The following is a 115,343-nucleotide window of genomic DNA, read 5'->3' on the forward strand; positions in this document are numbered from 1 at the left end:
CGGCGAGCGACCAGATCTGCGGTTCGCTGCGCAACGGTGAGCACCCGATTAGCCTCGGCTGCTGCATCTTTCGCGGTCACCAGCTCCGCAAGACTTGTATCGCGGGTGTCCTGAGCCTCGGCGAGGAGTTTGCGCGACCATTCCAGTGGGTGTGCCTCGGCGCCTACCTCGAGTCCCGCAGCTGTCTCGACCTTCGCGAGCAGCAGCCGCACGGATTGCTCCCTTGCCGCGAGCGCGGTCGCACTTGCCTTTCGCTTGGCGTCGAACCATGCCTCGACGGAGACAAAACGCTTGGTGTCGAACAGACGCTCGAGCAGTTTGCCTCGCTCGTCACTCTCGGCACGCAGGAATTTGGCGAACTCACCCTGCGGCAAGAGCACCACCTGGAAGAACTGATCAGCGCTCATGCCCATGAGGCGGTTGATCTCGTCACCGATGTCAGGGATGCGCGAAAGATTCTCGCCGCGGCCGTCCAACCACGTCAGTGTGGCCTTTGCATTCTCTGTGATCGAACCGGTCCCGCGCTTCTTCGGACGCGAATACTCTGGACTACGAACAAGTTTGATTCTGCGACCACTGATGGTCGCTTCGAGTTCCACGCGCGGCACCGAACCGGCGGGCGCGTGATCGGACAACAATCGCTTGCCCTCGTTGCGCGCACCCGGCACCCGCCCGTACAGGGCGAACGCAACCGCGTCGAGGATCGTGGTCTTGCCTGCCCCGGTGTCACCGTGCAGAAGGAACAGCCCGTCTGCACCCAAACGGTCGAAGTCGACCTCGACCGTGTCGGCGAAGGGCCCGAAAGAGCTGACTTCGAGTTTGTGCAGCCTCACGCGGTTTCACTCAGTTCTACCGTGGACTCCTCGGCGCGCGCGGCAGCGCTGAGCGCTTCGGCCATCAACGTGACCTCCCGCTCGGACGGGTCACTACGCACGGCCGAGACAAAGCCACGGGCGATCTCCATGTCGGTTCGACCCCGTACCGCGTCGCGATACTTGAGATCCGATTGTCCTTCCGGCCTTTGCCATTCGAGGTGAACGGCAAAGGGGAAACGTGCCTGGAGCTGCCTCATGGCATCGACGGGACGAACCGGGTCGGTGAGCAAAGCGGAGACGTAGCACTGCTCGGAATCGGCGTACTTCGACTCGGTGAGAAGTTCCTCGAGAGTTCCCGTCACCTGGCTCAGCCCTCGAATCACCGGAAGATCGAGGCGCTGCACCGACGACAGACCGGCTGCGTCGAGTTCGATCAAAAGCGCAGCCTTGCGGTGGCTGCGCTCACCGAACGAATACGGCAACGGTGAACCTGAGTACCGCACACTCTCCGAGAGCATCTGCGGAGAATGCAGGTGTCCGAGGGCGACGTAGTCGACGCCGTCGAATTCGCCCACTGCGACGGTCTCCACTCCGCCGACCGAGATGGAGCGTTCCGATTCAGAGGCCTCACCGCCCACGACGAAGGCATGGGCGAGCAATACCGATCGAGTCGCGGGGTCGGCAGCCGTTCGTTCGGCGAGATCTCGCCGAACACGCGACATGGCCGCTCCGAGGATGTCGGAATGAGTACGAGCCCGGGGCACGCCCAACTCGACGCGCGTGATCTCCGGCTCGAGGTACGGAATCCCGTAAAAGGCGACAGGACCGAACTGATCGCTCAGCATCACCGGAGTACCGATCTGGCCGACGCGAGTGATCAAGTGCAAGCCGCCGGCAGCGGCAAAGGATGCCCCGGCTCCGAGCCGCACCGCGGAATCGTGATTGCCGGACGTCGCGACGATGACCGCCCCCGCCGCCCGGATTGCCTCGAAGCCTCGATTGCACACGGTGACCGCGTCGGAACTGGGAATCGAGCGGTCGTAGATGTCACCGGGCACGACCACGACGTCGACGCCGTGTTCGCGGACGGAATCTGCGATGGAACCGAGCACACTCGCCTGATCGGCCAACAGATCGACGCCGTGAAAGGTGCGACCTATATGCCAATCGGAGGTGTGCAGAATCTTCATGAATCCGACGGTAGAGCAGCCCACCGACACCGCCGATCTCCCACGCTGACGGCTTCGTCGGTGTGCCCCAACCCACGAGCGTCCGGTGACCCTGCACACAATCCGTCCGGTTCGTTTGACGAAGAACCCGAAACCATCGCGCCATCGCGTCGATAAATGCGCCAGCCACGACCCGCACAAACACGGCCGACAACGCAAGAACCGCTAATGTCGTTATGTGTCTGCAACCCAACGTGCTCGCTCCGGGGTACCGCTGGACAAGCGATCGCTCATCGTGACCGTCCCCGGCCTGCCCTGGTGGGGAGTGATCCTGCTTGCTGCCGGTGTGACCGCCGTCGGCGTACTGATCGATGCCACCGGAGGCGGCGGAGAGCTCACCGCGGTGTTCTCGACGTTCTACTTCCTGGGCTGTCTCTTCGCTGTGGTTGCCGCTTCGAACAAGGCCCTCTTCACCGCGATGGCCCAACCGCCGTTGCTGCTCTTCGCTGCGGTGCCGATCGGGCACACGCTCATCGGCAAGGACAACAGCACCGCGCTGCGCGATATCGCGATCAACATCGCGTATCCGTTGGTCAACCGCTTTCCGATCATGTTGGCCGCAACCGTGGTCGTGCTGATCATCGGTGGCTTCCGATACTTCCTGCTCAATCAGCGCCCCACCGGACCCGCGCGCTCGACCCGCTCCCGCCGCTCGGCGGCCACCACTCGTGACTCCTCTGCAGCTGCCACGCGAGAACAACCCGCACCCGAGACCGGGCGTCGACGCAGAGTGTCGGACGCGCCCGTCCCCGGGCCCCCGCGTCGCCGCGCCCCCGAGGTGGACGAGCAGCCCGCCTACCGAAGCACCCCCAGGCGCGAGCCGATCCAGGACGAGCGTCCGCTGCCGCCTCGGAGAAGCCCTCAGCCACCCAGGGTCGATCGCACGCACCAACCGCCTACGCGTCGCCCCCAGCCCGACAGTCGGCCCGTGGCAGACGACGACTACCCGTCGTACGGTCGCCGCCGGGCGCCCGAGCCCACTCCGTCGCCCAGACGTGAGGAGCGGATGGAGCCCTTCTTCGCTTCGGGGGACGACGTATCGCCGCCGCTGCCCCCTCGCCGCCGCCCACCCGGAGTCGATCTTCCGGCGTATCCGCCGCCGCGAGTTCGGTACCGCGATCGCGAAGAGCCCTGACAGACGCGCCCGGTAGTACAAAAAAATGCGGGGCACCTTCCAGATGGAAGGTACCCCGCATTTTCGTGTTTCAGGACGTGCGCGCTGCTCGCAATTCACGGGGAAGGGCGAACACCAGAGTCTCGTTGGCAGTGGTGACGGGTTGAACGTCGTTGTATCCGTGCTCGGCAAGGAGTTCGATCACGCCGCGCACGAGCACCTCGGGTACCGATGCGCCTGACGTGATGCCGACTGTCTGGACACCCTCGAGCCACGCGAGATCGACCTCACGGGCGTAGTCGACCAGGTACGACGCGGCAGCGCCCGCCCCGAGCGCGACCTCGACCAGGCGAACCGAGTTGGACGAGTTCCGCGAACCCACCACGATCACGAGATCGCACTCGGGAGCCATCGCCTTGACCGCGACCTGACGGTTCTGCGTGGCGTAGCAGATGTCGTCGGACGGCGGGTCCTGCAGATTGGGGAAGCGCTCACGCAGGCGCGCGACGGTCTGCATCGTCTCGTCGACGCTCAGTGTGGTCTGGGAAAGCCAGATGACCTTCGACTCGTCACGAACCGTGACCGCGTCGACCGAATCCGGGCCGTCGACGATGGTGACGTGATCGGGAGCCTCACCTGCGGTGCCCTCGACCTCCTCGTGGCCTTCGTGGCCGATGAGCAGAATGTCGTAATCGTCGCGGGCGAATCGCTTTGCTTCCTGGTGCACCTTCGTGACCAGGGGGCACGTCGCGTCGATCGTGCGCAGGTTCCGCTCGGCAGCCGAGTCGTGGACGGCCGGCGACACACCGTGCGCCGAGAACACGAGCAACGATCCCTCGGGAACCTCGTCGGTTTCGTCGACGAAGATCACGCCTTGATCTTCGAGCGTCTCGACGACGTGGCGATTGTGGACGATCTCCTTACGCACGTAGATGGGTGCGCCGTGCTTCTCGAGGGCCTTCTCGACGGTCTCGACCGCGCGGTCGACGCCGGCGCAGTAGCCGCGAGGCTCGGCGAGGAGCACGCGCTTGGCGCTGCCCTTGCGGGTGGACGGCGAATCAGCCGAGTGCGCGATACCGAGATTGAGAGGAACAGCCGAAGACATGTGACCAGCCTACTGGCACCTCGAACGTGAGACACTCCGGCAAACGTGAACACCTCGGTTTCGGGCTCCGATCGAAGGTTCCGAAGTAAACGAGTACGGCCGTCACAGGCAAGTCGGCTACCGATTGTCGGAGCTTTGCGGCAAGCTGTGGGAATGATCCGACCACCGTTCGTGGCGCGCGTTGCCGCGGGACTCGCCGTCACCGCGATGGAAGAGGCAAAGAAGTTGCCCACCACCGCCGTCGCCCTGCCGATGACCGCCGTGAGCCAGATGCTGCAGACAAGCATGCGCGTGCAGCAGTCGATCACCTCGTTGGCCATCAAGGGCGATCAGGCATTTGCACTGATCAACTGGTCTTCCGAGGACGAACAGCCCGAGTGGGCGGTCTTCGACGAAGACGTCGACGCGCCTGCTGACCCGACGTCTTCCACCGGATCGACCACCGCTGACACCCCGACCAACGCCGGTCGCTTCGCGCTCTACTCGCTCGAGCCGACTGCCCCCATCGAGGAACCCGCACCCGTCGCCGAGTCGGAATCCACGGCAGCTACGACGGACGGACCTGCCGAAGAGCCCGAGATCGTCACCGAACTCGACTACCCCAACCTCACACTCGCACAGCTCCGTGCGCGCATCCGGACGCTCAGCATCGACGAGCTGACCGCAGTCCTGGACTACGAGAATGCGACGCTCGCCCGGGCACCGTTCCAGACCATGCTCACCAACCGCATCACCACAGCCAAGGCAAAGTGACTTCCGCAACGCCCCCCGCTTCATCGCAGCGATCGTCCGGCGCCAGCAGCGCTGAGCAGCCGTGGCCGGTCCGCACGGTTTCCGCCAAGGTCGCCGGCTGGATCGATCGGCTCGGCAGCATCTGGGTCGAAGGTCAGATCACCCAGATCAATGCACGCCCCGGCACCCGAACGGCCTTTCTCGTCCTGCGTGATCCGTCGGCAGACATGTCGCTGTCGATCACATGCTCACCGCAGTTGTTGCACAACTCCCCGGTGCCGTTGACCGAGGGCTCGCGTGTCGTGATGTTCGGCAAGCTCTCGTTCTACACCGGACGCGGAACGGTGTCGTTGCGTGTCACCGAGATTCGCGCCGTCGGTATCGGTGAGCTGCTTGCCCGCATCGAGAGACTGCGCGCCTTGCTCGCCGCCGAGGGCTTGTTCGATCCGCGGCTCAAACGGCCGCTTCCGTTTCTGCCCGGCACGATCGGCCTGATCACGGGCCGAGCCAGTGCGGCCGAGAAGGATGTCGTCTCAGTCGCCCATCGTCGTTGGCCAGCAGTTGCCATCGCAGTGCGTAACACCGCGGTTCAGGGCCCGACTGCTGTTCCCCAGATCATCGAAGCGCTGAAGGAACTCGACGCCAACCCGGTAGTCGACGTCATCATCCTCGCTCGCGGCGGCGGTAGCGTCGAGGATCTCCTGCCGTTCTCCGACGAAGCGCTGTGCCGCGCCATCGTGGCCTGCACGACGCCCATCGTCAGTGCCATCGGACACGAGCCGGACAGCCCGCTCAGTGACCACGTCGCCGACCTGCGCGCAGCCACACCCACGGACGCGGCCAAGCGCGTCGTACCCGACGCGGTTGCGGAAGCTGCCCTGGTTGCGGATCTGCGTGACCGCAGCGCTGCGGCACTGCGCAGCTGGGTCAAGCGTGAGTCTCATCTGATCGAACAGTTGCGCACTCGACCGGTCATGGCATCGCCGCTGCTCGCGGTGGACCGTCGCGCCGAGGAGGTCGAAAGGCTCCAAGCCGACGGGCGACGCGATGTGACTCGGTTGATCGACACCGAGTCCCGAACGATCGAGCATCTGCGCGCCCGACTCACCACGCTGGGCCCCGCCGCGACGCTGGCCCGCGGGTACGCAGTCGTGCAACGTGTTGTCGCCGATGGCGATCCGGAGGTTCTGCGCTCGGTCGAGGACGCGCCACCCGGAACCCAGATTCGAGTTCGACTTGCAGACGGCGCCGTTCGCGCCGCAGTGATGGGAAGAGAAAAATGAGCAACGCCACCGACACCGACATCAACGAACTCGGCTACGAAGCAGCCCGCGACGAACTGGTGAGCGTCGTGAAGATTCTCGAACAGGGCGGTCTGGACCTCGACGCGTCACTCTCACTGTGGGAGCGAGGCGAAGCGTTGGCCAAGCGCTGTGAAGAGCACTTGGCCGGCGCGAGGGCCCGCGTCGAAAAGGCTCTGGCCGAAGCGGACGAGTAGCGTCCGCTCCGACCGCAAATCCTATGGCGTGATCGGCTGCGCTGCGCCGACCTTCTCGGCAAGAATCCGGAACTCTTCCGGCGTCGCCGCGCCCGTGAGCAACAGGCGAACATCCCCGACGTCCGTGACCCAGATCGACTCGACACCTTCGCCGCCGAAGACGTTCCACGTATCGGCACCGACGGTCTCGACTCCGGTCGCGAATCGCTGTCCACCGGCAACATGTGACACCAACGGGAATTCCTCGGCGTTGCTCTGTGTCAGCTGGATGTAGCGACCACTGGTCGTGATGAATCCCACAGTGCTCGAATCTCCGCCGCCGTCGCCGGAGATGATCTTGCGACTGCCGGAGTTCGGAGTCCACCCGTCCGGAACACCGGGATTACGGATGGGAAATCCGAGTTCCTTCGCGTCGTAGTTCAGAGCTGCGTCCACGTCGACGCTCGGGATAGGCCCCTGTGTCGGGCCGCCAGGACTGAACGTGCACTGGCTGGCGATGCCCGCAATGATGATGCAGAACAGCACCAACGGTACGAGAGACCAGACCATGTCTTTGTTGTCTTCGAGAATGCGGGGTTTCTTCGATGCCACACCCCCAGTATCCAGGTACTCCGCAGTAGATACGATTCCCGGTCCCCCTCGAGCGAGACAAAACGTCTCTGCGGCGACCCGACAGCGCACGTAGCCGCTCCCATCTGGGACAATGACGCCTGAAGAAACCACTGCGTCGACACACCCCGTCGACCGCGACCGCGCCAGGAGGCACCGCACATGACGGCCAGCAGCACTCATCGTGAGACCCCGGACCGTAACCTCGCACTCGAATTGGTCCGAGTCACCGAAGCCGGTGCTATGGCTGCCGGCCGCTGGGTAGGCCGCGGTGACAAGGAAGGCGGCGACGGAGCAGCCGTCGACGCCATGCGTCAGCTCGTCTCCTCAGTCTCGATGCGCGGCATCGTCGTCATCGGTGAAGGCGAGAAGGACGAAGCGCCGATGCTGTTCAACGGCGAAGAGGTCGGAAACGGCGACGGCCCCGACTGTGACTTCGCCGTCGACCCGGTCGACGGCACCACCTTGATGTCCAAGGGCATGCCCAACGCAATCTCTGTTCTGGCTGTTGCCGAGCGCGGCGCGATGTTCGATCCGTCGGCCGTGTTCTACATGGAGAAGATCGCTGTCGGGCCGGATGCCGCAGATGTCATCGACATCAGCGCACCGATCGCCGAGAACATCAAGCGCGTGGCCAAGGTCAAGAAGGCGTCGGTCTCCGACATCACGATCTGCATCCTGGACCGCCCGCGTCACAACCAGCTGATCCAGGACGTTCGCGACACCGGCGCCCGTATCCGTCTGATCTCCGACGGTGACGTTGCCGGCGCGATCGCCGCAGCGCGTCCGGAGTCCGGCACCGACATGCTCGTGGGCATCGGCGGAACGCCAGAGGGCATCATCGCCGCAGCAGCCATGCGCTGCATGGGTGGATCGCTACAGGGCAAGCTGGCCCCCACCGACGACGAAGAGCGTCAGAAGGCCATCGACGCCGGTCACGATCTCGATCGGATCCTGTCCACCGAAGATCTCGTCTCGGGCGAGAACGTCTTCTTCTGCGCCACCGGCGTCACCGACGGTGACCTCCTGCGCGGCGTCCGCTACTACGGCGGCGGCGCCAGCACGCAGTCCATCGTGATGCGTAGCAAGTCCGGCACCGTTCGCATGATCGACGCGTACCACCGTCTCGAGAAGCTGCGCGAGTACAGCTCCGTCGACTTCGACGGCGAAGAGGGCGCGGTTCCCCCGACGTTCTGATGGGCTCCGCCCCGTGAGTGGTTAGGGAGTCCCTGCATTCCTTAACCGCTCACGGGGGACGTAGTCCCCTACCCGCTCTCGAAAAGTGGCAATGTGGAGTCATGACGGAGAGCAACGATCAACAGTTCCGAATCGAACACGACACCATGGGCGAAGTTCGGGTGCCCATCGACGCACTGTGGCGAGCACAGACCCAGCGTGCAGTCGAGAACTTCCCGATCAGCGGGCGCCCGCTCGAGCGCACCCAGATCCGCGCAATGGGCTTGCTGAAAGCAGCGTGTGCGCAGGTCAACAAGGACCTCGGACTCCTCGACGCGGACAAGGCCGACGCAATCATCGCCGCCGCGAACGAGATCGCCGAAGGCAAGCACGACGATCAGTTCCCCATCGACGTCTTCCAGACCGGCTCGGGAACCAGTTCGAACATGAACGCCAACGAGGTCATCGCGTCCATCGCGAAGGCCGCCGGTGTGGACGTACATCCCAATGATCACGTCAACATGTCGCAGTCCTCCAACGACACCTTCCCCACCGCCACGCATGTCGCAGCTACCGAAGCAGCGGTCACCGATCTTGTTCCGGCACTGGAACGTCTGCATGCTGCGCTTGCCACGAAGGCGACCGAGTGGAAGACCGTCGTCAAATCCGGACGCACCCATCTGATGGACGCTGTGCCGGTCACGCTCGGTCAGGAGTTCGGCGGCTACGCACGTCAGATCGAGGCCGGCATCGAGCGCGTCAACGCAACACTCCCCCGCCTCGGCGAGCTGCCGATCGGCGGAACAGCAGTCGGCACCGGTCTCAATGCTCCGGATGGATTCGGCCCCAAAGTTGTTGCCGAACTGGTCAAGTCGACCGGCGTCGACGCGCTGACTCCGGCGAAGAACAGCTTCGAAGCGCAGGCCGCGCGTGACGGACTGGTCGAGGCATCGGGCGCGCTGCGGACCATCGCCGTCTCACTGACGAAGATTGCCAACGACATTCGGTGGATGGGATCGGGTCCACTGACCGGGCTCGGCGAGATCGCACTCCCTGATCTGCAGCCGGGTAGCTCGATCATGCCCGGAAAGGTGAACCCGGTCCTGCCCGAGGCAACTACTCAGGTTGCGGCTCAGGTGATCGGAAACGACGCCGCCATCGCGTGGGGTGGCGCAGCCGGAGCTTTCGAACTCAACGTCTACATTCCGGTCATGGCCCGCAACCTGCTGGAGTCGTTCACTTTGCTGGCCAATGTCTCTCGTCTGTTCGCCGACAAGTGTGTCAGCGGACTGGTCGCGCACGAGGAGCACCTCAAGACACTCGCCGAATCTTCGCCGTCGATCGTGACGCCGCTCAACTCGGCGATCGGTTACGAGGAAGCCGCAGCCGTCGCGAAGCAGGCACTCAAAGAGAAGAAGACGATCCGTCAGGTCGTCATCGAACGCGGACTCGTCCCGGACAAGCTGAGCGAGGAAGAACTCGACAAGCGTCTCGACGTTCTGGCGATGGCGAAGGTCAAGGACTGAACAAACAAAAGTGTGGCGGTTTCCACTTCGGAAACCGCCACTCTTTTCCCTACACCGTAGTGGTTGCCCGCCACTCGTCGGTGCGATCGGGGCTCGCCTCGGCCAATGCTTTCAGCGTCGCTTCGCGATCGAAATCCTTGCCGTACACGGGAGTTCCCGGCTGCTGACGCCAGGAATCGTCGATCGTTCCCGCATCGACGGGATCGAAGCCCAACTGATTGATCAGATCGAAGACGACCTGCTTGTTCGCGTCGTCGTCGCCGGCGATGGGTAGCGCAATGCGCCCCTCTGCACCTTCGGGAAGCCCCTTCTCGAGGAGATGCTTCCACCAGATTCCGTTGAACGCCTTGAACACCGGTACTCCCAGGTGTTCCTGCACCCATCCGCTTTCGGTCTGTCCGTCCTCGATGGCGGCGATCAGACCGTCACGCTGTTGCGGGTAGTAGTTGTTGGTCTCGATGACCGGGGCACCTGCGACCGCACCGCTGAGAATCCCCGCCGGTAGATCAACCACGTTCTTCTGCGGAATGCTCACGATGACCAGCTCGGCACCCTCGGCGGCCTCGGTGCTGCGGACTGCCTTCGCACCCGTCTCGGCTTCCAGTTCTGCAAGCGTGTCCGGTGTCCGCGAGTTCGAGACGCGCACGTCGTGACCGAGCGCAGCGAGCCTACGTGTGAGCGTGCCACCGATCTGACCGGCTCCGATGATTCCGATGCGCATGATCCTGCTCCTTCGTCGTGTGGAGTGGCGATCGCGCCACCGCTGCATTCGTCAACGACGAGAACGCACCGGGTCATTCCGCACCGGCCATTTCAACTCCCGTTGATTCAATCGGTTGACGAATCGAGTGCGAGTTTGATGCGAACACTGACCGGGTCGGTCTGCAATCCGCGAAAGGCAGAGGCCGTCAGCGCCGATCTGATCTTCCCCGACGCAAATGTCTTCACCCGCGCCGGCACGTCGTCGTCCGACATGATCTGGGCCTGTCCGTCCACCCACTCGCCGCGGCGACGGATCCGAACCTTCGGCATCGCAGAGATATTGGCACCCCACCCCGTGCCGGTGCCATGCTGCGCAATGACCCACGCCTCGTCACCGTCGTAGGTGATCGCAACGGGCACTCGGCGGGTCAGACCGGTTCGGCGTCCAACCGTCTCGATCTCGGTCATCAACGACGGCATCAAACCGATCCGATTCAATCCGGTGACCAGCGGATTGGCGAAATACTTCCCGACTGCGACTTCGATTCTTCGTTTTCGTGCAACTGACGTCGGTACCGGCATGTCGTTTCCTCTCCTCCGAAGCTGGTGCTCGAAGCAACAGCTCTATACCGCACGATATAACCACTGTTCGAGGAGTTTTGCCACCAAGAATCTCCGTCGATACCCACCACCTGCACACAACACTTGACTGTGTCTGTCGGTTACATCTAGTCTCAGATTCGTTCCTATACCGATCGACATACCGGGAGGCAGTGATGAACACACCTCGAGACGCCTCGGTGCCATGACCGGCCCGCAGACGCGTTGTCCGATCGCCGCAGCGCGTCGCAAGTGGGGAGTACCAAGAGAATCAGCGGCACCAGATGATTCGAACAGCACTGCGATTGCATACGATGGCGGGATGGCCGACTCCGATTCCCGCACTCTGATGCTGGTCGGCGCCATCAATGCCTTCCGTGAACACGGGATCGCGACGACCTCGCTCACCGAGATCGTCGAACGCTCGGGAGCTCCCCGCGGGTCGGTGTACCACTACTTTCCCGAGGGCAAAGGACAGCTGGCCGGCGAAGCAGTTGCCTACTTCGGCCGGGGCGTCAGTGCCGCCATCAGTTCGATGATCGCTCAGTCTTCCCCACCGGAGATCATCGACGCGGTTGTCACGATATTTCGAAACAGCTTGGTAGAGAGCGATTTCACCTCCTCCTGTCCGGTCGCAGCCGCGGCAGTGGAGGGCGCGTCGACGCCGGCGGCATTAACTGCTGCGGGCGAATCCTTCACCTCGTGGGAATCGCTTCTCACATCGTTCTTCTGGCAGCAGGGACAGCCGTCCGAGACTGCAGCACAGTGGGCAACCGTCGTGATCGCGTCAATCGAAGGCGCGACGCTGATGGCAAAAGCTCAGCACACCACGGCGCCTCTCGATCGCATCGGCGCTCACCTCAAGGCTCTGGTCTCGGCCCCGAGCTGACCAACCCTCTTTCTTCCAACCGCTGCTGCCGTCCGCGCAGGAGCAGAGATGGCGTACAAACATGTCTCACACACTTGCACCGGCGCCCTCGGCGCCCATGATGACCAAGTCCCGTCGATTCACTGCGCTGATCTTCATCTGCCTCGCCGAACTCCTTGTCGTGCTGGACAACACAGTGGTCAACGTCGCACTGCCGACGATGAGCGTCGACTTGTTCGCCAGCGTCAGCGACCTGCAGTGGATCGTCGACGCGTACACGTTGACCTTCGCCGGGTTCCTACTCACTTTCGGCCACCTGGGTGACCGCTTCGGACGCCGCCGAGTGATGATCATCGGCTTGATCGGCGTCGGTGCGATGTCGCTCGTCGGCGCCTTGGCTTCCAACCTCGAACAGGTGATCATGGCGCGAGCCGCCATGGGTGTCTTTGCCGCAGCTGTCTTTCCGGCTACGTTGGCCATGATCACCAACATCTTCACCGACGCCAGAGAACGAGCCATCGCCATCGCGGCCTGGACCGCAATGGCCGGCTTCGCGATTGCCATCGGCCCGACTGCGGGCGGCTGGCTTCTCGAGCACTTCTCCTGGCACTCGGTGTTCTGGATGAACGTTCCGGCAGCATTGTTGGTCATCGTGGGTGTGCTGCTGGTTGTTCCGGAATCGAAGGCGCTCCACGTCGGCCGATTCGATTTCGTCGGAACAATCTTGTCGCTACTGGGCATCGTCATTCTGGTGTGGACCATCATCGACGCACCACATCGCGGATGGGTTTCGACATTCAGCATCACGGGATACCTCTCTGCGACAGTGTTGTTGGCCGCATTCGTCGCATGGGAACTGCGCACCGACGCGCCGATCCTGAACATGAATCTCTTCCGAATCCGGCGGTTTTCTTTCCCCGCCTTGGCTATTGCTGTCAGCTACTTCAGCATGTTCGGATTCTTGTTCCTGATCACGCAGTACTTCCAGGGCGTTCGGGAGTACTCGCCGCTCGAATTCGGCATCCACTCTTTGCCTTTCGCTGCCGCTGTCGCCGTGGGCGCCCCAGTCGCCACCTTGGCGGCACAGAGACTCGGCACGACTGCAGTGATGGTGTTCGGCCTCCTGGTACTCAGCGGCGGGATGTTCCTGGCCGGCCAGACGACCGTCGAGACGCCCTACCTCGGACCCGTCGTGATCTCGATGGTTCTCATGGGTCTGGGCCTCGCAATTGTCCAGGGACCGGCGACCGACTCCATCATGTCCTCGGTGCCCCTCGACGAAGCGGGCGCAGGTTCGGCAGTCAACGACACGACGCGTGAGCTCGGCGGGACCCTGGGCGTCGCCGTCATCGGTTCGATCGTCGCCTCGTACTACACGTCCAAGGTGGCTCCGATCGTCGACGCCATTCCCGACGCCGTGATGTCGGCGCAGGAGAAAGGCTTCGCTCGTGAGTCCGTGCTCAGCGTCATCGAAATCCGCTCCCGCGACATCAGTCCGCTCTTCGAGCAGCAGAAGGACAGTCTGATCTACACGATGAAGACCGCATGCCTGGAAGGCTTCGCCATCGCGTCGTACTTCACGGTCGGAGCAGCATTGATCACCGCTCTGCTGGTCGCGTTGTTGCTCCCTTGGAAGCCGGTCACGGAAGGCTCCATTCTCGGCAGTCTGACAACCAAGACCCCGAAGTAGCTACAAGGTTTCCCGATTTGTCCCAATATCAGCCCGCCGTTCCCCGATACTGGATTGACCGAGTGGTACCGACGACAACCCTGCTAGGGAGAATCTCGTGTCCATCACCAGTAGAAACAGCTCGCGACTGTCGGCAGCGGCGGTTCCGGTAGTACTGACGGTCGCCCTGCTCGCCGGATGCTCGTCCGATTCAGACACCACCTCGGCGCCCGGGCCGGTCGTCAGCGACGCCAGCCCGGGTCTCGACGCCGGGGTGCCGATCCCGGACGGGCAAATCGACGACGCGGTCGGGAAGCTCGACGACCTCGCGAACGATCTCATGGCAAGTTCCGGTGTTCCCGGCATGGCGGTGGCCGTGGTGCACGGAGGTAAGACTGTGTACGCAAAGGGATTCGGGGTTCGCGAGTTGGGTAAGAGCGCCACCGTCGATGCCGATACCGTGTTCCAACTGGCATCGGTGTCGAAATCGGTCGGGGCCACGGTGGTCGCCCACGAAGTCGGAATCGGGACCGTCGACTGGGACACTCCGGTGATCTCGAAACTGCCGGGGTTTGCGCTTGCCGATCCGTGGGTGACCGACCACCTCACGATCTCCGATCTCTACACGCATCGGTCGGGGTTACCGGACCACGCCGGCGACGGGCTGGAGGACCTGGGCTACAACCGGGCCCAGGTGCTCGAAAAACTTCGCCAACTACCGCTCAATCCCTTCCGAATCACATACGAGTACACGAACTTCGGCGTCACTGCCGGTGCGGAGGCCGTTGCAGCCGCGGCGGGCACCGATTGGGAAACGCTGTCGCAGAACACGATCTACGGTCCGCTCGGTATGACATCGACGTCTTCGCGGTTCGCCGATTACCAAGCCCGAGAAAATCGAACAGTCGGCCACATCCTCGAAGACGGAAAGTACAAGGTCGGGCCGGTTCGGGACGCCGACGCCCAATCCCCCGCCGGTGGAGTCAGCTCCTCGGTGAACGACATGGCCAAGTGGTTGGACATGGTGCTGTCGGGCGGTCGGTATCAGGGGCAGCAGGTCGTTCAGACGGAGGCGCTCGTGCCCGCAGTCAACCCGGAAATCGTCTCGCGCCATGCGCGGGAAATCGGGGAACGCTCCGGCTTCTACGGCTACGGGTTCAACGTTTCCGACAGCGCGGCAGGCCGTGTGACCGCCAGCCACTCCGGCGCCTTCCTGCTCGGTGCCGGGACCAATTTCGTCACGATTCCCTCCGCTGACGTCGGCATAGTCGTTCTGACCAACGGCACGCCCACCGGCGTCGCAGAGACCTTGACCGCCGAATTCGCCGATCTGGTGCAGTTCGGGAAGATCACCCGCGAGTGGCGCCCGCTGTACGAAGCGTCCTTTGCCTCACAAGCCGACCCTGAGGGCGAACTTGCCGGGAAGACGCCGCCGGCCTCCCCCGCTCCCGCGCCACCGACAGACCAATTGACCGGCGACTACGGCAATCCGTACTGGGGTCCCGCGCTCGTGACGCAGCAGAACGGTGCGCTGACCTTGACCATGGGTCCCGCGGCCGCGACGTACCCTCTGACCCACTGGGACGGAAACACCTTCACGTTCCCGCTCAGCGGCGAGAACGCACCGGCCGGGACGGTCTCGAAGGCCACCTTCGACGGAAACTCGCTAACCTTGGAGTACTTCGATCACGATCATCTCGGTACCTTCATCCGGGCAACACCGGCCGAATAATCAGCCAAGGACACCCCATGAGTAGTTCGACAGCCACGGTGAACGCAATGTTCGCGGCCCTCACCGATTTCGACGTGGACGCCGCAGCCGAATTGATGACAGACGACATCGTCTGGCAGAACGTCTCGCTCCCCACCCTGCGAGGCAAGAAGACCGTCGTGCGAGCGCTTCGTCTGGTCACCAAGCCTTCACTGAAATTCGAGGCGGAGATGCACCACATCGTCGGCGACGAGTCCACGGTGCTCACCGAACGCACCGACATCCTCACCGTCGGACCGCTGCGCATCGAGTTCTGGGTATGCGGAACTTTCGAACTGCGCGACGGCAAGGTCTGCGTCTGGCGGGACTACTTCAGTCTGCGAGACGTCGCGTGGGGCGTGGTGACCGCGGTCGGCCGCGCAGTCGTCGGGACCGGGACACGAAGTAGGCTTGCTCCGGCCTGAAATCACCTGCCGAAAGCGAGCGAACCTGCCATGTCCGAAAACACCACGCCTGACTCCTTCGACGCCGGATTGGCTGTGCGCACCGAAGTCATGGGGGCCGATTTCGTCGACGCCGCCTTCGAGCGCACCCGGGGAACGGACAGCGAAGAACTGCAGAACTTCGTGACGGCCAACGTCTGGGGTTCGGTATGGACGCGTCCCGGACTCGATCGCCGCAGTCGCAGTCTGATCAATCTGGGGATGCTGATCGCGCTGCGCGCCGAGAACGAACTCAAAGGCCACGTACGTGGGGCATTGCGAAACGGCTTGACGCGCACCGAGATCGTCGAAACCGTGATCCACGCGAGCGCGTATTGCGGCGCTCCGGCCGGACTGGCGGCGATGCGTGTGGTGCAGGAAGTTCTCGACAACGAACTGGGACCGCTGCAAAACTGAACAACTTCAAACCCAGGCATCTCCCCGTGCAGACCGAAGTCCGCACGGGGAGATCACTTCTCAGGAAGTGGGGCCGAACTCCTCGAGCATGTCGGTCACCAACTCGGCGATCGGCGAACGCTCACTGCGCGTGAGTGTGATGTGCGCAAAAAGCGGGTGCCCCTTGAGCTTTTCGATGACGGCCGCAACTCCGTCGTGCCTGCCCACTCGCAGGTTGTCACGCTGCGCGACGTCGTGCGTGAGGACCACTCGCGAGCCGGTTCCCAGACGAGAAAGCACTGTCAGCAGAACATTTCGTTCGAGCGACTGCGCTTCGTCGACGATCACGAACGAATCGTGCAGCGACCGACCGCGAATGTGCGTCAGCGGCAACACTTCCAGCATTCCGCGGGCGAGAACCTCTTCGAGAACCTCTGGCGAGGCCAACCCGTCGAGAGTGTCGAAAACGGCCTGAGCCCACGGGCCCATCTTCTCGCTCTCACTACCGGGAAGGTAGCCGAGTTCTTGTCCGCCAACGGCATACAACGGACGGAAGACGACAACCTTGCGCTGAGTGCGGCGCTCGAGAACGGCTTCCAAACCTGCTGTCAGAGCCAAGGCCGACTTACCGGTGCCCGCCTTACCACCGAGAGAGATGATGCCGATGCTCTCGTCCATGAGGAGATCGAGCGCAATGCGCTGCTCGGCGGAGCGGCCGTGCAACCCGAACGCCTCGCGCTCACCGCGCACCAACTGGATGCGCTTGTCGGGAGTCACCCGACCGAGGGCGCTCGACGAACCACCGAGCAGGCGAAGACCCGTGTGACACGGCAGATCTCGCGCTTCGTCGAGGTCCAGGAAACCCTCGTTGAACAGCTCGTCGATGTCCGTCGAGGCGACGTCCAGCTCAGTCATGCCCGTCCATCCGGAGGGCACGACGTCGTGAGCGTGGTACTCGTCGGCAGGTAGTCCCACCGCGCCTGCCTTCACACGAAGCGGAATGTCCTTACTGACGAGGACTACGTCCTTGCCCTCCGCCGCAAGGTTCAGCGCGCACGCCAGAATCCTCGAATCGTTACTGTCCGTGCGGAATCCGACGGGTAAGACCGCAGGGTCGGTGTGATTGAGTTCGACCTGCAGTGTCCCGTTCTCGGTGCCGATCGGCACCGGACGGTCGAGGCGGCTGTATTCGATCCGTAGATCGTCGAGCATGCGGAGCGATTCTCGGGCGAACCATCCCAGTTCGTGGTGGTGCCGTTTGCCTTCGAGTTCACTGATCACGACCAGTGGGAGTACCACGTGGTGTTCGGCGAATCGAGTGACAGCCCATGGATCGGACAGTAGTACCGAGGTATCCAAGACGTACGTGCGAAGTGCATCTCCCGAATGATTCCCGGCTGATTGATCAGCCCGGGCCGAGTGGGCAGAGACGGAGCGTGATGCAGTCACGTTGGGCTCCTAGGTCTGCGCGGCACCCGCGCAAACTCAGCTCGCTGGGCCGGACGGCTCTGGTGTCAGGTGACGCTGTGTCAGCTGAAACAAGGGCCGGGCGCCGGCCCTCTCGTACTGAGTGTTTCAGTCACGATCAGAACCTCCCGCACAAGTAACTTCTGGTTACTCGTTACTGCCGACGGTACTGCGGATCGGACACTCGCGCCACGGAACGAGCCGCACATCTGGTGAACGCCAGGTAACAAAATGCCACTCGTGTGATTCGGCGTCACTCAGGACTCGATCAGACCCCACTTGGCGGCGCGCACCGCTGCCTGAACCCGCGAATTGGTTCCGGTCTTGACGAAGATGTTCTCGAGATGGGTGGCGACGGTGCGACGGCTGACGAACAACTCCTCGGCGATCTCGACATTGCCCGCGCCCCTGGCCACCAATTGCAGTACTTGAATCTCCCGTGGGCTCAGATGGACACGATCGAGCGCCACCTGGTCCCCCACGACGCGCGAGCAGGCTGCGCTGGACGCCGCCACCACCTCCCGTACGCGATCGACGACGCCGGAATCCGCGAAGCTCATGTGCAGCAATCCGGTCACCTCACGGCCGGAGAACCCCAATGCGACCGAGGCACCCTCGGCGTACCCGGACGGCCGCAGAACATCGGTGACCATCTCGACCTGCTCGAATCGTGGCACGTCCTGCCAGAACACGGGCACGCCCGAAGCCTCGCGAATGATGCCGAAGAGATTGCGATCGGCGACGAAGTCGTCGAGCAGGAACTCGAGCACCCTGTCGTCGTATCCGGAACTCGCCAGAGCCCGATGCCTTCCGCTCGACGGGTCTCGGTACGTGACAGCCGCAGCCGAGTACGCGAGTCCACGTGCGCGGAGTTCTTCGGCGCACAGGCCGAGAATGCCGTACGCCCCGGCCGCCGGCGATCGCGGCGCGAACATGTCAGGTCCAGCGCCGCGATCAGGCAGTACAGACGTCATCACACCAATCTAACCAATCGTGTGAGCTAGGCCACGACCAGTGAATCGGCCGGCTTCTTGTCCGCCCACGGACGTGCCGCTTCGAAGTTCGCGGCAGCCCGCAGGACCAGTGCGTCCTGGCGGTGACGTGTGGCGATCTGCAGCCCCACCGGTCGACCGTCGGCGGTGAATCCGGCGGGCACGGTGATCGCCGGATTGTTGAGCATGTTGTACGGGTAGGTGAAGAGCCAATCGAGCAACTGCTCACGCAGCGACGCACCCTCGAGCCACGACGGCGCGAACTGACTGAGCGGGAACGTGGCCGAAGCCAAGGTCGGCGAGACCAACACGTCGTAGTCGTTCATGAACGCGGTCCACGTGTCCCACATGACGCCGCGGAATGCGTCGGCCCGCCCGACGTCGACACCGGTGAGCCGCTCGGCCTCGTGCATGATCTCGATCAGGTTGTCGTCGACCTCGCCGCGCTGGTTCTCCCAGTCGAGCAAGTCGTATTCGGAAGCGAAACCGGGAACCCAGATGCCGTTCCACATCGACTCCGACGGATTTCCCCACTGCGGGGTCGCCTCGGTGATCCGGGCACCCAATTCCTCGAATGCCGACAACGCGTCGAGACACACCGCCAGCACCTCCGGATCAACATGGCCGAGACCGAGATTCGTCGACCACGCGACGCGAAGCCCCTTCACGTCACCCTTCGCCGCTTCGACGTACGAGGTCTCCGCACGCTCGATCGAGAGCGGATCCGCATTGTCCGGCCCGGCCATGATGTCGAGCATGAGCGCGTTGTCGGCGACGGTCCTGGTGATCGGACCGTGGTACGCCCAGTTGTAGAACCGCCCGGCCAGAATGGTCTGCGGAATGACGCCGGTGGTCGGTTTGAGCCCGACGACCCCGCAGAGTGCCGACGGGATACGCACCGATCCGGCGCCGTCACTGCCCTCGGCAAGTGGCCCGAGGCCTGCAGCCACGGCAGCCGACGCACCGCCGCTGGACCCGCCCGCGCTGTTGCCGAGCTTCCACGGGTTGTGCGTCGGCCCGTACAGGTGGTTGTCCGTGCCTCCGTAGTAACCACTTTCGGGAGTGTTCGTCTTTCCCAGGAACAGTCCGCCGGCGCCTCGCAGCCTGTCCACGACGACGGCATTTCCCGTCGCGATGTTGTCGGCCATCGGCTTCATCCCGAACGTGGTCGGCAGCCCGTCGACTGCCGTCAGATCTTTGATCGTGAACGGAACGCCGTGCAGCGGGCCGAGCTTCTCGCCCGCTTCCTGTTGCCGTGAGAGTTCGGCCGCATCGCGCGTCACCTGCTCGCGATCGAACTGCACTATCGCGTTGATCGACGGATTGACGGCGTCGACGCGCTGGATCATCGCTTCGGCAATCTCGTTGGGCGAGAGACTGTTCGACGCGACCGACGCCGCCATCTCGGTAGCGGAGAGCCAATGCAGATTCTGTTCGGTCATGGGGTTTCCTTCGCCGGAGGGGTGATGCTCTCAGGCTAGGAAGCGCCGAACTCGGCCACCATCGGTCATGTGACCGATGCCACAATCCGCGACTGGCAAAAAACCAGCGGCCCGGCCCCTCGAAAGGGACCGGGCCGTCGGTGAAGGAATACCTAGACGTTCTTGCTGAGCAGGCCCCAGTTCTCGAGACCGTCGTACAGCGGAAGGTCGAGGGCGAGCTTGGCGACGCGCGCACGCAGCGCCGGCAGATCCGCGTTGCCGGCCAGAGCGGTACCGATGATGTCGGCGACCTCGGTGAACTCGGCATCGCCGAATCCGCGAGTGGCCAACGCTGCGGTACCGATACGCAGACCGGAGGTGGTCATCGGCGGGCGGGGATCGAACGGAACAGCGTTGCGGTTGACCGTGATGCCGATTTCGTGCAGAAGGTCCTCACCCTGCTGGCCGTCGAGCTGCGAGTTACGCAGGTCCACGAGCACGAGGTGGACGTCTGTGCCGCCGGTCAGGACGCTGATGCCCTGGTCTGCGACGTCCTTGTTGCCCAGACGCTCGGCAAGGATGCGCGCACCGGAAAGGGTGCGTGCCTGACGATCCTTGAACTCTTCACCGGCAGCGATCTTGAAGGTGACTGCCTTGGCCGCGATGGCGTGCATGAGCGGTCCACCCTGCTGACCGGGGAAGACAGCAGAGTTGAGCTTCTTGGCCCACTCTTTCTTCGCCAGGATCAGGCCCGAACGCGGACCACCGAGGGTCTTGTGGACGGTCGAGGAGACGACGTCTGCGTACGGGACGGGCGACGGGTGCAGGCCTGCCGCAACCAGTCCGGCGAAGTGAGCCATGTCCACCCACAGGTACGCCCCGACCTCGTCGGCGATCGCACGGAACGCCGCGAAGTCCTGCTGACGCGGGTACGCGGACCAGCCGGCAACGATGACCTTCGGCTTCTCGGCGAGGGCGATCGAGCGCACCTCGTCCATGTCGATGCGGTGATCTTCCTTGCTGACGCCGTAGGACGCGACGTCGTACAACTTGCCGGAGAAGTTGAGCTTCATGCCGTGCGTGAGGTGACCGCCGTGTGCAAGGTCGAGGCCGAGCAGCTTCTCACCCGGGTTCATCAGTGCCATCAGAACAGCAGCGTTGGCCTGTGCGCCCGAGTGCGGCTGAACGTTCGCGAACTCTGCACCGAAGAGTTCCTTCGCACGGTTGCGCGCCAGATCCTCGATGACGTCGACGTGCTCGCAACCGCCGTAGTAACGACGTCCCGGGTAGCCCTCGGCGTACTTGTTGGTCAGGACGCTGCCCTGAGCCTGCAGAACCGAGCGGGGAACGAAGTTCTCCGACGCGATCATCTCGAGCGTGTCGCGCTGACGAGCCAATTCACCAGCCATCGCCTCGGCGACTTCGGGGTCGAGTTCGGCGAGTGATGCAGAGTTGACGTCGGAGCCGGGCACAGCGGTCATCGAGGAATCTCCAAGCTGGATGCGGAAACGAATGCGTCCAGTCTACGAAGTTCGCTCCCGCCGTCTCCACCCGGCACTAGGCAGCACGCAGAGAGCTGGGGACCAGCGGCTCGTCGAGCAGCCTGCGGAAGCGTTCGGTGCGCTCCGCGCCCACCGGCACCTCGTCCAGCCAGCCCCCGAGCAGCCGGTATCCCTCGACATACGTGCTGGTGTATGCCCGCCACAGCGGCGAAGACAGGAACTTGAGCGATTGGCGAGCGCGTTCCGGCGTCGACAGCGACCACCGTTCGAGGAACAGCGCCACGTCGTCGAGGCTGCGCCCCTCGTCGTGCAACATCAGCGCCGCATCCTGCCGGACACTCAGCAGTTGCCCCGACGCGGCGGAGAGCCGTTGCGCCTTTTCCCCGTCGAAAGACAAGCCGAGGTCGGCGTAGATGTCCTGCGCCCACAAACCCCAGTCCGGGCCGACAATCGCTTCCAGCGCCAAATCCGCGAGGCCTTCGGCCATGATGCACTGCGGCGTGTTGACCAGGAACAGTGTCTGCTCGAGCTGGCCCGAACCGACCAGACCGGCTTCCTTACGGCAATGCTCGGTGTGATGGCCGGGGTAGGACTCGTGCGCGATCAGCCGCGGCAGGTTGGCCATGAACTGCGGCAGATCCGAATTGATCGCAACCTTGGAGCGGTAGTCACCGAGGTAGTAGTTGAAGCCGGACCACGGCTTGTCCCCCACCACTTCGTATTCGACGGTTTCCGACGCGGGAAGCCCGAACGTGCCGCGGACCAGATCGCGCAGCGCACTCGACATTGCCTCGACGCATTCGTTCAGTTTCGCCGCGGGGATCTCGTCGGACTTGCGATGCGCCTGCACCCGCTGCGCCAGCGGTCCCGGACCGGGCAGAACTTCACCCATCAACCGGTGAGCGTCGCTGTAGGCGTCCTCGTTTCCCTTCTCGATTCGGACGTCGAAGTACGCCTCGACCTCGTCCACGAAGCCGATGTCCTCACCCGCGAACTTGCGCCCGGAGCATTCCAGGGCGCGAAGGTGTACGTCGACGAAGTGGGCGCGTTCGGCATTCAGACCACTTCCGGCCAACTCGCCCCGCAATTCACGTGCCGTGCGGGCAAGTTCACGCGGATCGGGCTTCGGGGCGCTCTCGATCTGCTTACGCAGCGCCGGGTCACCGGTGAACGCGTCGACGAACCCGTCTTCGAGACGGTCGAAACCCAGTCCGAGCAGCAGGTATTGGCGAACAAGTGTGTCTGGATCCATAACCACCGAGCCTAGTCGCTCGCTCCGGAATGCCACCCGGCGAAAGTCCCGGACGTGGCACCGAGCACAATCCGACTATGCACTCGGATCGTGCGCACACGCGCCTGGCTTGCTCGCATAGCTGTTTCGTCCGCCGGGCCCCGGGTTCACTACGTGCCGGTGAGCTGGGCTGATGGCGCGCACCAACGAATCGAGTCCCTACGTCGAGTTCGACCGCAAGCAGTGGCGGACACTGCGTAAGTCGACGCCACTGGTGTTGACCGAGGACGAGTTGTACGGCCTGCGTGGTCTCGGCGAGCAGATCGATCTCGAAGAAGTTGCCGAGGTTTATCTCCCCCTCGCACGTCTGATCCACCTGCAGGTGGCGGCACGCCAACGACTGTTCGCGGCCACCGCGACCTTCCTCGGCGAGAAGCATCCCGACCGTCAGGTGCCCTTCGTCATCGGTGTCGCCGGTTCGGTCGCGGTCGGAAAATCCACGACTGCTCGTGTGCTGCAAGCTCTCCTGGCCCGCTGGGATCACCATCCGCGCGTCGACCTCGTCACCACGGACGGATTCCTCTATCCGACCAGGGAACTCCAGCGTCGGGGCATCATGCACCGCAAGGGTTTTCCCGAAAGCTACGATCGCCGCAAGCTGTTGCGCTTCGTCACCGAAGTCAAGTCCGGGGCGGAAGAGGTAGCGGCGCCGGTCTATTCGCACACGTCGTACGACATCATCCCGGGCCAGTACCACCTGATCCGCCAGCCCGACATCCTCATCATCGAGGGCCTCAACGTCCTGCAGACCGGCCCGCGTCTGATGGTCTCCGATCTGTTCGACTTCTCGATCTACGTCGACGCCCGCATCGAGGACATCGAAGCCTGGTACATCCAGCGGTTCCTCGCGCTACGCAACACGTCGTTCGCCGATCCGAACGCCCACTTTCACCACTACTCCGGCCTCTCCGACCGTGACGCGACCATCGCGGCGAAGGAGATCTGGAACTCGATCAATCACCCGAACCTGGTGGAGAACATTCTCCCCACCCGTCCCCGCGCAACCCTGGTGCTGCGCAAGGACGCCGACCACACGATCAACCGGCTGCGGCTGCGCAAGCTCTGAGACGGCTCAGGCGCCGAACCGGCGGTGGCGCGCCGCGTAATCGCGCAAGGCTCGAAGAAAGTCGACTCGACGGAACTCGGGCCAGTACGCCTCGGTGAACCAGATCTCCGAATAGGCGCTCTGCCACAACAGGAATCCGGAGAGCCGCTGCTCGCCGGAGGTGCGGATCACCAGATCCGGATCGGGCTGTCCCGACGTGTACAGATGCCCGTCGATGCCGTCGACCGTGACGGCCTGGATCAGTTCGTCTCCGCTCAGGCCCGCACCGATCTTGTCGCGCAGGAGCGATTGGACGGCGTCGGCGATCTCCTGACGCCCGCCGTATCCGATCGCGACGTTGACATGTGTCCCGGTTCGGCCGCTCGTCCCCGCCGCCGCTTCCCGCAAGCGCCTGGACTGCTCGGGAGGCAGAAGATCGAGAGCACCGACGATCTGCACACTCCAGTTCTTGCCGGGCCCGGAGATCTCTTCGACGACGTCGGTGATGATTTCGAGGAGGGTGTCGAGCTCTTCCGGCTCGCGGCGCAGGTTCTCGGTCGAGAGCAGGTAGATGGTTGCCATCTCGATTCCGGCGGCGTCGCACCACTCGAGCAATTCGGCAATTTTGAGCGCGCCCATGCGGTGCCCGTGACTGACATCGGTGAAGCCGTTCTCGCGAGCCCATCGCCGATTTCCGTCACACATCACGGCTACGTGCCGTGGGTGCGCGAGACCGTCGAGATGACTGAGGAGTCGTCGCTCGTAGATGCTGTACAGCAGTCCGCGCAGATTCACCGTGACATCACCATGGTGTCAAAGACTACGCCCGGCAGTGACAGCCACATGCGAGCGCCGTCACGCTTTTTGTACGCGTCGAAAACCCGCAGCTAGGTTATGCTACTGATGCGTAACCTACGGTACCGTAGGTTACGCGGTTTGCAACAGTACGGAACGAGAGGGGTTGCACATGACGGCATTCGGGCTCGACGAGCTTCCGGTCAAACCACGCATGCGCGGTTGGATCCATCTGTGGGCGCTCGGTGTCTCCGTCGTCGCGGGCATCGTTCTCGTCTCCGTAGCCGGCGCTCAGGTCGGCGCCAAAGCGGCTTGGGCAACCGCGATCTACAGCGTCACGATCTGCGGCCTCTTCGGCATCAGTGCGACGTATCACCGCATCCAGTGGCAGACGGTCAAGGGCCGTACGTGGATGAAGCGTGCGGACCATTCGATGATCTTTCTCTTCATCGCCGGCAGCTACACACCGTTCGCCATGCTCGGCCTCCCGACTCACACCGGCAAGATCATCCTCGCGATCGTGTGGGCAGGCGCGCTCGCCGGCGTCGCACTCAAGATGCTCTGGCCCACCGCCCCGAAATGGGTGGGAGTCCCGCTCTACCTGCTCCTCGGTTGGGCGATCGTTCCCGTGGTCGGTGAACTGACGCACCAGGTCGGTGTGGCGCCTATGGTGCTGCTGCTCGTCGGCGGAATCTTCTACAGCGTCGGCGCAATTCTGTACGCGACGAAATGGCCAAACCCGTGGCCCACGACGTTCGGGCATCACGAGTTCTTCCACGCCGCGACGGTCGTCGCAGCGATCTGCCACTACATCGCGGTATGGCTCGTCGTGTTCAACTGACTCGCCAGTTCCACCACCGTCGTCACCGGCCGATCACACACGAATCCCCGACAGATGTACGCGGCTTCACCACCGTCGACGAGGGGTCGATCTGCAAGCAGCGGTGAAGAATCCGGGGCACCCCCGACAACCACTGCACCACCCGGCGCAAGCCGGCGGGCATCGGCCAACAGCGAACCTTCCCCGACGACGGCCACCTGTATCGGACCACGCAACGACGCTTCCGCCACCGCGAGCCAGTGCCCCGCCGACCGCGGCGCACGCTCGAGCGGCAGCGTGGCCCTCGCCAGCGCGTCCGCCGCGGCCTGGGCGTAACGAGAAGAGCGCTCGGCATCGGTCAACGCCGCTGCGGTCAACAGAGCCTCCGCGACGCTCGACGCACCGGACGGCGTCGCGCCGTCCAACGGGTCTCGGGGCCGAGTCACGAGCGACTCCGCGAAATCGGCCGTGTCGAACCAGCTTCCCGGCTCGGCCGGATCAGCGAAGTGGTCGACAGTGACGTCGAGCAACTGCTGCGCCGCATCGAGCCACCGCGCCAATCCCGTTGCCTGGTATAGAGCCAGGAGGCCGGTGGCCAACATTGCGTAATCCTCGAGCACACCCGTCGGGGCGCCGACAGCCCCGCCGAGGGAAGCGCGACGCAAGTGACCGTCCACCAGGTGAAGGTCGAGAAGAGCGCCTGCGCACTCGGCCGCCGCGGTGATCCAGTCGGGTCGGTCCAGGGCAAGTCCGGCTTCCGTCAAGGCCGTGACGGTCAACCCGTTCCAGGCCGTCACCACCTTGTCGTCGCGGCCAGGCTGTGGACGCTGAGCCCGGGCGGCACGGAGAGCGTCGGAGACCGTCTGCCAACGCGACCAGTCGTCGGGGTCACAGAGCAACTGCAGTACCGACGCACCCTCTTCGAAGGTTCCGGTATCGGTGACCCGGAACAACTCCGACGCCCACTGCCCGTCCTCCGCGCCGAGAATCTCGACCAGCTGCGTCGGCGTCCATACGTACGTGAGGCCTTCGACGCCGTCGGTGTCGGCATCGAGAGCCGAAGCGAAGCAACCGTTCTCGGTCAGCAGATCGGAGAGCAGGAACCTTGCGGTCTCCTCGGTGACGCGAGTGGCGAGGTCCGATCCGGTGCGCCGCGCCCAGTGCGCGTAGAACCGCAGGAGCAGCGCATTGTCGTAGAGCATCTTCTCGAAGTGCGGAACCACCCACTCGGCATCGACCGAGTACCGCGAGAAACCGCCACCCAACTGGTCGTAGATCCCGCCACGTGCCATTGCTTCGGCGGTGCGCTCGATGCCGCCGAGGATCTCGCCCGAACCCGTTCGCTCGTACTGTCGGAGCAGCCCCTCCAGTAGTACCGACGGTGGAAACTTCGGTGCCCCACCGAATCCCCCGCGCGGGACGTCCTCGTCGCCGAGGATCGACCGACCCGCCGCGTTCAGCAGCTCGGCGTCGATGGGTGCTCCGCCGTACGGAATCCCGCCCGACGCGCGCTGAAGTTCCGTGACGATCGCCTGTGCCGCGTTGTCGACCTCGTCGCGCCGATTCGTGAAGGTGTCGGCTATCGCTTCGAGAAGCTGTGTGAACGACGGCATTCCGCCGCGAGGCGTCGGCGGGTAGTACGTGCCGCAGTAGAACGGTGAACCGTCGGGAGTCAGGAAACAGGTCATGGGCCAGCCGCCCTGGCCGGTCATCGCAACCGTCGCATTCATGTAGACGGCGTCGATGTCGGGACGTTCTTCTCGGTCCACCTTCACACAGACGAAGTTCGCGTTCATGACGGCCGCGATCTCGTCGTTCTCGAACGACTCGTGCGCCATGACGTGGCACCAGTGGCACGCCGAGTATCCGATCGAGAGGAGAATCGGCACGTTGCGCTCGCGCGCCCACTCCATCGCTTCTTCGCCCCACTGTTGCCAGTGGACCGGATTGTCGGCGTGCTGACGCAGGTAAGGGCTCGAGGACCCACCCAGGTTGTTCCGCATCCGTGGGTCCATCGCCGCTACCTCGTTCGTCTCAGGATTCTTGCTTGGGCTTCTTCTCGGTAGAGACGTTGGGTTCCGCCGGGCTCGGAGCAGTGATAGCTCCCCGGTCGGTGCCTTCGTCTGCCTGCTGATCGAGTTCGGGATGATCCGGTTCGAACGTCTCCGGCAGCTTCTTGAGCTGGCGGTTCATCGACCGAACCAGGAGGATCACACCGATGAGCAGCGCAAGAATCACCAGCAGGCCGACCGGAGACGACTTTCCGAACTCCGGGCCGGATGGGTTACTCGGGGTCTGAGCAAGAAATTGTGTGGTGCCGAGAACTACCTCGGCGGACAGAGCATTCACTTCTGAGCGTCCTCTTCGAGACCTGCGAACAGGTCGGTTTCCGGAATGGACGTGGTGACCCGCGTCTTGGCGAGCTCGAATTCCTCGGTGGGCCAGATCTTCTGCTGAATGTCGAGCGGCACAGCGAAGAACGAACCGTTGGGATCGATCTGCGTCGCGTGTGCGCGCAGAGCATCGTCACGCTGGGGAAAGTAGTCGCCGCACGTGACCTGAGTGGTCACCCGGACCATCATGTCGCCGCGTTCGGTCTTCCACTTCTTGAGCCAGTCCGCCATCGGGAACGGCTCACCGCGACGCTCGTACTCCTCCTGGAAAAGTTCGAGGCGCTTACGGATGAATCCGTGCGAGTAGTAGACCTTCTTGATTTCCCACGGCTGACCGTCCTCGGGGAAGTACTCGGGATCGGCGGCGGCTTCGTAGGCTGCCATCGTCACCTCGTGGCACCGGATGTGATCCGGGTGCGGGTATCCGCCGTTCTCGTCGTACGTCGTGACGACGTGGGGACGGAACTCGCGAATCACCTTGACCAGAGCGCGCGTCGACTCTTCGAGCGGAACGAGGGCGAAGCACCCTTCGGGCAGCGGCGGAAGAGGGTCGCCCTCGGGAAGCCCGGAATCGACGAAACCGAGCCAGCGCTGCTTCACGCCCAGGATGCGAGCGGCCTCGGCCATCTCCTCCTGGCGAACTTCGCTGATTCGATCGCGGACACCGGGAACGTCCATGGCCGGGTTGAGAATGTCGCCACGCTCACCCCCGGTGAGCGTCAGGACCATCACTTCGTGGCCTTCGGCTGCATAACGGGCGGTGGTGGCCGCACCCTTGCTCGACTCGTCGTCGGGATGGGCATGGACGGCCATGAGCCGGAATCCGCTCACGTGTTCGTTCACCTCAACTTCACCTGTAGCCGTTGCCGGCAGTTCACCTGTAGCCGTTGCCGGCAGTTCACCTGTAGCCGTCACCGGCAGTCTTCGAATCACACGCTGTGCACCGCTCGGATTACTCCGGGCCGTTGCCGTCAAACGTACCGACTGCCGACAAACCTACCGACGGCGCGACGGGATACGTCCTCTATAGTTCCACCCGAGAGTTCCTGGCGCAGCCGTGACCCCTTCGGTAATCCGGCGGGACACAGTCAGTTGCTGCACGACACGCGAACTCGAGTCTTCGAGAGCAGAGTGATGAGCAAACCGCTTCCCCAAGATCGGTACCCGAGCACAACTCGCACGGGCAGTCCCCGCAAGTGGATGGTGTGGGCTCTGACCGCTCTCGTCATCGTCGTAGGCGGCGGAATCGCGTACTACGCGTACGGAAAATTTGCGGTCAAGGAAATCGAGACCGAGACCATCTCGTTCGACATCGCCAACGACTCCACGGTGAAGATCCGTTTCACCGTCACACGCGACGACTCGTCGCGTGAAGCGATGTGCATCGTGCGCGCACGCTCGAAGGACGGCTCCGAAACCGGTCGACGTGAGGTCTACGTCCCGTCGTCGGAACATCAGACCCTCGAGTTCAACACCGAGGTCAAGACGTCCCAGCCGCCAGGCATGGCCGACGTCTACGGCTGCAGCTTCGACGTTCCGGAGTACCTGACCAAGAGCTGACCTCGGGACGCACCCACCCTGCCGGACGTTTGACACCGGACAGGGCGGGTAGTCATGCGTGATAGAATTGCCCGATACACGGTTCCGGGTGGAACCGTGTATTGCTGCATTGACGCAAGGTTTGACGGCAAGGTTGCATCCCTGGTGGTGCTTCTGCGTCGTTGTTCGCTGCTGTTGCAGCGATCGTCGAGGGAGCCCCCGGCTCCGACTACTAGGGAGTGATCGAGATGACCGAGACCCAGGTGACCTGGCTTACCCAGGAATCACATGACAGGCTCAAGAACGAACTCGACCAGCTCATCGCCAATCGCCCGGTCATCGCCGCCGAGATCAACGAGCGTCGCGAAGAGGGCGACCTGAAGGAGAACGGCGGCTACCACGCTGCCCGCGAAGAGCAGGGTCAGCAGGAAGCCCGCATTCGCCAGCTCCAGGAGCTGCTGAACAGCGCAAAGGTCGGCGAGGCCCCCACTCAGTCCGGTGTCGCACTGCCCGGATCCGTAGTCAAGGTCTACTACGACGGCGACGAGAGTGACACCGAGACGTTCCTGATCGCTACCCGCGAAGAAGGCGCACGTGACGCCAAGCTCGAGGTCTACTCGCCGAACTCACCGCTGGGCGGCGCGCTGCTCGAAGCCAAGGTCGGCGACACGCGTGAATACAACCTGCCCAACGGCAGCACCATGAAGGTCACGCTGCTGAGCGCGGAGCCTTACCACAGCTGATCGGCTGTACCAGCTCTGAAAAGAAGCGCCACCCGACTCGGTCGGGTGGCGCTTCTTGCTCTGTCGGCGCTCGCTGTTTCCTGCCCACTCACACCACGCGGCGAGCCTTCATGCCTGCGAAGATCGGGCCGACCTTCACCACGTCGCCGAACGTGGGTGCGTGAAGCATCTGACCGTTGCCGACGTAGATCGCCACGTGGCCGGGGCCGCCTGCCTGCCAGTTGCCGAACAACAGGTCACCGGGCTGCGCCTGATCCAGCGGGATCTCGACGCCGACACCCCACTGCGTCTCCGAGGTCCGGGGCAAAGTCACCCCGGTGGCCGCGTGGATCGCGTACGACGTCAGCCCCGAGCAGTCGAACCCGCCCATCGACGGCCCGTTGATGTTTCCGCCACCCCACACGTACGGCAATCCGAGAAACTTCAGACCGGCCTCGACGACGCCGCCCACCGCTGCGGCGAGGTTGTTGTAGTCGAAGGGCGCAAGCATCAGGGCGAACGAGTCCTGCAACGATTTGATCTGGGCGACGAACGGAGCGGCGACCGCCTGCTCCGCAGGAACCTCGCCCGACTTGTCTGCCGGAACGCCGCCCGCTTCGCGAACTGCGTCCGGCCCGACGTCGTAGGCAGCGAGCGCGAGGTCGACGGTATCGCCCTCGACCTCACCGGACTTCTGCCAGGACTGCGCTTGCTTCACGAGATCGCACAACCGGTATCCGGTTGTCATCACCGGATCGGCAACGCCCAGGATGTCCATCTTTCCGTCGCCGTCACCGTCCTTGCCGTATGCCGTCCACGCTGCGGTGGTGAAGCGGCCAGGCCCGCGCCCACCTTCCGGTGAGATGTCGGTATCGGGTCCGTACTTGAATCCGTTCTCGACCGAGTACAGCGAGGCGATCACCGCGGGCGTGATCTCCGAGCACAGAGCACCGGCCTTTTTGATCCACGGCGCGAACACTGCCACCGCTCCCACGGGCGCCAATGTCGCTCCCGGAAAGTTGGAGGGTACGGAAGGCACGATTCCCTCAGGTGTGTCCTGAGTTCGTGCCGGTCCGTTCCAGGCTGCAAGTGAGACTGCAGCATTCGAAGACTCGTTCTTCTCGACTTGTGCGGGCGCTCCGAGAGTTCCACTCATCACGCCCAGTGCGGTGCCGATCGACACAGCGATCGCCAGGACACCGACTGCCATCCGAACCTCCGATAAACCTCTGAAAATCCATGTACGTGGTCGTACCCGAAACTTGTCGGTGCGAACATCTACTCTTTCGAACATGCATTCGACACGGCTCAGTCTCGCGACTCCTGTAACCAATGTCTCATTTATCTCGGCGGGCGTTACGCAAATGACTACAGACGCCAAGGCTTTTCTCAGGTTCGGCGTGCAAGCTGAGTCCATGAGCGACGATCGGCCACGACCCGCCCGGGGACGCACTACGGTGTATCGACCCGTTCGCCTCGCCCTCGCAGCCACGGCTGTGGCGGGAGCACTCGCAAGCGGCGGACTTTCACTCGTTTCTTCTCCCACTGCCACGGCACTCGCGCCGGACACGTCGGCTTCTCACACCAAGAATCCCGTAGCGAAGCGGCCCGTCGTGGTCGCCGGATTCGGAACCCCGGACGCCGTCTCCAACGGTTCGTGAGTACTCCGCGCTCGGCCTCCGAGTGGCTCACGTGGGGGGTTCAGGCCCGGGTCGTCGTCACCGACCCTGAAGTCCTTCCCTCCGCGGCCAGCCTGGTTCGCGGGTACCTCACCGCTGCCGACGCCGCTACCAATCGAGATCGTGCCGACTCCGAGATTCGTACCTATGTCAGCGCCGCGAGCAACGTCGACGGCGTCGCCGTGACCCCGATGTTCGCGCACTTCCTCGAAGACGCGTTGGCTGTCGCACGACTGACCGACGGCAAACTCACGCCGACGGCCGGGTCGGCAGACCCTCACTCCTGGTGGAAGATTCGCGTCGAGAACAACCGCGTGTACAGCCCGGACGACGTCGTTCTCGATCTGTCCGCGACGGCCCGCGCCAGTTCAGCGGACCACTGTGCCGCGTCCACTGCGACTCTTCTCGGGTGTGGCGTGCTGGTCGGCCTCGGCGGGGACATCGCGGTTGCCGGCCCGGCGCCGGAAGACGGCTGGCAGATTCAGGTGCAAGACCTGCCCGGCGACCCGACCTGCCAGGTAGCACTTCCGTCCGACTGCGGGATCGCCACGGCCAGCACCGTCAAGCCACTGCACCGTGAATCGACGGCGACGCCGATGTGGCGCACGGTGTCGGTGATTGCATCCTCCTGCGCCCAGGCCGCCGCATTCAGTCGGGTTGCGGTCGGCATGGGCGGTTCGGCCATCGACTGGCTACATCAACTCGACGTACCCGCCAGGCTGGTCGACCAGGAGTACCGCGTGACGGTTCTGGGCGGCTGGCCTGACGAGTAACTCGCCTCAGTTCTGCAGTCGTACTGCGTAACCGGCGCGGTCGAAGGCCGTCAGAAGTTCCGCCTTGTTGTCCGGACCACGCGTCTCGACGGTGAGGAAGACTTCCACTTCGTCGAGTGCAAGTTCGCCACCGGTACGGGAATGGATGACATCGACCACGCTGGCGCCGTTCGCTCGAACCACTTCGAGCAACGAGACCAGTGCGCCCGGCCGATCGTCGATGGTGATGTGAACGCCGAGGAACCGTCCGGCCGCTCGCAGACCGTGCGAGATGACGTGCGTGAGAAGTAGCGGATCGATGTTGCCGCCGGAAAGCACGGCGCACACCGGCCCTGTCAGTCCCAGCTCCTCCGGAGTACAGGTCATCAAGGCCGCGACGGCCGCGACGCCGGCCGGTTCGACGATGAGCTTGGCGCGTTCGAGGCACAGCAGGAGCGCTTTGGACAGCGCTTCCTCGCTGACCGTCACCACGGCGTCGACATGGGCGGCAACTTCGGCGAACGGAACCTCGCCCGGGCAGCCAACGGCGATACCGTCTGCCATCGTGGACATCGACGCCAAGGCGGTCGGCTTCCCGGCTGCCAACGACGCCGGCCAGGCAGCCGCGGTCTCGGCTTGCACTCCGACGATGCGGACCTGCGGGCGCACAGCTTTGACGGCTGCGGCCACTCCGGCGATCAACCCGCCGCCGCCGGTGGGGACGAGGATCGTGCCGACCTCAGGCAGTTGCTCGAGGATTTCGAGCCCCACAGTCCCCTGCCCCGCCACGACGTCCTCGTGGTCGAAGGGGTGGACCAGAACTGCTCCGGTTCGGTCCGCGAATTCGCGAGCGGCCACGAGCGCTTCGTCGACAGTCGAACCGTGCAGGTGGACCTGAGCTCCATATGCCTTGGTGGCCACCAACTTCGGCAGCGGCGCACCCGTCGGCATGAAGACGGTCGACTTGATTCCCAATTCTGTTGCAGACCAGGCAACTCCCTGCGCATGGTTACCGGCACTGGCCGCCACCACGCCCGCTGCCCGTTCCTCTGCGGAAAGATTGGCAATGCGGTTGTACGCACCGCGCGGTTTGAAAGAGCCGGTGCGCTGCAGATTTTCACATTTCAAACTCACGGCGAAGCCGGTGGTTTCGGACAACACTCGCGAGGCCACGACCGGGGTGCGTCGCATGACCGGGGCGAGCAGTTGCTGTGCAGCCTTTATCTGTTCGAGATTCACGCATGCCTCCAGAAAGTGCGCCTCCACACCCTCGTGAGGTGTGAAGGCGCACTGCAGATTCGAAGTCGAATTACTGTAGAGCGAAGATCAGGACAGCGCTTGCTCGATGTCGCCGACCAGATCGGAGGCGTCTTCGATGCCGACCGACAGGCGAACCAGATCGTCGGGAACCTCGAGAGCGGAACCGGCCGTCGAGGCGTGGGTCATCGCACCGGGGAATTCGATGAGGGATTCGACTCCGCCGAGAGATTCTGCCAGCGTGAAGATCTCGGTGCGCGAGCACAGGTCGAGAGCTGCCGCCTTGCCGCCCTTGAGGCGGACGGAGATCATGCCGCCGAAGCGTCGCATCTGCTTGGCCGCGACCTTGTGCGACGGATGCGAAGCCAGTCCGGGGTAGATGACGCTGGCAACCGCGGGGTGGCCGTCGAGCAATTCGACGACCTTCTCCGCGTTGTCACTGTGACGCTCCATGCGCAGCGCCAGTGTCTTGATTCCGCGCAACGTCAGGAACGCGTCGAAGGGGCCGGGAACGCCGCCGGATCCGTTCTGCAGGAAGGCAAACGCGGTGTCCAGTTCTTCGTCGTTGCAGACGAGAGCGCCACCGACCACGTCGGAGTGTCCGCCGATGTACTTGGTCGTGGAGTGCAGCGCGATGTCGGCACCGAGCTGCAGCGGCTGCTGCAGGTACGGCGAGGCGAAGGTGTTGTCCACCACGATCTTTGCGTTGCCCTCGTGGGCGACCTCGGCAAGGAGCTCGATGTCACCGATATTGAGCAGCGGGTTCGTGGGCGTCTCGACCCAGACCAGCTTGGTGTTGGACTTCATCGCCGCGCGCACCGCATCGACGTCGGACACCGGAGCCGGGGTGTACTCGATCCCCCACTGCGTGAACACCTTGTCGATGAGACGGAAGGTTCCGCCGTACGCGTCGTCGGGGATGACCAGGTGATCGCCGGGTCGAAGTACCGAACGGAGCAGGCAGTCGGTGGCCGCCATTCCCGAACTGAACGCTCGGCCGTAGGTTCCGGATTCGAGCGCGGCGAGGTTCGCCTCGAGTGGGCGACGGGTGGGGTTACCCGTTCGCGCGTACTCGAAGCCACTGCGCATTCCACCGACGCCGTCCTGGGCGAAGGTGGAACTCGCGTAGATCGGCACGTTGACCGCACCGGTCAGCGGATCGGGTTCGTAACCCGCATGCACCGCTTTCGTGGAGAAACCCTGCCAGCTGATGTTGTCGGCCTTGCTGCGTTGCTCACTCATGGTCCCCAGCCTAATGGCGCCGGTGCCGGCGCAGGAATCCGAACTCAGGAATCCGAACTCAGGAAACCCAGGAGATCGTGGCGCGTGATGACACCGACCGGCTTGCCGTCGTCGACGACCATGAGTGCGTCAGTGTCCCCGAGCGCCTTCGTGGCAGCCGAGACCGGCTCGCCGGAACCGATGAGCGGGAACGGCTTGCTCATGTGCTTCTCGACGGAATCCGCAAGGTGCGCACGGCCTTCGAAGACCGCGCTCAGCAGATCTCGCTCGGACACACTTCCGGCGACCTCGCCTGCCATGACCGGCGGTTCCGCACCGACGACAGGCATCTGGGACACGCCGTACTCGCGCAGGATCTCGATCGCGTCGCGCAGGGTCTCCGACGGGTGGGTGTGAACGAGGTCCGGCAGCTCGCCCGACTTGCCACGCAGAACGTCGCCGACGGTGGGGACGTTGGTCTTGCCGTCGAGTGGGGTGCGCAGGAATCCGTACGACGCCATCCACTGATCGTTGAAGATCTTGGACAGGTAGCCGCGGCCACCGTCCGGGAGGAGGACGACGATCAGGGCGTCAGGACCCTCACGCTTGGCTACTTCGAGGGCAGCGACGACGGCCATACCGCAGGAACCGCCGACCAGCAGTCCCTCCTCGCGGGCGAGGCGACGCGTCATCTCGAAGGAATCGGCATCCGAGACGGCGATGATCTCGTCCGGGATGGACGGGTCGTATGCCGACGGCCAGAAGTCTTCGCCGACGCCTTCGACCAGATACGGACGACCGGTGCCGCCGGAGTAGACGGAGCCCTCGGGGTCTGCGCCGATGACCTTGACCTTGCCGCCCGAAACTTCCTTGAGGTAGCGGCCGGTGCCGGTGATGGTGCCGCCGGTGCCGACGCCCGCGACGAAGTGCGTGATCTTGCCGTCGGTGTCGGCCCAGATCTCGGGGCCGGTGGTCTCGTAGTGGCTCTCCGGTCCGCCCGGGTTGGAGTACTGGTTGGGCTTCCAGGCGCCGGGGATCTCACGGGTGAGGCGGTCGGAGACGCTGTAGTAGCTGTTCGGGTTGTCCGGCGCGACGGCCGTGGGGCACACGACCACCTCGGCGCCGTAGGCGCGCAGGACGTTGCGCTTGTCTTCGCTGACCTTGTCTGGGCAGACGAAAACGCACTTGTATCCCCGCTTTTGCGCCACGAGCGCCAAGCCGATTCCGGTGTTGCCCGAAGTCGGCTCGACGATGGTGCCGCCCGGCTTCAGTTCACCCGAAGCCTCGGCTGCGTCGATCATCTTGACGGCGATGCGGTCCTTGGAGCTACCGCCAGGGTTGAGGTATTCGACCTTGGCTGCCACCGTGCCGAAGTTTTCGCCCGTGACGGACGTGAGCTTGACGAGTGGGGTGTTGCCGATGAGGTCGACGACGTGTTCCGCGATGCGCATTCGTCCATGTTCCCAGATGAAAGAAAACGGTGCGCGCGGACGTCGGGCGAAGGTGGTGCAATCCGGCTAGATTGGCAAGTGTGAGTCGAACCGGACTGAAAGCGTCGGTGGCCACGGTGGTGGCCGGATCGAGTGCAGGCACGCTCTCCTGGTTGGGCTACAACTATCTGATGTCGCAGGCGGGGGCGGCCCGCGGGGTGATCGGTCGCAATATCGCCAAGCCACCCGAGGCGGACGGGGTGTACGCACCCGGCGCCGACAACCCGGAACTCTGGTGGCGGGCCGTGCCCTTCGATCTCCACTTGATGATCTTCGGCGATTCGTCTGCGGCCGGCGTCGGCGCGCTGACGGCCTCGGAAGTACCGGGTGTTCAGGTCGCGAAGCTGCTTGCGAGTGAAACCGGGAAGCGAATCCGTTTGAGCACCAAGGCCATCGGGGGCGCCACCTCCCGCGGGTTGAGTGGGCAGGTCGACGCCATGTTCGTCGCCGGTCCTCCCCCGGACGCTGCGGTGATCCTGATCGGCGCCAACGACGTCACCGCCAAGAACGCGATTCACGCGTCGGCTAAACGCCTCGGCGACGCGGTTCGACGCTTACGCGAGAGCGGCGCCGTCGTTGTTGTCGGCACCTGCCCGGATCTGGGGGTGGTCACGGCGATCCCGCAACCTCTGCGCTCCGTGGTGCGCGAATGGGGCCATCGCCTCGCACTCGCCCAGGCGGCCGCGACCAGAAACGCCGGGGGTCATCCCGTTCCACTGGCCGACCTGCTGGCCAAGGAATTCCTGGCCTCGCCCGACACGATGTTCTCGGCCGACCGTTTCCATCCGTCCGCGGCCGGATACGAACTCGCGGCGAAGCAGATCGTCCCGGTTCTCGCGTCGGCTCTGGGTGAATGGCAGGGTGGCCCGCTACCCGAGCTCCCCCACGTCTCGGAGGCGGCGCAAGCCCGCACCGTCGCGGCCCGACTGACGGCGGCGGCAACCCAGTGGAAAGCCTTCGCGAGACGCACCAAACCTGCAGGTCAGCGCCCCGACGTCAACTGAGTGAGACTGCGTGACCACCATCTGGGAGCGGCAACGTAAATTGTAAGTCGAAGCTGCATTCAACTTGCCCTGCTCGACGGCGTTTCAAGCCGCCCTCGAGCAGTACACAAAAGGAGTTTTCATGCCCGAGGCAGTAATCGTCTCAGCAGTACGGTCGCCCATCGGCCGCGCAATGAAGGGTTCGCTCAAGGACATCCGCCCGGATGACCTCGCAACTCAGATGGTTGCCGCCGCGTTGGCAAAGATCCCCGAGCTCGACCCCACCGAGATCGACGACCTCATGCTCGGTTGCGGCCAGCCCGCCGGTCAGTCGGGCTTCAACATCGCCCGCGTCGTCGCCGTCCAGCTCGGCTACGACTTCCTCCCCGGTGTCACGGTCAACCGTTACTGTTCCTCCTCGCTGCAGACCACCCGCATGGCGCTGCACGCCATCCGCGCAGGCGAGGGCGACGTCTTCATCTCCGCCGGCGTCGAGTCCGTCTCCAGCTTCATCACCGGCAACGCCGACGGCCTCCCCAACACCAAGAACCCGCTCTTCGACGCAGCGCAGGCCCGTAGCGCCAAGCTCGCCGAAGGTGGAGTCGCCTGGACCGATCCTCGCGAAGAGGGCCTGATCCCCGACGTGTACCTGGGTATGGGCCAGACCGCGGAGAACGTCGCTTCCGCCACCGGCATCACCCGCGAAGACCAGGACCGCTGGGCAGTTCGCAGCCAGAACCGCGCCGAGGAAGCCATCGCTCGCGGCTTCTTCGAGCGTGAGATCACGCCCGTCACGCTCGCGGACGGCACCGTCGTCTCCAAGGACGACGGCCCCCGCGCCGGCACCACCTACGAGGGCATCAGCGGCCTCAAGCCCGTCTTCCGCCCCGACGGCACCGTCACCGCCGGCAATGCCTGCCCGCTCAACGACGGCGCAGCCGCACTGGTGATCATGTCCGACACCAAGGCAAAGGCACTCGGCCTGACCCCGCTCGCTCGCATCGTCTCCACCGGCGTCTCGGGCCTGTCCCCCGAGATCATGGGCCTCGGCCCGATCCAGGCCGTCAAGAACGCCCTGAAGATCGCCGGCAAGTCGATCTCCGACATCGACCTGTTCGAGATCAACGAGGCATTCGCAGTGCAGGTCCTCGGATCCGCTCGCGAACTGGGCATCGAAGAGGACAAGCTCAACATCTCCGGTGGCGCGATCGCGCTGGGTCACCCCTTCGGTATGACCGGTGCCCGTATCACCAACACCCTGATCAACAACCTGCAGGAGCAGGACAAGACCTTCGGCGTCGAGACCATGTGTGTCGGCGGCGGACAGGGCATGGCAATGGTGATCGAGCGCCTCAGCTGATCCCCTGAGCACGTCGAAAGCGGCCGCCCGGCTTCTGCCGGGCGGCCGCTTTCGTGTGGTCGGGTTTCAGGTAGTCGTGAACTTCCGAGCAAAACTCCCCAACTCGCGAATCAACTCTCGCGCAGCGTCGTCCTCACGCTGCACGGCAGCGCGAGCTTCGTCCGCCCATCCGTGACGGAGCAGTCGTTTGGCGGCAAGGACTGCCGGTCCGACGTTGGCGGCAATCTGCTCGGCGCTCTCGCGGGCGCGTGCCTGTACCTGGTCGGCCGGCACGGCGGCTGTCGCCAGTCCGTAGGCGGCAGCTTCGACGCCGCTGAGCCACCGGGCCGACAGGATCAGCTCGGCGGCTCGCTGCGTTCCGATCACCTTGGGCAGCAACCAACTACTGGCAGCTTCGGGAGCTGTACCCAGCGAAGTGAACGGTGCCCGCAGACGTGCGTCCTCGGCAACGTAGACGACGTCGCAGTAAAGCAGCATGGTCAGGCCGATGCCGACGGCAGCGCCGTGTACCGCGGCGATCAATGGCTTCGGGAACTCCACCAGCGCGACGATCAGCGGTGCGAATGCGTGGCCGAAGTCGGCGTTGTCTGCGCCTGGTTCGGCGAGTGCGCGTAGGTCGACGCCACTGGAAAATGCCTTGCCTGCGCCCTCGACGATCACCACGGCCACGGCTTCGTCCGACGCCGCGTCGTCGAGCGCTTTGGTGAACGCTCGAAAACCGGCTGCATCAAATGCGTTCAGGCGACTCGGATTATTGAAGGTCAGCGTTCGCACTGCTCCGGCATCCGCGACCAGGATGGGTTCAGAGGTGTTTGTCGACATTCGCTCCCCTTCGTTCCAAACCAAGCAGTTGCTAGGTATCCAAGCACCGTAACCGTCCACAGACGACAAAAGAAGGGCCCCTCGCGGGGCCCTTCTTCGTGTTACGGATCGACTCGAGAACTAGTCGTTGTTGAAGTAGCTCAGCAGACGCAGGATCTCGACGTACAGCCAGACCAAGGTGACGGTGAGGCCGAATGCGACGCCCCAGGCTGCCTTCTCGGGCGCCTGTGCACGGATCAGCTGATCAGCGGCGTCGAAGTCGAGCAGGAAGCTGAAGGCTGCGATGCCGATGCAGACGAGGCTGAAGATGATGGCGAGCGTTCCGCCGTCACGCAATCCCAGCCCGCCGTCGACGAAGAAGCTCGCGACGAGGTTACCGAGGGCCAGAACGACAACGCCGATCAATGCGCCGATGATCATTCGCGTCAGACGCGGTGTCACCCGGATCGCACCGGTCTTGTAGACGACCAGCATGCCGAAGAACACGCCGAACGTTCCGAGGACTGCTTGCGCGATCAGTGCGGATCCGCCGACGCCACCGAATTGAATATCAGTGAACATGAACGACAGCGCACCGAGGAACAGACCCTCGGCGACGGCGTACGCCAACACGATTGCCGGGTTGTCCATCTTGCGGCCGAACGTAGCGACCAGAACCAGAACGAGGCCGACGAGACCGCCGCCGATGACCAGCGGGGCTGCGAGGTCGGCGTTGTTGTTGACCAGGAAGTACGACACCAGTGCCGAGATCGTCAGCATACCGAGCGTGATGCCCGTCTTGGTGACGACGTCGTCGATCGTCATGGCCCGCGAGGTGGGACCGGTCTGGTACGGCTCGGCCGGAGCGTACTGCGGCTGACCGAACTGCTGGGTTGCCTGCGAGGCGCCCGCCGTCGCAGATCCGAACGAGGCGTATCCGTTGCCCTCTTGCTTGGGCAGATTGCGGAACACCGGGTTGCTGGTGGTGCGCACCGTGATCATCCCTTCATCGTGGTGGCCTACGACGGGTGCGTCGCGGGTTCGCCGGACGGATCCGAGTTTCCGACACGGTCCGTGTACCTGACTAAAAGTAAAGCACTCGTAATTTACAACGTCGAAGCTTCGGTTGTAGTTCCCGGCGCATTTCCGGAAGATCAACACTCGTCGACACTCGTCCCTTTTCGATACTAGGACGGTTTGACCGACTTCATCACGATGAACTTCGCGTTCTTCGCCATCGCCTCGCTCGGACCCACCGCGGCTTTCAACGGTTCGCGGTACCCCAGATGCGCGTTGTGAACAGTCCACAACTCGCCACCGGGACGCAGGACACGGCCGGCAGCTTCGAACATCTTGAGTGCTCCGCCGGTGTGGACCGCCGCGCCGACGTGGAACGGCGGGTTCAACAGAACCAGATCCGCGCTCGCACTGGGCAACGAACTCACGGCGTCGTCGCGCAGGCCGCTCACTCGATCGCCGACGCCATTTGCGGACGCGGTCGCCAGGGCCGAAGCGACGGCTGCCGAGGACTGATCCGTTGCGATCACGTGCACGTCCGGGAACTTCCGCGCAATCGCCGCCGCGAGAATGCCGCTGCCACAACCCAGATCGATCACGTCACTCAGCGGATCGACCGCAATCTTTCCGAGGTTCTCGAGGAGCAACCGGGTGCCGATGTCCAGGCTCGCACCGGCAAACACTGCGCCGTGAGCAACGACGTCGAGGTCGAATTCGTCGAGGCGTTCGGTCACCGGGAACGTGATAGCAACATCGGGCTTCGGTTCCGAAGCCTTGAGTACGCGGGACTTCTGACGCCCACGCGAGGCGCTGACGTCGGAAAACGATTCGCCGAGAACCTTGTTCATCGCCGGGGTGATGTGCTTGTCACGCCCACCGGCGAAGACACGAACCGCCGGGTCGGCGTGAAGCGCGATCAGCTGGGCGATCTCGGCAAGTTCGGCGAGGCTACGCGGCAATTGCATAAGCACGACGCGGGCGCCGCTGAGCAACTCCTCGTCCAGTCCGTGCGAGGTGAAGGCGTCACTGAATCCGAGTTCGCGCGCATTGTTCGCGAGGGCCAGCTCTCCGGTGAGCGGATCCTGGTGAACGCGCACGGCGGCGATTCCGTGCACGAGCGCAACACCGGCAGTCAGCGCACCGTAGTGATCGCCGATCACGACGACGGTGCCCGCCGGTGCCGCGGCAAGAGCGTCGGCGGCCTCGTCGAGGATCAGACGATCAGCCGCATCGACGGCAAAGAGATTGGGTGCCTCGACATCGGGGAATCGGCGCAGACGATCGAACAGTTCGGGTGTGTCGGACATGCCACCAGTCTTTCAGGTGGAACTACGCAACACTCAATCCCCCGACCAGCAGGTGATCAGTTCGACATCCCTGTCAGTTCGACATCCCTGTCAGTTCGACATCCACTGCACGACGTTGTCGACGGTTTCGCGTTCGGTGCGGAATCCGTTCACCGGGTGGTCGGCGTCGGGGTATCCGAACGAGATCGCGCAGACAACCTTGCGAGTGTCGTCGATACCGAAATACTCGTGAATGAACTTGGAGCTGCCCGCGAGCGCCGCCTGCGGAATGGTGGCGACCCCCAGACTCTGGGCCGCGAGCAGGAAGCTGTTCACGTACAACCCGCAGTCGACTGCGCCGTAGGTGCCCAATGCCTCGTCGGTGGTGATGATCGCGACGTGGGGAGCGCCGAAGAGCTCGAAATTCTTCATCGTCTGTGCCGCGGATCCGGCGCGGTCACCGTGCTCGATTCCGACGCTCGAATACAGCGCCATCGCGCAGTCGAACCGACGCGACTTGTAGATGCCCTGGTACGCGCGCGGGAACTCGAAGTCCGACTCCTGGGCGTTGGCCATCACGTACTCACCGAGGCCGGCGCGGAATCGCTCGGTGCCCTCCCCTTCGGTGATCGCGACCTGCCACGGTTGCGTGTTGCACCACGACGGCGTCTTCTGCGCCAGCCGAAGGATCTCCTCGATCACCTCACGTGGCACCTGACGGTCCTCGTAGGCGCGGCAGCTGATCCGGGCGTCGAGCAACGCTTCCAGGCTCGTATCCACGACGATGCTCTCGGTCATGTGTTCTCTCCTCGATCAGGCTGCACTACAACACTTCGCACGATAGAACTACCGCCTCGACGCAATCGTCAGCGGGTCACCTTTGCGAAGGCCGCCACCAGCTCGCCGAACTCTGCCATCGCCGCATCCGGATCCGGATCTACTGCCGCCAGCGCGACCAGCACATCGGTGGCACCGGATTCGAGCAGCTGCTCGGCGCCGATCATCGTCGCCGGGAGGTCGATCGAACCGTCGGACCCGCGTACGACGGTCAGTCGCCCACGGACCTGCAATTCCGCTGGATCGCGTCCGAGATCCGCCATCGCTTTGCCGATGACGTCGATCCCTTCACGTAGGTCCTCGTCCGCGGCACCCATGATCGGAATCCACCCGTCACCCCAGGTTGCGACGCGTCGTACAACGGCCTTGGAGAGCGAACCGGACACCCAGATCGGGATTCCAGCGGCCGGACGGGGCGCGCAGTACACGTCGTCGAACTTCAGACGAGGGGTGTCGATGCTCGCCGGCGCCGAACTCCACAGGGCCCGGCACACTGCGAGAGCGTCGTCGAGCAGTGGTCCCCTTTTACCGAAGTCCATACCTGCCGCCTCGTATTCACGTTCCTGCCAACCTGTTCCGACGCCAAGGTCGAGTCGGCCCCCGGAGAGCAGATCGAGTGTCGCGGCCGTCTTGGCCAGTACCGCTCCCCCGCGCAGCGTCGCGATGACGATTCCGGTCCCCAAGCGAATTGTCTTCGTCTGTCCGGCAACAAAAGCCAGGACGGTCAGCGGCTCGAGCCAGTTGGCGTCGGGCTCGGTGGGGAACGCCGACCACGTGTACGCCGAGTTGTCCGAGCCCATCACCACGTGATCGGTGACGAGGACCCGGTCGAAGCCGGCAGCTTCCGCGTTCTGACAGACCTGCACGAGTTTCGCGTAGGAGTCCTCCGCGAGAGTGGTGCCGAAGTTGGGAACGTTCAGACTGAAAGTTGTCATGTGTCAAGCCTTTCGGGGCCGGTTGGTCCAGCCACCCTCTTCTGTGGGGAACCAGCCTCCGGCAGCGTGCGAGCCGCCGTCGACGTGGATCACGGTTCCGGTGATGTATCTCGCCAGGTCGGAAGCCAGGAACAGTGCGGGGCCGGCAATGTCGACCGGCTGGCCCGGTCCGCCCAACGGTGCCCACCCCGGCCACTTGTCCCAGTCGTCGGCAGGAACGATCGTGCGATACGGCACCTGTACCGACTCGATCAGATCCGGGGCAATGGCGTTGACGCGCACTCCGGTTCGACCGATCTCCACACCAAGGCTTCTGGTGAACTGTGTCAGCGCGGCCTTGTATGCCGAGTACATCGTGTGGCCCGGGATCGCTCGATGCGCCTCCACCGTCGTCAGGTTCACGATCGATCCACCCAAACCGCGGTCGATCATGCCGGGAAGCAGGGCATGGGTCAGACGCACGACGTGATCGAAATTGATGCTGCCGGCCTCGGACCAGAAACCTGGATCCGTACCGGTGAACTCTGTCGGCGGGTTCAGGAAATGACCCACGTTGTTCACCAGGACGTCCGGCGCGAACTCGGTCAACGCTACGGGGACTTCCCGCGTCCGCACGTCGTACTCGAGATAGTTGATCGAACCACCTGCAGCCGAGTCGAATTCGACGTCGCCAAGAGGAGCCACGTCGACAACCAGAACTGACGCGCCATGCGATGCAAATGCTCGAACAATCGCTGCGCCGATTCCCTGGGAACCGCCTGTGACCACTGCCTTCTTACCCACCAACATCGGCCCTGGGGAGTACGCCGATCCGACCACCACGAAGACACCCTTCTGCAGTTCGATGTGAAGCACTTCGGCGTACCGTCACACATCGATCGGCAAAACGGGCGCAAAGTTCTCACTCAGTGGTAGCCGCGACACCCCACCTGCTCGAACCGCCGAGTCGCCCATTCAAATAGTGCGGAATCTCGGCTGCCCGTATCGGCATTCCCTCGAGGTACCCCTGGATCACGTCACATCCGCACTCGGTCACTATCGCGCGCTGCCTCTCCGTCTCCACGCCCTCGGCGACGGTGTCCAGCCCCAGAGACTTGGCAATCGCGATGACGGCTCGCAAGACAGCGAACCTCGAATTCGAGGGATCCGCGTCCAGCGGTGCGACGAACGCCCGATCGATCTTCAACCGATCGAGCGGCAGCCGGGCCAAGCTGGCAACCGAGGAGAACCCTGTGCCGAAGTCGTCCATCGCAATGGCGATGCCGAGCGCCGAGAGCTGTACCAACACATCTCGGTCGGCGTCGTCGATGACCAACGATTCGGTCACCTCGATCTCGAGTCGGCTGGGGTGGAGGTTCACCTCGATCAGTGTCCGGCGTACCGAGTCGACGTATCGACTCGAACGCAGTTGCACCTGAGAAACGTTGACGGCAACCCGAATGTCCTCCGGCCACGTTGTCGCCGCCGTGCAGGCAGCCCTCAGAACACCTGCACCGATCGGCACGATCAAGCCGGTTTCCTCGGCGACCGAAATGAAGTCTCCCGGCGAGACGAGACCTGAAGTCGGATGGTTCCACCGCAGCAGAGCCTCGAACCCGACGACAACTCCCGTCGCGGCCGAGACCTGTGGCTGATAAACCAACTCGAACTCTTCGTCGATCAACGCACGACGAAGATCCAACAATGCCCTGGCCCTACCCGTCGCACGATCCCGCAAAGTCGCATCGAAGGCGCGAATCTGGTTCCGACCGCTCTCCTTTGCGTGGTAAAGCGCGAGGTCCGCGACAATCACCAGGTCTTCGAGGCTGTCGGCGTCGTCGGGCATCGAGCCGTACCCCAGACTGGCACGAATGCGAATCTGGTTGCCGACCAGTGAAAATGGTCGTTCGAATGAGTCGAGAATCGTTTGGAATCTCTTCTCCACCTCATCTGCACTCCCGATGTCGTCGAAGGCTACGTCGTCGAAGGCGATGGCGAACTCGTCACCCCCCAGTCGGCCACAGATCTCGTTCGATCGCAGAACGCTGTGCAGTCTGCCGGCAACATCGCGAAGCACGTCGTCTCCGATGTGGTGTCCCAACCGGTCGTTGATCGACTTGAAGTTGTCCAGATCCAGAATTGCCAGCCACACCCTGTGTCCGTCCCGAATCCGCGAAGACAGTTGAGCGTTGAAGCTGTACCGATTTCTGAGACCGGTCAACGAATCGATCTCTGCCAATCGCAAGATGTTCTGGCGCTGGTGATACGAGTGCGTGATATCGGATCCGACACCGCGCCACCCGTAGGTCGCCCCATCGCCACTGCCCGGGTGACCTGACATCGACCACCAGCGAGTATCGCCCCGAACGACGACCTGCATGGTGAGGTCCCGAAACGCCGTCCCGGCTTGAAAATTCGCGGCGAGGAGATCAAGGGACTTCCTGCCCACATCTGTTCGGGACGCGCCGATCCCGATCAGGATCTCGTGCATTGTGCGGCCCCGAATCTGTGCTGCCGGCAAACCGACCTGCTCGGCGAATCGATACGACACGGTACTGGCGATACCGCGCGAATCGGTCTCCCAGAGCCAATCCTGTGCTCCGTCTTCGAGATCGTTGAGCAACAACTCGACGAGATCTCGTTCGTCCTCGGCTATGAGTTCGGCGCGTAGCCGTCTCTCGAAAAGTTTGGCCAACAGCAAAGTTCCGCTGTAGAGCGAACCTACAAAGACGACCAGCACCCCGATCAGCACGAAACGCGATGTGCCCGGTTCCGTCCAGAACGCCCCGGCCAACCCGACTCCCACCAGGCTGATCCAGACCACAGTGATTCCGCGAAACATCATGGTGGGAAACACGCCGACCGCGATCCCACCGATCAAGGTCGAGCTCAGTACCAACTCGTCACGAGGATCGAGCATCGGAAAGAGAACGAGAGCCAAGCACGCCAGGAGCACTCCCCAGACAATGATTTCGACTGTGAGTACCACCAGTTCGGTGGTCTGGGACTCGGAGACGCCGAGACGCGAGCGCCGGAGCCAATACACACTGAATCCAGCGCTCGACAACAGCATGACGCTCGACCAGGCGAAGGTGAACCATCCGGAATCCACCGGTAGAAGCACCACGATCGCTGACAACGCAACCGCTGCGGTCAGAAACGACCACGGCAGTACGCGCGCGGTGAACCGCAGTCGTCGATCGAGTAGGCGACGGCGATCGTAATCCGAGAGGTGTTGTTCCGTGCCGCTGCGACCGAGTTTGCGCACCGACGTCTCGACACGACGCCTACGGAGTACTGCCGGGTCATCCACGTCGGCCTGCTACCGCCGCTGCGACCGCGTCGACCGACATGGCTCCGCCGGCGATGTATCCCTGAACAGTCCTCACCCTTGCAGCGGCCACGGACTTCAAGTCTTCCTCACCGTCGACTCCCGAGACGACGACCTCCATTCCCAACGCGTCGACCAGATCCACGACAGCTTCGAGGATCGACCGTCCACCAGGCACTGCACCCGAAATGGAGCGCTCTATCCGGACTCGGGTGAACGGAAGGCCGGACAGTGATGCGAGCGAGGAGAATCCGGCGCCGAACTCGTCCACGGTCAGCGCGATTCCCATGTCCGCGATGGCGTGCAACGCAAACTTGGACTCGTCGGTGATCGCCGATGATTCGTTGAGTTGGAGCTCGAGCTGATGTGCACTGACACCTGATCGTCGAAGCGAATCCCCTATCGCGACGACAAAGGAATCCGATTCGAGCTGACGCGTCGATACCGCGACGGCTACCCGCAGGTGATCAGGAAGGCGGGACGCCGCCTCGCAGGCCAACTCGAAGACGGTAGTCCCCAGTGAGTACGCCAAACCGGTGTCGTCTGCGACGCTCATGAATTCGGCGGACGTAACGGCACCGAGGCGGGCGTTGTGCCAGATCACGCGGACTTCCACGGCCACGATCTCGCGGGAAACCACGTCGATCCTGGGCAACAGCTCGAGTTCGAGGTCCTTCTCCGCGACAGTGTTTCCCAGATCTTCGAGCAGGCGGGCCCGCCGATCGGCCACGGACTTCATCGAGTCTCGATATTCACGTACGGCCCCGCGCCCGGATTCCTTTGCCGCGAACAAGGCCAGGTCCGCAGCGCCCATCATCTCGTCGGCGGAGGACGGCAGCTCGTCGGGGAGGTAGTACCCGATGCTGCATCCGATCTCCAACCGCGTACCGGCCACTGTGATCGGCTCGTGCAGAGTTTCGATGTAGCGGCCGAGCAGAGTACGAACTTGTGAGCTGTCACCCACATCGGTGAAAAGAACCGCGAACTCGTCTCCCCCCAGACGTGCGAACAACTGTGACACCCCGCCGGCTTCGGACAGGCGATCCGCGACCTCTCGCAGAACCGCGTCGCCAACGGTGTGTCCCAGTGTGTCGTTGACCGACTTGAAGTTGTCGAGGTCGAGCATGGCCAACGCGAGACCACTTTCGCTTGTGTACGGCTCGCGCAGCAGTCGCTCGAGCTCGGTCCAGAAGCTGTGCCGGTTCGGCATACCGGTGAGTGCGTCCACACGACCCATCCGCACGATCTCGTCACTCTGCAGTTTTACTTCCGTGACGTCGGAACCGACTCCTCGCCAGACGAACTCGTCGGGTGTACGGCCGGGGCGCGGGCGTCCGGAGATCTGCCACCACCGAATTTCACCGTGAACTCGGACCGGAACGAGCACGTCGACGAATGCGGTCTTCGTGTGGCGGGCCTGCTGCAACTCCATGAGCGCATCGATCCCGCCGGGGATCCGTAGGGTGCCCAACTCCATGAACAGGTCCTGCCACGCCGTTCCCTGCAACTCGGTGGAGTCCAGCCCCGCTTCGACCGCGAGCCGCGTCGGGATTCGGTTGAACTTGCCTTTCTGGTCCGTCTCCCACACGAAGTCCCCGGCGTTGCCTTCGAAGTCTTCGAGAAGCATCTGCACGACCGATCGTTCCGACGCGGCGCTCAATTCAGCTCGATAGCGAGATTCCAGGTTGCCCGAGACCACTATCGTGCCGCCGATCAGAGCCGCGCCATAGGCGATCATTCCAATGAGAATTCGTTCGAACTCGGGTCCCGGCTGAAGCCAGAATGCCACCCCGAGGATTATCAGATTGGACAGGACCCAGGTGACCCCCACCACTCGCAACATCGCGGTGGCCACGGCTCCGGCACCGGTGATCGATGTGGTGACCGCTATCAGGATCAGATCGCCGGAATCGTCCAGGATCGGGTACAGGACCAGGGCGAGCGAGGAATACAGGATCCCGACTACAGCAAATTCGACGATGAGAAACGCGTAGGACATCCGGTACGTGGGTGTGATCAGGTTGAAATGAATGGCGAGACCCACGCACATCCCCACCAACCCGATCACGCCGGACAGCAATGGCCACACACGCGGCAGCGGTCCGCCGTCCGGGGGAATCACATACAACGTCAGCCCGAGTGTGACGACGAGGTGGACGGCAGCGGCCCATGGCAGCACGCCGAAGGTAACGGCTATCTGCTCACGAGTTACGTCATCACGTTGGGCGGGCGTCAGTCTTTCTCTCTGGCGGGGTTGCAGAAGCGACAGGACTGGCATCACTTACCTCCCGCTCCCACGACGCAATTGAATCGGACGTCCGACTCAGCAATTCTTCCGTAATTGGACGTTGCCGTGTCAACCAGTGCGTCCACCCTATTTCGGGGTCGCGTCTGCCCACAGACACAGTAATCAGCAAACTGCTGGTCTGCCGCAAGTTGGCGCCGCAAGTTTGATGCCTATGGGTTGAAATCAGACATGAGGGACAATGGCCGGAGATCGCCGATCACGTCGGTGGAGATTCCTCGACGGGTAACACGATCGGACTCATTCGAGTTCAGACAAGGACTATCACGATGGCAATCGACTACACCCGACGTTCCGGCGAGTCCACTCCGTCGCAAGCACCGGTCAGCCTGAGCAAGATCACGCTCACAAAATCGGCGCCGACGGTCAACCTCGCGAAGGCGGGTGAACGACAAGGCAATATGCGCGTGAACCTCAACTGGTCACAGGGGGCACCACCGAAGAAGACCGGTTTTCTCGCCAAGCTCGCCGGCGCAGGCTCTGGTGCGGTCGACCTGGACCTCGGATGCCTCTACGAACTTGCCGACGGGTCCAAGGGAGTAGTTCAGGCCTTGGGTAACAGTTTCGGTTCACTGACTTCTCCGCCCTACATCTCCCTCGACGGCGACGACCGCAGTGGTGCGAACACCGGCGGCGAGAACATGCACGTCAATCTTGGTGACCCAAGCGCTTTCCGGCGAATCCTGATCTTCGCGATGATCTACGACGGCGCTCCCAACTGGGCGGCGGTGGACGGCGTCGTCACCTTGTATCCCACCAACGGGCCGGAGGTGGAAGTGCGACTCGACTCCGCCAGCAACCAGGAGCGACTGTGCGCGATCGCTCTCATCCAGAGTTCAGGTCAGGGCGTGACGGTGACCCGTGAAGTTCAGTACATCAACGGCAGTCAGTCAGATCTCGATCGGGCCTACAACTGGGGAATGAAATGGGCTGCCGGACGAAAGTAGGGGCTGCGGACGGGATCTCCCCCATCCGAATGACAATGTCCGAATCATCCACAATGTCGCAAGTTACTGGATAGTGTCGAGAAGTGGGGTCGGACATGAGGGGTCACGCTCGACACCGATAGTGGGTCGGTGACGCTATGTGCTTGGCGGCGCCGACGTTCGACCGGAAAGGCCCTCGATTTCCCCCGAGATCGAGGGCCTTTTCGTATCTTGCGTCACTGTTCGCACCCTTTCATTAGTTGATCGTTAAACTAGGCGTTCGTCCAACATGCACCGATGGAGAACGTGAATGTCCACGAATTCAGATCGACGCCCGCGCCTGCCCGTGAGAATCGCCTACCTCGCCGCAGGAGTTCTCTTTGTCGCCGCCATGATCCTGTTGGCAAGCGTCGTCAACCCTGATCGGGACCGCGATTTCTCGATGAACCACGTCCCCGCGGGGACGTCGACGACCGCCTTCGCCGCAACGTCCGACCTCGGCTAACGAAGGTACCGGTACGTAAGTGGCGCACGTCACGAACTGTGGGTAGTTTCAACGCCGATGGTTCGCCGTAGGTCGGTATTGAGAGGGACGGCCAACCACTGCCCTGCCTGGTTGCCCCACCCAAGCAGGCAGGGCACCCCAGATCAGGCAGGCCCCGCCGATAATTTAAGCCTCAAGTAACTGTTACTCGGGAAAGACTTGTATCAAACCGGGACGAATCGTACATTTCATCCGGCAGTCGGCCTTCGTCCGACGCCTTTACCGTCAATGTCGACGGAACTTCTCTGAACACCACCACAAGTCGGCCACTTGTCGTGACCGCATTCGTCCTCGCGAAAGGCTCGCCCATGTTCGATTTCTTCGGCGCAATCTCCGGCTTCTTCGGCCTACTGTTCGGCACCGGCTCGTCGAGCGGGAGCTCGGGAGGAAGCAGCGACGCACCCGTCGCCCCGCCTACCTGATCCACAAGCCTCACCCGGCACCGATCCGCCGGGTGAGGCTCTCGCGAATCTCTTTGAAACACAACGTAACAGCACTTCAACTCCACCGACTTTTCTGCGGATCCACGCCGACACACTCCGGCGTCCGGACAGTTTCACCACATCGCCTGCAGTAATGGGTCCTGTGTCCGCCATTCTCCGTCGAGGCACACCCGCAGACCTCCCAACCGACAAGGCATGTGTTCGCCGTGAGCCGGTGTCCGTTGGGGCAGCAGTCCGGGGATTGCTCGGTCAACCGCATCTCCACATTTTCGCACACATGTTCGACAAGTTGGTACTGCACGCTGCACATTCGATTGCACCGGCCGCTTCCGGTCGGCCCGAGCGCAACTATCCCTTCCGTCACTTCGGTCTGCTTTAATACGAAGGCTTTGTCGGGGGTTTACCAATGTCCGAAGTTGTCGAGTTTCTGCGAGCACACGCAGGCGAACACGGGGTTGAACTATGGGTTTCTTCAAGAAGGCGGCTGTGACTGCTCTAGCGGTCGCTGCAGTCGGAGCATCAACAGGGATCGCATCAGCTGATCCGTCGACCGACGTGAATTACGAAGCGAAGGTCGTCGACAAGTCGATCGTCACCACCATCGACGCCGGGCTGTTCAAGGTGTCCGGCGACGGCAAGTCCGTCGTCTTGCAGGACAGCAAGGGAGCCGACCTTGTTTCCCTGCCTCTCGCATACAACCTCGGGGATCTACAGTTCCCCTTCGATCGCACGATCAGTGAAGACGGTAAGACCCTCACGCTGACACCGATCACCGATTCTGCGAAGGCAACACCTCGACCCGAGAGTGCGCCTGCGGCAAAGGAATGGACGCCCGTCGCCTCGCCCGAGGAGAATGATCGGGCGATTGCGCACTTCCAGAGCCAACTCGGACTCGGCACTCAGGTCGGCAGCCTGCTCGGCACCATCGTCGGCGCCGGAATCGGTTGCGCTGTCGGCGCTCCGCTGGGCTTGACCATCGTCGGACTCCCCGTCGCCGCGGCACTGTGCCTGGGTGGCCTCGCAACAGGCGCCGGAATCGGCGGTGTCGCCGGAACGATCCTCGGCGGCGGCGGCGCGGCTGTCGTAGCCGGCATCGATCTCGTCAACACGCTGAATGCTCCTGCCGGGACGACCGTCTGGGCTCAGTAGCCACTTGGTGGTCAGTCGCTGCTCCACGGAAAGCCCCGCCCGCCCGAAGAGGACGAGCGGGGTTTTTCGATTCAATGTGCAGGAGGATCTACGTGGTGCCCCCAGTCGGACTCGAACCGACACTTGACGGATTTTAAGTCCGTTGCCTCTGCCAATTGGGCTATGGGGGCCTTGCCGCACCCGACGGGTCGGGTGCGGCAGGGATCAGACTATCGGGTCGGTCTGAGCTACCGACATCGCGATGCCGTCGAGTATGTCGTGTTCGCTGACAACCAGTTCGGCGATCCCGGCTTTGGCTTCGAACGCTTGAGCCAGCACCGTGGTGATGATCGCTCCGCCGCCGATGACGTCCACCCGCCCCGGATGCATCGGGCCGAAGGCAGCACGATCAACCCGAGGCATAGCAATGAGACGCTCGCACACGTCGAACAGTTGATTGAACGAAATCCTCGACAGGTGCACCTTCTCGGCGTCGTACTCCGGAAGATCCTGCGCGATCGCGGCCAGCGTCGTCATGGTTCCAGCGACACCCACCCACGTGTGCGCCTTCTCGACGGGTACGGCCTCGAACGCCTCGGCAAGTTTCGCGGTCGCGAAAGCCGTCGCCTCGGAAACCTGCTCTGCTGTAGGCGGATCCGACGGTAAGCACCGCTCTGTGACGCGCACACAGCCGATGTCGGTGGAGTACGCAGCCTGGACGCCCGACGTGTCGCCGAGGACAACTTCGGTGGATCCGCCGCCGAGATCGACGACCACGAACGGGCCCTCGGACGGATCAAGTTCTCCCACAGCACCGCTGAACGAGAGGCGCGCCTCTTCGTCGCCGGTGATAACCTCTGCTCCGGATCCAGGAATCACCGCGCCGAGCACGTCTCGCGTCATCGTGAAGAAGTCTTCCCGATTCGCAGCGTCGCGAGTAGCCGAGGTGGCGACCATGCGAACGGCGGTTGCTCCGGCATCGGCGATCATCGACGCGTACTCGACCAGCGCGACCCGGGTGCGTTCGATGGCCTCGGGCGCGAATGTCCCTGTCGCATCAACACCTTGCCCGAGTCGCACGACGCGCATCTCGCGCCGGACATCCACCAGACGACCGTCGGCGCCGACGTCCGCGATCAGCAGTCGAATGGAGTTGGTACCGCAATCGACTGCGGCGACACGGGGAGTCACCGGTCGGTGTTGTCGGCATCGTCGATGCCAGGCCAGTCCGCGGGAATTGCAGTGCCGCGCAGCTTTCCGTGACCGGCCAACGCGACGGACTCGTCACCGAGCGGGTTGACGCCGGGTCCCTTGGCAAGCGAATGTGCCATCAGCACGTGCAGGCACTTGACACGATCCGGCATCCCACCGCCGGCAAAGTCGGTTCCCAGAGATTCGATCGCGTCCCGCTCGGCAAGGTACGACTCGTATGCCCGTCGATAGGCCGCGGCAAGTTCCGGATCCTGGGTCAGGCGTTCGGTCATTTCACGCATGACGCCGGCGGATTCCTGACGGCTCGCTTCGGCAGTCAGTCGCGGGTCCGTGAGGTAGTACAACGTCGGGAACGGTGTTCCGTCCGGAAGTTTGGGGGCGGTCTTGACCACGCCCGGCTGACCGTCCGGGCTGCGGTACGCGATCTCGATCACTCCGCGTGGCTCACGGCCCAATTGAGCGGCAACGGCGTCGAGATCCGCTTGTGAAACCTGTGGGGAATTTTCGGACGTGTTGCTCACCCGGTGGGTACTCCTTGTTCTTCTGGCTCTATCGGCGCCAACGGCATCGGGGCCGGTGTCGTCGTCTCGGGAACCACTGGCGGTTCCGAAATCGTTTGCCACAGATCGCGATACCACGGACCTGTGAGCGGTGTTTCCTTTTCCTGCTTCTTCTCGGGTTCCTTGTAGTCACCGGGAAGCTGAACCTGGAACGGGGTCTCGCCCGGTTTGACGTACCGAAGGCGTTCTCGTGCAAGAGCTTCGATGTACGCAGGGTCGTCGAAGCGCGCGTTCTGCCCTTGCAGCTTTCGCAGTTCTTCCTCGAGTACCTGACGTTCCGCCGCCACCTGCGCGGCATCCGAACGCTGGCTGATGTAAGTACGGAGCGGCACTGCCAGTGTCAGCGCCAGCATGAGCACAACCATCGCGAGCACAACTGCCCGACTGGTGGACAAGCCGAAAATGGTGTTGTCCGACTTCGGAAGCCGAGACCAGAACTTGTTGGTTCCGCTCTTCCCCCGGGCCAACTTCGACCCTCGCGCCGACGCTTTCTCGGCGGAGACCCCCGGTTGCGCGGGGCCTGTCACAGCGGAATCGACTGCTTCCGGATCTACCGAAGGTTCCGACACGCGTGGGCGTCGGGCACTGTCCCGACGCGCACGCGACGGTGTGTCCCCACGACGGGAACCACGACCCCCCGGACTTCCGCCGGGGGATCGTGGCTTACCGCGCTGTGCAGACACTACTGAATCTTAGATTTCCGTCAGGCCTCGAAAGCGAAGCGCGGGAACGCAACCTCGCCGGCGTAACGTGCTGCGTCGCCGAGGTTTTCCTCGATGCGCAGCAGCTGGTTGTACTTGGCAACGCGCTCGCTGCGTGCCGGAGCACCGGTCTTGATCTGGCCGCTGCCGACGGCAACCGCGAGGTCGGCGATGGTGGTGTCCTCGGTCTCGCCGGAACGGTGGCTCATCATCGTCTTGTAGCCGTTGCGGTGAGCGAGATCGACGGCGTCGAGGGTCTCGGTCAGGGTGCCGATCTGGTTGACCTTCACCAGGAGTGCGTTGGCCGCACCCTTGACGATGCCTTCTTCGAGGCGCTCGGGGTTGGTGACGAAGAGGTCGTCGCCGACGAGCTGGATCTTGTTGCCGATCTGATCGGTGAGTGCGACCCAGCCGTCCCAGTCGTCTTCGTCGAGCGGATCCTCGATGGAAACGAGCGGGTAGGCGTCGATGAGCTCGGCGTAGAACGCCGCCATCTCGGCCGCGGTGCGGTTCTTGCCCTCGAACTTGTAGCCGGTGCCGTCGGTGTAGAACTCGGTGGCAGCGACGTCGAGAGCGAGCGCGACGTCGGTACCCAGCTTGAGGCCGGTCTTGTTCACGGCGATCGTGATGAGGTCGAGTGCTTCCTTGGTGCCTGCGACGTCGGGCGCGAATCCGCCTTCGTCGCCGAGACCGGTGGAGAGGCCCTTCTCCTTGAGAACCGACTTCAGGGAGTGGTAGACCTCGGCGCCCCAGCGCAGCGATTCCTTGAAGCTCGGTGCGCCGATGGGAGCAACCATGAACTCCTGGACGTCGACACCGGTGTCTGCGTGTGCGCCACCGTTGAGGATGTTCATCATCGGGACAGGGAGAACGTGAGCGTTGGGGCCACCGACGTAGCGGAACAGCTCGAGGCCCGAGGACTCGGCGGCGGCGCGAGCCACGGCAAGCGAGGCACCGAGCAGAGCGTTTGCGCCGAGACGCGACTTGTCCGGGGTGCCGTCCGCGTCGAGCAGCGCCTGGTCGACCGTGCGCTGCTCGGTTGCGTCGATGCCGATGATGGCAGGAGCGATCTCGCCGAGCACAGCCTCCACGGCCTTCTCGACGCCCTTTCCGCCGTAGCGTGCGCCACCGTCGCGCAGTTCGACGGCTTCGTGCTCACCCGTCGAAGCGCCGGACGGCACCGCAGCCCTGGCGAAACTTCCGTCTTCGAGCAGAACCTCGACCTCAACCGTGGGGTTACCACGGGAATCAAGGATCTCGCGAGCTCCGACCTGCTCAATACTGGCCACTGTGTGGTTCTCCTTCGAATGGGCTTCGCATTGGGGCACGCTCTGCGTGCTTGACACTTGGGCTCCGACCCCTCCGGTCGAAAGAGGACCACGATCGCGGCTGGGCCTCTGCAGTGCCAGCACCTCTGTAGTGCCAGCACACAGCCTAACCGCACGGGCCGAAGGCTTCTTTATCGACGCGCGGTCACGGGTCCGACCTGCGGATCGATCACCGTCAGTCCGGCCGTACCCCGACTGAATACGCCGACGCACGATCACGAACGAGCGCGAGATAGTCGCCCGAGAGGTTGTACGCCATCAGTGCCTGCTGCCATCCGGCAGCGGAAGTGAGGTCTCCCCCGCGTGCACACAGGTAGCGGGCGGCCGTGAGGGCAGCGTCGTCGATGTTGTCGGGGTCCACCCGGCCGTCGCCGTTGGCGTCGACTCCCCATTTGAGCCACGTCTCGGGGATGAACTGCATGGGCCCCATCGCACGGTCGTGCACTGGATCGCCGTCCATCGCCCCGCCGTCGGTGTCGGGGATCTCGGCAACTCCCGGGCCACCGTCGAGAGGGATTCCCCGAATGATCGGAGCAACCTGGCCGAACGCGTCGACCGACGAGCCGTCGTAGGTCCCGTGGCGGCTCTCGACGCTGCCGATACCGGCCAAAGTTGTCCACCCGATTCCGCAGCCGGGAAGCGTCTCGGCCATCACCGCGGCGGCGTACCCGTAGGCCTCGAGTGCCGTCGTCCCGATCCCGATGTCGTCCGACAATCCCGCTGCCCAGTCGGCGAGTTGATCAGCACTGCGGCCGGGAGCATTGATGTCGATCGGCGGCGTCGGAGAGCCGGTACCTGGGGGTATGCCCTCGGGAATAGCAACCTTCGGTTCGTTCGATCCGCAAGCCACGACGCCTGCGCCCAGCAAAGCTGTTCCGGCAGCTACTGCTGCTACGGCTCGCGAGAGACGCCGGGAACTTCTGCGGGCTACGGGAGTTCGGTACACCCCTCCATCATCCACATGCGAGTGAACTACTCCCGAATCCATTGGTAAAGAACAGCAAAAGTACAGGTGAGGGCATGGTTCGCCGTCGATGATGGAGTATCTTCTTCTGAGTTAAGGCTGGCCTAGCCTCACGAACTTGTCCGAAGCTGTTACACCCTTCCTGTCAGGAGTCGCCCGTGCCCGTGTCGGTACTCGCTGCCGCGAGCACACCATCAGTTGCCACCCAGTTATTCGGCAGTGGCCTGATCGGTCTGCGCGAAGGCCTCGAAGCGGGCATCGTGGTGATGATTCTCGCCGCCTACCTCGTGAAGGCGCAGCGCAAGGACGCACTGAAATGGGTGTGGCTCGGCGTCGCGATCGCCGTCGCGATGGTGGCGATCATCTTCTTCGCGATCCACTACGGAACGTCGACGGTCGACGGCCTGACCGCAGAGATCATCGCGGGCGTTGCCTCCCTGATCGCCGTCGTCATCGTCACGATCATGGTCCTGTGGATGCGTACGGCAGCGAAGAACATTTCCGGAGATCTCAAGGCGGGGATGGAAAAGGCGCTCATTGCCGGACCCGTCGCCATTTTGTCGCTGGCATTCTTCGCGGTCGGTCGTGAAGGCGTCGAGACAGCGTTGCTCATGGTGGGGTACGCAGAGAACACCGCCGGCAGCTCCTGGCCGCTGGTCGGACTGCTCCTCGGAATTCTCTTGGCCGCCGTCTTGACCGTCGCCATGTACTTCGGCGCCCTCCGTCTCAACCTCACGACGTTCTTCCGGTACACGGCGATCTTCCTCATCGTCGTAGCCGCCGGAATCCTCTCGTACGGTGTTCGCGCTCTGCAGACCGGAAACGTCCTGCCGGGCGGTTCGAATCTCGCGTTCAACCTGACACCCGGCTACGACCCGTCGACCTGGTACGGCACCGTCCTCGCCGGAATCTTCAACTTCCGCCCGGACCCGACCGTCCTGCAAGCCGTCGCATGGCTCGTCTACCTCGTAGTCGTCCTAGCACTCTTCCTGCGTCCCCTTCCGTCGAAGCCAACCGAGCCGACGGCCCCGCCCGCGCACGACACACACGTTCCCGAAAAATCCTGAGAGGCATTGCCGACATGCGTAAATCCACCCTCGTACTGGCCACGGCTGCGGTACTTCCCTTCTCCCTCGCCGCGTGCACCGAGAAGACGACGGCGAACGACGGCGACATCACGGTCACCGCCACCGACGACTCATGTGAGGTCAGCGCCACGACGGGGACGACCGGCACGTCGACCTTCCAGGTGACGAACAACGGCTCCAAGGTCACCGAGTTCTACGTCTTCGCCGAGGGTGATCGAGCGATGGGCGAGGTCGAGAACATCGGCCCAGGACTGACCCGTCAGCTGATCGTCTCTCTCCCTGAAGCAGCGACCTACCAGCTCGCCTGCAAGCCGGGCATGGTCGGAACCGGCATCCGTCAGGACTTCGTCGTCACAGGCGATTCGCAGGCGGCCACCGACGAGAGCGGCCAGCTCGCCGAAGCCGCCGACGGTTACCGTCGCTACATCCGCAGCCAGATCGTCGCGCTGCAGGACACCGCAGCTCAGTTCGTCGCCGCAGTCCAGTCCGGCAACGTCGACCAGGCGAAGGCACTGTTCCCGATCGCACGTACCTACTACGAGCGCATCGAACCCGAAGCCGAGAGCTTCGGCGAGCTCGATCCCAAGCTGGACCTTCGCGAAGCGGATCTCGAGCCCGGTCAGGTCTGGACCGGGTTCCACCGCCTCGAGAAGGATCTGTGGGTGACCGGGCTTCAGCCGGACACCAACGCGGTCGCAGATCAGCTGCTCGAAGACATCCAGTACCTTGCCGACCAGGTGAACGCGGACGATTACACGATCGATCCCACCAAGATCGCCGGCGACGCTCAAGGGTTGCTCGACGAGATCTCGAAGTCGAAGATCAGCGGAGAAGAAGACATCTTCTCGCATACCGACCTCTGGGATTTCCAGGCCAACGTCGATGGCTCACAAGCGGCGATCGCGGCACTGAACCCGATTCTGCAGGAACGTAATCCCGAGCTCGCCCAGCGCATCGCTGACCGATTCGCCGACCTCGACGCTGCGCTGGCGCAGTTCCGGGTCGGCGACGGATTCGTGTACTACGACACCGTGACCGAGGCGCAGCGTCAGGAACTCTCGCGTAAAATCGATGCTCTGTCCGCCGAGGTCAGCCAGGTCCAGGAAGTAGTCGCGGGACAGTAGATGACTGATTCACCGAAAGGCACACCCGCTGCGGAAAGCGCAGCACCGCAGGCAGTCTCACGGCGCCGACTGTTCGGCGCCGTGGGGGCGGGCGCCGTCCTGGCCGGTGCCGGTGCCGTCATCGGGCGGGTGACCGCCGACGAGAGTTCCGGCACCGATCACGCAGACGTGGTGGCCTTTCGCGGCGAGCATCAGGCAGGCATCACGACGCCGGCCCAGGATCGTATGCACTTCGTCGCTTTCGATGTGACGACGAAGTCGCGCGACGAACTGATCACGCTGCTGCAGACGTGGACGGCGATGGCCGAACGAATGACGGCGGGTCAGGAAGCAACCGAGGACGGAGCGACCGGCGACGGTCCGTATGCACCACCGAGCGATACGGGTGAGGCACTCGATCTCGCGCCGTCGCAACTCACCCTGACCATCGGATTCGGACCGTCACTTTTCGACGACCGGTTCGGTCTCGCAGACAAGAAACCTGCTGCCCTGCTCGATCTCCCCCACTTCCGTGCGGACAACCTCGATCCGAATCGCAGCGGGGGCGACATCGCCATCCAAGCGTGCGCCAACGACCCCCAGGTTGCCGTCCATGCGATCCGCAACCTCGCGCGAGTCGCGTTCGGGACCGCGTCGGTCAAATGGTCGCAACTCGGGTTCGGACGAACATCCTCGACCTCGACGACGCAGGCGACACCACGAAATCTGTTCGGGTTCAAGGACGGAACAGCCAACATCAAGGCGGAAGATCCAAACGCACTCGCCCAGCACGTCTGGGTTGATCCCACTGACGATCAGGCCTGGATGGCGGGCGGCTCATTCCTCGTCGCAAGACGAATCCGCATGCTGATCGAGCAGTGGGATCGCGCAGTACTCAAGGAACAGGAAGCTGTCATCGGCCGCTCCAAACGCAGCGGAGCGCCGCTCGGCGGCAAGGACGAGTTCGACGAGCTCGATCTCGATTCCAAAATGGGACACGACTTCGTCATCCCGGAGGATTCACACGTGCGCCTGGCCTCTGCCGAGGAACTCGGTGGGATTCAGATCTTGCGCCGCGGATACAACTTCACGGACGGCTCCGATGGCTTCGGCCACCTGGACGCGGGACTGTTTTTCGTTGCGTACTGCCGGAATCCGGTCGAGCAGTTTGTTCCGATGCAGCAAAACCTTTCACGACACGATGCGCTGAACGAATACATCCAGCACGTCGGTTCTGCGGTCTTCGCTTGCCCCGGCGGTCTCGCCGACGGGAGCTACTGGGGCTCCGCGCTGTTCGCGTAGCCGAACACCGGGACACCGGTCCAGGTTGCGATCTCGGAACGAAATCTGCGCACGGAGTACTTCTCGTACGAGCGTGCACCATTCACGTCCACTGCGGCGACATCTCGGATGCACTCGGCCACCGATTCCCAACTGTCGTCGTGGAAATGGAGTCCGTCGACACCAGGTGTCACGGTTTCCGAAGCTCCCCCGATGCTGTTCGTAATCACGCGCGCACCCGCAGCCATTGCCTCCACCGGCATGATTCCGAAGTCTTCGATCGCCGGAAAGACGTATGCGAGTGCCTGCTGATACAGCGCAAAAAGCAACGCATCCGAGGGGCGCCGAACAATTCGAACGGGAACCGACGCAGAGTCAGCCATCGCGCGGAGCCGATCCTCTTCCGGGCCCGACCCTGCGATGACAGCAGCCGTTCCGGCCCGCTCGGCTGCCCGGATCACCCAGTCCAAACGCTTGTACGGAATGAACCTCGAGGCACCGAGAACGAATGGCGAGGGCAAACTCGATAGTAGCTGAATTTCGTTTTCGCTCAATCGGGACCGCCAATCCTCGACGGCGGAGATCCGGTCGACGTCCACCGGAGGGTGGATGACCCGTGATTGCACGCCCCAGGCTCGCTCAACCCGTCGACTGACGAACACACTGTTCGCTGCGAACGAGGCTCCCTCCGACGCTCTTTTGCGGTCGATCTTGCGCAGAATGGGTGATCCCAGCCTCGCGAGTGGCGAGTTTCCACGCTCGTCCAGTTCGGGATTCCACACGTACCTGGCGGGGGTGTGCACGTAGACGAATTTCCGGAATCGCGCAGACTGCTCCCTGAATGTTGCGTGATGGGCAAACACGTGGGAGCTGATCAGCGCGAAGTCATAGCCGCGGTTCTCCAACCCTCGCCAGGTGAACGGCATGACAGGCAACGAGAGCGCTTTGCTACGACGCAATGGCGTTGCAGCGAGCACACTTTCGTTGACATCGGTTGTCGAGTAACGCCCGGGAGCATCGTTCCACAGACAATAGAGGTCAGCGTCCGGATAACAATTGACGAACTCGTCCAGCACCTTCTCTGCGCCGCCCGAACGCTCTATCCATTCATGGACGAGTACACCTGACATTTTCGGACTCCTATGCGCTTTTTTGGCGCTTCACAAACCTAGAGATTGCCGGATCGGCATCAAACAGACTACTGGTATGTTTACTAGCAACATACAGGCAACCGATCTTGACCGGAGTGATCACCATCGAGACTCAACTGGCCACGTGGTTCGGGTCGGCAGACAGGCCGTTGCTCGGATTCCTTCACGTGCCCTCTTCAGGAACTGTCCGAGAAGCCGTGGTCATGTGTCCCCCGCTGGGCAAGGAGCACATCGACACCTATCGCGGCATGCGACTTCTCGGCGAAAAACTCGCGGCACAGGGTATGGCCGCTTTTCGTTTCGAGTACGCGGGAGTCGGCGACTCGGCCGGTTCCGAAGACGATCCTGACGCTCTCACCCTCTGGCTGAAGAGCATCGTCAGCGCTGTGGACTATGTCCGACAAGCGGGCGCGGAATCCGTCAGCATCGTCGGACTGAGAGTTGGTGCCCTCCTGGCAGCGTCGGCATTGCAGGAGTGCGGACACGTCAACTCGATAGTCCTGTGGGACCCAATTCTGACCGGCCGCAACTACCTCAGGGAACAACGTGCGTTCTACGCGATCAGCGTCGGAGAGGACGATCCCGCCGACTCACGTGTGTCGATCATGGGTGGCGTGCTGGCTCCCGAATGCGCCGACCAACTGTCACGTCTCCGCATCACCGGACCATTTCTCGGACGTCCACGCACCCTTCTGGCCGTGAAGTCTTCGGTACTGGACAGCAGAGCTGTCGCCGGGCTCGCAGCAACTCTTGATCCCGAGATGATGATCTTGGAGAACCACGACGCGTTCACGTCGCCTCCCAGTTTCTACGTCGACATCCCCTACACACACATCAACGAAATCGCACAGTGGTTGGATCGCCACGCGCCCACGAGTTCCTCCGCGTTCACTCCCGCGATCACCACCACAGCTCGCGTCGCGGTCACCGAAGTCGGCGAGGAGGTGTTCGAGACGTTGGAACGATTCGGCGCTCAGGAGCTCTTCGCGATCCGCACGCATCCCGCAACTTCTCCCGAATCCGAGGCAGGCAACATATCGACCACCGATGCGCCTCCCGAGCGCGGACTACTGTTCTTCACTACTGCAATCGAGCATCGAGTCGGGCCTGGCCGCTCGTGGGTGACCATCGCTCGTGAGGCCGCGGCTCTCTCGGTCACGAGTCTCCGATTCGACCGACGAGGGGTCGGCGACTCGGGTCCGATCGACGCCGACAATCCGACGTCGGTCTATTCACACGCGGCAGACGAGGACGCACGCACTGCCGTTGCCGCACTCGGCGCAGATCCGAGAAACCTCGTGATGACCGGATTGTGTTCGGGGGCATGGACCTCAGCGTCCATGGCGCTCCAGATGGGTGCGAGATCGACAATACTCGTAAACATGATCTTGTGGTCGGTGAGGCGCAAGAAGTCCCTGATGGATGCTGTCTTGCCGGAGGCTCCTCGAATCGATCCAGGTGCCGAAACCACGAAACTTCCCCTCCGCGGACGGGTGAAAGGCGTACTGCAGTCCCGTCTCCCCTATCCAGCGTGGAAGCTTCTGGGAATCAGGGGAATCACGCAGGTTCCTGAGGTAATGCTGGAGGCACTCTGCAAGCGTGGGGTGGATACCACCGTCATCCTCTCCCCCGCGGACGCCGCATGGTTCAATCAGCAACGCGGACCCGAAGGCGTTGCCCGGATGACTCACCGAGGACAAACGTTCGACGCGATCATGCCACCGGTCGGCGATCACCCGTCCTACCATCGTGACCTCCGAAATATCGTGCAAACAAAGGCGATTTCTTCGATAGCGAAAGCATTCGGAATTACGACGGTCCCTCGGGCCGACACGGCGAATGCGAACCGGTTCATCGCGTGAACACATCATTCATGTTTGTTGCTGCAATCTTCGCAGTACCCATCGTCGTTGCGATCTACCAGCGACCACAACGCGGCTTGCTGCTTGTTGCACTGTTCGCTCCGCTCCACGGTCTGTTGGCGATCATTCCCGGCGGGACATCGATGGCCGGTTGGAAGGAGGGGTTGCTCCTGCTCACGTTGGGATGCACCTTCGTCAGCCCCAATCGCCTTCGGGTAGTGCGCCCCTCGATGCCTTGGTGGCCGGCTGCCGCGGCCTGGGTAGCTTTCGGTTCCGCGTCAGCACTGCTTCTGTCCGGTATCGCCGGGGTGACATCGATAAAGATCACCTACTTCTACATCTTGATACCCGTCATTCTCTGGCGCGCACCGTTCTCGCGGGACGACCGAGATCATCTCGTGTCCGTCCTGATGGGTATGGGGATACTGACAGCAGTCATCGGACTCCTTCAGCAAGCAGTAGGGCCTGCATACCTGGTGGATCTCGGCTACAGCTACACCGAACAGATTCGAATCACCGGCTCGATCTTGCGAAGCTTCAGCACTTTCACCGGTCCGTTTGCGTTCGGTCTCTTCGTGATGCTGAGTTTGATCGTCGGTATTTCGGTCGCTCTCGCGGATCCGAAACGGCTGCGCAACATTATCTTTCTGGCCGCAACTCCGATCATGGTCGTAGGCATGGGAGTCTCGATTGTGCGGGCCAGCTACATCGGGTTGGCTGTCGGGCTTCTCTGGATTGCCGTATACAAGTATCGGTCTATCTTGATGTTGTTCGGCGCGGCTGCCGCTGCCGTTCCCTTTGTACTTCTGTTGGCACCACCATCAATCGTCAAACCACTGTTCTCGTCGTACAGTCTCGAAGAACGCGGTAGCGGATGGTCGTCGACAATCAGCTCGCTGTTCGTGCATCCACTCGGGCAAGGTCTGGGCGCAACAGGATCCGCGGCAGCAAAGGCGGCGGAAGCAGCGCAACCGATGCTCAACACGATGACGATCAAGGCCGCGACAACACTTGGGCTGATCCCCTATCAGCCCGACAACTACTACATGAAAGTCGCAGTCGAGCTCGGACCGATCGGCTTGTGGATTTTTGTCCTGGTCCTCATATCTTCCGGAGCGTCCGCGCTGAGGGCATCGCGTGTGCTTCCCGGCTCGGACGGCGCTTTGGCTCTCGGTGTCAGCGCCTCGATCGTCGCGGCCGCGGTCGCTTCTGTCGTCTCGACATATTTCGAGATATTTCCCCTCGACCTCTACTTTTGGCTACTGATTGGAACCGTGGGATGCGCACTGACTCAACACCACTCGGAGAAAGAAGCGATATCCGATCACGAATCACCCTCGGAGCCATGGCACTCCGACCTGGTGGGGGCGGCGTCCAAACCTATGCACGCGAACTACTCCGAGAACTCTCCCCACTGATCAGCGAATCGACGAACCTCAGCGCAACAGTGCAAATCGACGCTGTCGATGAGATTCCAACCGGAGTGCGCGCCGTGACGCGCCCTGTTGCCTCCGGAGCACGCAGAGCCGCGTGGGCGATGGTGCCGGTCGCGGGCAGCGACTTGTTCCACAGCCTCGACGTCGACCTCCCGATCGGGCAAGGCGGCCTGAAGATCTCGACGTTTCACGACATGTCGGTATTCGACGTTCCGTGGGCCTTCAGTCGATATCGAGCAGCTGGCGAACGCCGACTCCTGTCCGCGGCGCTACGCAAGGCCGACGTCGTCATTGCAGTATCGGACTTCACCGCCGAACGAATACTCGCACTGAGCGGTCGGCATGCCGTTGTCACGCCGCTGGCACCCGCATCCTGGGCCACGATCCCCACCGAAGCTGCAGTGACCGAAGTTCGGCGGCGATTGAAACTACCGGAGCGATTCGTGCTGCAGGTCGGAACGATCGAACCTCGAAAAGATGTCGCTCTCGTCGCCGAAGCGTGCACGGAGCTGTCGATTCCTTTTCTGCTGGCGGGCTCCGGCTCGACTGGCCCCGACGCGCCCCGTTCCGCCCGAGGATTGGGTTACGTCGCGACAGAAGACCTTCCGGCACTCTATTCCGCCGCAACTGCTGTCGCTTACTCCTCCCACTACGAGGGGTTCGGTCTGCCGCCACTCGAAGCCATGGCGTGCGGCGCGGCAGTGGTTGCGAGTGCGGTCGGAGCACTGACCGAATTCGCCGACAACGCCGCCGTGCTTGTCCGCAAGCACGACAAGGCTTCCTGGTTGGCCGCTCTTCGCTCAGTCGTCCTGGACGACGATGTCAACACCGCACTCCGTATCTCTGCGCCACGTGTCGCGGCCCGATCGACGTGGACCCGAACAGCCGAATACACGGTTGACGCGTACCGCACTGCAGGGCTGAGCGTGTGAGTTGCTCATGACGAATCGCAATTCGACGGGCACCGAGCCCGTATCGCCGCGAGAGTTCGCCGAATTGCGCCAGGCCGCTATCGACAAGTTCGAGAAGGAACGTCGCGAGCGAGAGACGAAAATCCACGGGCCGGCCGCTCCGGATTTGACTGCGAACGATGCACGCCGAAGCACTGCGATCATGCTCGGAAGCCGGATCGCAGTGGCAGCGATGGGGTGGACCGGCTCGGTTCTGATCGCGCGTTCGATCAGCCCTGACGAATTCGGTCAGTTCTCCCTCATCTTCGGATTGCTCGGATTGTTGTCCGTCGTCACCGATCTCGGCGTCGGCCGAGTGGTGCTCGCGAAGTTGGTCGAGTGCAATCCGTGGGAAGTTTCGCTGGTCACCACCGCGTTCATATCCCTACGGGTCGCCCTTGGTCTTTTCGGATACATCGTCGCGGTGGGTTATGTCTGGATTCTCCGCTACCCCGCAGAAGTGGTCGAAGCAACGGCGGTCGCTGGTTTGGTCGTTGTCGTTGCCACTCCCAGCCATGCACTTTCCGTCATGTACCAGAGCCGCCTGCGCATGACGTATGTCGCGATCGCCGAGGGCGTCGGGCAACTCGCCCAGCTTGTCGCGACCATCGTCGCGGTTTTGTGGCAGCCGATCCTCCTCGTTCTCGTCATCCCTGCGGTTATCAACGAAGTGGTCGCGGCCGTCGTGAAAGTGCGCGGTGTCCGAAAGGGCGTCGCCGGGCCTAGGCCGTCGTCACGAGCGCAGTTTCGTAGGTGGCGGGAAATGCTGATCGAAGCAATCCCTTTGAGCATCGGCTTCGCTTTGGTCACGCTTCTGTCCAAAGTGGATGTGCTGCTCTTGGGCAAGCTCGATACTTTCGATTCGGTCGGCTTGTACACCATCGGGTACAAATTCGCGGACCTTCTGCAAATCGTCGCAATCACCGTAGTCACCCCGGTAACAACACTTCTCGTGTCCTATTGGCCCGACAGCGTGGCAGTGTTCCGCGAACGAAGCCGCGAAACATTCATCGTCCTGACAGTTCTCGGGAGCGCATCGATCGCCGCGTTCTGGCCTGCTGCCACCGGAGTGCTCACCTTTCTGTACGGAGAGCGGTTCGCAATTGCAGGGACCTCGACGCGACTGTTGGTGCTTGGCGCATGCTTCTCGATGCTCACCCAGTTGGGGTTGATGATCCTGGTTGCGAGCGGCCGGCATCGAATATATCCGTGGATTGCATTGGGCGGCTTACTCTTCAATATCGTGGTCAACATCGTGTTGATTCCTCGAATGTCATTCAACGGAGCGGCAGTTGCGACCGTATCGACCGAACTGCTTCTTTTCGTTGCAATTTGGGTTGTAGTGCGGCAAAGTCTGCCGGTTCACAGAATGTTTCCGATGCTCCCGCTCGGAGCGGCCGTCGCCCTCTGCGCGGTGGTCACAGTGGCAGGAACGATCTGCGTCGAAAGGTTGGGCGTGCCATGGCCAGTCGTTTCGGTTCTCGCTCCACTTGGGACAGTCGGAATCTATGCACTTGTATCGCTCGCGGGCGGGAAGTCGCCACTCGCAATGGTAAAACCCGACAGGGAAGTAAAATGACACGAACGATCATTTTCGTCAGCCACACTGGAGAGATCTCCGGCGCCGAACTGGTCATGCTCCAACTGATGCGTTTGGCACACGAGCAGGGTTTCACGGTAATGTTGGCTTGTCCGGAAGGGCCGCTGAGGGATCGCGCACGCGCGTCAGTCGACTTCGAAACGGTCACGCTACCAACCCTGTCGCTCAGAGGCGAAGGGGGTCTGGCACGCGTCCTGGCGATTCTCGAAGTTGCAAAGAATTGGCGAATTGCCGGGCGCATCATTGCGTCTCGGGCTCAGTCGGCCAGCTCGACCGTGATAGTCAACTCACTGTTCGCATTGCCGGTGATCAGGCTCGGCCGCGTACCGCAACGTGCAACGTGGCTTGTCCACGACACTCTCTCGAGCACAAAACAACGATTCGTCGTACGGATTGCAAAACCCGGGATCCGACGAGCAGTCGCCGTCTCCGGACCGACATCGCTTCCTGTTCTTTCGCTGGGAATTCCCACCTCGGTGTCACGACTTGGTGTTGTAGTTCCCCCTGAGGTAACGGAAGTTCGATCACCGGCACGCCGAGTTGTCGGAATCATCGGGTCACTGACGCCGTGGAAAGGCCACTTGGTGTTGATGGATGCCATCGCCCGCACAGTAGACGTCCAACTCGAAATCGCCGGACTTCCGTTCCCGGGCGATGAAATGTACGCACAAGTACTTCGTGAACGCGCACAGCAGCCGGATCTGGCGGGTCGCGTCACATTTCTCGGATATGTCGATTCACTGGCAACTATCAAAGGATGGGACATCGCGATTTCTGCGAGCACCTCTCCCGAAGCCGGCCCACTCGTGGCACTCGAAGCAATGAGCATCGGAGTGCCAGTCGTCGGAACCGATCTCGGCGGCACCAGCGAGCTGCTGGGGGACGGCGCCGGATCGCTCGTCGAGCCATCTGATTCAGTAGAACTCGCAGCCGAGATAACGAGACTGTTGGAGGACGGGAGTGCACGATCCGAATTGTCACGCATCGGCCGGCGGAAGGTAGTGGACCGATATGACATCCAGAAGAATCTTCCGGCTCTGCTGAAGGAGCTCATCGATGGCTAAGGCACGTCGAGTCGCCGCAGTCGCAGTGGTCTTGTTGATTCTCGGATTGGTAGTCCATTCTTCGATTACCGCAACCGGCGAACCTTGCGCAGTTCAACCTTCGTCAGACAATACTGGCATCGCACTTGGTTCCGGCTATACCGCAATGAGTGACGCCGAAATGGATCGAACGGTGGAAGCTATTCGATCATCGGGTTCGCACTGGGTCAGATTCGACATCGACTGGTCCGCCATCGAAAGTACCGAGGGCACCTTCGACTGGTCCGGAACCGATCGCCTCGTGGACATCGCGAAATCTTCCGGGCTCGAGATTCTCGGTCTCATCACCTACACGCCTGCCTGGGCAAGAGATCCGGCAGCGACGAGTCCTGACACGCATACCCGTCCGGCCGACCCGGACGCGTTCGGTAGGTTCGCGGCGCTTGCCGCAGCCCGCTACTCGAATTCCATTTCGTCATGGGAGATCTGGAACGAGCCCAATCTCCAAACATTCTTCAATCCGACGCCGGATCCTGAGTATTACTCGAAGCTGCTCGCCGCATCGAGCGTAGCAATCGAGGCAGTGCAACCGGGCGCAACAATTGTCTCCGGTGGCTTGTCCCCCGCAACTGACAACGGCGCTGACATAAGCCCCACGACGTTCCTCGCGAACATCTACGAATATGGAGCTGGACAACACTTCGACGTTGTCGGAATGCATCCGTACACCTACCCGGCACTGCCCTCGGACCCGTTGACTCGAAACTGGAACTCTTTCTATCGAATGCGGCTGATGCACGACACAATGGTTTCAAACGGCGACTCGACCAAATCTATTTGGGCGACCGAATTCGGGGCACCAACAGGAACTGGTCTCGACGCTGTGACCGAGTCGATGCAAGCCGAGATACTGCGTGACGGATTCAACGAAGCGCGTAGCCTCGGGTTCGTTCAGAAGGTCTTCGTTTACAGTCTCCAGGACCGCGGCTCCGATCCCGGTGATCGCGAACAAAACTTTGGCCTTCTGGATCTCGACTTCGAACCGAAGCCCGCAATGGCCGTGTTGCAAGATGCAAACGAAACTGGAGGATGCCTCTGAACTATTGATCATTTTCGACCACAGTCACCGAGAAAATCGGACAATACCAACCGGCGCATTTCGCAGTAGCACCCAACCGGACGGAAGTACTGCAGAACCGACTTCGAGACTGGTGCCAAGTGACCCAATTCATGCAATTCTTTGATTTGTCGGATTGGTCATCTAGTTCGGCTTCCAACTTGTCTGTCCCGCACCGGTTTCGAGTCACTGTGGAAAGAAGGTGGTCGGCGTGAGTCGACTTCGATTGTCCCTCGCCTGCGCCCTGTTGACTGTCGGGTCATTGAGCGCGTGTGCACCGAGTCCAGTTCCAACAACAACCCCAACCCCGAACTCGACGTGCAGTTCCGTTGGTTTAGGGATCGCCGCGGGCGCCCCACTCAACGGTCTCTCTCAGAATGATCTCGATGCAGAACTGACCGCAATGAAGAATGCCGGCGCGACCTGGCTCAGGTTCGACGTCGATTGGTCCGCCGTCGAATCAACCAAGGGCCAACAGAATTGGAGCACAACGGACCGCGTCGTCGATCGAGCACGTCTCCAAGGATTGAGCGTCTTGGGAATCGTTACGTACACGCCGGCTTGGGCTCGCGTCGCCGGGGTCAACGATACCCACGGGTATCCATCCGATCCGGCCGCGTTTGCCAAGTTTGCACAACAAGCAGCACAACGGTACTCGAACAGAATCAGCACTTGGGAGATTTGGAACGAACCGAACCTGACACAATTCTTCCGCCCCAAGCCGAATGTGAACACATACACTGCACTCCTGAAAGCCGCATCTGAAAGTATCCGTGCGGTACAACCGGGTGCAAAGATTCTCAACGGCGGTTTGGCACCGGCCGTCGACAACGGATCCGACATCTCACCGGTCACATATCTCAAGGGTATGTACGCGGCAGGAGCAAAGTCTTCATTCGATGTCTTTTCGATCCATCCGTACAGTTGGCCTGCGCTACCTTCGGATTCGTCCACCCAGAATTGGAACACTTTCTACAGGATCCGACTGATGCGAGAATCGATGGTGCAGAACGGGGACAGCGGAAAGAAAGTCTGGGCAACCGAATTCGGAGCTCCGACAGGTACAGGCCCGACCGCCGTCAGCCCGCAATTACAGGCCAACATCATCTCGGATGGATTCGCGCAAGCAAAGGTGCTCGGTTACATCGAGCGCATTTTCATCTACAGCATGCGTGATCGCGGAACCAACACTTCGGATATCGAACAGAACTTCGGTCTGGTCACGATCAATTACACTCCGAAACCCGCACTCGCAGCGGTGAAACAGGCAGTTGGAGGGTGCAGCACACCCAAGATCTAGTGAAAGCCCGGTCCTTCAGGATTCCGACTGTCCGTCTGCTGAATCCGAACGTATAAGGCTCACGCGAGTTCTTTGCCTCCTCTTTCGAATTTCCGCTATATCTTTGGAGGTCAGCATAATTCGTTCGGTCGAGGCTTCGGAGTCGATGCCGTCGGCTTCCCCGGACGCCTCGACACCAGTTGCATCATTGCTGGTCGACTCCGCTCCGGAAATCTCCACTGCGGACGCCTCGACTCCGGCGCCCTCGACATCAACAGCCTGCACGATCTGCGGCTCTTCGAGCTCGACCCCTGCGCTCGGCTTGGGCATAGCCTTCGGCAGGTTCTTCTTCGCAATACTGACCGTTTTCGCATCCACCAGGCTGGCGCGATCCCTCCTCGAATCCAGGGCGGAAGTATCCATTCCGTACGGCACGGCAACGGAAGGCTCGTTCAGCCGCGGCGCACCGGACTTCACCCAGGCGCTGTCGGACGGGGCCTGTGAGTTCGTGGCCGAGTTGGTCGGCTCGGCCGCCAGTTTCACTGAACTTGCGGGCCTGCGTCTGCGACGCAGCACCGCGAGGGTAAGTACGTCGAGGAGAGGCTCGGGAGCAGACGGACCCACGAGTACCAGTGTTCGCGCAACATCGACTTCGGCCAAAGCCCTGAGGCATTCGACGATCTCCCGTTGGTTGGCGTGCTGTGCGGAGACAACAACCAGGGCAAACCCGGTTCCATTGGAGTCAAATCGGCGCCACCAGTCCGACTTCAGCGAATATCGGGAGACCCCGGATCGCACGTGCGCAGGAACATCCCATGATGTGGAGAGGACGCCGTCACCCGAAAGCACCAGGACATGATCACCGAGACTTGCACGCTGGCATATCGTCAGCGCGAGGTTCGGCGGAAACTCAGCGGCTTCGGAGTGCTGCAGGAGTAGTGAGGCTCCGTATTTCCGGGCCGTTCGACGTGCCCACGCGTCGGTCACTCGCGAACTGAATCGACCCCGGCAGGCAGAGAGGATTTCGGCAGCGAGAATGAGGACCACCAAGAACGCAACCGCCGACTCGACGAGTGGCTTCGGCGCAACCGGCAGACCCGTTCCCGCGGGGGCGGAAAGCAACTGCAGTCGGTCGGAACCGGATACGGTCGATCTCAACTGGCGCAACTGCTCCAGCCTCGCGTCGAGATCCGCCTTGATAGTCGGATCGTCGGCGGGTGTCTCGTATTCGTCCAAGCTTTCTCGCCGCGCTGCGTCCAAGTCCCCGTTCAATCGAGCGATGTCGTCGGTGAGAACTCGGGTACGACGATCCAGCGTGTCTGCATTGCGTCGCGCCTGCGCGTCGCTCAAGGTGGCGACGACTATTCGTGCCAGCGCGTCCGCGTCAGCCTGACTGAAGGCAGTCGCCTTGACGAATACCAATGCCGGAGAAGTACCGGGCGTCACCGAGATGTGGCTTGAGACATCCGCTGTCGTCCACCCGTTATTCAACTGGTCGTGGATGGCGGCAACCACATCGCTATCGGTGGCCAGTGCGACATAGGGGGCAACCAACTGGCCGAGGTTCGCGTCCGTCACGACGATCTGAGAGGCAGACTGAACCTCCGCGACGATGTCGGATTGATACACCGGTGTCGCGCTTCCCCGCACAGCGTAGACAATCCCACCGACGAGCAATGCGATGACAAGAGCGGGGAAGAACACTCTTGCAAGGTTTCGTGCATGCCTCACCAGGTCGAAAGTGGGCGGAACGCCGAGTTCGCGACGTATCGCCGCATCCCTGGTACTCGAATCTGCCATCTTGAGTACCCCCGATTGGATCGCGCGTTGAAGCGTAGCTGAAAGAAACCAAAAGTTTGCCGAACGCACACAAACATACCTGACGGCTGATGTCAGCTACCAAGTAGCCATCGCGGTCGCGACCACATCTGCCAGTACTCGACGATTTCGGCTCCGCTCGCGTCGTACAGAGCATTGCCGGCAGCGCTGGCGAGACCACACACGGCGCCGTCGCCGACAGCCTCGAATGCGGCTGCCGACACTTGCCGAAGGACCCGTAACCCATGTCCGCGCCGCTGTCCCTGCGCCCTGGTTCCGGCCGCCCACACAGTGCTGATGGGCTTACCGAACGACAGCATCGCTGCGGTCTGCAGCGTGTCGAGTTCGAACAGGCCGACGACTGAACGCTCACTTGGTCGGTCGGGGGCCGCCTCCTGATACACCAGAGTCGCAGATTCGCGATCGATACCGAAAACATCCTCCGCAAGTTGTCGTGCTGAACGCAGGTCGCCATCTTCCAGGATCCGCACCGCGGCATCCGGCGCTGACGGAGAATTCGGTAGCGCGCGCAGCGAACTCGAACCGACGCACACCCACCCTGCATCCGCGAGGACGGTCGCGGCATCCAGACCGGCCCCGGCGAGCATGACAACGGTGCGCAGTCGCTCTGCGAGCACTCGTTCCACAACGGCGACCGTGTTTTTCCGCACATCACCCCCATGGACCAATGCAAGGTTGTAGCTGGGATCGGGTGCACCCGTGAGAGCGATCCACCAACCGTCGTCGGCGAGATACACACCGGTCTCAGGTACGAGTCCAGACATGTTCTGCCCATAGGCATCCCGTAAGGCGGTCAACCCCGCCACCGTCCGAAGTGGTTGCCATCCGGTCATCGTCGTCTCCTGGGTCCAGGTATTGTGGGGCCATCAAACAGATCAAATCGGCCTTGAAGATTGCGGGCATACCTCTATCACTCCTCGCCCTTGGTGCGGCAGGGGGTTGGCCCGTCTTCGTCTCACCCAAGATCGATGCACCACGAAGTGCTGACGCTATCGTTGTCCTCGGCGGAGCACACGACGGACGCGAGGAGGTCGGAATCCAACTGATGAAAGACGGTTACGCACCACGCCTGATCTTCTCGAATCCTTACGGCGACAACGACAAGAAGATGCGGTCGATCTGCGAGGGTACGTTCGACTTCCCTGTCGACTGTTTCGTCCCGTCACCGTCCACCACCGAGGGCGAGGGGTTCGAAATCGAGAGAATGGCTAATGCCAACGGATGGAAGACTGTCATCGTCGTGACGTTCGTTCCTCATACCTCGCGGGCGCGGCACATCATTTCGCAGTGTTATCAAGGAGAACTGGTCATGGTCGCAAGCCGTCCGGAACTCTCGATCGGGACGTGGGCATTCAACTACGTTTACCAAACTGCCGGCTACGTCAAGAATCTGTTCTCGCATTGTTGAGCTCGACAGCTGACAGGTTGGTGCCCGGCGCGGATATCCGCGCCGGCACCAACCGCGTAGTCAGTACGCTCCGTCGCTTTTCGCGACCGCTGAGACGGTACGAGTAATGATCGAAAGATTTTGCAGGATAGACCAATTCTCCACGTAGGAAGAGTCGAGACGAACAGATTCTTCCCAGGAGAGATCACTGCGACCACTTACCTGCCAGAGACCGGTGATGCCAGGCTTGACCAGCAGGCGCCGGGCAACCTCGTCGTCGTACATCTCGACCTCGCGACGCAATGGCGGCCGCGGGCCGACAACGCTCATCTCTCCGCGAATGACGTTGAAGAACTGCGGTAGCTCGTCGATACTCAATCGACGAAGGATCTTGCCGACGGACGTGATTCGTGGATCCTCACGCATCTTGAACAACACACCTCCGGCGCCTTCGTTGTCCCCCATCAGATCGACAACCTGCTGATCGGCGCCTTCCACCATGGTACGAAACTTGAACATGGGGAACGGTTTCCCGTTGAGGCCGATGCGTTCCGCCTTGTAGAACACCGGGCCTTTCGACGTGAACTTGACTGCAGCGGCAGCGGCGAGCATGACCGGCGCCACGAGGAGGATCATCAGCATCGAGAACACCGCGTCGAAAACAGCGGGCGCAAGCCGGTTCGCGCCCTGGTAGCGCGGCCGCGCAACGTGAATCAACGGGAGTCCCGCCGCAGGGCGAAACATCAAGCGAGCCTTCGACACATCGGCCACGACCGGTGAAACCACCATGTCGACGCCCTCGGCTTCGAGGTCCCACATCAGTTTGCGAATGCCCACCTGTCCGAGGTCTTCGGTCCCGGTTACGATGACGGTGTCTGCGCCACTTGCGCGCATCGCCTCGACTACCTCGAACTCGTTGCCCATTACCGGGACTGCTGCTCCGTCGACAACGATGTGATCGTCCAACGCGGTCGCCCGACGCGGAATGCACGCTCCCACAACGTCGTAGCCTGCCGAGGATTCCCGCACGAAGGCACGCGTAGTAGCAACGACGGACGCATGTCCACCGACCAACAGCACCGAGTTACGGCAATCCCCGATCGCACGCTTCTTTCGAATGTCGCGTCGCCAGAGGTAGCGTCCGAGAAGCAGCGCAGCGAGTCCGACGGGCAGTGCGATCATGAGGTAGCTTCGCGCAATTCCCACGCCCAGAATGATCCCGGCCAATGCGCCTACTCCGAAGACCTGGCCGGTAGCGAGCAGTACCTTCTCGTACTCGTCACTGCCCTCGCCCAGCATCGCCTGATGACGGCTACGCCCCCGTGCGAGGGCGATCATCCACAGTCCGCCCAACGCTGCAGACGCGATCACTTTAAGTGGTGTCAGCCACTCGATGGGATGCGGCCACATACTGCCGATCTGAGCGAGTGCGATCACGAACAGGACCGTGATCGAATCGCTCACTGCGATCCGCTTCCGGTATGCCCGGCGCCAGTCTGTTCCGACATGAGCGGAATCCTGCGATACCGCCGACCGGCTCTCCACCTCAGCATGAACGCTCATTTGCCATCAGTCTTTCTTGTCATACGAACGGCGTCAGCGGATCGAACGGCTTGGGGGATCGCTGATCGGTAGCCACCGCGAGCGTCCAGGTACGGCAACACCCCGCCGGTTGCCGTACCTCGCTGCTCGCAGTGCAGAAATGAACCGTCATCGGACCCCCCTACATAACCGCCGATCAAAGGCCAATTCATGCAAGAAAACGACCCAGTGTTGCTCATTTCGTACGTAAACATACCTTAGGTTTGTTTCAACTGCACTCACCAAGCCCAAGCTATTTTCCGATTGCCAGGTGATTACCGGGCAATTACGTCAAAGTGGGCTAATCCTCCACGTCTTCGAGACGTCTTCCCTCACGAATCCGAATGTCGGCGATCAGCATGTCCAGGGCGCCCAGGAGTGCAGTGTCGGCGCGTCGGCACTGCTCGATCAGAGCTTCCAGATCAGCTTCATCGGCGCTTTCGATCACACCAGCTTTGGCGGCCCTGCTCAGTACTTTTTCGGCGAGGAGCAACGGCGGCTGCGACCGAGCGATGCCGTCCATGGATGACGCGCGAGCCTTCTCGGCAGCCTTCAAAGCGTCCCACGCCCGCTCTTGCTCAGCGATGTCGACCGCCCCGGAACTGACCAGGTGCGGGCTGCGGTGCACGAGTTTCGCGATCAATGCACCGGCCACGTCGTCCAATTCGAAAACACCGTGTGCTTGAGCGATCCGCGAGTGGAACAACACCTGAAGCAACAGGTCTCCGAGTTCCTCCCGAAGATCGCTCTCGTCGTCGCTTCGAATCGCGTCGAGTACCTCGTAGGTCTCCTCGACGAGGTAAACGGAGAGGCTCTCGTGCGTCTGGGTCGACTCCCAACCGCCGCGATTCCACAACCGGTCCATGATCGACGCCGCTTCCACCAGTCGATCGCCGTGAATGGGTTCGGCGCGAATCATCTTTACCCCAGCGGCAGACAACGCCGCGATCTTCGGCTCGGCGGTGTCCATCATCACAGTCACCGCGGCGCCGGGTGTCGTGGCCGGCAGTGCGCCGCGTACCGAGTCGGGGACGTCCGGGTCGATATCGATCGCGCCGGACAGGAACGGGAGCGCCTCCAGCGGAAAGACATGCGGCCGCAAAGGATCGAGCAGTACAACGACGGGCGATTCGTTCACCGTGTGCTCACGCCTCGACCAGGACGGCACCGGCGGCGCGCCCGTCAATCGCCAGGATGAAGTCCGCGATGTACTGGAGCAATTCGACGTCCCGCAGGCGATCCGAGCCGACTCCGCCGGTGCGAGGCAGCGGGAGTTGCACGAGCCCGGTCGTTGCCCGGTACTGCGCGCTCGGATAGATCCTCTTGAGCCTGATCTGTTTGGAATCGGGCAGTGACATAGGCGAGATCTTGAGCTGAGTTCCGGTGACGGCGACTTCCTCCAGTTGATACTCGCGGCAGAGCAGTCGAAGCTTGGCCACCGAGATCAGCCGTCGAACCTCTTCGGGCAGTGGGCCGTAGCGATCGACCAGTTCTTCGACCACGGCAGCGATGCCGTCGGAATCAGTTGCCGCAGCAAGCTTGCGGTACCCCTCCAACCTGAGCCTGTCACTGGTGACGTAGTCGGGCGGGATGTGCGCGTCCACCGGTAGGTCGATCCGGACTTCCTTCGTGCCCTCGTCCATGGTGATCGGTTTGCCGTCGGCTGCAGCCCGGAAGGCTTCGACCGCCTCACCGACCAGCCTGACGTACAGATCGAACCCGACCCCCGCGACGTGGCCGGACTGCTCTGCGCCCAGAACGTTTCCGGCTCCACGGATTTCGAGGTCCTTCATCGCGACGGCCATACCCGCGCCGAGGTCCGAATTCTGCGAAATCGTTGCCAGTCGGTCGTATGCCGTTTCCGTCAAAGGCTTTTCGGCCGGGTACAGGAAATAGGCGTATCCACGTTCACGACTACGCCCGACGCGTCCGCGAAGCTGATGCAACTGCGAGAGGCCCAGCGAATCCGCGCGTTCGACGATCAGTGTGTTCGCGTTCGAGATGTCCAGACCGGTTTCGATGATCGTGGTACAGACCAACACGTCGAAGTCGCGTTCCCAGAATCCTTGCACAGTCTTTTCGAGAGTGTCCTCGTTCATCTGACCGTGCGCGACGACGACGCGAGCCTCCGGGACGAGTTCGCGGATCTTCTTGGCTGCCTTGTCGATCGAGCTGACACGGTTGTGAACGTAGAAGACCTGACCGTCGCGCAGAAGTTCACGCCGGATGGCCGCGGCAACCTGCTTGTCCGCATACGCGCCGACGTACGTGAGGATAGGATGACGTTCTTCCGGCGGTGTGAGGATCGTGGACATTTCACGGATCCCGGCCATGCTCATCTCGAGAGTACGAGGAATCGGGGTAGCCGACATCGTCAGGACGTCGACGTGGGTGCGTAGCGCCTTGATGTGTTCCTTGTGCTCGACTCCGAATCGCTGTTCCTCGTCGACGATCACAAGCCCGAGGTCCTTCCAGCGAATACCGGTCTGCAGCAACCTGTGAGTACCGACGACGATGTCGATCTCACCTTCCGCCATGCCGGCGATGATTTCCTTCGAGTCCTTGGCGTCGGTGAACCGGGACAGCCCTCGCACCTTCACCGGGAACGACGCCATTCGTTCGGTGAAGGTCTGAAGATGTTGCTGTGCAAGCAGAGTCGTCGGCACCAGCACCGCCACTTGCTTGCCGTCCTGCACTGCCTTGAACGCGGCGCGGACGGCGATCTCCGTCTTGCCGTACCCGACGTCACCGATGACCACCCGGTCCATCGGAACCGGCTTCTCCATGTCGGCCTTGACCTCACTGATAACGGTCAACTGGTCGATCGTCTCGGTGAACGCGAATGCGTCTTCGAGTTCCTTCTGCCACGGTGTGTCCGGGCCGAACGCATGCCCGGGAGCAGCCTGACGCGCTGCGTAGAGCTGAACCAGCTCGCCCGCGATCTCACGAACTGCCTTGCGGGCCTTACGCTTTGTGTTTGCCCAGTCGGATCCACCGAGCTTGCTCAGCGCCGGCAACTCCCCACCGACGTATCGGGAGAGTTGATCGAGCGATTCCATCGGGACGAACAGACGATCGCCCGGATGACCGCGCTTGCTCGGCGCGTATTCGATGACCAGGTATTCACGACGCGCCCCACCGATGGTGCGTTCGACCATTTCGACGAACCGGCCGATACCGTGCTGATCATGCACGACCATGTCCCCTGCCGACAGCGCGAGGGGATCAACCTGATTGCGGCGCTTGGCCGGCAAGCGCTTTCCGTCGCCGACCGCGGCAACGCGGTTGCCGGTCAGATCGGACTCGGTGACGATCACCATCCCAGGCGTCGAGTCGTCGCCGGCGAGTACCAGTCCGTCGTGCAGTGATCCGCGGAGCACCGCGACCTGTCCACGGGCGGGGGTAGCGCCGGCATCGAGCATCTTGGCGGGCACTTCGGCTTCACCGAGTCGCTCCACGACGCGGCTTGCGGTTCCGGCACCTGCCACCACGATCGCCGCGCGACCGCCCGTGCTCACGTGCGCCCGAAGGCTGACGAACAGCTCGGCCAACAGGTCGTCGGAACCGCGCACCTGCGGTGCCGCATGCACCGGGAGTTCGAGTTCTTCACCGTTTCCCGACGCCAGCGGGCTGACTGTCCACCAGGGTCTGCCGGCAGCTTCGGCAGATTCGCGAACATGACGAAGCGACCGGTACGCGGAGGCACCGAGATCGACTCCTCCGCCGTTGAGGATCGACGTGTCGAGGGGTGCAGCGCCGCCGATCGACGCCGCCGTCCACGATGCTTCCAAGAATTCCTGGCCGGTGCGCACCAGGTCGGTGGCGCGGGTGCGCACCTTTTCCGGATCACACAGAAGAATGTGCGCCCCTTCGGGAAGTACATCGGAAAGTAGTTGCAGTTCATCGGGTTTGAGAACCGGAAGCAGAGCTTCCATCCCCTCGACGGGGATACCTGCCGAGATCTTGTCCAGCATCTCGACCAACGACGCGTCAGCCTGGTTCTCAGCAGCGAGTGCCGCAGCTCGATCACGAACATCAGCTGTCAAAATCAGTTCACGACACGGCGGCGCGATCACGGAATCGACGTCGACGTCCGCTAGCGAACGCTGATCGGCAACTGAGAAGTACCGAAGCTCGGATACCTCGTCACCCCAGAATTCGATACGGACCGGATGATCCGCCGTGGGCGAGAACAAGTCGAGAATGCCACCACGGACCGCGAACTCACCACGCTTTCCCACCATGTCGACCCGGCTGTACGCCATCTCAACCAGACGAACCAGAACGGAATCGAAATCGATCTCGGTGCCGACGCGCAACGTGATCGGTTCTATCTCGCCCAGGCCTGGCGCCATCGGCTGAACGAGGGAGCGCACCGTGGTGACGATCACCCGAAGAGGCGATCCGTACGAGGCGTCGTCTGGCCTGGCGAGTCTGCGCAGTACCTCCACCCGTCGCCCAACGGTATCCGCGCTCGGCGACAGTCGCTCGTGCGGCAATGTTTCCCACGACGGAAACTGCGCCACTCCTCCACCGAGCATCTCGGTGAGTTCCGAAGTCAGATCGTCGGCTTCACGACCGGTGGCTGTCACCAGCAGCACCGGCGTGCGAGCGGCGAGTGCAGCGGCGATGAACGGCCGAGCCGGCTTCGGAGCCACGATGTCCAAGGCGGCCGATCCGATGGATTCGATCACCGGAGTGAACGCGGCATCTGCGAGGGCGACCTCGGCGAGTCCAGCGAGCGCAGTCTGGGCAGAGGACAAGGAAGTCAACGAACGCGCTCCTGAACAGTGATGACGGGTTGCGGACGCACAGCCCGAGCGCAATATCCCCACCGAGGCAGAGTTGTGCGCCGGTTCGATTCTATCGGTGTGCGATCTCGCAGCGCAGTCCGATCCGTTCAGTTTCCCGTAGCACTCGTCTTCTTCGACGTCCGCTTGGACGGCGAGGATTGTGTGACCGGAGTGATCGGCGGCGCCACGGCCGCACTCACATGCGAGTTGAGCGCCCGAACGCGACCGATGACTTTCGTCGCCTGACCGGTTCTCCGTAGGCGTACAGTCCTGCGACCGTTCGGCGCGAGGTGGAACCAGGAGTCTTCGGGCTCGAAGCCCTGCAGTTCGAGGGCAACGTATTGGGCGGAAGCATCCGTCGAGACGTCGACTACCCACTCTTCGTCACCGACGTTGCGCGCTGTGGCAACAAGTCCGACCGATCGCTCGCGAGGCCGCGCCGAGCCACCCAGGAGGTGGACCACTTCGTCCACCATCTCGCCGTCTTCGTCTTCGAGTGTGACGGTGACGGCGTCGTATGTCCGCGCCCCGAAACGAAAGACGTGAGTGAGGTCGGTGAAACGTCCGACAAGGCTGTCCACGGACCAGGTCAGACTTGAATGCGCTTCCACCTTGACCGGTAGCGCGACGTCGACCGGGACGACACCTGACCGACTGTGCGCTCGAAACCTGATCTCGCCGACGACAGGTTCGGCGGTCTCGTTGATCGCGTCGAGCCTCAATCCGTCCATACCGTCGTCCGTGACGAGGAGCGCGATCGGTTTGGCGCTCCTACGGAGCACGAACCACGGAGCTTTGGGGCTGCCGCTCCAATCGAGGACCCCCCATCCCGGTCCGGGCTCCAGGTCTCGCAGTGCGAGTGTCAAGGCGCCGTCGCACCGAGAGTCCGGGCGACGCCAGTATCCGAGCGTCGATGCGAACGCCTCACATACAGCTGCTCGCCCCAGGTCGAGATAGCGTTCCGGGTCGGACCACCGGACTTCACGAGCGTCTTCGCCGAAAAGCGCGTGGACGTAGTGGTCCCGAACATCCTCGAAATCCCACGACGATCCGTTGTCCCGAGGCACCGCGGCTTTCCATGCCGGGTGGTGCCCCGCGACGGCGAGTGAACCGAATTCGTTCTCGATCACCGCATTCGACGGTGGAATCGAAAATGCCAATGATTCGGTCGCAAAACGTACTCGCGCGCTGAGCACGTCGGCCAGTGGACGACGATAGGCACCCACCCCGAAGTAGTGAGCGACCCCGCTTCCGACATGCGTTGCCAATTGCTCGCCCCCGCGAGGCGCCGAGGGGGACGAAGTCACGTACTCGAGTTCGGGTGCCACCGTCGAGATCAACTCCGGCAGTCTCGAATGAATGAGCGGGATGTGTTGATCGACCAAGCCCAGCATGGTCGGCTGCTGTTCGGTCTCGCTGCCGCCGCAGAAGACTGCCAAAGCGGGATTTCCGCGCACTCTGTGCAAGAACTCGGTGACCTCGGAGGCAACGAGTTCGAAGAATTCGTCGGTGTCGGGCGGATCGAGCGTCGCCAACATCATGTCCTGCCACACGAGAATGCCCAGCCGCGCGCATTCCTCCCAGAAGTGGTCGCTCTCGTAGACCATCGTCCCCGGGATTCGAATCATGTTCAGGCCCGCCTCTGCCAGGCGTTCCAAGACACGAGTGGTGCCGGCGTCGCCTTGAAGCGAGATCGGGTCGGTCGGCACCCACACCGAACCACGGCAGTACACCCGGATGCCGTTGACATACAAACGGAATCCACCATCGGATCTGTCGACCTCCACCGTCCGGAAGCCAACTGAACCGAGATGCTCGGAGACTCCGAGCGCTTCCATCGTCACCCGATAAGTGCGCGGGGTGCCATGAGTGTGCGGCCACCACAACTGCGCGTCCGGCACTTCGACGACGCCGGACACCTCGAGAAATCCATCCGGTCCGGCGGATACAGCCAATTGCCGCGAGTGTTCGCCGACGCGCACGGTCACGTACTCCAGCGAGGCCGGCAATCCGGTGAGCCGAGCACTGACGGCAACGCGACCGGTTGTGCCGTCAACACTCGCATGCTTGACAGCAGAAACTACGGCGGCAATCCCCTTGTCCAACAAGCGGATACCCCGCCACGGACCCACCGGTACCGGTACACCACTGAACACGGGAGCCATACCGAGCATCGTGGTTCGGATCCACCGAAGACCCTGTTCACGGACCATCGACGAGCGCCAACGCCCTCGGGGACGCCTCGATCTCAAAATCGCGGAGAGAGAATGAAAATGAACAGCCACCTGGACACGTTTACCAGCGCCGACTCCGGCCGGAATGCTCACTTCCCCAGGTGCGAACATGGATTCAGTGGACGCGACACGGACACCGCCGATCCAGACATCCGCAAACGCCGTCATACCGTCGAACTGGAGCAGCCACGACCCCTCACCAGTCGTGGCCACGGTAGTCACGAACCACCAGTCCGACGATGAAACGGATGATTCTGAAACAGACGACGACGAAACGGACTTTGTGCGTCCGGCGTCCGTTTGCGCCGCACGTAACGCACCGACGACTGTTCCAGGCACGGACGCTGCGACCCACTCGGTCACGGCTTCGAGGGCATCCGGGTCAGATATGGATCCGGGTTCGGTTGCAGCGCATCGCCATATCGCGCCGGCCAGCAGGTCTGCTGACGAACGAGGCACTGTCAGACCAACCTCAGGTGTCGATGCGAGTCGACGCCGACTGTGTCGGCAACGATTTCCATCGCCCTCTTCCACGACACGGCCATCTCGTCGAGTTGCTCACGCGGGTCCACCGCGCGACCCCTGGAGGCACGCGCCATCTGAAACTGCACGCTCTTGGCACCGGATGCCACTTTGCGGAAATCTGGCGCAGCTTCGCCTGTCCCGGAGAAACCTGCAGTGTCCAAGAACTCGCTGGCGTCGGCAGCCAGCTCCGCGCTGGCCCCGCACTGACGAAGTAGCCCGAAGGACCAGAGGTGAAAGGCATCCATACCCGCCCCCTGCACCCATTCGAGGTCTTCGATCACCTTGCGTCCCAGCTCTCGCACGGGATTACCCACCGCTCGAACCGCTACATTCCGCCGAGCCACTTCGGCGATGTTTCCGGCGTTGGTCGCGTGAACCGGATTCAACCTGATCTGTTCGACATAGGGCACGAACGAAGGAAGTGAGGAACGATCGAGATCGAAGACGCCGGAGAAATCGTCGCCTCGCAGCAAGTAGTACCCGCTGTTGTGAAAGTACTCGAGCTCGCCGGCAACGCGATCGATCCGATTGGGCACGATCGTGGTCTTGGTGTGCCCCTCGTGATAGCTCGTTCCAAGAGTGTCGGGAAGCCAGTATCCGTCCACTTCAACCGTCGACAGCATCCCAACCGCGAGGTTGTCCTCGACATGGATCAGCGGTGCCCGCCAGACGTTCATCTCGGCGACTTCGATTCCGTACAGCGCGTAGATGTCCTCGGCCTTGAGCTTGAGGAACGTCCACTGAGTCCCGTCGAACCGCGATGAGAAGGCACATGCCAATGCCGGGACGGGGTCCAACCCCAGCGAATGCAACACTTCGATCCACAGATCCGTGTAGCAGTTGGTCTGCGCCCACACGCGGTCGTCCTGGTGCAACGAATGGGGCCGGTAGCGATCAGGTGAAATGTCGATGAGCCGTGACATCAGATGCCCATTCGTTCACGAACGGAGGTTGGCCATGCAGCCACGTCAAGACCATGAGTCCGCAACAAGGACAACGCGATTCGCTCCATCCCGAAGCCGACGCACGAGCTGTGTGCCACCTCCCCCTCCGCCGTTCGGATGTCGAAGTTGACACCGAAATGGTCGAGATGGTTGTTCGAGGACACGATCGCCGTGCCCTCGTCGAGATCTCCGTAGAGCCGAACTGTCAGTTCCGTCTTGAGATTCTCTTCACGCTGGTTGGCTGCAAGCATCTTTCCGGCGCGCCCGAAGAAAGGATCATTGGCGATCACCGGGGTAGCGTCGAGTTCGAGCCGGCCGAGCACCTCGAGCCCCCGCTCGATCCAGTGCTCGCGATGCGCTCGCGCTGCCGCGGCGTCACCGATCGTCACGAACTCGTGCATCCGAAACGCTTGCATGCGAGCCGGATCGATGGCCGGTTCGTGCCGGAAGCAAAAACCGTAGATGTCCAGCAGCACGCCGCCTTCGGGCAGAACTCCGGTGTACCGCGCATAGGCAGGATGGCACGCTGCGGACACGAGCATGGTCTCGGTCGGCTCGAGGTGGCGGTCCCACGATTGTCCCTCGGCGCGATCGGCCAGCAGTCGCGCGTGATCGCGATTGGAACCGGCGAAGGTGTTGATGGCGCCGGTGAGGTTGGGAAACGAAGCGATGTAGTCGGTGCGCTCGAAACTGCTCCGCGGGAACACCGGCGGGAACCGCAGCCGAGTCGCGGCGTCGCCTGGCCCCGCTGCAATCACCACTCGGTCGATACCGTCGACGATGTCCTCGAACACTCCGGAACGCCCGTAGAGTCCCGGCACCTCCGTCTCGACGAGAAGTCCTTCGACGAGCAGTTCACGTTGAAATGCAGCCCGGGCCCGATCCAGATCGGTCTCGCCTGTCACAGTCTCGGTCGTCACAGTCTCGTTCGTCATAGCGTTCCCCGGTATCCGATAGCCATGTGCGCTGAACCTGCCATGATTCGATCGTTGTTCACCATCACCGCTGCGCCGTGCGCGTCACGAAGGTGCCGACCGAGCGAGAATTCGGTGTCCTCGCGATATCCCGAGATTCCACAGATCAACATTGTCTGCCCCACGATTTCCACCACCGCTGTCGACGCTGTGACTTTCAGGTTGTTCATTGCGAGCGAAAATCCCACCGCTCCCGTCGCCTCGAAATCGGCAACGCCTTCCTCCGCGTGGACTGCGCGGTCGTACCTGCGTGCAGAGGCGCCGACGAGATCGGCGAATTGTTGTGCCGAAGCGGCAACTTCGGCGAGCCGCAGCGCTCCGGGGGAAGTGACCCCGGGCTGCTTGCGGGCGGCGGCACGCACGTACTTGCGCGCCTTCTCGACTGCAGCGTCGGCAATTCCCAACCACACCGAACTCCAGACGACGTGCGAGACCGGAAGCATCGTGTGGGTGGAGATATCGGAATACGGTACGTCGGCGACCATCTCCGGCGTCGAAGTGGCCCGAAGGATGTAACCGAGACTGCAAGTTCCCCTCAGCCCCAGCGTGTTCCACTCGGTGGTGCGTTCGAGCGTCAGGTCTGGGGTACGACACACCACGAGAACCTGATCGTTCGGCTGACTCTCCGGTGTTCGCCGAGCCGTCACGACTATCGCGTCGGAGTGTTCACCGTACGAAATGACAGGCGCGTTCTTGATCAACAGCAGGTGACCGCCCAAGTCTTCCACCGCGCAGTAACTCCGGCTGACGTCACCACCGATTCCCAGCTCAGTGGTTGCCGATGCCAACAGCAATTGCTTGTCGACCGTTTCTGCGACAAACTCGCGTAGTGCTTCGGTGTTGCCGTGCTTGACCAACGAGTATATCTGCGTCTGATGCATCGCGAAAATCATTCCGCTTGCTGCACAGCGTGTTCCGATCACACGGGCGATCTGCGACACTTCCTGCAGCGAGAGCCCTTCGCCGCCTAGTTCCCTCGGCACAGCTACGGACAGCAGCCGTTCGCTTCGCATGGCGTCGACAGCTTCACGCGGAAACCTTGCTTCTGCATCGACTTCGTCGGCCCACACCGCTGCAACTTCGTCGGCCAACCGTGCGGCCCGCTCGAGGGCCGTTCCGGTGGAGCACTGCGATTGCGGAGCGTTCATGCAGCACCCAACTCCGTCAACGCACCCTCGATCGCCTTGACGCTTGCGAAAGTACTCTTCCGCAACAACTCGTCAGGGAACTCGATGTCGAACGAATCCTCCAGCGCCAACATGACATTCACGCTCGCGTGCGACGTCAAACCCAACTCGTAAAGATCGGCCTCTCCGTCGATCGTGCTCACGTCGACTGCCAGCCGACCGTGCTCGACGAGCACTTTCCGAATTGCCTGATCAATCATCAGCGATGTCGTCCTTCTTTTCGATGCGAGCGCCCGAGCGTGTTGCGATCACCATTGCGATGGCCACGTCCGCTTCGTGCGAGATAGATACTTGAAAATCGTGCAGATCCTGGGCCCGCGCGAGTTCCGCGGCATTACCGGACAGTGTCACCCCACAGCCACCCCACTCGGCCCGAGTGATTTCGATGGAACTCCACGGAACGGGAACGTCACCAGGCCGCAGTACCTTCACCACAGCCTCTTTGGCGGCGAAGCGTGCAGCCAATCGTTGATCCCGCGCCGGCCCGGCGCACGTCTGCAATTCGTGCGGGGTGAAGGTCCGATCGAGATACCTCCGCCCGAAGAGTTCGATACTTCGAGTGACATCCACGACGTTCACTACGTCACAGCCGATCCGCGGGCCGATGTCGAGCATCGGCGTCGGCGCAGTGTCACCCATCTGTTGACTCCCCATCTGGGGTCGTACACGCCGGGCAGCCCCCTATGCTGCCCGGTGCGCCGACGCCGTCACCCTGCCCTGACAAACCTTCATTCTCAGCAATTCTTCAGCTACCGATAGAACATACCGCAATCCGAAGATTGACGGCAAGATCGGACTTTCAGATTCCCATCAACACTATAAACATACTCTTAGTTTGTTTCGAATGCAGAACAAAGAGAACAATGTCCCTACCAGGACATTTGCAGTAAATTGACCAAAGGAGCAGTGCGGAGAGCCAGTGATTTCAGTGATCACTGGCAAGGCGACGGGCCGCGAATTGCCTGAAGTACTCCACTTTCGATTCCGGGACCACGATCGGAAGTATCAGGTTCCACGATGCCTTCATAGAGTCCGAAAGCTCACGAACGGTCCCGGTCGCGGCTGCCATCAGCCGAACTCCCGACGCAACTTCCAACAGGAAACGAGCAATGTCAGCAGAATCCGCGTCCGAACGCAGATCACCTTCGTCGGCCGCACGGCTGGCAAGTTCACGGTAAATGTCGAGCCACACGTCCAGAGTCGCCGGCCCGGAGCCCCGATAGTCCCCGATCTCGACCAACAAGCGGAACGTAGCTCTAACCATGGCGTCATGCGCACCGATGTCGACGATGACCGACGAAATACCGATCAGTGACTCGAGCGCGGGAGTTCGACGGTCCAACCAGAGCTCACATTTTGCGTCGAAACGTGCCGAACCCTCGTCGATCACGGCCCGCGCGAGTTCTTCCTTGGACCCGAAATGGAAGTACAGGGCGCCTTTGGTCACCTGCGACTCGGCGATGATCTCGCTCAAGCTGGCATTGGCATAGCCCAGGCGCAAGAACACACCCGCTGCTCCGCGCAGCACCGAATCACGGGTGGCTTCTGCCCGCTCTTGCCTCACCATCGATCCGGCCTCCAATCACCACACATCGAACGAATTCTTGGTCTTACCCGTTCACAGCGTCAAAATGGATGGCACGGTTCGGCATTCAACCCACCCTGCAAACAAATGAGACATTTGCCCATCAAACGATCGTGATACAGCGAACACAGCTTAGACCGCGATCCATCTCTGCGCGGCAGGCGCGCCTGGTTAACCCTCCAATTGTGGATCGGCTTCCAGATTCGTCAGCCCATTCCAACACAAATTCACGAGGTGAGCGGCGACAACTTCCTTCGACGGAGTCCGTTCGTCGAGCCACCAAGTAGCCGTAGTGGACACCATGCCGACAAGCGCCTGTGCGTACATCGTTGCTAGTCCGGGGTCGAAACCGCGTCTGGAGAAGTCCCCCGCCAACAGGTAGCCCACCTGACTGATCGCGTCGTTGAGGAGGCTCGAATATGTCCCACTGGGCGCGACAACGGACGAATCGCGCACGAGTATCCGAAATCCGTCGGTGTGCTCTTCCACGTAGGTGAGCAAAGCCAACGCAACCCGCTCGACTCGAACTCTCGAGCGATTTTGTGAGAGCGAAGACGTGATCATCTCGAGGAGTCGCGACATCTCCCGGTCCACTACGACGGCGTACAGCCCCTCCTTGCCGCCGAAGTGCTCGTACACGACAGGCTTGGACACGTTCGCGCGCTGGGCGATCTCCTCGATCGAGGTCGCTTCGTATCCCCGTTCGGCGAACAATGCCCGCCCGATCTCGATCAGCTGTTGCCGACGTTGGGTACCGGTCATCCGGATCCGTGTCACTCGTTCGGGAACTGGATCCCCGCCACCCGAACCGGACACCGTCGCCATTGTCTTCCTCTCGCCGACACACAAATCACTGCTGTGGACGCTCAGCCTATCGGGACTTCAGGGGCCCGATCGGAGGAGCGGTTCGACCTACGGCGGGTCGGCATGCGATTATTCTCTCGCGCGTTCGGCCGCAAGGCTCGGCAATGCGTGGCAATCCGCCGTGGTGTAATGGCAGCACCTCTGATTTTGGTTCAGATAGTTCAGGTTCGAGTCCTGGCGGCGGAGCTGGTGAACAACATGCTTTCCCGAGCGGAATGTATGTCTTGATCGACAGTTTGATCGACAGAGGGAGCTCAAACCAGTGCAGACCGCCGTGATCGTTCTCGCAGCGGGTGCCGGTACACGAATGAAGTCGAAGACTCCCAAGGTCCTCCACACTCTCGCCGGACGCAGCATGCTGGCACATTCGCTTCACGCGGCAACCTCACTGAATCCCACGCACCTGGTGACCGTCGTCGGTCACGATCGTGAGCGTGTCACCGAAGCCGTGAACGCAGTCGCCGGGGAACTGGACCGTTCCGTCACCGTCGCTGTTCAGGACGAGCAGAAGGGCACCGGGCACGCTGTCAGTTGTGGGCTCGAGGGGTTGCCGGCCGACTTCTCCGGGACCGTACTCGTCACAGCCGCCGACGTGCCTCTGCTCGACGGAAAGACCATCGCAGACCTCCTCGCCCAGCACACGGCTGCTCCCGCGGCCGCGGTGACGGTGTTGACGTCGACGGCCGTCGACCCCACCGGCTACGGGCGAATCCTTCGTACGACGGACGGCGAGGTGAACGCCATAGTCGAGGAGAAGGAAGCCACCGATTCGCAGCGCTCGATCACCGAGGTCAATTCAGGGGTCTACGCCTTCGACTTCGAAACTCTGCGCGACGCGCTGGCGTCCCTCGACTCCAACAACGCACAACACGAGTTCTATCTCACCGATGTGATCATGATCGCCCGTCGCGCGGGCAAGCGTGTTCGTGCTCAGCACATCGCGGATTCGGTTCTCGTCGCGGGCGCCAACGATCGCGTGCAGCTCTCGACGCTCGCCCGCGAGATGAACCGTCGGATCCTCGAGAAGTGGATGCGTGCCGGCGTCACCGTCGTCGATCCTGCGAGCACATGGATAGATTGCGACGTGCACGTCGCACAGGACGTGACGCTCCTGCCCGGAGTTCAGTTGACCGGCACAACCTCGGTGGGCGAAGACGCCGTGATCGGCCCGGATACCACCTTGGACAACGTGACCGTCGGTGAGCGCGCAGTAGTCGTCCGCTCGCACGGGACCGACTCCGTTGTCGGCGCGGACGCGGCTGTGGGCCCCTTCGCCTATCTCCGGCCTGGTACCCGCCTCGGGGCACACGGCAAGATCGGCGCCTACGTGGAAACCAAGAACGCGGATATCGGCGAGCATTCGAAGATTCCGCATCTTACCTACGTCGGCGACGCCACCATCGGCCATCACAGCAATATCGGAGCTTCGAGCGTCTTCGTCAATTACGACGGGGTGAACAAGAGCCGTACTGTGGTGGGGTCGCATGTCCGAACAGGCTCCGACACCATGTTCGTCGCCCCTCTCGTCGTGGGAGACGGCGCATACACGGGTGCGGGCACGGTCTTGAAGAACGACGTACCGCCTGGGGCGCTCGCCGTCTCGGGTGGGGTGCAGCGCAACATCGAGGGCTGGGTCCAGAAGAATCGTCCCGGCACACCCGCGGCCGATGCCGCTGCAGCAGCTGCAGCAGCTGCACAACCTGACGGCCCTGCAACAACCTGACAGCCCTACAACAACCTGACAGCCCTGCACAACAGACAGCACAGATCACCACCAGATCGACCGGCAAGTACAAAAGGATGGCATGAACCAGTGACTGCGAATTGGATCGACAACCAGAAGAACCTGATGTTGTTCTCGGGTCGCGCACATCCCGAGTTGGCGGAGCAGGTGGCGAAGGAACTCGATATCCGCGTCACCCCGCAGACCGCGCGCGACTTCGCGAACGGTGAGATCTTCGTTCGATTCGAAGAGTCGGTTCGCGGCTCCGATGCGTTCGTCCTGCAGAGTCATCCGGCACCGCTGAACACGTGGGTGATGGAGCAGCTCATCATGATCGACGCTCTCAAGCGTGGATCGGCAAAGCGCATCACCGCCGTTCTTCCGTTCTACCCGTACGCCCGCCAGGACAAGAAGCATCGCGGACGCGAGCCGATCTCCGCTCGCCTGATTGCCGACCTGCTCAAGACCGCCGGCGCCGATCGCATCATCACGGTCGACCTGCATACCGATCAGATCCAGGGCTTTTTCGACGGCCCCGTCGATCACATGCACGCACACAGCCAGTTGGCCAACCACATTCGCGCGGGCTACAACCTCGAGAACATCACGGTGGTGTCCCCCGACTCGGGCCGCGTTCGTGTCGCCGAGAAGTGGGCCGACTCGCTCGGCGGAGCACCGCTGGCATTCATTCACAAGACGCGCGACCCGTTGGTACCCAACCAGGTCAAGTCCAACCGCGTCGTCGGTGAGGTCGAAGGTCGCACCTGCATCCTGATCGACGACATGATCGACACCGGCGGAACCATCGCCGGCGCGGTCAAGGTGCTCAAGGAGGCCGGTGCAGGTGACGTCGTCATCGCTGCAACCCACGGCGTCCTCTCCGACCCTGCGGCCGAGCGTCTGTCGACGTGTGGCGCGAAGGAAGTTGTTGTCACCAACACACTTCCGATCGACGAGTCGAAGAAGTTCCCGACGCTGACGGTGCTGTCCATCGCACCGCTGCTCGCTCGCACCATCAAGGAAGTTTTCGAGAACGGTTCTGTGACTTCGCTGTTCAACGGCAGCGCCTAGTCTCGCGCCGCACTACGGGCGCGTACCTGTGACTTCACGGTCACCGGTACGCGCCCGTCGTCGTCTTCGTGAAGGTCTCAGAAACAGACCACCCGGTCATCATGAAACCACCTGTGGGACACACGAATACCGCCGAATGCGACGATTGACATGATCTTGATCACGCTACCGTCGAGAAACCCAGGTCGATGTTGGGGCGGTGTTCACCGCGCCGCAATCTTCGCCTAGTGTGGCTCGTCGTGATCGACGCGCAAACCCTGGAATCCCGGCCCGAATCTCATTCCCTGAATTCATCAGTTCCGACGATCCGGCGGTGGCGCCCAGGATCTTGTGTCTGGTGCGGAGACGACAACTCCGTGGACATGTTCCGCAACGAACCCCGCTGCGGAAAATGCCGTGAAAACGAAGGCATCATCGACGACGCCAAGCGCTTCCTCGGCATGTACGGTCTGCGCCCGCTCGGCGGCACGCTGCAGTCCGACGACGACGAAGAGCGCGAGTACCGCGTCAACGCACGCGAGGCACGCCGAGTCCTGAACGAGATCCGCATGGACGTCCTTCCCGATGCGGCCGCTGTTCGCAAGGCAATTCGGCCCCGCGCCGCAACGGTTGTCGCCGACACGTCACCCGCACGCGCTTCCCGCCCCGCCAGCACGGGCACAGCGACGCGTGTTGCCGCTCCGGTCAAGACCGACACCGTGGACATCGACACGCTCCAGACGCGCGTCCTAGGGCTTCTCGATCAGCTCGGTTCGATCGACGAGCAGATCAAGGTCGCCGAACTCGCACAAGGGTTGCCGGCTCGCGCACGACTGAGCGATCTGAACAAGCAGAAGGCCACGGTTCTTCGCACGCTGGCCGCTCTCGAGAAGGCCCGCATCGCCGCCTCCAACTAATTCTCCTCGCGTCCGTCCCACGGCCCCGTCTCACTTGCGAGACGGGGCCGTTCTGTATGAGCAGGTACCTTTACGAATCGTGAATGACATCACCATCACTTTCGTCGTGCTTGCACTGGTCGTGGCGCTGTTCGTGATCGGCCGAATCCCGGTCGGCATCATCGCGATCGGCACTGCCCTGGCGCTGTACGCCACCGGTGTGATCACGATGGAGCAGGCGCTCGCCGGATTCGGCGATCCGACGGTGGTGTTCATCGCCGCGCTTTTTGTCGTCAGCGAAGCCCTCGACGCCACCGGTGTCACCACGTGGGCGGGCGAAAAACTGCTGGCGAAAGTCGGCGAATCCCGAGTCCGTCTCGTGAGTGCGATCATGTTGCTGGTTGCCGCGTTGACCGCATTGATCAGCGTCAACGGGGCCGTGGCCGCGTTGGTACCGATGGTGGTCGTCTTGGCGGTACGTCTCGGTAAATCGACGTCACAACTGCTTCTGCCGTTGGCATTTGCCGCCCATGCCGGATCGATGCTCACCTTGACCGGAACACCGGTCAACATCATCGTTTCCGAAGCCGCCGAGGAATCCGGGGCCGGTGCTTTCGGGTTCTTCAGTTTCACCTTGGTCGGTGCGCCGCTCGTATTGGGAACGATTGCGATCGCCGTACTTCTCGGTCCTCACGTCCTCCCCCATCGTGCGGGGACGTCGATGTCGCCTGACCTGAGCCGGCATGCCAAGACCCTCGCGAAGCAGTATCAGCTCATGGGAAAGGATTCGCCGTCCGCAGAGCCCTTGATCACCAAGCACGACGGCGTGGTCGAAGTGATCATCCCGCCGCGCTCGGAAATGATCGGCGACAGGGCTTTTCCGGGCATGGTGACCGACAGTGGAGATCTGGTGATACTCGCAGTCCAGCGCGCCGGTGAGGACTGCGGCCCCAAGGGCGTCAAGTTGGCGGCCGGTGACACGCTTCTCCTGCAAGGAAGCTGGGACGATCTCGACACCCACACCTCCGTCGATCCGAACGTCCTCGTGGTCGACGCACCTGCCCAGATCCGTAAGCAGGCAGCCCCGTTGGGAACCCGCGCGGTCATCGCTCTCGTCGTCGTTGCGGCGATGGTAGTGATGCTGACGTTCGGATTGGTGCCGTCCGCGATAGCCGGACTCCTCGCGGCATGTGCGATGGTGCTGCTACGAGTCATCAGCGTCGAGCAGGCGCATCGGTCCATCTCGTGGACCACGTTGATTCTCGTCGGCGGAATGATCCCGCTGTCGACCGCAATCCAGCAGACCGGCGCGGCCGAAAAGCTCGCGCATGCGTTTGTCGACGTCGTCGGTGGGGCAAGCCCGTATGTCGTCGTCGCTGGACTCTTCGTCGTGACGGCGACTCTGGGCCAGCTGATCAGCAACACTGCAACCGCGTTGATCATCACGCCGATCGCGATCTCGGTCGCCATCGAACTCGACATCTCGGTGCTGCCCCTTCTGATGACGGTCACCGTCGCTGCCGCGGCCTCCTTCCTGACGCCTGTAGCCACTCCCGCGAACATGATGGTGATGGGCCCTGGTGGTTACAAGTTCGGCGACTACTGGAAGCTCGGACTCCCGATGTTGTTGTGGTTCCTGATAGTTGCAACGGTGTTGATCCCAGTGATCTGGAGTTTCTGATGTGCTCACCGAAGGTCTTGTCGGAGGTCTACGAATCGATCGGACGCGAGGGCAGGAAGATCAGCCGTCGATCGATGTTCGCGGCGCTGGGCACCGGTGCCCTCGGCGCGACCGTCATGGCCGGCGCTGTACAGCCCACTGCGTCGGCAACGCCATCGGGTCGGACCATCGTCGATCTGACCCACGTACTGACGCCGGAGTTCCCGGTGTGGCCGGGCGCGCGCTCGTTCGAGATGAGGAACCTGGCGAAGATCGCCGACGCCGCCGGATCTCTGGGCTCGCTCGGCTCCGCCGGGTCAGGTGGAAACTTCTACCTCAACGAACTCCGCCTCGAAGAACACACTGGTACTCACATCGACGCTCCCGCACACGCCAGTGCGGACGGAATCACCGTCGAGAAGATTCCCGTCGCCGACCTCGTCGTGCCGATTGCGGTCGTCGACATCAGTGCCCGAGCCTCCGTCGACCCCGACACACTGCTCACCCGCCAGGACATCCTCGATTGGGAGTCCCTCCACGGGACCATCGCTCCCCGCAGCCTGGTTGCGATGAACTCGGGTTGGGATACCCGGGCCGGTGCCGGTGGCGCCTTCACGAATCGAGATGCACTCGGCGTGCAACACACACCGGGATTCAACCCCGAGGCGATCGACTTTCTCGTCCGCGAGCGCAACATCGTCGCCGTGGGCTCGGACACCCTCAGCATCGACGCGGGCCGAAGCACCACCCACGGGGCTCACCGAAGCGCTTTGGGCTCAGGAAAGTACGCAGTCGAAGCCCTCGCAAATCTGTCCGCACTTCCGGCCGTCGGCGCCACGGTGATGGTGGGAGCGCCGACGCATGCGGGTGGTTCCGGTGGTCCGTGCCGGGTCATCGCCTGGTACTGAAGATCAGGGCGTGGGCGTCACCCGCAGCACCTTGTCGCCGGCGCCGTTGTCGGTGGTCACCAGGAGCGAGCCGTCGGGCGTCGGGGTCACCGACCGCAAGCGACCGAACTGGTTCTCCAACCCGAAGGTCTGCGCGTCGACCGAGCGTCCATCGGCACTCAGGCGGAGGAAGATCAGTTCCTTGCTCTTGAGGCCACCCATTACGAGCGCACCGTCCCAGGCACCCCATGCAGCTCCACCGGTGAAGGCAGCGCTGGCGGTAGCCAACGTCGAGCTACCCGAACGCCACACCGCCGCAATTGCTCCCGGCACTCGCACGGGATCGGTCATCGGCACGGATTCGTCGTACGTTCCGGGAAGCCGATCCGGGCGGTAGCCGTAATTTCCGCCGGGGGTAAGCAGGTTGACTTCGTCGTCGACGCTTGTGCCCTGTTCAACCGAGTACACCCGGCCGGTTCCGGGTTGCACGGCCAAGCCTTGGACGTTGCGGTGCCCGAGCGTGTAGACCGGGCTGGAAGCATTCGGATTCCCCGCCGCCGGAGTTCCGTCGGCGTTGATGTGCAAGACCTTGCCGCCCAGCGAATTCGGATCCTGGGGGACGCTCGGCGTCGCGGTGTCACCCGTCCCGACGAACAGCGTTCCGTCCTGCGCCGCAAGAATTCGGCAACCCCCGTGACGCCCGGACGAGACCGGGATTCCTGGCAATACAGTTCCGGTTCGCGTGAGTGCGGTCCATCCGGCGTCGACGGTCCACGCGATCACTCGAACGTCCGTGACTCCCCCAGCACTGAATCCTTGGCAGGTGTACAGGGTGCGCGACTGAGCGAAGTCGCGAGCAAGCGCGATGCCCATGAGCCCGGTTTCGGACTGCGCGTAGAGATCCGAAAGGTCAGCAGCGACTGGACCTGTCGTGTTGTCGCCTCGGCGAACGAAGAATCCGCCGGATCGTTGTCCGGTCAGGATTGCACCGTCCGGGGCCGCCACTACGTCCCAGGGGTGGTCGAGTCCGTCGACCAGTGTGGTGACCGACAACTGCGGGAGGGTGTCCTCGATGGGTATGTCCGGGTCGTCGCTCCCCAACGATCCGGTGCTTCCGTTGCCGAAACTGCCGGGGTCGAAGGGGAATGGTTGAGCCACGCTCTGCGTTACCGGCATCACCAGTACTGCAGTCAGGGCCACGGTCAATGCGGCGAGCTTCGGATGACGCACGCGTTCTCCTCGGGTCGGAAACCGTTCTGCGCCTCACTATAAACAGACAAACACCATTTTTCGGGCCCTCTCGCTATACCCGCAGGCCACAGGAGAAACGAAACCCCTTCAGAAGTCGGCAAACTCCGGCAAAGCGTTCGCCAGTGGGGATGCGTTACGTCTTGATGCAGGTCGTGCCTTCCGCCAGCCGGGCACACTCCAGTCCAGGAGGTATTCGAGATCCGCTTCCACTCCCCTGTCCCGAAGTCCGAAACGTCGTTCCAGCGCATCGTCGTCCGTCAAATGCAGTCTCGCCGCGTCGGGCAACCTCAGTTCGGGGTCACAGAATGGGCCTACGGGCGCGGTAACCGTTCGTCGTCCTGACGGATCTTTCCACTCCAGAAGACCACCTCCGATTTGCTTCACTGTCCACCTGCCAAACGTCTTCAGTCGGTGATGTTTTCGACACAGACAGGCCAAGTTCCGTTCTGCAGTGGGCCCTCCCTGAGCGGGGTTGCCGTGATCGAACGGCACCGTGTGATCGATATCGCAACTATCAGAACGCACAACACAATTCGGAAAGCGGCACGTACCGTCTCGCGTCCTAACAATCGTCGCCAACGCCGCGGACGGCTGGTACGTGGATTCACCGCGCCGCGAACCACTGTTCCTTCTCGAGCGATTATCCCTTGCCGCAGCGGGCAATATCTCCGGTGAGCGCATCGACCGACCCACGCCGAGCACCGGTCCGACTGCCCCCGCAGTCGAACAATGTTGCACCTCGGACGGTGCAAGGGTGAGGACTCTCTGCCACGTGGCGTCCGCGGCGATCGCGCGCGCAAGGTCGGCATCGATGTGGCCGTACCCCTGCAAATAGCCTGGCAGGTCGTCGAATCCGAGCAGGGTGGAAGCGTTGACACCCACAAGAATTGTCGCAATCGGGAGCGCGGAGGTCTTCGTATCATCCCTACGGGTGCAATCGCCGTCGCACTGACAATCCAACGACGTCTTTCCTTCCGCCAATGCGATCAGTGCATCGGCACGCCGTTGCCCGAAAGTTCTCGGATCGGAACCACAGACCTGCATCGACATCGCACGGAGCCTGGTGGCCAAAGTCTGAGCGCCGACCGCTGGAAGCATTCCGTCCAGAGTCGACATACCGTCGTGCGACGCGCACGTCCGAACGTCCCGATCCGCCTCCGCACGAACTCGCCTGGCACGCACCCCATCAGGGTCGTGCCGAGCAATGAGACCTCGTGCGCGCGCCTTCAACTTGTTACCGGTTACACGGCAGGCACCGTCCACGAGGAGTCGCTCGATGTCATCGAGCGCGTGCTCGGAGACGTTGGCGAGAGCTTCGGACAGTGCCATCGCTTTGGCCAGATCGATGTCACCGCAAGCAAAAGCGGCCGCCACCCGCGGAAGTCGCCAGCGCAGGTCACATCCCAGTGCAATCATTTTCTGCGCGGCGTACTCCGTAATGCTCAGTATCGACGCGATCTCCACGTGCGCGAATTGACCCCGAAAAGCCTCATTGACTCCAACCGCGGCATCCTCCTCACAACGGTCCAAGTACAGCGCAGTGACCGCGTCGATCTCGAGGAAGTGGGCGCGCGCGATTTCCGCATGCTGCCGAAACAGCGCGTCCGCGGAAGTCTTCGATTCGAACATATGAGCGATTCTACGGGCGCCCACCGACAAGTTTTTGCGAAATCCCGGGGTATTCACCGATACCTTTTGCGCTCCGATGTCACTACGTTCAATCGCATGACTCAGCATCCGACACGAGATCAACCGTACTTCGGCATAGCGATATTCGAGTTGGGGAAGAATGACGGGGTCGGGTGCTTCTACCGAGAGGACTGTTATCTCACCTGGGCTGGCGACCCCGCTGAGGCGCAGTCAAAATTCGAGCGCAAGGCCGGCGAGCGGGAGTATCCGCTCGGCGCGAGCGATGACCAGTCCTATGTAAAACTCGCGCATCTCGTGGATCTTGCGCCGGTGTCGGACGCTGTCCATACTGGCACCGCAGATCTCTACTCTCGACACTTCTCAAATATTGCCGCCTACAGAACTTTTGAGACACTTCTAGGAGGAGACAGCATCCTCTGACAAGCGCCCACTTCACGCCCGCTGCGCGCACAACAGCGCGAAGCGCTGATCCTGATCTGTCCACACCTTCCGTACCCCGAAGCCCGCGGACGCGAGTTCCGCGGCAATCCCCTCCTCGGTGAACTTCGCCGAGATCTCGGTGCGCAGCTGCTCGCCCGCTGCGAAGGTGATCTCCAGATCCAGGTCGTCGATATGCACCGAGACTTCACGAAGTGCTTCCAGGCGCATCTCGATCCACTCGTTCTCGGCATCCCAGAGCGCGACGTGACGGAAGTCCTCCAAGGGAAAGTTCGCTCCCAGTTGCTTGTTCAGGACCGAGAGAACATTGAGATTGAACTGAGCAGTCACACCGGCAGCGTCGTCGTAGGCGGGCACGAGGACTGCGGGATCGATCACCAATCCCACGCCCAGGATCAGGTTCTCACCGGGATCGAGCACCGCTGCAATGCCCGAGAGGAACTCGGCGCGTTCTGCCGGAACGAGATTGCCGAGAGTTCCACCGAGAAAAGCGACTGCGCGCCGTCCACCCCCGGGTAGATGATGCAGCGAACCGGTGAAGTCACTGACCACCCCGACCACGTCGATTACGGGAAACTCGGCACCGACTTGCTGCGCCGCACCTTCGAGGGCCGTCACCGAAACATCCTGCGGTACATACGTTCGCAGAGTTCCGCGAGCCGTCATCGCGTCGAGGAGCAACCGCGTCTTCTCAGAGGAACCTGAACCCAGTTCGATCAGGATCTCGGGTTCGGTCAACGCCGCGATCTCGTCGGCGTACCGAGCGAGCAGGCCGCGTTCGGTACGGGTGGGGTAATACTCGGGTAAGGCCGTGATCTCCTCGAAGAGTTCACTTCCACGCGCGTCGTAGAACCATTTGGGCGAGAGCCACTTCGGCGTAGCGGTCAAGCCCTCCCTGGCCTCGGCTCGCAATGCGTCGACCGATTCGGCCGGTGTCAGATAAACCTCGAGCGTAGGGGTTTTCATTGTTCTCCCATCGGTATCGGGGTGATGATCAAATGGCCGGGACGCGCGCAGACGATGTGCCGGTCCGGCACCTGCTCCCAGTCCGGTGAACGATCGGACGGTTCGGAAACGATCAGTGCCCGCGACTCGTCGACCCGTGTGTACAACGTGTGGCCCCACGCCGTGGCCCACAGTTCCTGCCCGTCGCCGAACAGGAGGTTCAATCGTGAATCCGGTGCCGCCGCAGCCACATCGTGAACGAGGCTCGTCACGGCGGCTTCCGCGGGCTTCGACTTCAACCGATGCCGAAGCACTGTCCACAACAAGGCAGCATCCGTCGGCGCGGGCATCTTCAGCAATTCGACGGCCGGAACTTCTGCTGCCAAGTCGGAGAGTGAGCCAGGCCAACCGGATACCGCTCCGTTGTGGCTGAAAGCGTAGGTTCCGTCGACGAACGGTGCGCAGGCACCGATCTCGACGGCCATCCCCTCCGTCGCGGAACGTACGGCGGCGAGAACGGATCCGGAAACGATGTGGGACAACGTCTCGTCGACTGTCGGGTCCGACCAGATCGGCGAGATACTGCGGTACCGTCCCTGCCTTCCACCGTTCCACCACACCGCGCCGAATCCGTCGGCATTGACGGTCCCGCCGCCACGCATCTCGCGAGGTGCCCACGACTGTCGCATCAGTGAGTTCTCGCCGTCGTGGAGGAGTTCACGAACCGAACGCGGCGGCCCGAGATACCCGAGGTGCCGACACATGTCAGGATCTACCCGAAATCGTTCTGGCGCAGCGAAAACCCGAGAAGATCTGGCGCCTGATCGGGTGGTCCCAGTTGCGGAACGTCCCCCGGCAGGCAACGCTGTCGGTCCCGAACGATCCCCCTCGCAACACTTTGTAGTCGCCGCCGAAGAACACCTCCGAGTACTCCCGGTAGGGGAAGGCCCGGAAACCCGGATACGGATGGAAACCCGAAGACGTCCACTCCCACACGTCACCGATCAACTGCTCGACACCTGCTGCCGATGCACCCGCCGGGTACGAGCCGACGCCGGCGGGACCGAGATGGCGCTGACCGAGATTGGCAAGTTTCTCGTCTGCGGACACGTCCCCCCACGGGAATCGTCGCGATCTTCCGGATTCCGGATCCCACCGCGCGGCCTTTTCCCATTCCGCCTCGGTGGGAAGCCGTTTGCCTGCCCAGCACGCGTAGGCCTCGGCTTCGTAGAAGCTCACATGCACGACGGGCTTGTCCGGTGGGACCGGAGCCTCGATGCCGAAAGTCTCGTGCCACCAACCCGAACTGTCGCGTTCCCAGAACAGTGGTGCACGGAGCTTCGCGTCGACGCGATGCCGCCAACCGTCACGGGACCACAGTTCCGGTCGGGAATAGCCGCCGTCCTCGATGAATTCGACGAACTGCCCATTGGTGACCGGGAATCTGTCGATCGCGAAGTCGGTGAGATAGACCTGATGCGCAGTGCGCTCGTTGTCGAGTGCCCACGGTTCGTCGTCGGTCCCCATGACGAAGGGGCCGGCGGGGATCGTGACCTCGTCGAGTTCCGGCATGCGGGCCGCTTGCGGAGCGGGTGTGGCAACGAGTGCCGTGGGTCCCGAACGCAATTGGTGTGTTGCGAGCATGGTTTCGGCGTGTTGCTGCTCGTGCTGCGCGATCATCCCGAAGGCAAAACCGTCCATGTCGAGTTCTGTGCGTCCGAAGGTGCTGGCTTCGAGCACATCCCAGACCTTCCCGCGAACCGTACGTACGTATTCGCGCGCCTCGGCCGGGTTGAGCAGGGGAAGTGTGGGTCTCGACGATCTCGAATGCTTGAACGCGTCGTACAGCTCGTCTATGTCGCTACGCACCGGATCGCGGCCACCGACATCTCGCACCAGCCAGAGTTCCTCTTGATTGCCGATATGCGCCAGGTCCCACACGAGTGGACTCATCAACGGAGAATGCTGAGCGACCAATTCGGTATCGTCGACGCAGTCGGTGAGCAGCGTCGACCGTTCACGCGCTCGCAGAAGTACGGCCTCGACCGCTTCCTTGGTGATCTCCCCCGTCATGTGTCGCTCTCACCGGGCACAATTGCGCGACAACACCGTTCGGCTGCGGCATCGAGAAGACGGACAAACTGCGGCTCCGGCGCGTACGACGCGGCAAGCGACATCAGAGAGGTTGCCGCCGAACGCAGTTCGACGTCGTCCAAACCGTACTCTGCCGCATCCCGCCATCTCCCGGCCGTCGACGCTGCGGCATCACTCGCCTCACGCATCACGGCAGGCCCGGACAGCAACGCGTCGATCGCTGCTACCGGTACTCGCCACAGATCTCCCGGCTGCGCATCGATGTAGCGAACCTCCAGATGGCCGACAGCGCGAACCGGCGGGAACAGCGTGGACAGGTGATAGTCCAAGTCCGCCCAGACGGGTCGGCGTCCGATCTCGGCATCCAAAGCGCCGTCTATCCAGTCCCCGAAAGTGGCACCCCGCGGAGCCGTCCAATCGTCGCCCTCGTTTCGCACACACATCAGCGGAACATCGAGCGCCCAGCCGGCGTAGTCCTGCACTTCCGGGACTGCGACCGTTCGCCAGGAATCGAGTTCGAGCCACGTCCGCATGCGTTGGGACGCCCAATCCCCTCTCGGAACCCCTTGCAAGCGTGGAGAACACGCAAACGCAGCGATGAGCGCCGGCCCCATGTCCCCGAGGAGCCGCCAACGCTGGGCAATGGACTCCGGGCTGCCGCCGGCATCGACACTGACCTGCACTGCTGCTGTATTGCACATCATCAAGGTGCCATACGGTCCTATCCCGGCGAAGCGGGATTCCATTGCGCAATAACGTGGCAACCGGAGAATCCGGGAAGGTGGGCGGGCGACGTCGGCCGCGGCAGAACTGATTTCGATGGAGTACGACGCGAGGAGTGTTTCGAGAGTACGACGGTCTTCGTCGAGACAGTCACACAGTTCTCGGGCGGACGTCCGCGGCGCTGACGAGAGTTCGATCTGTCCGCCAGGTTCTACGGTGACGAGGCTGCCACGAGGAAGCGGAACCGCTGGTGAATCCGGGTCGATACTGGTGGGTGCGTGTCGCCCGAGTGCCTTTGCCAGAGTCGCCGCTGACGGCCGCTCCCCACCGGGAACCTGGCTGGTCAGCCACTCGAGCTCAGCTCCGACCAAACGGGGTGGCCCCTGTTTGAAGCACACACCACCGACGTAGGCCTCGGCCGCAGGACGTGAATCCACCTGCGTGGTCTGTGCTGCTGTCAACGCTGCTGTCACCATTCGACTTCCCCTTCGGGCGGTCTTCGCGGTCGCTACCGACGATAGAACGCCAACGTCCGAGATGCACCCTTTGTGGTGTTACGTGTCGTTGAATTTCTTCAGTCGTATCCACCGGTACCCACAACCGGCCAGAACCACACCTGCGCCGGAAACAACCGCGATCCACGGAAGTGTGACCACTAGAACGACACAACCAGCCGCGCCAACCGCTTGCAGCCACTTCGGATACATCCGGTCCACACCGCGTTGGCTGTACGCACTCACGTTCGCGACGAAGTAGTAGAGCAGCACTCCGAACGACGAAAAGCCGATCACCCCACGAAGATCGGTTGTCGAGACCAAGGCGATCACAACGGCACCGACCACAAGTTCCGCATGGTGAGGGACCCCGAACCGTGGATGGACTGCAGCGAGGGCCACTGGCAGATCGCGCTCGCGGGCCATCGCCATCGCCGTACGACTCACGCCGGCGACCAGAGCCAGCAGCGCCCCCGCCGACGCCGCCGCGGCACCGATCACCACTACCGGAACGGCCCAACTCCAACCGACTGCGCCCACCGCATCTGCCAGTGGTCGCGCCGAATTCGCCAGCCGATCAGGTCCCAGCGTCACCAACAGCACCACCGCCACCAGCGCATAGAGGATGACGGCGACGGTGAGTGCGATCAGGATCGCCCGCGGAATCGTTCGACGCGGATCACGCACTTCCTCCCCCAGCGTCGCGATCCTGGCGTACCCGGCGAAGGCAAAGAACAGCAGTCCCGCCGATTGCAGAATTCCGTACCACGACCCGAATGCGAGATCCGGGAACTCGCGCACCGCACCAGGACCGACGACGGCAACCACCAGCGCTACACACAGCGCCGTCGTCGACACGGCGACGATCACCCTGGCCATGTGCGCCGTCCGCGTGACTCCGCGGTAGTTGACTGCAACCAGCGCTGCCACCACCAATACCGCGACGGGGACACGCCAGGCCGTAGGCGCAACATACGTCGCGAAAGTCAGAGCCATTGCCGCGCAGCTCGCGGTCTTCCCGATCACGAACGACCAGCCGGCGGCAAACCCCCACCAGGGTCCGAGCTGCTCACGTCCGTAGACGTAGGTCCCACCTGAAGTGGGGTATCTGGCCGCAAGCTGCGCCGACGACGTCGCGTTGCAGTAGGCGATGAACGCTGCAATCGCCAGGCCCACAAGCAACCCGGTACCGGCTACTGCGGCAGCGGGCGCGAACACCACGAAGACTCCGGCGCCGATCATCGCGCCGAGGCCGATCACCACGGCATCGGCCGTGCCCAGTCTTCGCTCCATCGGGACAGCTTCGTTCACAGGTAGTTTGAACCACACCGACATGAACGGAAGGTGCCATGTTCGATCTCGACACGATCCGCCGCGACACCCCCGGATGCCTTGACAAGGTGTTCCTCGACAGCGCGGGATCCTCGCTCCCGCCCGAGCCGGTGCCGGCCACGATGATCGAGCACCTGCGACGTGAAGCCGACGTCGGCGGATACGTCGCAGCTGCTCGTCAGAGCGGCGCCCTCGCTGCTGTTCCCCATTCGCTGGCCCGGGTCATCGGTGCTCAGGCAACCGATATCGCTTTGACGGACAGCGCGACCCGCGCGTGGAACGACTTCCTCGCTGCCGTTCCGCTCGGACCCGGTGATCGAATTCTCATCAGCGGAGTCGAATACGCGAGCAACGCCATCGCTGCACTGGGGCGGGCGCGTTCGACCGGTGCCCACGTCGAGATCATCCCGAGCGATCAGTACGGACGCATCGACCTCGACGCACTCGAGAACATGCTCGACGATCGTGTTCGCGTCGTCTCCGTCGTCCACGTCCCCACCAACGGCGGCCTGATCAACCCCGTCCGCGAGGTCGTCGAACTCGCGAGGGCCCACGGCTCGCTCGTTCTGCTCGACGCATGCCAGTCCGTCGGCCAATTGCCCATCGACGTCACCGAACTCGGCGTCGACGCCCTCAGCGCAACCGGCCGCAAGTGGCTCCGCGGGCCACGCGGAACCGGATTCCTGTACGTTCGCCCCGGACTCGTCGATGCACTCGAACCCGCTGCGATGGACCTGCACGGAGCGGAATGGACCGGCGAGAACAGCTTCGTACCCGCACCGGACGCAACACGATTCGAGCTCTGGGAAACGAGTGTCGCTGCGCGCCTGGGTCTCGGCGTCGCCGCCGACTATCTGCTCTCGATCGGCACCGACACGGCGTGGGAGCAGATCGAATCCCGAGCAGTCACGCTGAGGGAAGGTCTGGCAGCGATTTCCGGAGTCGAAGTCCGCGATCGAGGAACCCATCTGAGCGGCATCGTTTCCTTCACCGTCGACGGTATCCCCGAGCACTTGGTGCGGGATCAGCTTGCAGCACAGAACATCACCGTCACCGTCAGTGGTCGCGGGTCCACCCTCCTCGACATGGATGCCCGCGGGCTCGATGCCGTGGTTCGCGCATCGCCGCACTACTTCGTCGACGAAGCCGACCTGGACACATTTCTGGGCGCGGTCAGGGGATTACAAACCTCCCGTTGACCGGGACCATGCCTGATCTGCGGAAGTCGAAACTGCAACTGTGGGGTGATCAGCAGTTTCGCCTTCCGAGAGGACTATTCGCATGGCCGACCCCACCGTCAGACCGATCTCCGCTGCCGACATCACCACCTGGGACTACGAGGCCGACGTCGTCGTCGCGGGATACGGCATCGCCGGCGTCACCGCTGCGATCGAAGCAGCTCGTGCCGGCGCCGAGGTGCTCGTCCTGGAGCGGACGGGCGGTTGGGGCGGAGCCGCGTCACTGGCTGGTGGATTCATCTACCTGGGCGGTGGAACGCCGTTGCAGAAGGCGTGCGGGTTCGAGGACTCGGTCGAGAACATGAAGACGTTCATGAAGGCAGCGCTCGGCCCCGGAACCGGCGATACGAAGATCGACGCGTACTGCGAGGGCAGCGTCGATCACTACAACTGGCTCGTCGACGCCGGGGTCCCGTTCAAGGAATCGTTCTGGGGTCAGCCCGGCTGGGAACCGCCGTACGACGACGGCCTGATGTACTCGGGAGGCGAGAACGCCGCGCCGTTCAACACCCTCGTCGATCCCGCGCCCCGCGGACACGTTCCGCAGATGTCCGAGAAGAACACCGGCGAGAAGGGCGGCGGCTACATGCTGATGAAGCCACTCGTCGAGACGGCCGAAAAGCTCGGTGTCCGAGCAGAATACGATCTGCGCGTCCAAACTCTGGTGGTAGACGGCGATCGGGTTGTCGGCGTCGTCGCCAAGCGTTACGGCAAAGACGTCGCGATTCGCGCACGCAAGGGCGTCGTGCTGGCGATGGGCAGCTTCGCGTACAACAACGAGATGGTGCGCTCGAACGCACCGCGTATCTTCGGCCACCCGGCGGCCTCCATCGAGGCGCACGACGGCCGCGCAATCCAGATCGGTCAGGCACTCGGCGCCGACACCGCACACATGGACGCCACCGAGGTCGCGTTCTTCTGCGACCCGCAGTTGATGGTGCGCGGCATTCTTGTCAACGGCCGCGGTCAGCGATACATCCCCGAGGACACCTACCCCGGCCGCATCGGCCAGGCAACGCTGTTCCAGCAGGACAACCAGGCATTCCTCGTGATCGACGAAGCTGCGTACGAGGAAGGCATGAATGCCGAATCGTCCAGTGCACAGTTGCGGGCGCAGCCGAGCTGGGTGGCGGAGACCGTCGAGGAACTCGAAGGCGAGATGGGATTGCCCGCCGGATCGCTGCAATCCACCGTCGACCTCTACAACCGGCACGCGGCTGAAGGTTCGGATCCGGTGCTCGGCAAGAAGTCCGAGTGGGTGAAGCCGATCGTCGGCCCGTTCGCGGCAATCGATCTCCGTGGCCGCACAGGCGGATTCACGCTGGGAGGATTGAAGACCACCGTCGATTCCGAGGTTCTGCACGTCTCGGGTGCGCCGATCCCCGGACTGTTCGCAGCGGGTCGCTGCACGTCCGGTGTCTGTGCGGGCGGTTACGCCAGCGGGACAAGTCTCGGCGACGGCAGCTTCTTCGGACGTCGTGCCGGAATCAGCGCGGCGCGCTAGATCACCACAACTCGCACGCCCTCGGCAAAGCGGTACGGCTGAGTCTGCAGGACTGCGCCGAGGTGTTTCCTCAGTCTGGACACCTCGGCGCGCACTGCCACGACATGCTCGCGATCACCGAAGAGCACTTCGCTCAGGCCTGCGGCATCCACACCTGCCGAACCGACGGCTGCCAGTGCCCGCAAGATCTGAGCGTGACGCGGCGAAAGCGCGCGCGTCCAGTTGGCGTCACCACGCACCGTCACCTGCGGCGATGCTCCGAGGGCCAGCTCCAGCTCGATCAACGGCCCGCCGACGCCGGTGCGCAACAGCCAGCCGTCTCCCAGCGGCTCAGGCAGACACATCCCCAGACCTGGCACGATGACGGGCTTTCCCGCACTGGGTGCTGCCACACGGTCGGGCGCGGCAATCCCGCTGGCGCCGGCTACCCAGCCGAACTCGTCGACCACCAATGCCGGACCTGTGCCTGCCGCGAACAACGGCGCCGCGCGCGAGCGCAGGCGCTCGAGCGAAGCTGCGTGCTCGCGCCACAGCGTCGCCTCCGCGAGGCGAACCGCGGTGCGCACCAGCGCGACGGTGGTGGGATGAACCGAAGCTGCGGATCCACTGATGTCCACCACGCCCAGGATCTCGCCCGTCCGTGGGTCGTGCACGGGCGAGCCGGTACACGACCAATTGTGATGCGTGGGCGCATAGTGCTCGGCCGAGAAGAGTTGCACCGCAGAGTCTTCGATCAGCGCGGTACCTATCGCGTTGGTCCCCACCGACTGCTCCGACCAGCGTGCGCCTTCCGCGAACCCGAGAGCGTCCGCCGCACGTTTGACGGTCTTCGCCCCTTCGCGCCAGAGCAGGACACCGTCGGCGTCGGCAACGACCACGATGAAGCCCGCGTCCTCGGCGACCTCGGTGAGCGTGGTTCGCAGTTCGGGCAGAACGCTTCGCAGCGCGGTACGCGAACGCCTCGCCTCCAACTCGGAGAAATCGGCAACAGTAGACGCACCGCAGTGATCCGGCGTGAGCCCGCCGGCGGCCACCCTCGACCACGACCGCGCCACGACGGTCCGCGGCTGCGCCGGTGGTTCCTGGCCGGAGAGAACTGCGTCGTGCACCCGACTGAGTAGGCGAGCATGCTGCGACAGGTCGGTACCCGGCACGACGGCACCGAGCCGACTGCCTTCGGGAGCGTTCCCCACGGTGGTCACTCCGTCAGGCTACCGCTTTCGATGTGACGCGAACCACGTCCACACGGCCAGGTCCCCACCACCTGCGATTAGCGGCCGGGAGCAAACTCCGGTAACGTATCCAAAGTTGTCTCGGCGAGGGTGAATCGCAGCAGTTCCACACGTTGCAGGTTTACCGTGATCGACGCGGCTACGGCTCAGCTCGAGCGTTTCGCTCCTGGCCGTGTGCGCGCCTGTCCGCCTTGCCGCAGGCAAAACCACACGTCAGTAGACCGAGCACGAACCCCGTGAGTTGTAGGAGCCGTTTCATCATGTCTGAAGAAAACAACCTCGTCGCCGTCGTCCGCACCGAATTCGGCAAGGGCGCAGCTCGCCGCGCACGTCGTGACGGCCAGGTCCCCACGGTTCTGTACGGCCACGGTGAAGATCCCCGCCACCTCAATGTGCCGGCTCGCGACTTCGCCGCCATCCTCCGTGCACACGGCACCAACGCCATCCTCACCCTCGACATCGAGGGCACGGAGCAGGTTGCACTGACCAAGTCGGTCGTCGTGCACCCCATCCGCAACTACATCGAGCACGCCGACCTCCTCGTCATCAAGAAGGGCGAGAAGGTCACGATCGACGTGAACGTCATCGTCGTCGGCGATGCTGCTGCAGGCACGATGGTCGCGCAGGACGCATCCACGATCTCCATCGAGGCCGACGCGCTTCACATCCCCGAGCAGATCGAGGTTTCGGTCGAGGGTCTCGAGATCGGAACCCAGATCCTGGCCAGCCAGCTCGAACTGCCCAAGGGCTCGACCCTGCAGGCTGACGCCGACACCCTGATCGTCAACGTCGTTGCTGCACCCACCGAGGCAGACCTCGAAGAGGGCGCAGAAGCTCCCGCCGCCGACGAGGCTGCAGAAGAGGCCTGATCCTCTCGGTTCCAACAGAACTCACTGCGCGCGGCGCGTCATTCCGATTCGGAGTGACGCGCCGTTCGTGCGTAGCAGGAAAAATCAAGCCAGAAAGTAGCGTCCGTTGAGCACAGATACCGCCCTCGTCATCGGCCTGGGTAATCCCGGCCCCCAGTACGAGAAGACCCGGCACAACGTCGGCTTCATGGTCGCCGGCACCCTTGCCGGGCGCATGGGCGGAAAGTTCAACGTACACAAGAAGAGTGGTGCCGAAATCGTCGAAGGTCGCCTCGCCGGCCGGCGCGTGATTCTCGGAAAACCACGCTCGTACATGAATCTCTCGGGTGGCGCTGTCGCCGGTCTCGCACGGTTCTTCTCGGTCGACGCCGCGAACATCATCGTCGTCCACGACGAACTGGATCTCGATTTCGGGACGATCAGACTCAAACTCGGCGGCGGCGAAGGCGGCCACAACGGCCTGCGGTCCATTTCGAGTTCGTTGACCACCAAGGACTACCTGCGCACGCGCGTCGGGATCGGTCGTCCGCCGGGCCGCATGGACCCGGCGGACTACGTTCTCAAGCCGTTCTCGTCCACGGAGCGAAAAGAACTCGATCTCGTATGCGAAGAGGCTGCGGATGCAGTGGAGCTACTGCTCGAACTCGGGTTGGAAGCCGCACAGAACCGCCTGCACTGACGGTCAGTTACCCAGCAGTGCAGCCGAATTCGCGCGGCGGAGCTTCCCCGACGACGTCTTCGGGATACTGCCGGGACCCAGGACCGCAACGGCGCGAGGTCGGACACCGACGTCGGCAACCACGGCGTGGACCACTTCGCGTTCGATACGCTTGACCTCTTCCGGATCTTCGAAAGCGTTGGTCTCGACGGCGACTGCAAAGCTCTCACGCTTCTGGCCGGCGTCGAGACGAATCGCGACGGCGTTTCCGGGACGCACACCGGCAACGGTTCCGGCCGCCCGTTCGATGTCTGTGGGGTACACGTTCCGGCCGCCCATGATGATGACGTCCTTGACACGCCCGCACACCACGACCAGTCCTTCCTCGGTGAAGTACCCGACGTCACCGGTGTCGAGCCAACCGTCGGCGTCCTGGGCCGGCTTGTGTCCGTCGACCGTGACGTACCCGGGAGTGACTGCCTTGCCGCGAACCTCGATGATTCCGACACCGCGGGCCGGAAGCACCTGACCGTCACGGTCGACGATGCGTCCCTCGAGGTCAGGCACCATCTTGCCGAGTGTGGCGAGGGCACGAGCGTTGGGGCGATTGGACGGCACCGCTCGAGACATCGATTCGAGAAAGTCTGGATCGACGTAGTCGAGGACCTGACCTTGATCGGGATCCGGAATCGACACGGCGAGCGTGGTTTCCGCCATTCCGTACACGGGCGCCAGCGCAGTCGGGTTCAAACCGAAACGCGCACCTGCCTCGGCGAGTGCATCCATCGTTTCGGGATCCACCGGCTCGGCGCCGTTCCACATGTATCGGACGCTGGACAGGTCGACTGCCCCGTCTTCCGCCTGTGCGAGTCGACGAGCCAAGAGCGAGTACGCGAAGTTCGGTGCGGCGGTGACGGTTCCGCCGTACTTGCCCATCAGTTCGGCCCACAGCACCGGGGTACGCAGGAAATCCATCGGCGTGATGCTGATGACCTCTGCGCCCACCTGCATCGGAACCGTGAGAAAACCGACCATGCCCATGTCGTGGAAGAGCGGAAGCCAGCTCACCATCACGTCGTCTTCGATGGAGAACTTGATGCGGTTGATCATGGCGTAGGCATTTGTGTAGAAGTTCTCGTGCGTGATCTGCACGGCCTTGGGCGAACCGGTGGAACCGGACGTCAACTGCTGGAGTGCGATATCCGATTCGGCCGTCTCCACGGGATCGATCGACGTTCCGCTGCGAAGCTCGTCCACCGTCACGACGGTGATGCCACGCTCTTCGAGGAGCGGCTTGGCCGCGTCGAAGGGCGCACCCAGAATGACGGCTTTCGCGGAGATCATGTCGATCACAGTCTCGGTGTCCTGAGCCCAGACGCCCAGATCCGTTCGGGGGGTCGGCTGATGCAGCATCGTCACCGACGCACCGCGCATCCACGTCGCCTGGCAGGCAGGTGCGATGTCGACGGGCTGTCCGGCGAGAATGCCGATCGCGACGCCGCGATCGATACCGACCTCGGCCAGGCCGCCGGCCATGCGCCGAGCCTCCTGGTGGATGTCGCCCCAGGTCTGACGGAAAGCGTTGTCCGGCTCTCCCGTCACCAGGCCGCGGTCGGTGACTGCGGCGGTCGCATACATCTCTTCGGTGAACTTGCTCAACGCAACTCCTCGGTCAGTGTCACTCTTCGATCAGTGCAACTCTTCGCAGGACACAAATGGCTGTGTGTTCGAACACACACATACATGGATAATCAGCGATCGTTCGCCGAGTGTTACGCCGCAGTGGCTATTGCATCGTGGTCTGCGAGTATCCTTTCTCTGTTGTGCTGCCGCACTCTCCACCTGTCCGCGCACCGGCACGTCGCCGGCACCGACGCCCACTTCGAGAGGTTCTTCGTTGACTACCCCGTCCGACTCGACCGTCCCTTCCGACTCGACTGTCCAGTCCGACACCGAAGGCCCCGATTCAACCGAGAGCGGGTCGGTCGCGGTCACGACGACGACCAAGGGCCTGTCCGCAGAGGCAGAGCGTCGCCGCACCTTCGCCGTCATCTCGCATCCCGACGCCGGAAAGTCGACGCTGACCGAAGCGCTGGCACTGCACGCGAAGAAGATCTCGGAGGCAGGAGCCGTCCACGGCAAGGCAGGCCGCAAGTCGACGGTCTCGGACTGGATGGAGATGGAGAAGGCCCGCGGCATTTCCGTCAGTTCCACCGCACTGCAGTTCAACTACCACTCGTCCGAGACCCCGGACGAGCAGATCAACGTCATCAACCTCGTCGACACCCCCGGTCACTCCGACTTCTCCGAGGACACGTACCGCGTCCTGACCGCCGTCGACGCGGCGGTCATGCTCATCGACGCTGCCAAGGGCCTCGAACCGCAGACGCTCAAGCTGTTTCAGGTGTGTCGTCACCGCGGCATTCCGGTCATCACCGTCATCAACAAGTGGGACCGTCCCGGTCAGACTCCTCTCGAACTGCTCGACGAGATCAGCGAACGGATCGGCCTCACGCCCACCCCCCTGTACTGGCCGGTCGGCATCGCCGGCGACTTCCGCGGACTGCTGCGGCGCGGTGAAGACGGTGAGGCTCGCGAGTACGTCCGCTTCACCCGCACCGCAGGCGGCGCGAAGATCGCCCCCGAAGAGGTCATGGACGCCGACGCGGCGCTCGCCAAGGAAGGCTCCGAGTGGGAGACCGCGGCCGAGGAGAGTGAACTGCTCTCCGCTACCGGCCAGGACCACGATCAGGAGATGTTCCTCGCCGGTCAGACTTCCCCGGTGATCTTCGCGTCCGCGATGCTCAACTTCGGCGTCCGCCAGATCCTCGACACCCTCGTCGAATTGGCGCCGCCGCCGCGTGGGCGCGAAGACCTCAGCGGCAAGCCGCGCGAGGTCACCGATCCGTTCAGTGCGGTCGTCTTCAAGGTCCAGGCCGGTATGGACACCGCGCACCGCGACCGTCTGGCGTTCATGCGCATCGTCTCCGGCGTGTTCGAGCGCGGCATGGTTGTCACACACGCCCAAACCGGCAAGCCCTTCACGACCAAGTACGCCCAGACGGTATTCGGACGTGAACGTTCCACCGTCGAATCCGCGTTCCCCGGCGACGTCGTCGGCCTCGTCAACGCCACCGCACTCGCACCCGGCCACACGCTGTACACCGAGAAGAAGGTGGAGTTCCCGCCGATCCCGTCGTTCGCGCCGGAACACTTCTCGATCCTGCGCGCCGAAAGCGCCGGCAAGTACAAGCAGTTCCGCCGTGCTGTCGACCAACTCGATTCCGAGGGCGTCGTCCAGATTCTCCGCAACGACATCCGCGGCGACGCCTCCCCCGTCATGGCGGCCGTCGGCCCGATGCAGTTCGAGGTCGTCGCAGCACGCATGAAGGCCGAGTTCAACGTCGAGGCCAAGATGGAACCGCTCGGCTACGCATTGGCTCGCCGTACCGACGCCGCGTCCGAGGTCGAACTGAACCGTCAACGAGGTGTGGAGGTCTTCACCCGTTCCGACGGTGTTCTGCTCGCCCTGGTCAGTGACAAGTGGCGCCTGCAGTACATCCAGAAGGAACTCCCGGATCTGACGCTCGAACCCCTCGTCGCTGCTGCGGACTGATGAGCCTGATCGAGGCGCTGTTCGACGCCGAACTGCACATCGGCAGCGCCACGATTCTCTGGCGAGAGATCATCGGAAACGCGTTCGGAATCGGCTCCGCGATCGCGGGCGCGCGACGCTCGGTATGGGCGTGGCCCGTCGGTATAGCCGGAAATGCCTTGTTGTTCACGGTGTTCATGGGCGCACTTTTCCACACGCCGCAAGAGCTCAATCTCTACGGCCAGGCCGGCCGTCAGTTGTTGTTCATCACCGTCAGCGTCTACGGGTGGACTCAGTGGCGACGCGGGGCACGCGACTCCGGTCGCGCAGTCCTGCCCCATTGGGCGACAACTCGCGAGCGCGTCGCCATGATCGCCGTCATGACCAGCGGCACAATCGCTTTCGCCTGGATCTTCGACCTCCTCGGCTCGTACGGAGCGTGGGCGGAGGCCTGGATCTTCACCGGCTCCATCCTCGCGACATACGGCATGGCGCGCGGCTGGACCGAATTCTGGCTCATCTGGATCGGCGTCGATGCCGTTGGTGTTCCCCTTCTTTTCCGAGCCGGCTATTACCCTTCGGCGATCCTCTATCTGGTCTATGCATTCTTCGTCCTGTGGGGCTTCGCAATGTGGCTGCGCATTCAACGCCGAACTCCACAAGGGGTGTGACCGTAAACCAACTCCTGGTATGTTTGCGTCGATTAAGCAAACCGGCGGTCTGTTTACGGGCATCAGGAGCGAAACAATGGAAGACAAGAATTCTCACGGAATAGCGGGCCCCAACGGTTCCGGCAACGGATCGAGAGCCAATAGTTCCGCAAGTAATGGTTCTGCAAGTAATGGTTCTGCAAGCAATGGTTCTGCAAGCAATGGTTCTGCAAGCAATGGTTCTGGGAGCAACCTTTCCACGGGTAACGGTTCCACCAGTCCCACCGCCACAGCGGATTTTCTGTCGACCGCACCCAAGCAATCCGATGCATTCACGTTTCCGCTTCCTGCCCGAACCACGGCCGCACACAGCAGCGGAGAGGACCTTTCAGTGCCAGCTTCAACACGCGAATCATCGAGGACGCTCGAAACTCGGAGTCGTACCGTCGTACGTCGCGACGCGATGGGCGTAGCCGCCGTTCGAGTGGCCGGTCGACTCACCCACACCGAACTCATCGCAAATCAGGCCTCACCCTCGAGCACACATTCCTCCGACCCCACGACGGATCTGGACGAGTTGCTCACGATGCTCGGCAGCTACCTGTTGTCCTCGGGGTTCGAACATCCCGAAATCCACGCCAAGCTGGGCGGACAGTCGATTGTCGTCAACCTCGTTTCACCGGAAATCAGCGCCAGCTGAGCTCGACCCAGCTGTCGCTTAGGGCCACAGCACTGCTCGTGTCCATGCTCGGTCCGAGCCGCGCCGGTACAACCACCGCTGATGCCGACGCCCGGAGTCTGCCTGCCAGAACTCGACAGACTCCGGCTCGAGGCACCACGCACGCCAGTCCTTCGACACGAACCCTGGGTCGTCGCTGATTCTTGCTTCCGCAGCGGCCACCGACGCGTCGTACGCCCCTAAGTCTTCGAGCACCTCGCTCTGCTTACTTGCCGTCGCCACCGCTCGCGCGGTGACGGAGCGTTCGACGAAGTCTCGGCGTCGAAGTGCGTCGTCGCCCTCGCGAACCGTTCCGCGAATCCGGACCTGTTGACCCGTCTCGCGCCAGTAGAAGGCGAGCGATGCTCGCGGATTTTCTTTCAGCTCAACACCTTTCGGCGAAGCAGCTGAACCAGAGAACCAGAACCCACCCTCGCTCACGTCCTTGAGGATGAGGAAGCGAGAATCAGGCATACCGTCGCCGTCCACGGTCGAGAGCGCACACACGTGTGGCTCGACGACGCCGAAGGCCACGGCCGCGCGGAGCCAGTCGAGGAACAACTCCCCCGGCTTTTCCGGAAAATGTTCAGGCGCGGGCGGCGGAGTTCCGGTCAGTGCGGGGATACCGCGAATCCACGTCCGTACGTCAGGCAGC

The 115,343-nt window shown here is 62.7% G+C and carries 102 protein-coding genes and 2 tRNA genes (2 of these 104 cut by a window edge); 47 read left to right on the top strand and 57 right to left on the bottom strand.

Annotated features, from left to right (window positions below):
* A protein-coding gene (locus A0W34_RS20370; RefSeq protein WP_081558174.1) for an AAA family ATPase crosses the window boundary here: on the bottom strand, positions 1 to 833 show its 5' end (the start). Its footprint begins 2,146 nt before the window's first position; only the first 833 of its 2,979 coding nucleotides appear in the window; it begins with the start codon at positions 831 to 833; the stop codon falls past the left edge of the window.
* On the bottom strand, positions 830 to 2,005 hold the full coding sequence (locus tag A0W34_RS20375) for an exonuclease SbcCD subunit D (RefSeq protein ID WP_064689303.1): 1,176 nt from the start codon (positions 2,003 to 2,005) through the stop codon (positions 830 to 832). The genes A0W34_RS20370 and A0W34_RS20375 overlap by 4 nt, the downstream gene beginning before the upstream one ends.
* A gap of 217 nt (positions 2,006 to 2,222) precedes the next feature.
* Here A0W34_RS20375 and A0W34_RS20380 point away from each other — a divergent pair, with 217 nt between their 5' ends.
* A complete protein-coding gene (locus A0W34_RS20380; RefSeq protein WP_042448843.1) occupies positions 2,223 to 3,179 on the top strand; it encodes a DUF6542 domain-containing protein in 957 nt (318 codons plus the stop codon).
* A 70-nt stretch (positions 3,180 to 3,249) separates the two neighbouring features.
* Here the strand turns inward: A0W34_RS20380 and A0W34_RS20385 are convergent, their stop codons facing one another.
* On the bottom strand, positions 3,250 to 4,263 hold the full coding sequence (locus tag A0W34_RS20385; protein ID WP_003945273.1) for a 4-hydroxy-3-methylbut-2-enyl diphosphate reductase: 1,014 nt from the start codon (positions 4,261 to 4,263) through the stop codon (positions 3,250 to 3,252).
* A 153-nt stretch (positions 4,264 to 4,416) separates the two neighbouring features.
* Between A0W34_RS20385 and A0W34_RS20390 the strand changes: the two genes are divergently transcribed.
* Genes A0W34_RS20390 through A0W34_RS20400 form a run of 3 tightly spaced genes read left to right on the top strand, consistent with a single transcriptional unit; the run spans position 4,417 to position 6,493 of the window.
* Positions 4,417 to 5,016, top strand: a complete 600-nt coding sequence (locus A0W34_RS20390; RefSeq protein ID WP_134932325.1) for a lipid droplet-associated protein — start codon at positions 4,417 to 4,419, stop codon at positions 5,014 to 5,016.
* Positions 5,013 to 6,278: an exodeoxyribonuclease VII large subunit gene (xseA, locus tag A0W34_RS20395; protein ID WP_075833940.1), complete on the top strand. Its 1,266-nt coding sequence runs from the start codon at positions 5,013 to 5,015 to the stop codon at positions 6,276 to 6,278. Before A0W34_RS20390 ends, xseA begins: the two co-directional genes overlap by 4 nt.
* On the top strand, positions 6,275 to 6,493 hold the full coding sequence (locus tag A0W34_RS20400; protein ID WP_003945276.1) for an exodeoxyribonuclease VII small subunit: 219 nt from the start codon (positions 6,275 to 6,277) through the stop codon (positions 6,491 to 6,493). The genes xseA and A0W34_RS20400 overlap by 4 nt, the downstream gene beginning before the upstream one ends.
* Before the next feature lie 21 nt (positions 6,494 to 6,514).
* Here the strand turns inward: A0W34_RS20400 and A0W34_RS20405 are convergent, their stop codons facing one another.
* Positions 6,515 to 7,084: a DUF4245 domain-containing protein gene (locus A0W34_RS20405; RefSeq protein WP_003945206.1), complete on the bottom strand. Its 570-nt coding sequence runs from the start codon at positions 7,082 to 7,084 to the stop codon at positions 6,515 to 6,517.
* A 180-nt stretch (positions 7,085 to 7,264) separates the two neighbouring features.
* On the opposite strand from A0W34_RS20405, the gene glpX reads away from it, so the two are divergent.
* A complete protein-coding gene (glpX, locus tag A0W34_RS20410) occupies positions 7,265 to 8,299 on the top strand; it encodes a class II fructose-bisphosphatase (RefSeq protein WP_003945202.1) in 1,035 nt (344 codons plus the stop codon).
* Positions 8,300 to 8,400: 101 nt separating this feature from the next.
* Entirely contained in the window at positions 8,401 to 9,804 is a 1,404-nt protein-coding gene (locus A0W34_RS20415) for a class II fumarate hydratase (protein WP_081558175.1), read from the top strand.
* Positions 9,805 to 9,853: 49 nt separating this feature from the next.
* Here A0W34_RS20415 and A0W34_RS20420 read toward each other — a convergent pair whose 3' ends face one another.
* Both A0W34_RS20420 and A0W34_RS20425 read right to left on the bottom strand, forming a co-directional pair.
* Positions 9,854 to 10,573: an NADPH-dependent F420 reductase gene (locus A0W34_RS20420; RefSeq protein WP_080909223.1), complete on the bottom strand. Its 720-nt coding sequence runs from the start codon at positions 10,571 to 10,573 to the stop codon at positions 9,854 to 9,856.
* Positions 10,574 to 10,632: 59 nt separating this feature from the next.
* Positions 10,633 to 11,088, bottom strand: coding sequence for a nitroreductase family deazaflavin-dependent oxidoreductase (locus A0W34_RS20425; protein WP_081558176.1), 456 nt, complete (start codon positions 11,086 to 11,088; stop codon positions 10,633 to 10,635).
* Positions 11,089 to 11,428: 340 nt separating this feature from the next.
* On the opposite strand from A0W34_RS20425, the gene A0W34_RS20430 reads away from it, so the two are divergent.
* The 5 genes from A0W34_RS20430 to A0W34_RS20450 all read left to right on the top strand — a co-directional run bounded on the left by A0W34_RS20430 (position 11,429) and on the right by A0W34_RS20450 (position 16,253).
* A complete protein-coding gene (locus A0W34_RS20430; protein ID WP_003945239.1) occupies positions 11,429 to 11,995 on the top strand; it encodes a TetR/AcrR family transcriptional regulator in 567 nt (188 codons plus the stop codon).
* 97 nt (positions 11,996 to 12,092) lie between these two features.
* Positions 12,093 to 13,664 (top strand): MFS transporter, encoded by a 1,572-nt coding sequence (locus A0W34_RS20435; RefSeq protein WP_081558177.1) that lies wholly within the window; start codon positions 12,093 to 12,095, stop codon positions 13,662 to 13,664.
* A gap of 97 nt (positions 13,665 to 13,761) precedes the next feature.
* Positions 13,762 to 15,375, top strand: a complete 1,614-nt coding sequence (locus A0W34_RS20440; RefSeq protein ID WP_081558178.1) for a serine hydrolase — start codon at positions 13,762 to 13,764, stop codon at positions 15,373 to 15,375.
* Between the two features lie 17 nt (positions 15,376 to 15,392).
* Positions 15,393 to 15,818: a limonene-1,2-epoxide hydrolase family protein gene (locus A0W34_RS20445; RefSeq protein ID WP_007726363.1), complete on the top strand. Its 426-nt coding sequence runs from the start codon at positions 15,393 to 15,395 to the stop codon at positions 15,816 to 15,818.
* Positions 15,819 to 15,848: 30 nt separating this feature from the next.
* Positions 15,849 to 16,253 carry a carboxymuconolactone decarboxylase family protein gene (locus A0W34_RS20450; protein ID WP_003945227.1) on the top strand — a complete coding sequence of 135 codons (405 nt, stop codon included), beginning with the start codon at positions 15,849 to 15,851 and terminating at the stop codon, positions 16,251 to 16,253.
* A gap of 60 nt (positions 16,254 to 16,313) precedes the next feature.
* Here the strand turns inward: A0W34_RS20450 and A0W34_RS20455 are convergent, their stop codons facing one another.
* From A0W34_RS20455 to A0W34_RS20475, 5 genes are all read right to left on the bottom strand, one after another.
* Positions 16,314 to 17,681 (bottom strand): PhoH family protein, encoded by a 1,368-nt coding sequence (locus A0W34_RS20455; protein ID WP_007726365.1) that lies wholly within the window; start codon positions 17,679 to 17,681, stop codon positions 16,314 to 16,316.
* A 275-nt stretch (positions 17,682 to 17,956) separates the two neighbouring features.
* Positions 17,957 to 18,673 carry a helix-turn-helix transcriptional regulator gene (locus A0W34_RS20460; protein ID WP_081558179.1) on the bottom strand — a complete coding sequence of 239 codons (717 nt, stop codon included), beginning with the start codon at positions 18,671 to 18,673 and terminating at the stop codon, positions 17,957 to 17,959.
* Positions 18,674 to 18,699: 26 nt separating this feature from the next.
* Positions 18,700 to 20,133: an amidase gene (locus tag A0W34_RS20465; protein WP_081558180.1), complete on the bottom strand. Its 1,434-nt coding sequence runs from the start codon at positions 20,131 to 20,133 to the stop codon at positions 18,700 to 18,702.
* A 152-nt stretch (positions 20,134 to 20,285) separates the two neighbouring features.
* Positions 20,286 to 21,593 carry a serine hydroxymethyltransferase gene (glyA, locus tag A0W34_RS20470; protein ID WP_003945195.1) on the bottom strand — a complete coding sequence of 436 codons (1,308 nt, stop codon included), beginning with the start codon at positions 21,591 to 21,593 and terminating at the stop codon, positions 20,286 to 20,288.
* A gap of 76 nt (positions 21,594 to 21,669) precedes the next feature.
* Positions 21,670 to 22,866: a DUF885 domain-containing protein gene (locus tag A0W34_RS20475; RefSeq protein WP_081558181.1), complete on the bottom strand. Its 1,197-nt coding sequence runs from the start codon at positions 22,864 to 22,866 to the stop codon at positions 21,670 to 21,672.
* A 172-nt stretch (positions 22,867 to 23,038) separates the two neighbouring features.
* Here A0W34_RS20475 and coaA point away from each other — a divergent pair, with 172 nt between their 5' ends.
* Positions 23,039 to 23,971, top strand: coding sequence for a type I pantothenate kinase (gene coaA / locus A0W34_RS20480; RefSeq protein WP_003945270.1), 933 nt, complete (start codon positions 23,039 to 23,041; stop codon positions 23,969 to 23,971).
* Between the two features lie 6 nt (positions 23,972 to 23,977).
* On the opposite strand, the gene A0W34_RS20485 is transcribed toward coaA, so the two are convergent.
* Positions 23,978 to 24,745 carry an isoprenyl transferase gene (locus A0W34_RS20485; protein ID WP_003945211.1) on the bottom strand — a complete coding sequence of 256 codons (768 nt, stop codon included), beginning with the start codon at positions 24,743 to 24,745 and terminating at the stop codon, positions 23,978 to 23,980.
* A 172-nt stretch (positions 24,746 to 24,917) separates the two neighbouring features.
* On the opposite strand from A0W34_RS20485, the gene trhA reads away from it, so the two are divergent.
* Positions 24,918 to 25,586: a PAQR family membrane homeostasis protein TrhA gene (gene trhA, locus A0W34_RS20490; RefSeq protein WP_003945269.1), complete on the top strand. Its 669-nt coding sequence runs from the start codon at positions 24,918 to 24,920 to the stop codon at positions 25,584 to 25,586.
* On the opposite strand, the gene A0W34_RS20495 is transcribed toward trhA, so the two are convergent.
* The 3 genes from A0W34_RS20495 to mca are packed head-to-tail and all read right to left on the bottom strand — an operon-like array spanning position 25,553 to position 28,789.
* Positions 25,553 to 27,580 (bottom strand): thioredoxin domain-containing protein, encoded by a 2,028-nt coding sequence (locus A0W34_RS20495; protein WP_081558182.1) that lies wholly within the window; start codon positions 27,578 to 27,580, stop codon positions 25,553 to 25,555. The two genes, trhA and A0W34_RS20495, sit on opposite strands and share 34 nt — an antisense overlap.
* A 19-nt stretch (positions 27,581 to 27,599) precedes the next feature.
* Entirely contained in the window at positions 27,600 to 27,914 is a 315-nt protein-coding gene (locus A0W34_RS20500) for a hypothetical protein (RefSeq protein WP_007726381.1), read from the bottom strand.
* Positions 27,911 to 28,789, bottom strand: a complete 879-nt coding sequence (gene mca / locus A0W34_RS20505; RefSeq protein WP_007726383.1) for a mycothiol conjugate amidase Mca — start codon at positions 28,787 to 28,789, stop codon at positions 27,911 to 27,913. Before mca ends, A0W34_RS20500 begins: the two co-directional genes overlap by 4 nt.
* A gap of 303 nt (positions 28,790 to 29,092) precedes the next feature.
* Here mca and A0W34_RS20510 point away from each other — a divergent pair, with 303 nt between their 5' ends.
* Positions 29,093 to 29,518 (top strand): DUF4307 domain-containing protein, encoded by a 426-nt coding sequence (locus tag A0W34_RS20510; RefSeq protein ID WP_007726384.1) that lies wholly within the window; start codon positions 29,093 to 29,095, stop codon positions 29,516 to 29,518.
* A 227-nt stretch (positions 29,519 to 29,745) separates the two neighbouring features.
* Complete coding sequence (gene greA / locus A0W34_RS20515) at positions 29,746 to 30,240, top strand: transcription elongation factor GreA (protein WP_007726385.1); 495 nt, start codon at positions 29,746 to 29,748, stop codon at positions 30,238 to 30,240.
* An 88-nt stretch (positions 30,241 to 30,328) separates the two neighbouring features.
* Here greA and A0W34_RS20520 read toward each other — a convergent pair whose 3' ends face one another.
* On the bottom strand, positions 30,329 to 31,429 hold the full coding sequence (locus A0W34_RS20520) for a C40 family peptidase (protein ID WP_003943296.1): 1,101 nt from the start codon (positions 31,427 to 31,429) through the stop codon (positions 30,329 to 30,331).
* A gap of 205 nt (positions 31,430 to 31,634) precedes the next feature.
* Here A0W34_RS20520 and A0W34_RS20525 point away from each other — a divergent pair, with 205 nt between their 5' ends.
* Together A0W34_RS20525 and A0W34_RS20530 are read left to right on the top strand one after the other, a co-directional pair.
* Positions 31,635 to 31,880, top strand: a complete 246-nt coding sequence (locus A0W34_RS20525) for a hypothetical protein (protein ID WP_153211881.1) — start codon at positions 31,635 to 31,637, stop codon at positions 31,878 to 31,880.
* Entirely contained in the window at positions 31,877 to 32,671 is a 795-nt protein-coding gene (locus A0W34_RS20530) for an FAD:protein FMN transferase (RefSeq protein ID WP_003943281.1), read from the top strand. The genes A0W34_RS20525 and A0W34_RS20530 overlap by 4 nt, the downstream gene beginning before the upstream one ends.
* A gap of 6 nt (positions 32,672 to 32,677) precedes the next feature.
* Here the strand turns inward: A0W34_RS20530 and ilvA are convergent, their stop codons facing one another.
* From ilvA to A0W34_RS20545, 3 genes are all read right to left on the bottom strand, one after another.
* The gene (gene ilvA / locus A0W34_RS20535; protein ID WP_223304414.1) at positions 32,678 to 33,841 is read right to left on the bottom strand and encodes a threonine ammonia-lyase; all 1,164 of its coding nucleotides are present in this window, start codon (positions 33,839 to 33,841) and stop codon (positions 32,678 to 32,680) included.
* A 135-nt stretch (positions 33,842 to 33,976) separates the two neighbouring features.
* A complete protein-coding gene (locus A0W34_RS20540; protein ID WP_007728802.1) occupies positions 33,977 to 35,149 on the bottom strand; it encodes a cystathionine gamma-synthase in 1,173 nt (390 codons plus the stop codon).
* Positions 35,150 to 35,193: 44 nt separating this feature from the next.
* Complete coding sequence (locus A0W34_RS20545) at positions 35,194 to 36,579, bottom strand: cystathionine beta-synthase (RefSeq protein WP_003943292.1); 1,386 nt, start codon at positions 36,577 to 36,579, stop codon at positions 35,194 to 35,196.
* Positions 36,580 to 36,650: 71 nt separating this feature from the next.
* On the opposite strand from A0W34_RS20545, the gene A0W34_RS20550 reads away from it, so the two are divergent.
* Positions 36,651 to 37,622, top strand: a complete 972-nt coding sequence (locus tag A0W34_RS20550) for an SGNH/GDSL hydrolase family protein (RefSeq protein WP_042448870.1) — start codon at positions 36,651 to 36,653, stop codon at positions 37,620 to 37,622.
* Positions 37,623 to 37,743: 121 nt separating this feature from the next.
* On the top strand, positions 37,744 to 38,961 hold the full coding sequence (locus A0W34_RS20555) for an acetyl-CoA C-acetyltransferase (RefSeq protein ID WP_019744600.1): 1,218 nt from the start codon (positions 37,744 to 37,746) through the stop codon (positions 38,959 to 38,961).
* Positions 38,962 to 39,027: 66 nt separating this feature from the next.
* Here A0W34_RS20555 and A0W34_RS20560 read toward each other — a convergent pair whose 3' ends face one another.
* From A0W34_RS20560 to A0W34_RS20595, 8 genes are all read right to left on the bottom strand, one after another.
* Positions 39,028 to 39,783 (bottom strand): enoyl-CoA hydratase/isomerase family protein, encoded by a 756-nt coding sequence (locus A0W34_RS20560; protein WP_070162425.1) that lies wholly within the window; start codon positions 39,781 to 39,783, stop codon positions 39,028 to 39,030.
* Between the two features lie 120 nt (positions 39,784 to 39,903).
* On the bottom strand, positions 39,904 to 40,755 hold the full coding sequence (locus tag A0W34_RS20565; RefSeq protein ID WP_198035665.1) for a Bax inhibitor-1/YccA family protein: 852 nt from the start codon (positions 40,753 to 40,755) through the stop codon (positions 39,904 to 39,906).
* A gap of 194 nt (positions 40,756 to 40,949) precedes the next feature.
* Entirely contained in the window at positions 40,950 to 42,086 is a 1,137-nt protein-coding gene (locus A0W34_RS20570) for a class I SAM-dependent methyltransferase (protein WP_007728811.1), read from the bottom strand.
* A gap of 90 nt (positions 42,087 to 42,176) precedes the next feature.
* A complete protein-coding gene (locus A0W34_RS20575) occupies positions 42,177 to 42,863 on the bottom strand; it encodes a nitroreductase (RefSeq protein WP_081558184.1) in 687 nt (228 codons plus the stop codon).
* 68 nt (positions 42,864 to 42,931) lie between these two features.
* Complete coding sequence (locus A0W34_RS20580) at positions 42,932 to 43,837, bottom strand: TIGR03619 family F420-dependent LLM class oxidoreductase (RefSeq protein WP_081558185.1); 906 nt, start codon at positions 43,835 to 43,837, stop codon at positions 42,932 to 42,934.
* Between the two features lie 3 nt (positions 43,838 to 43,840).
* Positions 43,841 to 44,692 (bottom strand): SDR family NAD(P)-dependent oxidoreductase, encoded by an 852-nt coding sequence (locus A0W34_RS20585; RefSeq protein WP_030536264.1) that lies wholly within the window; start codon positions 44,690 to 44,692, stop codon positions 43,841 to 43,843.
* Between the two features lie 46 nt (positions 44,693 to 44,738).
* Positions 44,739 to 47,129, bottom strand: a complete 2,391-nt coding sequence (locus tag A0W34_RS20590) for a putative bifunctional diguanylate cyclase/phosphodiesterase (RefSeq protein ID WP_156888936.1) — start codon at positions 47,127 to 47,129, stop codon at positions 44,739 to 44,741.
* A complete protein-coding gene (locus A0W34_RS20595) occupies positions 47,122 to 49,425 on the bottom strand; it encodes a putative bifunctional diguanylate cyclase/phosphodiesterase (RefSeq protein WP_225320105.1) in 2,304 nt (767 codons plus the stop codon). Before A0W34_RS20595 ends, A0W34_RS20590 begins: the two co-directional genes overlap by 8 nt.
* 296 nt (positions 49,426 to 49,721) lie before the next feature.
* Between A0W34_RS20595 and A0W34_RS20600 the strand changes: the two genes are divergently transcribed.
* From A0W34_RS20600 to A0W34_RS20615, 3 genes are all read left to right on the top strand, one after another.
* On the top strand, positions 49,722 to 50,399 hold the full coding sequence (locus tag A0W34_RS20600) for a TerD family protein (protein WP_007728823.1): 678 nt from the start codon (positions 49,722 to 49,724) through the stop codon (positions 50,397 to 50,399).
* A 289-nt stretch (positions 50,400 to 50,688) separates the two neighbouring features.
* A complete protein-coding gene (locus A0W34_RS20605; protein WP_081558186.1) occupies positions 50,689 to 50,883 on the top strand; it encodes a hypothetical protein in 195 nt (64 codons plus the stop codon).
* A 944-nt stretch (positions 50,884 to 51,827) separates the two neighbouring features.
* Positions 51,828 to 52,514 (top strand): hypothetical protein, encoded by a 687-nt coding sequence (locus A0W34_RS20615; protein ID WP_007728826.1) that lies wholly within the window; start codon positions 51,828 to 51,830, stop codon positions 52,512 to 52,514.
* 93 nt (positions 52,515 to 52,607) lie between these two features.
* Here A0W34_RS20615 and A0W34_RS20620 read toward each other — a convergent pair.
* From A0W34_RS20620 to A0W34_RS20645, 6 genes are all read right to left on the bottom strand, one after another.
* Positions 52,608 to 52,684, bottom strand: a tRNA-Leu gene (locus A0W34_RS20620).
* 34 nt (positions 52,685 to 52,718) lie between these two features.
* Positions 52,719 to 53,684 carry a Ppx/GppA phosphatase family protein gene (locus A0W34_RS20625; RefSeq protein WP_081558187.1) on the bottom strand — a complete coding sequence of 322 codons (966 nt, stop codon included), beginning with the start codon at positions 53,682 to 53,684 and terminating at the stop codon, positions 52,719 to 52,721.
* Positions 53,681 to 54,226, bottom strand: coding sequence for a DUF501 domain-containing protein (locus A0W34_RS20630; protein ID WP_003946286.1), 546 nt, complete (start codon positions 54,224 to 54,226; stop codon positions 53,681 to 53,683). Before A0W34_RS20630 ends, A0W34_RS20625 begins: the two co-directional genes overlap by 4 nt.
* On the bottom strand, positions 54,223 to 54,948 hold the full coding sequence (locus A0W34_RS20635; RefSeq protein ID WP_232329892.1) for an FtsB family cell division protein: 726 nt from the start codon (positions 54,946 to 54,948) through the stop codon (positions 54,223 to 54,225). Before A0W34_RS20635 ends, A0W34_RS20630 begins: the two co-directional genes overlap by 4 nt.
* A 20-nt stretch (positions 54,949 to 54,968) precedes the next feature.
* The gene (gene eno, locus A0W34_RS20640; RefSeq protein ID WP_003946309.1) at positions 54,969 to 56,255 is read right to left on the bottom strand and encodes a phosphopyruvate hydratase; all 1,287 of its coding nucleotides are present in this window, start codon (positions 56,253 to 56,255) and stop codon (positions 54,969 to 54,971) included.
* Positions 56,256 to 56,469: 214 nt separating this feature from the next.
* The gene (locus tag A0W34_RS20645; protein WP_139799830.1) at positions 56,470 to 57,282 is read right to left on the bottom strand and encodes a lytic transglycosylase domain-containing protein; all 813 of its coding nucleotides are present in this window, start codon (positions 57,280 to 57,282) and stop codon (positions 56,470 to 56,472) included.
* Between the two features lie 140 nt (positions 57,283 to 57,422).
* Here A0W34_RS20645 and efeU point away from each other — a divergent pair, with 140 nt between their 5' ends.
* Genes efeU through efeB form a run of 3 tightly spaced genes read left to right on the top strand, consistent with a single transcriptional unit; the run spans position 57,423 to position 60,751 of the window.
* Complete coding sequence (gene efeU, locus A0W34_RS20650; protein ID WP_058037265.1) at positions 57,423 to 58,325, top strand: iron uptake transporter permease EfeU; 903 nt, start codon at positions 57,423 to 57,425, stop codon at positions 58,323 to 58,325.
* A 14-nt stretch (positions 58,326 to 58,339) separates the two neighbouring features.
* Entirely contained in the window at positions 58,340 to 59,470 is a 1,131-nt protein-coding gene (efeO, locus tag A0W34_RS20655; protein ID WP_058037256.1) for an iron uptake system protein EfeO, read from the top strand.
* Positions 59,471 to 60,751 carry an iron uptake transporter deferrochelatase/peroxidase subunit gene (gene efeB, locus A0W34_RS20660; RefSeq protein ID WP_081558190.1) on the top strand — a complete coding sequence of 427 codons (1,281 nt, stop codon included), beginning with the start codon at positions 59,471 to 59,473 and terminating at the stop codon, positions 60,749 to 60,751.
* Here the strand turns inward: efeB and A0W34_RS20665 are convergent.
* Positions 60,724 to 61,860 carry a glycosyltransferase gene (locus A0W34_RS20665; RefSeq protein WP_020908547.1) on the bottom strand — a complete coding sequence of 379 codons (1,137 nt, stop codon included), beginning with the start codon at positions 61,858 to 61,860 and terminating at the stop codon, positions 60,724 to 60,726. The two genes, efeB and A0W34_RS20665, sit on opposite strands and share 28 nt — an antisense overlap.
* 116 nt (positions 61,861 to 61,976) lie before the next feature.
* Between A0W34_RS20665 and A0W34_RS20670 the strand changes: the two genes are divergently transcribed.
* From A0W34_RS20670 to A0W34_RS20700, 7 genes are all read left to right on the top strand, one after another.
* Entirely contained in the window at positions 61,977 to 63,743 is a 1,767-nt protein-coding gene (locus tag A0W34_RS20670) for an alpha/beta fold hydrolase (RefSeq protein WP_081558191.1), read from the top strand.
* A gap of 11 nt (positions 63,744 to 63,754) precedes the next feature.
* Positions 63,755 to 65,161 carry an O-antigen ligase family protein gene (locus A0W34_RS33225; protein WP_223304407.1) on the top strand — a complete coding sequence of 469 codons (1,407 nt, stop codon included), beginning with the start codon at positions 63,755 to 63,757 and terminating at the stop codon, positions 65,159 to 65,161.
* Entirely contained in the window at positions 65,089 to 66,111 is a 1,023-nt protein-coding gene (locus A0W34_RS20680; RefSeq protein ID WP_223304406.1) for a glycosyltransferase family 4 protein, read from the top strand. Before A0W34_RS33225 ends, A0W34_RS20680 begins: the two co-directional genes overlap by 73 nt.
* 7 nt (positions 66,112 to 66,118) lie before the next feature.
* Entirely contained in the window at positions 66,119 to 67,708 is a 1,590-nt protein-coding gene (locus tag A0W34_RS20685; RefSeq protein ID WP_063316863.1) for a flippase, read from the top strand.
* Positions 67,705 to 68,793, top strand: coding sequence for a glycosyltransferase family 4 protein (locus tag A0W34_RS20690; RefSeq protein WP_081558192.1), 1,089 nt, complete (start codon positions 67,705 to 67,707; stop codon positions 68,791 to 68,793). The genes A0W34_RS20685 and A0W34_RS20690 overlap by 4 nt, the downstream gene beginning before the upstream one ends.
* On the top strand, positions 68,786 to 69,871 hold the full coding sequence (locus A0W34_RS20695; protein WP_081558193.1) for a beta-xylosidase: 1,086 nt from the start codon (positions 68,786 to 68,788) through the stop codon (positions 69,869 to 69,871). Before A0W34_RS20690 ends, A0W34_RS20695 begins: the two co-directional genes overlap by 8 nt.
* A gap of 229 nt (positions 69,872 to 70,100) precedes the next feature.
* A complete protein-coding gene (locus A0W34_RS20700; RefSeq protein ID WP_063316862.1) occupies positions 70,101 to 71,189 on the top strand; it encodes a cellulase family glycosylhydrolase in 1,089 nt (362 codons plus the stop codon).
* A gap of 15 nt (positions 71,190 to 71,204) precedes the next feature.
* On the opposite strand, the gene A0W34_RS20705 is transcribed toward A0W34_RS20700, so the two are convergent.
* Both A0W34_RS20705 and A0W34_RS20710 read right to left on the bottom strand, forming a co-directional pair.
* On the bottom strand, positions 71,205 to 72,968 hold the full coding sequence (locus tag A0W34_RS20705) for a hypothetical protein (RefSeq protein WP_156888938.1): 1,764 nt from the start codon (positions 72,966 to 72,968) through the stop codon (positions 71,205 to 71,207).
* A gap of 92 nt (positions 72,969 to 73,060) precedes the next feature.
* Complete coding sequence (locus A0W34_RS20710; RefSeq protein WP_125051698.1) at positions 73,061 to 73,840, bottom strand: N-acetyltransferase; 780 nt, start codon at positions 73,838 to 73,840, stop codon at positions 73,061 to 73,063.
* A 53-nt stretch (positions 73,841 to 73,893) separates the two neighbouring features.
* Between A0W34_RS20710 and A0W34_RS20715 the strand changes: the two genes are divergently transcribed.
* Positions 73,894 to 74,415, top strand: coding sequence for a YdcF family protein (locus A0W34_RS20715; protein WP_232329894.1), 522 nt, complete (start codon positions 73,894 to 73,896; stop codon positions 74,413 to 74,415).
* Positions 74,416 to 74,475: 60 nt separating this feature from the next.
* Here the strand turns inward: A0W34_RS20715 and A0W34_RS20720 are convergent, their stop codons facing one another.
* The 11 genes from A0W34_RS20720 to A0W34_RS20770 all read right to left on the bottom strand — a co-directional run bounded on the left by A0W34_RS20720 (position 74,476) and on the right by A0W34_RS20770 (position 89,042).
* Positions 74,476 to 75,957 (bottom strand): sugar transferase, encoded by a 1,482-nt coding sequence (locus A0W34_RS20720; RefSeq protein WP_054826093.1) that lies wholly within the window; start codon positions 75,955 to 75,957, stop codon positions 74,476 to 74,478.
* A 319-nt stretch (positions 75,958 to 76,276) separates the two neighbouring features.
* A complete protein-coding gene (locus tag A0W34_RS20725; RefSeq protein WP_030536281.1) occupies positions 76,277 to 77,113 on the bottom strand; it encodes a MazG family protein in 837 nt (278 codons plus the stop codon).
* A gap of 7 nt (positions 77,114 to 77,120) precedes the next feature.
* Positions 77,121 to 80,747 (bottom strand): transcription-repair coupling factor, encoded by a 3,627-nt coding sequence (mfd, locus tag A0W34_RS20730; protein ID WP_081558848.1) that lies wholly within the window; start codon positions 80,745 to 80,747, stop codon positions 77,121 to 77,123.
* Positions 80,748 to 80,875: 128 nt separating this feature from the next.
* A complete protein-coding gene (locus A0W34_RS20735) occupies positions 80,876 to 83,461 on the bottom strand; it encodes a glycosyl hydrolase 2 galactose-binding domain-containing protein (RefSeq protein ID WP_081558196.1) in 2,586 nt (861 codons plus the stop codon).
* A gap of 2 nt (positions 83,462 to 83,463) precedes the next feature.
* The gene (locus A0W34_RS20740; protein ID WP_081558197.1) at positions 83,464 to 84,450 is read right to left on the bottom strand and encodes a DUF1839 family protein; all 987 of its coding nucleotides are present in this window, start codon (positions 84,448 to 84,450) and stop codon (positions 83,464 to 83,466) included.
* Positions 84,450 to 85,406, bottom strand: a complete 957-nt coding sequence (locus tag A0W34_RS20745) for an amino acid--[acyl-carrier-protein] ligase (RefSeq protein ID WP_007728880.1) — start codon at positions 85,404 to 85,406, stop codon at positions 84,450 to 84,452. Before A0W34_RS20745 ends, A0W34_RS20740 begins: the two co-directional genes overlap by 1 nt.
* Positions 85,403 to 86,593 carry an acyl-CoA dehydrogenase family protein gene (locus A0W34_RS20750; protein WP_081558198.1) on the bottom strand — a complete coding sequence of 397 codons (1,191 nt, stop codon included), beginning with the start codon at positions 86,591 to 86,593 and terminating at the stop codon, positions 85,403 to 85,405. Before A0W34_RS20750 ends, A0W34_RS20745 begins: the two co-directional genes overlap by 4 nt.
* A complete protein-coding gene (locus tag A0W34_RS20755) occupies positions 86,590 to 86,832 on the bottom strand; it encodes an acyl carrier protein (protein WP_003946296.1) in 243 nt (80 codons plus the stop codon). Before A0W34_RS20755 ends, A0W34_RS20750 begins: the two co-directional genes overlap by 4 nt.
* Entirely contained in the window at positions 86,825 to 87,271 is a 447-nt protein-coding gene (locus A0W34_RS20760; protein WP_003946314.1) for a holo-ACP synthase, read from the bottom strand. Before A0W34_RS20760 ends, A0W34_RS20755 begins: the two co-directional genes overlap by 8 nt.
* A 286-nt stretch (positions 87,272 to 87,557) precedes the next feature.
* Positions 87,558 to 88,199, bottom strand: coding sequence for a ScbR family autoregulator-binding transcription factor (locus A0W34_RS20765; RefSeq protein WP_003946317.1), 642 nt, complete (start codon positions 88,197 to 88,199; stop codon positions 87,558 to 87,560).
* A 189-nt stretch (positions 88,200 to 88,388) separates the two neighbouring features.
* Positions 88,389 to 89,042: a TetR/AcrR family transcriptional regulator gene (locus tag A0W34_RS20770; RefSeq protein WP_003946303.1), complete on the bottom strand. Its 654-nt coding sequence runs from the start codon at positions 89,040 to 89,042 to the stop codon at positions 88,389 to 88,391.
* A gap of 154 nt (positions 89,043 to 89,196) precedes the next feature.
* Here A0W34_RS20770 and A0W34_RS20775 point away from each other — a divergent pair.
* The 6 genes from A0W34_RS20775 (at position 89,197) to A0W34_RS20800 (ending at position 95,318) form a co-directional block, all read left to right on the top strand.
* Positions 89,197 to 89,267 (top strand) — tRNA-Gln (locus A0W34_RS20775).
* A gap of 76 nt (positions 89,268 to 89,343) precedes the next feature.
* Positions 89,344 to 90,804, top strand: a complete 1,461-nt coding sequence (gene glmU / locus A0W34_RS20780) for a bifunctional UDP-N-acetylglucosamine diphosphorylase/glucosamine-1-phosphate N-acetyltransferase GlmU (protein WP_081558199.1) — start codon at positions 89,344 to 89,346, stop codon at positions 90,802 to 90,804.
* A gap of 90 nt (positions 90,805 to 90,894) precedes the next feature.
* Entirely contained in the window at positions 90,895 to 91,875 is a 981-nt protein-coding gene (locus A0W34_RS20785; RefSeq protein WP_003946284.1) for a ribose-phosphate diphosphokinase, read from the top strand.
* A 239-nt stretch (positions 91,876 to 92,114) separates the two neighbouring features.
* The gene (locus A0W34_RS20790; RefSeq protein ID WP_030536285.1) at positions 92,115 to 92,771 is read left to right on the top strand and encodes a hypothetical protein; all 657 of its coding nucleotides are present in this window, start codon (positions 92,115 to 92,117) and stop codon (positions 92,769 to 92,771) included.
* A 79-nt stretch (positions 92,772 to 92,850) separates the two neighbouring features.
* Entirely contained in the window at positions 92,851 to 94,431 is a 1,581-nt protein-coding gene (locus A0W34_RS20795) for an SLC13 family permease (RefSeq protein WP_081558200.1), read from the top strand.
* The gene (locus A0W34_RS20800; protein ID WP_081558201.1) at positions 94,431 to 95,318 is read left to right on the top strand and encodes a cyclase family protein; all 888 of its coding nucleotides are present in this window, start codon (positions 94,431 to 94,433) and stop codon (positions 95,316 to 95,318) included. Before A0W34_RS20795 ends, A0W34_RS20800 begins: the two co-directional genes overlap by 1 nt.
* A 3-nt stretch (positions 95,319 to 95,321) precedes the next feature.
* Here the strand turns inward: A0W34_RS20800 and A0W34_RS20805 are convergent, their stop codons facing one another.
* A complete protein-coding gene (locus tag A0W34_RS20805) occupies positions 95,322 to 96,527 on the bottom strand; it encodes a PQQ-dependent sugar dehydrogenase (RefSeq protein WP_047270295.1) in 1,206 nt (401 codons plus the stop codon).
* Between the two features lie 108 nt (positions 96,528 to 96,635).
* Positions 96,636 to 98,177, bottom strand: coding sequence for an HNH endonuclease signature motif containing protein (locus A0W34_RS20810; RefSeq protein ID WP_165639604.1), 1,542 nt, complete (start codon positions 98,175 to 98,177; stop codon positions 96,636 to 96,638).
* Between the two features lie 96 nt (positions 98,178 to 98,273).
* On the opposite strand from A0W34_RS20810, the gene A0W34_RS20815 reads away from it, so the two are divergent.
* Positions 98,274 to 98,618, top strand: coding sequence for a hypothetical protein (locus A0W34_RS20815; RefSeq protein ID WP_081558203.1), 345 nt, complete (start codon positions 98,274 to 98,276; stop codon positions 98,616 to 98,618).
* A 12-nt stretch (positions 98,619 to 98,630) separates the two neighbouring features.
* On the opposite strand, the gene egtD is transcribed toward A0W34_RS20815, so the two are convergent.
* The 5 genes from egtD to A0W34_RS20840 all read right to left on the bottom strand — a co-directional run bounded on the left by egtD (position 98,631) and on the right by A0W34_RS20840 (position 104,227).
* Positions 98,631 to 99,602 carry an L-histidine N(alpha)-methyltransferase gene (egtD, locus tag A0W34_RS20820; RefSeq protein WP_081558204.1) on the bottom strand — a complete coding sequence of 324 codons (972 nt, stop codon included), beginning with the start codon at positions 99,600 to 99,602 and terminating at the stop codon, positions 98,631 to 98,633.
* The gene (egtC, locus tag A0W34_RS20825) at positions 99,599 to 100,345 is read right to left on the bottom strand and encodes an ergothioneine biosynthesis protein EgtC (RefSeq protein ID WP_081558205.1); all 747 of its coding nucleotides are present in this window, start codon (positions 100,343 to 100,345) and stop codon (positions 99,599 to 99,601) included. Before egtC ends, egtD begins: the two co-directional genes overlap by 4 nt.
* 1 nt (position 100,346) lies before the next feature.
* Positions 100,347 to 101,654 carry an ergothioneine biosynthesis protein EgtB gene (gene egtB / locus A0W34_RS20830; RefSeq protein ID WP_081558206.1) on the bottom strand — a complete coding sequence of 436 codons (1,308 nt, stop codon included), beginning with the start codon at positions 101,652 to 101,654 and terminating at the stop codon, positions 100,347 to 100,349.
* A complete protein-coding gene (gene egtA / locus A0W34_RS20835; RefSeq protein ID WP_003946302.1) occupies positions 101,651 to 102,874 on the bottom strand; it encodes an ergothioneine biosynthesis glutamate--cysteine ligase EgtA in 1,224 nt (407 codons plus the stop codon). The genes egtB and egtA overlap by 4 nt, the downstream gene beginning before the upstream one ends.
* Before the next feature lie 78 nt (positions 102,875 to 102,952).
* Positions 102,953 to 104,227 carry an APC family permease gene (locus A0W34_RS20840; protein ID WP_081558207.1) on the bottom strand — a complete coding sequence of 425 codons (1,275 nt, stop codon included), beginning with the start codon at positions 104,225 to 104,227 and terminating at the stop codon, positions 102,953 to 102,955.
* A gap of 14 nt (positions 104,228 to 104,241) precedes the next feature.
* On the opposite strand from A0W34_RS20840, the gene A0W34_RS20845 reads away from it, so the two are divergent.
* Both A0W34_RS20845 and A0W34_RS20850 read left to right on the top strand, forming a co-directional pair.
* Entirely contained in the window at positions 104,242 to 105,423 is a 1,182-nt protein-coding gene (locus A0W34_RS20845) for an aminotransferase class V-fold PLP-dependent enzyme (RefSeq protein WP_030536293.1), read from the top strand.
* Between the two features lie 82 nt (positions 105,424 to 105,505).
* Positions 105,506 to 106,966, top strand: coding sequence for an FAD-dependent oxidoreductase (locus tag A0W34_RS20850; protein WP_081558208.1), 1,461 nt, complete (start codon positions 105,506 to 105,508; stop codon positions 106,964 to 106,966).
* On the opposite strand, the gene A0W34_RS20855 is transcribed toward A0W34_RS20850, so the two are convergent.
* A complete protein-coding gene (locus A0W34_RS20855) occupies positions 106,963 to 108,168 on the bottom strand; it encodes a GAF domain-containing protein (protein ID WP_042448934.1) in 1,206 nt (401 codons plus the stop codon). The two genes, A0W34_RS20850 and A0W34_RS20855, sit on opposite strands and share 4 nt — an antisense overlap.
* 290 nt (positions 108,169 to 108,458) lie before the next feature.
* Between A0W34_RS20855 and A0W34_RS20860 the strand changes: the two genes are divergently transcribed.
* Both A0W34_RS20860 and pth read left to right on the top strand, forming a co-directional pair.
* On the top strand, positions 108,459 to 109,067 hold the full coding sequence (locus A0W34_RS20860) for a 50S ribosomal protein L25/general stress protein Ctc (RefSeq protein WP_003946242.1): 609 nt from the start codon (positions 108,459 to 108,461) through the stop codon (positions 109,065 to 109,067).
* Between the two features lie 106 nt (positions 109,068 to 109,173).
* Positions 109,174 to 109,746, top strand: coding sequence for an aminoacyl-tRNA hydrolase (gene pth / locus A0W34_RS20865; RefSeq protein WP_003946229.1), 573 nt, complete (start codon positions 109,174 to 109,176; stop codon positions 109,744 to 109,746).
* Positions 109,747 to 109,749: 3 nt separating this feature from the next.
* Here pth and A0W34_RS20870 read toward each other — a convergent pair whose 3' ends face one another.
* Positions 109,750 to 111,384, bottom strand: a complete 1,635-nt coding sequence (locus A0W34_RS20870) for a fatty acyl-AMP ligase (protein ID WP_050654518.1) — start codon at positions 111,382 to 111,384, stop codon at positions 109,750 to 109,752.
* Positions 111,385 to 111,736: 352 nt separating this feature from the next.
* Between A0W34_RS20870 and A0W34_RS20875 the strand changes: the two genes are divergently transcribed.
* The 3 genes from A0W34_RS20875 to A0W34_RS33835 all read left to right on the top strand — a co-directional run bounded on the left by A0W34_RS20875 (position 111,737) and on the right by A0W34_RS33835 (position 114,670).
* On the top strand, positions 111,737 to 113,341 hold the full coding sequence (locus A0W34_RS20875) for a peptide chain release factor 3 (protein WP_135000451.1): 1,605 nt from the start codon (positions 111,737 to 111,739) through the stop codon (positions 113,339 to 113,341).
* Positions 113,341 to 113,991 (top strand): nicotinamide riboside transporter PnuC, encoded by a 651-nt coding sequence (pnuC, locus tag A0W34_RS20880; RefSeq protein WP_050654516.1) that lies wholly within the window; start codon positions 113,341 to 113,343, stop codon positions 113,989 to 113,991. The genes A0W34_RS20875 and pnuC overlap by 1 nt, the downstream gene beginning before the upstream one ends.
* A 370-nt stretch (positions 113,992 to 114,361) precedes the next feature.
* On the top strand, positions 114,362 to 114,670 hold the full coding sequence (locus A0W34_RS33835; protein ID WP_003946211.1) for a hypothetical protein: 309 nt from the start codon (positions 114,362 to 114,364) through the stop codon (positions 114,668 to 114,670).
* An 18-nt stretch (positions 114,671 to 114,688) separates the two neighbouring features.
* On the opposite strand, the gene A0W34_RS20890 is transcribed toward A0W34_RS33835, so the two are convergent.
* Positions 114,689 to 115,343 carry the 3' portion of a pyridoxine/pyridoxamine 5'-phosphate oxidase gene (locus A0W34_RS20890; protein ID WP_081558210.1) on the bottom strand. The gene runs 20 nt beyond the window's last position, so 655 of the gene's 675 nt are visible here — the last part of the coding sequence; the start codon falls outside the window, past its right edge — the gene reads right to left on this strand; its stop codon occupies positions 114,689 to 114,691.

It is taken from the genome of Rhodococcus sp. BH4, assembly GCF_002079265.1.
In the GTDB taxonomy this organism is placed as follows: domain Bacteria; phylum Actinomycetota; class Actinomycetes; order Mycobacteriales; family Mycobacteriaceae; genus Rhodococcus_F; species Rhodococcus_F qingshengii.

Bases quoted from the DNA above. Each gene is read 5' to 3' on its own strand.
- A0W34_RS20375 (WP_064689303.1), bottom strand. From the start codon at position 2,005: ATGAAGATTCTGCACACCTCCGATTGGCATATAGGTCGCACCTTTCAC.
- A0W34_RS20385 (WP_003945273.1), bottom strand. From the start codon at position 4,263: ATGTCTTCGGCTGTTCCTCTCAATCTCGGTATCGCGCACTCGGCTGAT.
- A0W34_RS20390 (WP_134932325.1), top strand. From the start codon at position 4,417: ATGATCCGACCACCGTTCGTGGCGCGCGTTGCCGCGGGACTCGCCGTC.
- A0W34_RS20400 (WP_003945276.1), top strand. From the start codon at position 6,275: ATGAGCAACGCCACCGACACCGACATCAACGAACTCGGCTACGAAGCA.
- glpX (WP_003945202.1), top strand. From the start codon at position 7,265: ATGACGGCCAGCAGCACTCATCGTGAGACCCCGGACCGTAACCTCGCA.
- A0W34_RS20415 (WP_081558175.1), top strand. From the start codon at position 8,401: ATGACGGAGAGCAACGATCAACAGTTCCGAATCGAACACGACACCATG.
- A0W34_RS20420 (WP_080909223.1), bottom strand. From the start codon at position 10,573: ATGCAGCGGTGGCGCGATCGCCACTCCACACGACGAAGGAGCAGGATC.
- A0W34_RS20425 (WP_081558176.1), bottom strand. From the start codon at position 11,088: ATGCCGGTACCGACGTCAGTTGCACGAAAACGAAGAATCGAAGTCGCA.
- A0W34_RS20430 (WP_003945239.1), top strand. From the start codon at position 11,429: ATGGCCGACTCCGATTCCCGCACTCTGATGCTGGTCGGCGCCATCAAT.
- A0W34_RS20435 (WP_081558177.1), top strand. From the start codon at position 12,093: ATGATGACCAAGTCCCGTCGATTCACTGCGCTGATCTTCATCTGCCTC.
- A0W34_RS20445 (WP_007726363.1), top strand. From the start codon at position 15,393: ATGAGTAGTTCGACAGCCACGGTGAACGCAATGTTCGCGGCCCTCACC.
- A0W34_RS20450 (WP_003945227.1), top strand. From the start codon at position 15,849: ATGTCCGAAAACACCACGCCTGACTCCTTCGACGCCGGATTGGCTGTG.
- A0W34_RS20460 (WP_081558179.1), bottom strand. From the start codon at position 18,673: ATGACGTCTGTACTGCCTGATCGCGGCGCTGGACCTGACATGTTCGCG.
- A0W34_RS20465 (WP_081558180.1), bottom strand. From the start codon at position 20,133: ATGACCGAACAGAATCTGCATTGGCTCTCCGCTACCGAGATGGCGGCG.
- glyA (WP_003945195.1), bottom strand. From the start codon at position 21,593: ATGACCGCTGTGCCCGGCTCCGACGTCAACTCTGCATCACTCGCCGAA.
- A0W34_RS20475 (WP_081558181.1), bottom strand. From the start codon at position 22,866: ATGGATCCAGACACACTTGTTCGCCAATACCTGCTGCTCGGACTGGGT.
- coaA (WP_003945270.1), top strand. From the start codon at position 23,039: ATGGCGCGCACCAACGAATCGAGTCCCTACGTCGAGTTCGACCGCAAG.
- trhA (WP_003945269.1), top strand. From the start codon at position 24,918: ATGACGGCATTCGGGCTCGACGAGCTTCCGGTCAAACCACGCATGCGC.
- A0W34_RS20495 (WP_081558182.1), bottom strand. From the start codon at position 27,580: ATGGACCCACGGATGCGGAACAACCTGGGTGGGTCCTCGAGCCCTTAC.
- A0W34_RS20510 (WP_007726384.1), top strand. From the start codon at position 29,093: ATGAGCAAACCGCTTCCCCAAGATCGGTACCCGAGCACAACTCGCACG.
- greA (WP_007726385.1), top strand. From the start codon at position 29,746: ATGACCGAGACCCAGGTGACCTGGCTTACCCAGGAATCACATGACAGG.
- A0W34_RS20520 (WP_003943296.1), bottom strand. From the start codon at position 31,429: ATGGCAGTCGGTGTCCTGGCGATCGCTGTGTCGATCGGCACCGCACTG.
- A0W34_RS20525 (WP_153211881.1), top strand. From the start codon at position 31,635: ATGAGCGACGATCGGCCACGACCCGCCCGGGGACGCACTACGGTGTAT.
- ilvA (WP_223304414.1), bottom strand. From the start codon at position 33,841: ATGCGACGCACCCCGGTCGTGGCCTCGCGAGTGTTGTCCGAAACCACC.
- A0W34_RS20540 (WP_007728802.1), bottom strand. From the start codon at position 35,149: ATGAGTGAGCAACGCAGCAAGGCCGACAACATCAGCTGGCAGGGTTTC.
- A0W34_RS20545 (WP_003943292.1), bottom strand. From the start codon at position 36,579: ATGCGCATCGCGGAACACGTCGTCGACCTCATCGGCAACACCCCACTC.
- A0W34_RS20555 (WP_019744600.1), top strand. From the start codon at position 37,744: ATGCCCGAGGCAGTAATCGTCTCAGCAGTACGGTCGCCCATCGGCCGC.
- A0W34_RS20560 (WP_070162425.1), bottom strand. From the start codon at position 39,783: ATGTCGACAAACACCTCTGAACCCATCCTGGTCGCGGATGCCGGAGCA.
- A0W34_RS20570 (WP_007728811.1), bottom strand. From the start codon at position 42,086: ATGTCCGACACACCCGAACTGTTCGATCGTCTGCGCCGATTCCCCGAT.
- A0W34_RS20575 (WP_081558184.1), bottom strand. From the start codon at position 42,863: ATGACCGAGAGCATCGTCGTGGATACGAGCCTGGAAGCGTTGCTCGAC.
- A0W34_RS20580 (WP_081558185.1), bottom strand. From the start codon at position 43,837: ATGACAACTTTCAGTCTGAACGTTCCCAACTTCGGCACCACTCTCGCG.
- A0W34_RS20595 (WP_225320105.1), bottom strand. From the start codon at position 49,425: ATGCCAGTCCTGTCGCTTCTGCAACCCCGCCAGAGAGAAAGACTGACG.
- A0W34_RS20600 (WP_007728823.1), top strand. From the start codon at position 49,722: ATGGCAATCGACTACACCCGACGTTCCGGCGAGTCCACTCCGTCGCAA.
- A0W34_RS20605 (WP_081558186.1), top strand. From the start codon at position 50,689: ATGTCCACGAATTCAGATCGACGCCCGCGCCTGCCCGTGAGAATCGCC.
- A0W34_RS20615 (WP_007728826.1), top strand. From the start codon at position 51,828: ATGGGTTTCTTCAAGAAGGCGGCTGTGACTGCTCTAGCGGTCGCTGCA.
- A0W34_RS20645 (WP_139799830.1), bottom strand. From the start codon at position 57,282: ATGGATTCGGGAGTAGTTCACTCGCATGTGGATGATGGAGGGGTGTAC.
- efeO (WP_058037256.1), top strand. From the start codon at position 58,340: ATGCGTAAATCCACCCTCGTACTGGCCACGGCTGCGGTACTTCCCTTC.
- efeB (WP_081558190.1), top strand. From the start codon at position 59,471: ATGACTGATTCACCGAAAGGCACACCCGCTGCGGAAAGCGCAGCACCG.
- A0W34_RS20665 (WP_020908547.1), bottom strand. From the start codon at position 61,860: ATGTCAGGTGTACTCGTCCATGAATGGATAGAGCGTTCGGGCGGCGCA.
- A0W34_RS33225 (WP_223304407.1), top strand. From the start codon at position 63,755: ATGTTTGTTGCTGCAATCTTCGCAGTACCCATCGTCGTTGCGATCTAC.
- A0W34_RS20680 (WP_223304406.1), top strand. From the start codon at position 65,089: ATGGCACTCCGACCTGGTGGGGGCGGCGTCCAAACCTATGCACGCGAA.
- A0W34_RS20685 (WP_063316863.1), top strand. From the start codon at position 66,119: ATGACGAATCGCAATTCGACGGGCACCGAGCCCGTATCGCCGCGAGAG.
- A0W34_RS20690 (WP_081558192.1), top strand. From the start codon at position 67,705: ATGACACGAACGATCATTTTCGTCAGCCACACTGGAGAGATCTCCGGC.
- A0W34_RS20695 (WP_081558193.1), top strand. From the start codon at position 68,786: ATGGCTAAGGCACGTCGAGTCGCCGCAGTCGCAGTGGTCTTGTTGATT.
- A0W34_RS20705 (WP_156888938.1), bottom strand. From the start codon at position 72,968: ATGGCAGATTCGAGTACCAGGGATGCGGCGATACGTCGCGAACTCGGC.
- A0W34_RS20710 (WP_125051698.1), bottom strand. From the start codon at position 73,840: ATGACCGGATGGCAACCACTTCGGACGGTGGCGGGGTTGACCGCCTTA.
- A0W34_RS20720 (WP_054826093.1), bottom strand. From the start codon at position 75,957: ATGAGCGTTCATGCTGAGGTGGAGAGCCGGTCGGCGGTATCGCAGGAT.
- A0W34_RS20740 (WP_081558197.1), bottom strand. From the start codon at position 84,450: ATGTCACGGCTCATCGACATTTCACCTGATCGCTACCGGCCCCATTCG.
- A0W34_RS20745 (WP_007728880.1), bottom strand. From the start codon at position 85,406: ATGACGAACGAGACTGTGACGACCGAGACTGTGACAGGCGAGACCGAT.
- A0W34_RS20750 (WP_081558198.1), bottom strand. From the start codon at position 86,593: ATGAACGCTCCGCAATCGCAGTGCTCCACCGGAACGGCCCTCGAGCGG.
- A0W34_RS20755 (WP_003946296.1), bottom strand. From the start codon at position 86,832: ATGATTGATCAGGCAATTCGGAAAGTGCTCGTCGAGCACGGTCGGCTG.
- A0W34_RS20760 (WP_003946314.1), bottom strand. From the start codon at position 87,271: ATGGGTGACACTGCGCCGACGCCGATGCTCGACATCGGCCCGCGGATC.
- A0W34_RS20765 (WP_003946317.1), bottom strand. From the start codon at position 88,199: ATGGTGAGGCAAGAGCGGGCAGAAGCCACCCGTGATTCGGTGCTGCGC.
- A0W34_RS20770 (WP_003946303.1), bottom strand. From the start codon at position 89,042: ATGGCGACGGTGTCCGGTTCGGGTGGCGGGGATCCAGTTCCCGAACGA.
- A0W34_RS20800 (WP_081558201.1), top strand. From the start codon at position 94,431: ATGTGCTCACCGAAGGTCTTGTCGGAGGTCTACGAATCGATCGGACGC.
- A0W34_RS20810 (WP_165639604.1), bottom strand. From the start codon at position 98,177: ATGTTCGAATCGAAGACTTCCGCGGACGCGCTGTTTCGGCAGCATGCG.
- A0W34_RS20815 (WP_081558203.1), top strand. From the start codon at position 98,274: ATGACTCAGCATCCGACACGAGATCAACCGTACTTCGGCATAGCGATA.
- egtD (WP_081558204.1), bottom strand. From the start codon at position 99,602: ATGAAAACCCCTACGCTCGAGGTTTATCTGACACCGGCCGAATCGGTC.
- egtC (WP_081558205.1), bottom strand. From the start codon at position 100,345: ATGTGTCGGCACCTCGGGTATCTCGGGCCGCCGCGTTCGGTTCGTGAA.
- egtB (WP_081558206.1), bottom strand. From the start codon at position 101,654: ATGACGGGGGAGATCACCAAGGAAGCGGTCGAGGCCGTACTTCTGCGA.
- egtA (WP_003946302.1), bottom strand. From the start codon at position 102,874: ATGGTGACAGCAGCGTTGACAGCAGCACAGACCACGCAGGTGGATTCA.
- A0W34_RS20840 (WP_081558207.1), bottom strand. From the start codon at position 104,227: ATGTCGGTGTGGTTCAAACTACCTGTGAACGAAGCTGTCCCGATGGAG.
- A0W34_RS20845 (WP_030536293.1), top strand. From the start codon at position 104,242: ATGTTCGATCTCGACACGATCCGCCGCGACACCCCCGGATGCCTTGAC.
- A0W34_RS20850 (WP_081558208.1), top strand. From the start codon at position 105,506: ATGGCCGACCCCACCGTCAGACCGATCTCCGCTGCCGACATCACCACC.
- A0W34_RS20860 (WP_003946242.1), top strand. From the start codon at position 108,459: ATGTCTGAAGAAAACAACCTCGTCGCCGTCGTCCGCACCGAATTCGGC.
- pnuC (WP_050654516.1), top strand. From the start codon at position 113,341: ATGAGCCTGATCGAGGCGCTGTTCGACGCCGAACTGCACATCGGCAGC.